The 112,605-nt window shown below is 68.2% G+C and carries 105 protein-coding genes and 4 pseudogenes (2 of these 109 cut by a window edge); 54 read left to right on the top strand and 55 right to left on the bottom strand.

Annotated elements, in window-relative coordinates; all coding sequences use genetic code 11:
* The 3 genes from OV287_RS06270 to OV287_RS06260 all read left to right on the top strand — a co-directional run.
* A protein-coding gene (locus OV287_RS06270) for a RidA family protein (RefSeq protein ID WP_267533066.1) crosses the window boundary here: on the top strand, nucleotides 1-395 show its 3' portion. It extends 49 nt beyond the left edge of the window; the window shows 395 of its 444 coding nt (coding positions 50-444); its start codon lies off the left edge, out of view; its stop codon occupies nucleotides 393-395.
* A 70-nt stretch (nucleotides 396-465) separates the two neighbouring features.
* On the top strand, nucleotides 466-666 hold the full coding sequence (locus OV287_RS06265) for a DoxX family protein (RefSeq protein WP_267533065.1): 201 nt from the start codon (nucleotides 466-468) through the stop codon (nucleotides 664-666).
* A 730-nt stretch (nucleotides 667-1,396) separates the two neighbouring features.
* The gene (locus OV287_RS06260; protein WP_267533064.1) at nucleotides 1,397-2,665 is read left to right on the top strand and encodes a DEAD/DEAH box helicase; all 1,269 of its coding nucleotides are present in this window, start codon (nucleotides 1,397-1,399) and stop codon (nucleotides 2,663-2,665) included.
* Between the two features lie 798 nt (nucleotides 2,666-3,463).
* On the opposite strand, the pseudogene OV287_RS06255 reads toward OV287_RS06260, so the two are convergent.
* A pseudogene (locus OV287_RS06255) lies at nucleotides 3,464-3,688 on the bottom strand (transposase); the annotation flags it as partial.
* Nucleotides 3,689-3,769: 81 nt separating this feature from the next.
* Between OV287_RS06255 and OV287_RS06250 the strand changes: the two are divergent.
* Entirely contained in the window at nucleotides 3,770-3,895 is a 126-nt protein-coding gene (locus tag OV287_RS06250) for a hypothetical protein (protein WP_267533063.1), read from the top strand.
* 75 nt (nucleotides 3,896-3,970) lie between these two features.
* Here OV287_RS06250 and OV287_RS06245 read toward each other — a convergent pair whose 3' ends face one another.
* The 5 genes from OV287_RS06245 to OV287_RS06225 all read right to left on the bottom strand — a co-directional run bounded on the left by OV287_RS06245 (nucleotide 3,971) and on the right by OV287_RS06225 (nucleotide 7,955).
* Complete coding sequence (locus tag OV287_RS06245) at nucleotides 3,971-4,429, bottom strand: hypothetical protein (protein ID WP_267533062.1); 459 nt, start codon at nucleotides 4,427-4,429, stop codon at nucleotides 3,971-3,973.
* 401 nt (nucleotides 4,430-4,830) lie between these two features.
* Nucleotides 4,831-6,108 carry a hypothetical protein gene (locus OV287_RS06240; RefSeq protein ID WP_267533061.1) on the bottom strand — a complete coding sequence of 426 codons (1,278 nt, stop codon included), beginning with the start codon at nucleotides 6,106-6,108 and terminating at the stop codon, nucleotides 4,831-4,833.
* A gap of 23 nt (nucleotides 6,109-6,131) precedes the next feature.
* Nucleotides 6,132-6,374, bottom strand: coding sequence for a hypothetical protein (locus OV287_RS06235; RefSeq protein WP_267533060.1), 243 nt, complete (start codon nucleotides 6,372-6,374; stop codon nucleotides 6,132-6,134).
* A gap of 396 nt (nucleotides 6,375-6,770) precedes the next feature.
* Entirely contained in the window at nucleotides 6,771-7,325 is a 555-nt protein-coding gene (locus OV287_RS06230) for an EF-hand domain-containing protein (RefSeq protein WP_267533059.1), read from the bottom strand.
* 474 nt (nucleotides 7,326-7,799) lie between these two features.
* On the bottom strand, nucleotides 7,800-7,955 hold the full coding sequence (locus OV287_RS06225) for a hypothetical protein (RefSeq protein WP_267533058.1): 156 nt from the start codon (nucleotides 7,953-7,955) through the stop codon (nucleotides 7,800-7,802).
* Between OV287_RS06225 and OV287_RS56375 the strand changes: the two genes are divergently transcribed.
* Entirely contained in the window at nucleotides 7,894-8,355 is a 462-nt protein-coding gene (locus OV287_RS56375; protein ID WP_373371905.1) for a Kelch repeat-containing protein, read from the top strand. The two genes, OV287_RS06225 and OV287_RS56375, sit on opposite strands and share 62 nt — an antisense overlap.
* A gap of 242 nt (nucleotides 8,356-8,597) precedes the next feature.
* Here OV287_RS56375 and OV287_RS06215 read toward each other — a convergent pair whose 3' ends face one another.
* The gene (locus tag OV287_RS06215; RefSeq protein WP_267533056.1) at nucleotides 8,598-9,566 is read right to left on the bottom strand and encodes an NAD(P)-dependent alcohol dehydrogenase; all 969 of its coding nucleotides are present in this window, start codon (nucleotides 9,564-9,566) and stop codon (nucleotides 8,598-8,600) included.
* Nucleotides 9,567-9,742: 176 nt separating this feature from the next.
* Here OV287_RS06215 and OV287_RS06210 point away from each other — a divergent pair, with 176 nt between their 5' ends.
* From OV287_RS06210 to OV287_RS06195, 4 genes are all read left to right on the top strand, one after another.
* Nucleotides 9,743-10,069, top strand: coding sequence for a hypothetical protein (locus OV287_RS06210; protein WP_267533055.1), 327 nt, complete (start codon nucleotides 9,743-9,745; stop codon nucleotides 10,067-10,069).
* A gap of 252 nt (nucleotides 10,070-10,321) precedes the next feature.
* Complete coding sequence (locus tag OV287_RS06205; RefSeq protein ID WP_267533054.1) at nucleotides 10,322-10,759, top strand: DoxX family protein; 438 nt, start codon at nucleotides 10,322-10,324, stop codon at nucleotides 10,757-10,759.
* Nucleotides 10,760-11,261: 502 nt separating this feature from the next.
* A complete protein-coding gene (locus tag OV287_RS06200) occupies nucleotides 11,262-11,927 on the top strand; it encodes a hydrolase (RefSeq protein WP_267533053.1) in 666 nt (221 codons plus the stop codon).
* 106 nt (nucleotides 11,928-12,033) lie between these two features.
* Nucleotides 12,034-12,942, top strand: coding sequence for an AraC family transcriptional regulator (locus OV287_RS06195; RefSeq protein WP_267533052.1), 909 nt, complete (start codon nucleotides 12,034-12,036; stop codon nucleotides 12,940-12,942).
* Between the two features lie 239 nt (nucleotides 12,943-13,181).
* Here the strand turns inward: OV287_RS06195 and OV287_RS06190 are convergent, their stop codons facing one another.
* The gene (locus OV287_RS06190) at nucleotides 13,182-17,699 is read right to left on the bottom strand and encodes a Kelch repeat-containing protein (protein WP_267533051.1); all 4,518 of its coding nucleotides are present in this window, start codon (nucleotides 17,697-17,699) and stop codon (nucleotides 13,182-13,184) included.
* Between the two features lie 356 nt (nucleotides 17,700-18,055).
* Here OV287_RS06190 and OV287_RS06185 point away from each other — a divergent pair, with 356 nt between their 5' ends.
* The 3 genes from OV287_RS06185 to OV287_RS06175 all read left to right on the top strand — a co-directional run bounded on the left by OV287_RS06185 (nucleotide 18,056) and on the right by OV287_RS06175 (nucleotide 19,826).
* Nucleotides 18,056-18,298, top strand: a complete 243-nt coding sequence (locus OV287_RS06185; RefSeq protein ID WP_267533050.1) for a hypothetical protein — start codon at nucleotides 18,056-18,058, stop codon at nucleotides 18,296-18,298.
* 420 nt (nucleotides 18,299-18,718) lie between these two features.
* Nucleotides 18,719-19,621 carry a hypothetical protein gene (locus tag OV287_RS06180; protein ID WP_267533049.1) on the top strand — a complete coding sequence of 301 codons (903 nt, stop codon included), beginning with the start codon at nucleotides 18,719-18,721 and terminating at the stop codon, nucleotides 19,619-19,621.
* Between the two features lie 13 nt (nucleotides 19,622-19,634).
* Nucleotides 19,635-19,826: a VOC family protein gene (locus tag OV287_RS06175; RefSeq protein WP_267533048.1), complete on the top strand. Its 192-nt coding sequence runs from the start codon at nucleotides 19,635-19,637 to the stop codon at nucleotides 19,824-19,826.
* Between the two features lie 10 nt (nucleotides 19,827-19,836).
* Here OV287_RS06175 and OV287_RS06170 read toward each other — a convergent pair whose 3' ends face one another.
* Nucleotides 19,837-20,037, bottom strand: a complete 201-nt coding sequence (locus tag OV287_RS06170) for a hypothetical protein (protein ID WP_267533047.1) — start codon at nucleotides 20,035-20,037, stop codon at nucleotides 19,837-19,839.
* Nucleotides 20,038-20,244: 207 nt separating this feature from the next.
* Here OV287_RS06170 and OV287_RS06165 point away from each other — a divergent pair, with 207 nt between their 5' ends.
* On the top strand, nucleotides 20,245-21,873 hold the full coding sequence (locus tag OV287_RS06165; protein ID WP_267533046.1) for a M28 family metallopeptidase: 1,629 nt from the start codon (nucleotides 20,245-20,247) through the stop codon (nucleotides 21,871-21,873).
* A gap of 181 nt (nucleotides 21,874-22,054) precedes the next feature.
* Here the strand turns inward: OV287_RS06165 and OV287_RS06160 are convergent, their stop codons facing one another.
* The 5 genes and pseudogenes from OV287_RS06160 to OV287_RS06140 form a co-directional block, all read right to left on the bottom strand.
* Nucleotides 22,055-22,222, bottom strand: coding sequence for a cyclic nucleotide-binding domain-containing protein (locus OV287_RS06160; RefSeq protein ID WP_267533045.1), 168 nt, complete (start codon nucleotides 22,220-22,222; stop codon nucleotides 22,055-22,057).
* Between the two features lie 154 nt (nucleotides 22,223-22,376).
* A pseudogene (locus OV287_RS06155) lies at nucleotides 22,377-22,424 on the bottom strand (hypothetical protein); the annotation flags it as partial.
* Between the two features lie 544 nt (nucleotides 22,425-22,968).
* Nucleotides 22,969-23,322 carry a response regulator gene (locus tag OV287_RS06150; protein ID WP_267533044.1) on the bottom strand — a complete coding sequence of 118 codons (354 nt, stop codon included), beginning with the start codon at nucleotides 23,320-23,322 and terminating at the stop codon, nucleotides 22,969-22,971.
* Between the two features lie 20 nt (nucleotides 23,323-23,342).
* A complete protein-coding gene (locus OV287_RS06145) occupies nucleotides 23,343-25,229 on the bottom strand; it encodes a sensor histidine kinase (RefSeq protein ID WP_267533043.1) in 1,887 nt (628 codons plus the stop codon).
* Between the two features lie 383 nt (nucleotides 25,230-25,612).
* Complete coding sequence (locus OV287_RS06140) at nucleotides 25,613-27,370, bottom strand: recombinase family protein (RefSeq protein ID WP_267533042.1); 1,758 nt, start codon at nucleotides 27,368-27,370, stop codon at nucleotides 25,613-25,615.
* Nucleotides 27,371-27,851: 481 nt separating this feature from the next.
* Between OV287_RS06140 and OV287_RS06135 the strand changes: the two genes are divergently transcribed.
* From OV287_RS06135 to OV287_RS06125, 3 genes are all read left to right on the top strand, one after another.
* On the top strand, nucleotides 27,852-28,523 hold the full coding sequence (locus tag OV287_RS06135; RefSeq protein ID WP_267533041.1) for an APC family permease: 672 nt from the start codon (nucleotides 27,852-27,854) through the stop codon (nucleotides 28,521-28,523).
* Between the two features lie 76 nt (nucleotides 28,524-28,599).
* A complete protein-coding gene (locus OV287_RS06130) occupies nucleotides 28,600-29,133 on the top strand; it encodes a zinc-binding metallopeptidase family protein (RefSeq protein WP_267533040.1) in 534 nt (177 codons plus the stop codon).
* On the top strand, nucleotides 29,045-30,235 hold the full coding sequence (locus OV287_RS06125; protein WP_267533039.1) for a M20/M25/M40 family metallo-hydrolase: 1,191 nt from the start codon (nucleotides 29,045-29,047) through the stop codon (nucleotides 30,233-30,235). Before OV287_RS06130 ends, OV287_RS06125 begins: the two co-directional genes overlap by 89 nt.
* Nucleotides 30,236-30,257: 22 nt before the next feature.
* Here the strand turns inward: OV287_RS06125 and OV287_RS06120 are convergent, their stop codons facing one another.
* Nucleotides 30,258-31,373 carry a cyclic nucleotide-binding domain-containing protein gene (locus OV287_RS06120; protein WP_506344830.1) on the bottom strand — a complete coding sequence of 372 codons (1,116 nt, stop codon included), beginning with the start codon at nucleotides 31,371-31,373 and terminating at the stop codon, nucleotides 30,258-30,260.
* 453 nt (nucleotides 31,374-31,826) lie between these two features.
* A pseudogene (locus OV287_RS06115) lies at nucleotides 31,827-32,033 on the bottom strand (transposase); the annotation flags it as partial.
* Here OV287_RS06115 and OV287_RS56795 point away from each other — a divergent pair.
* Nucleotides 32,026-32,442, top strand: a complete 417-nt coding sequence (locus OV287_RS56795) for a DUF5372 family protein (protein WP_506344822.1) — start codon at nucleotides 32,026-32,028, stop codon at nucleotides 32,440-32,442. The pseudogene OV287_RS06115 and the gene OV287_RS56795 overlap by 8 nt on opposite strands.
* Before the next feature lie 401 nt (nucleotides 32,443-32,843).
* Here OV287_RS56795 and OV287_RS56370 read toward each other — a convergent pair whose 3' ends face one another.
* Both OV287_RS56370 and OV287_RS06110 read right to left on the bottom strand, forming a co-directional pair.
* The gene (locus OV287_RS56370) at nucleotides 32,844-33,086 is read right to left on the bottom strand and encodes a zinc-binding dehydrogenase (protein WP_373371808.1); all 243 of its coding nucleotides are present in this window, start codon (nucleotides 33,084-33,086) and stop codon (nucleotides 32,844-32,846) included.
* A gap of 91 nt (nucleotides 33,087-33,177) precedes the next feature.
* Nucleotides 33,178-33,870: pseudogene (locus OV287_RS06110) on the bottom strand (substrate-binding domain-containing protein); the annotation flags it as partial.
* Here OV287_RS06110 and OV287_RS06105 point away from each other — a divergent pair.
* Entirely contained in the window at nucleotides 33,869-34,180 is a 312-nt protein-coding gene (locus OV287_RS06105) for a hypothetical protein (RefSeq protein WP_267533037.1), read from the top strand. The pseudogene OV287_RS06110 and the gene OV287_RS06105 overlap by 2 nt on opposite strands.
* Before the next feature lie 2 nt (nucleotides 34,181-34,182).
* Nucleotides 34,183-37,608 (top strand): tetratricopeptide repeat protein, encoded by a 3,426-nt coding sequence (locus OV287_RS06100; RefSeq protein ID WP_267533036.1) that lies wholly within the window; start codon nucleotides 34,183-34,185, stop codon nucleotides 37,606-37,608.
* On the opposite strand, the gene OV287_RS06095 is transcribed toward OV287_RS06100, so the two are convergent.
* From OV287_RS06095 to OV287_RS06075, 5 genes are all read right to left on the bottom strand, one after another.
* Complete coding sequence (locus OV287_RS06095) at nucleotides 37,581-38,156, bottom strand: transposase (RefSeq protein WP_267542271.1); 576 nt, start codon at nucleotides 38,154-38,156, stop codon at nucleotides 37,581-37,583. The genes OV287_RS06100 and OV287_RS06095 overlap by 28 nt on opposite strands.
* Nucleotides 38,059-38,496, bottom strand: coding sequence for a helix-turn-helix domain-containing protein (locus tag OV287_RS06090; RefSeq protein ID WP_267533035.1), 438 nt, complete (start codon nucleotides 38,494-38,496; stop codon nucleotides 38,059-38,061). Before OV287_RS06090 ends, OV287_RS06095 begins: the two co-directional genes overlap by 98 nt.
* A 629-nt stretch (nucleotides 38,497-39,125) precedes the next feature.
* The gene (hrpA, locus tag OV287_RS06085; RefSeq protein WP_267533034.1) at nucleotides 39,126-42,836 is read right to left on the bottom strand and encodes an ATP-dependent RNA helicase HrpA; all 3,711 of its coding nucleotides are present in this window, start codon (nucleotides 42,834-42,836) and stop codon (nucleotides 39,126-39,128) included.
* Nucleotides 42,837-42,959: 123 nt separating this feature from the next.
* The gene (locus tag OV287_RS06080; protein WP_267533033.1) at nucleotides 42,960-43,499 is read right to left on the bottom strand and encodes a DUF1801 domain-containing protein; all 540 of its coding nucleotides are present in this window, start codon (nucleotides 43,497-43,499) and stop codon (nucleotides 42,960-42,962) included.
* 42 nt (nucleotides 43,500-43,541) lie between these two features.
* Nucleotides 43,542-43,985 carry a transposase gene (locus OV287_RS06075; protein ID WP_267533032.1) on the bottom strand — a complete coding sequence of 148 codons (444 nt, stop codon included), beginning with the start codon at nucleotides 43,983-43,985 and terminating at the stop codon, nucleotides 43,542-43,544.
* 224 nt (nucleotides 43,986-44,209) lie between these two features.
* Between OV287_RS06075 and OV287_RS06070 the strand changes: the two genes are divergently transcribed.
* Together OV287_RS06070 and OV287_RS06065 are read left to right on the top strand one after the other, a co-directional pair.
* Entirely contained in the window at nucleotides 44,210-44,545 is a 336-nt protein-coding gene (locus tag OV287_RS06070; protein ID WP_267533031.1) for a hypothetical protein, read from the top strand.
* A 354-nt stretch (nucleotides 44,546-44,899) separates the two neighbouring features.
* A complete protein-coding gene (locus tag OV287_RS06065; RefSeq protein ID WP_267533030.1) occupies nucleotides 44,900-45,391 on the top strand; it encodes a DUF2381 family protein in 492 nt (163 codons plus the stop codon).
* Nucleotides 45,392-45,507: 116 nt separating this feature from the next.
* Here OV287_RS06065 and OV287_RS06060 read toward each other — a convergent pair whose 3' ends face one another.
* Nucleotides 45,508-45,909: a hypothetical protein gene (locus OV287_RS06060; protein ID WP_267533029.1), complete on the bottom strand. Its 402-nt coding sequence runs from the start codon at nucleotides 45,907-45,909 to the stop codon at nucleotides 45,508-45,510.
* Nucleotides 45,910-46,798: 889 nt separating this feature from the next.
* On the bottom strand, nucleotides 46,799-47,785 hold the full coding sequence (locus OV287_RS06055) for a hypothetical protein (RefSeq protein ID WP_267533028.1): 987 nt from the start codon (nucleotides 47,783-47,785) through the stop codon (nucleotides 46,799-46,801).
* A gap of 235 nt (nucleotides 47,786-48,020) precedes the next feature.
* On the opposite strand from OV287_RS06055, the gene OV287_RS06050 reads away from it, so the two are divergent.
* Nucleotides 48,021-49,133 (top strand): DNA topoisomerase IV subunit B family protein, encoded by a 1,113-nt coding sequence (locus OV287_RS06050; protein WP_267533027.1) that lies wholly within the window; start codon nucleotides 48,021-48,023, stop codon nucleotides 49,131-49,133.
* A gap of 353 nt (nucleotides 49,134-49,486) precedes the next feature.
* On the opposite strand, the gene OV287_RS06045 is transcribed toward OV287_RS06050, so the two are convergent.
* Complete coding sequence (locus OV287_RS06045) at nucleotides 49,487-50,149, bottom strand: glutathione S-transferase family protein (protein ID WP_267533026.1); 663 nt, start codon at nucleotides 50,147-50,149, stop codon at nucleotides 49,487-49,489.
* Between OV287_RS06045 and OV287_RS56365 the strand changes: the two genes are divergently transcribed.
* A complete protein-coding gene (locus OV287_RS56365; protein ID WP_373371807.1) occupies nucleotides 50,142-50,528 on the top strand; it encodes a pirin-like C-terminal cupin domain-containing protein in 387 nt (128 codons plus the stop codon). The two genes, OV287_RS06045 and OV287_RS56365, sit on opposite strands and share 8 nt — an antisense overlap.
* Here the strand turns inward: OV287_RS56365 and OV287_RS06040 are convergent.
* Nucleotides 50,525-50,983, bottom strand: coding sequence for an immunity 26/phosphotriesterase HocA family protein (locus OV287_RS06040; RefSeq protein WP_267533025.1), 459 nt, complete (start codon nucleotides 50,981-50,983; stop codon nucleotides 50,525-50,527). The genes OV287_RS56365 and OV287_RS06040 overlap by 4 nt on opposite strands.
* Nucleotides 50,984-50,986: 3 nt before the next feature.
* On the bottom strand, nucleotides 50,987-51,238 hold the full coding sequence (locus OV287_RS06035; RefSeq protein WP_267533024.1) for a hypothetical protein: 252 nt from the start codon (nucleotides 51,236-51,238) through the stop codon (nucleotides 50,987-50,989).
* 102 nt (nucleotides 51,239-51,340) lie between these two features.
* Here OV287_RS06035 and OV287_RS06030 point away from each other — a divergent pair, with 102 nt between their 5' ends.
* Nucleotides 51,341-52,231 (top strand): ATP-grasp domain-containing protein, encoded by an 891-nt coding sequence (locus tag OV287_RS06030; RefSeq protein WP_267533023.1) that lies wholly within the window; start codon nucleotides 51,341-51,343, stop codon nucleotides 52,229-52,231.
* A gap of 9 nt (nucleotides 52,232-52,240) precedes the next feature.
* The gene (locus OV287_RS06025; protein ID WP_267533022.1) at nucleotides 52,241-53,416 is read left to right on the top strand and encodes a hypothetical protein; all 1,176 of its coding nucleotides are present in this window, start codon (nucleotides 52,241-52,243) and stop codon (nucleotides 53,414-53,416) included.
* Nucleotides 53,417-53,418: 2 nt separating this feature from the next.
* Here the strand turns inward: OV287_RS06025 and OV287_RS06020 are convergent, their stop codons facing one another.
* Nucleotides 53,419-53,703: a hypothetical protein gene (locus OV287_RS06020; protein ID WP_267533021.1), complete on the bottom strand. Its 285-nt coding sequence runs from the start codon at nucleotides 53,701-53,703 to the stop codon at nucleotides 53,419-53,421.
* 76 nt (nucleotides 53,704-53,779) lie between these two features.
* Nucleotides 53,780-53,959, bottom strand: a complete 180-nt coding sequence (locus OV287_RS06015) for a hypothetical protein (protein ID WP_267533020.1) — start codon at nucleotides 53,957-53,959, stop codon at nucleotides 53,780-53,782.
* A gap of 254 nt (nucleotides 53,960-54,213) precedes the next feature.
* On the opposite strand from OV287_RS06015, the gene OV287_RS06010 reads away from it, so the two are divergent.
* On the top strand, nucleotides 54,214-54,429 hold the full coding sequence (locus OV287_RS06010) for a hypothetical protein (RefSeq protein WP_267533019.1): 216 nt from the start codon (nucleotides 54,214-54,216) through the stop codon (nucleotides 54,427-54,429).
* 10 nt (nucleotides 54,430-54,439) lie between these two features.
* Here the strand turns inward: OV287_RS06010 and OV287_RS06005 are convergent, their stop codons facing one another.
* Both OV287_RS06005 and OV287_RS06000 read right to left on the bottom strand, forming a co-directional pair.
* Nucleotides 54,440-55,342, bottom strand: coding sequence for an AEC family transporter (locus tag OV287_RS06005; RefSeq protein WP_267533018.1), 903 nt, complete (start codon nucleotides 55,340-55,342; stop codon nucleotides 54,440-54,442).
* Between the two features lie 145 nt (nucleotides 55,343-55,487).
* Complete coding sequence (locus OV287_RS06000) at nucleotides 55,488-55,961, bottom strand: hypothetical protein (RefSeq protein ID WP_267533017.1); 474 nt, start codon at nucleotides 55,959-55,961, stop codon at nucleotides 55,488-55,490.
* Between the two features lie 129 nt (nucleotides 55,962-56,090).
* On the opposite strand from OV287_RS06000, the gene OV287_RS05995 reads away from it, so the two are divergent.
* Nucleotides 56,091-56,801: a hypothetical protein gene (locus OV287_RS05995; protein WP_267533016.1), complete on the top strand. Its 711-nt coding sequence runs from the start codon at nucleotides 56,091-56,093 to the stop codon at nucleotides 56,799-56,801.
* Between the two features lie 9 nt (nucleotides 56,802-56,810).
* Here OV287_RS05995 and OV287_RS05990 read toward each other — a convergent pair whose 3' ends face one another.
* Both OV287_RS05990 and OV287_RS05985 read right to left on the bottom strand, forming a co-directional pair.
* Nucleotides 56,811-58,190: a hypothetical protein gene (locus tag OV287_RS05990; RefSeq protein ID WP_267533015.1), complete on the bottom strand. Its 1,380-nt coding sequence runs from the start codon at nucleotides 58,188-58,190 to the stop codon at nucleotides 56,811-56,813.
* Between the two features lie 166 nt (nucleotides 58,191-58,356).
* Nucleotides 58,357-59,241: an ATP-grasp domain-containing protein gene (locus OV287_RS05985; protein ID WP_267533014.1), complete on the bottom strand. Its 885-nt coding sequence runs from the start codon at nucleotides 59,239-59,241 to the stop codon at nucleotides 58,357-58,359.
* Between the two features lie 288 nt (nucleotides 59,242-59,529).
* Here OV287_RS05985 and OV287_RS05980 point away from each other — a divergent pair, with 288 nt between their 5' ends.
* A complete protein-coding gene (locus OV287_RS05980; protein WP_267533013.1) occupies nucleotides 59,530-60,561 on the top strand; it encodes a histone deacetylase family protein in 1,032 nt (343 codons plus the stop codon).
* 11 nt (nucleotides 60,562-60,572) lie between these two features.
* Nucleotides 60,573-61,805, top strand: coding sequence for a cytochrome P450 (locus OV287_RS05975; RefSeq protein WP_267533012.1), 1,233 nt, complete (start codon nucleotides 60,573-60,575; stop codon nucleotides 61,803-61,805).
* A 9-nt stretch (nucleotides 61,806-61,814) separates the two neighbouring features.
* On the opposite strand, the gene OV287_RS05970 is transcribed toward OV287_RS05975, so the two are convergent.
* From OV287_RS05970 to OV287_RS05955, 4 genes are read right to left on the bottom strand one after another with little or no spacing between them, the layout of a single operon-like run.
* Nucleotides 61,815-63,413 carry a serine hydrolase gene (locus OV287_RS05970; protein ID WP_267533011.1) on the bottom strand — a complete coding sequence of 533 codons (1,599 nt, stop codon included), beginning with the start codon at nucleotides 63,411-63,413 and terminating at the stop codon, nucleotides 61,815-61,817.
* A gap of 55 nt (nucleotides 63,414-63,468) precedes the next feature.
* The gene (locus OV287_RS05965) at nucleotides 63,469-64,182 is read right to left on the bottom strand and encodes an SRPBCC family protein (RefSeq protein WP_267533010.1); all 714 of its coding nucleotides are present in this window, start codon (nucleotides 64,180-64,182) and stop codon (nucleotides 63,469-63,471) included.
* Nucleotides 64,179-64,829, bottom strand: a complete 651-nt coding sequence (locus OV287_RS05960; protein WP_267533009.1) for a 2OG-Fe(II) oxygenase — start codon at nucleotides 64,827-64,829, stop codon at nucleotides 64,179-64,181. Before OV287_RS05960 ends, OV287_RS05965 begins: the two co-directional genes overlap by 4 nt.
* 16 nt (nucleotides 64,830-64,845) lie before the next feature.
* Nucleotides 64,846-65,232, bottom strand: a complete 387-nt coding sequence (locus tag OV287_RS05955) for a VOC family protein (protein ID WP_267533008.1) — start codon at nucleotides 65,230-65,232, stop codon at nucleotides 64,846-64,848.
* A gap of 126 nt (nucleotides 65,233-65,358) precedes the next feature.
* Here OV287_RS05955 and OV287_RS05950 point away from each other — a divergent pair, with 126 nt between their 5' ends.
* Entirely contained in the window at nucleotides 65,359-66,618 is a 1,260-nt protein-coding gene (locus OV287_RS05950) for an MDR family MFS transporter (protein ID WP_267533007.1), read from the top strand.
* A gap of 26 nt (nucleotides 66,619-66,644) precedes the next feature.
* Here the strand turns inward: OV287_RS05950 and OV287_RS05945 are convergent, their stop codons facing one another.
* On the bottom strand, nucleotides 66,645-67,160 hold the full coding sequence (locus tag OV287_RS05945; protein WP_267533006.1) for a styrene oxide isomerase: 516 nt from the start codon (nucleotides 67,158-67,160) through the stop codon (nucleotides 66,645-66,647).
* A gap of 177 nt (nucleotides 67,161-67,337) precedes the next feature.
* Between OV287_RS05945 and OV287_RS05940 the strand changes: the two genes are divergently transcribed.
* The 5 genes from OV287_RS05940 (at nucleotide 67,338) to OV287_RS05920 (ending at nucleotide 75,825) form a co-directional block, all read left to right on the top strand.
* Complete coding sequence (locus tag OV287_RS05940) at nucleotides 67,338-67,886, top strand: M15 family metallopeptidase (RefSeq protein WP_267533005.1); 549 nt, start codon at nucleotides 67,338-67,340, stop codon at nucleotides 67,884-67,886.
* Nucleotides 67,887-68,066: 180 nt separating this feature from the next.
* Nucleotides 68,067-69,473, top strand: a complete 1,407-nt coding sequence (locus OV287_RS05935) for a TolC family protein (protein ID WP_267533004.1) — start codon at nucleotides 68,067-68,069, stop codon at nucleotides 69,471-69,473.
* On the top strand, nucleotides 69,461-70,684 hold the full coding sequence (locus OV287_RS05930) for an efflux RND transporter periplasmic adaptor subunit (protein WP_267533003.1): 1,224 nt from the start codon (nucleotides 69,461-69,463) through the stop codon (nucleotides 70,682-70,684). Before OV287_RS05935 ends, OV287_RS05930 begins: the two co-directional genes overlap by 13 nt.
* Nucleotides 70,685-70,690: 6 nt before the next feature.
* Nucleotides 70,691-73,810 carry an efflux RND transporter permease subunit gene (locus OV287_RS05925; RefSeq protein ID WP_267533002.1) on the top strand — a complete coding sequence of 1,040 codons (3,120 nt, stop codon included), beginning with the start codon at nucleotides 70,691-70,693 and terminating at the stop codon, nucleotides 73,808-73,810.
* A gap of 800 nt (nucleotides 73,811-74,610) precedes the next feature.
* Nucleotides 74,611-75,825 carry an aminotransferase class I/II-fold pyridoxal phosphate-dependent enzyme gene (locus tag OV287_RS05920; protein WP_267533001.1) on the top strand — a complete coding sequence of 405 codons (1,215 nt, stop codon included), beginning with the start codon at nucleotides 74,611-74,613 and terminating at the stop codon, nucleotides 75,823-75,825.
* Here the strand turns inward: OV287_RS05920 and OV287_RS05915 are convergent.
* Both OV287_RS05915 and OV287_RS05910 read right to left on the bottom strand, forming a co-directional pair.
* Nucleotides 75,815-76,075 (bottom strand): hypothetical protein, encoded by a 261-nt coding sequence (locus tag OV287_RS05915; protein WP_267533000.1) that lies wholly within the window; start codon nucleotides 76,073-76,075, stop codon nucleotides 75,815-75,817. The genes OV287_RS05920 and OV287_RS05915 overlap by 11 nt on opposite strands.
* A 30-nt stretch (nucleotides 76,076-76,105) precedes the next feature.
* Nucleotides 76,106-76,942 carry a DUF1570 domain-containing protein gene (locus OV287_RS05910; RefSeq protein ID WP_267532999.1) on the bottom strand — a complete coding sequence of 279 codons (837 nt, stop codon included), beginning with the start codon at nucleotides 76,940-76,942 and terminating at the stop codon, nucleotides 76,106-76,108.
* Nucleotides 76,943-77,100: 158 nt separating this feature from the next.
* On the opposite strand from OV287_RS05910, the gene OV287_RS05905 reads away from it, so the two are divergent.
* Nucleotides 77,101-79,692, top strand: coding sequence for a U32 family peptidase (locus OV287_RS05905; RefSeq protein ID WP_267532998.1), 2,592 nt, complete (start codon nucleotides 77,101-77,103; stop codon nucleotides 79,690-79,692).
* Nucleotides 79,693-79,717: 25 nt separating this feature from the next.
* On the opposite strand, the gene OV287_RS05900 is transcribed toward OV287_RS05905, so the two are convergent.
* The gene (locus tag OV287_RS05900) at nucleotides 79,718-81,337 is read right to left on the bottom strand and encodes a methyl-accepting chemotaxis protein (protein ID WP_267532997.1); all 1,620 of its coding nucleotides are present in this window, start codon (nucleotides 81,335-81,337) and stop codon (nucleotides 79,718-79,720) included.
* 144 nt (nucleotides 81,338-81,481) lie between these two features.
* Between OV287_RS05900 and OV287_RS05895 the strand changes: the two genes are divergently transcribed.
* Nucleotides 81,482-82,258: a hypothetical protein gene (locus tag OV287_RS05895; protein WP_267532996.1), complete on the top strand. Its 777-nt coding sequence runs from the start codon at nucleotides 81,482-81,484 to the stop codon at nucleotides 82,256-82,258.
* A 3-nt stretch (nucleotides 82,259-82,261) separates the two neighbouring features.
* Here OV287_RS05895 and OV287_RS05890 read toward each other — a convergent pair whose 3' ends face one another.
* Complete coding sequence (locus tag OV287_RS05890) at nucleotides 82,262-82,705, bottom strand: nuclear transport factor 2 family protein (protein ID WP_267532995.1); 444 nt, start codon at nucleotides 82,703-82,705, stop codon at nucleotides 82,262-82,264.
* A gap of 85 nt (nucleotides 82,706-82,790) precedes the next feature.
* Here OV287_RS05890 and OV287_RS05885 point away from each other — a divergent pair, with 85 nt between their 5' ends.
* The 9 genes from OV287_RS05885 (at nucleotide 82,791) to OV287_RS05845 (ending at nucleotide 93,572) form a co-directional block, all read left to right on the top strand.
* Nucleotides 82,791-83,846 (top strand): prephenate dehydrogenase/arogenate dehydrogenase family protein, encoded by a 1,056-nt coding sequence (locus OV287_RS05885; RefSeq protein ID WP_267532994.1) that lies wholly within the window; start codon nucleotides 82,791-82,793, stop codon nucleotides 83,844-83,846.
* A 65-nt stretch (nucleotides 83,847-83,911) separates the two neighbouring features.
* Nucleotides 83,912-84,376, top strand: coding sequence for a DUF4150 domain-containing protein (locus OV287_RS05880; protein WP_267532993.1), 465 nt, complete (start codon nucleotides 83,912-83,914; stop codon nucleotides 84,374-84,376).
* Nucleotides 84,377-84,411: 35 nt separating this feature from the next.
* Nucleotides 84,412-85,479 (top strand): DUF2169 family type VI secretion system accessory protein, encoded by a 1,068-nt coding sequence (locus OV287_RS05875; RefSeq protein ID WP_267532992.1) that lies wholly within the window; start codon nucleotides 84,412-84,414, stop codon nucleotides 85,477-85,479.
* 23 nt (nucleotides 85,480-85,502) lie between these two features.
* On the top strand, nucleotides 85,503-86,696 hold the full coding sequence (locus OV287_RS05870; RefSeq protein ID WP_267532991.1) for a hypothetical protein: 1,194 nt from the start codon (nucleotides 85,503-85,505) through the stop codon (nucleotides 86,694-86,696).
* 22 nt (nucleotides 86,697-86,718) lie between these two features.
* The gene (locus OV287_RS05865) at nucleotides 86,719-87,747 is read left to right on the top strand and encodes an AHH domain-containing protein (protein ID WP_267532990.1); all 1,029 of its coding nucleotides are present in this window, start codon (nucleotides 86,719-86,721) and stop codon (nucleotides 87,745-87,747) included.
* Nucleotides 87,748-87,771: 24 nt separating this feature from the next.
* On the top strand, nucleotides 87,772-88,359 hold the full coding sequence (locus OV287_RS05860) for an imm11 family protein (RefSeq protein WP_267532989.1): 588 nt from the start codon (nucleotides 87,772-87,774) through the stop codon (nucleotides 88,357-88,359).
* Nucleotides 88,360-88,363: 4 nt separating this feature from the next.
* On the top strand, nucleotides 88,364-89,188 hold the full coding sequence (locus OV287_RS05855) for a hypothetical protein (protein ID WP_267532988.1): 825 nt from the start codon (nucleotides 88,364-88,366) through the stop codon (nucleotides 89,186-89,188).
* Between the two features lie 174 nt (nucleotides 89,189-89,362).
* A complete protein-coding gene (locus OV287_RS05850) occupies nucleotides 89,363-89,680 on the top strand; it encodes an imm11 family protein (RefSeq protein ID WP_373371806.1) in 318 nt (105 codons plus the stop codon).
* Nucleotides 89,681-89,894: 214 nt separating this feature from the next.
* Entirely contained in the window at nucleotides 89,895-93,572 is a 3,678-nt protein-coding gene (locus OV287_RS05845; RefSeq protein ID WP_267532986.1) for a DUF2135 domain-containing protein, read from the top strand.
* A gap of 19 nt (nucleotides 93,573-93,591) precedes the next feature.
* On the opposite strand, the gene OV287_RS05840 is transcribed toward OV287_RS05845, so the two are convergent.
* Together OV287_RS05840 and OV287_RS05835 are read right to left on the bottom strand one after the other, a co-directional pair.
* Complete coding sequence (locus OV287_RS05840; RefSeq protein WP_267532985.1) at nucleotides 93,592-94,188, bottom strand: DUF2378 family protein; 597 nt, start codon at nucleotides 94,186-94,188, stop codon at nucleotides 93,592-93,594.
* A 27-nt stretch (nucleotides 94,189-94,215) separates the two neighbouring features.
* A complete protein-coding gene (locus OV287_RS05835; protein WP_267532984.1) occupies nucleotides 94,216-94,551 on the bottom strand; it encodes a tellurite resistance TerB family protein in 336 nt (111 codons plus the stop codon).
* A 594-nt stretch (nucleotides 94,552-95,145) separates the two neighbouring features.
* Here OV287_RS05835 and OV287_RS05830 point away from each other — a divergent pair.
* Nucleotides 95,146-97,245 carry a PilZ domain-containing protein gene (locus tag OV287_RS05830; RefSeq protein ID WP_267532983.1) on the top strand — a complete coding sequence of 700 codons (2,100 nt, stop codon included), beginning with the start codon at nucleotides 95,146-95,148 and terminating at the stop codon, nucleotides 97,243-97,245.
* Between the two features lie 58 nt (nucleotides 97,246-97,303).
* Complete coding sequence (locus tag OV287_RS05825) at nucleotides 97,304-98,047, top strand: hypothetical protein (protein ID WP_267532982.1); 744 nt, start codon at nucleotides 97,304-97,306, stop codon at nucleotides 98,045-98,047.
* 27 nt (nucleotides 98,048-98,074) lie between these two features.
* On the opposite strand, the gene traC is transcribed toward OV287_RS05825, so the two are convergent.
* Nucleotides 98,075-99,892, bottom strand: a complete 1,818-nt coding sequence (gene traC, locus OV287_RS05820; protein ID WP_373371805.1) for an outer membrane exchange accessory lipoprotein TraC — start codon at nucleotides 99,890-99,892, stop codon at nucleotides 98,075-98,077.
* 233 nt (nucleotides 99,893-100,125) lie between these two features.
* Between traC and OV287_RS05815 the strand changes: the two genes are divergently transcribed.
* The 4 genes from OV287_RS05815 to OV287_RS05800 all read left to right on the top strand — a co-directional run bounded on the left by OV287_RS05815 (nucleotide 100,126) and on the right by OV287_RS05800 (nucleotide 103,214).
* The gene (locus tag OV287_RS05815) at nucleotides 100,126-100,368 is read left to right on the top strand and encodes a hypothetical protein (protein ID WP_267532980.1); all 243 of its coding nucleotides are present in this window, start codon (nucleotides 100,126-100,128) and stop codon (nucleotides 100,366-100,368) included.
* A 197-nt stretch (nucleotides 100,369-100,565) separates the two neighbouring features.
* Nucleotides 100,566-101,519, top strand: coding sequence for a DUF4202 family protein (locus OV287_RS05810; protein WP_267532979.1), 954 nt, complete (start codon nucleotides 100,566-100,568; stop codon nucleotides 101,517-101,519).
* Nucleotides 101,520-101,757: 238 nt separating this feature from the next.
* Nucleotides 101,758-102,642: a PIG-L deacetylase family protein gene (locus OV287_RS05805; protein ID WP_267532978.1), complete on the top strand. Its 885-nt coding sequence runs from the start codon at nucleotides 101,758-101,760 to the stop codon at nucleotides 102,640-102,642.
* Nucleotides 102,633-103,214 (top strand): GNAT family N-acetyltransferase, encoded by a 582-nt coding sequence (locus OV287_RS05800; RefSeq protein ID WP_267532977.1) that lies wholly within the window; start codon nucleotides 102,633-102,635, stop codon nucleotides 103,212-103,214. The genes OV287_RS05805 and OV287_RS05800 overlap by 10 nt, the downstream gene beginning before the upstream one ends.
* A gap of 31 nt (nucleotides 103,215-103,245) precedes the next feature.
* On the opposite strand, the gene OV287_RS05795 is transcribed toward OV287_RS05800, so the two are convergent.
* Together OV287_RS05795 and OV287_RS05790 are read right to left on the bottom strand one after the other, a co-directional pair.
* Complete coding sequence (locus OV287_RS05795; protein WP_267532976.1) at nucleotides 103,246-104,361, bottom strand: UTP--glucose-1-phosphate uridylyltransferase; 1,116 nt, start codon at nucleotides 104,359-104,361, stop codon at nucleotides 103,246-103,248.
* A 185-nt stretch (nucleotides 104,362-104,546) separates the two neighbouring features.
* Nucleotides 104,547-105,452 carry a JmjC domain-containing protein gene (locus tag OV287_RS05790; RefSeq protein WP_267532975.1) on the bottom strand — a complete coding sequence of 302 codons (906 nt, stop codon included), beginning with the start codon at nucleotides 105,450-105,452 and terminating at the stop codon, nucleotides 104,547-104,549.
* Between the two features lie 130 nt (nucleotides 105,453-105,582).
* On the opposite strand from OV287_RS05790, the gene OV287_RS05785 reads away from it, so the two are divergent.
* The gene (locus OV287_RS05785; protein WP_267542298.1) at nucleotides 105,583-106,392 is read left to right on the top strand and encodes an FRG domain-containing protein; all 810 of its coding nucleotides are present in this window, start codon (nucleotides 105,583-105,585) and stop codon (nucleotides 106,390-106,392) included.
* Here OV287_RS05785 and OV287_RS05780 read toward each other — a convergent pair.
* From OV287_RS05780 to OV287_RS05750, 7 genes are all read right to left on the bottom strand, one after another.
* On the bottom strand, nucleotides 106,386-106,544 hold the full coding sequence (locus OV287_RS05780) for a hypothetical protein (RefSeq protein ID WP_267532974.1): 159 nt from the start codon (nucleotides 106,542-106,544) through the stop codon (nucleotides 106,386-106,388). The two genes, OV287_RS05785 and OV287_RS05780, sit on opposite strands and share 7 nt — an antisense overlap.
* A 109-nt stretch (nucleotides 106,545-106,653) precedes the next feature.
* Complete coding sequence (locus OV287_RS05775; RefSeq protein ID WP_267532973.1) at nucleotides 106,654-107,289, bottom strand: alpha/beta hydrolase; 636 nt, start codon at nucleotides 107,287-107,289, stop codon at nucleotides 106,654-106,656.
* A 137-nt stretch (nucleotides 107,290-107,426) separates the two neighbouring features.
* Nucleotides 107,427-107,636, bottom strand: a complete 210-nt coding sequence (locus tag OV287_RS05770) for a microviridin/marinostatin family tricyclic proteinase inhibitor (RefSeq protein WP_267532972.1) — start codon at nucleotides 107,634-107,636, stop codon at nucleotides 107,427-107,429.
* A gap of 80 nt (nucleotides 107,637-107,716) precedes the next feature.
* The gene (locus tag OV287_RS05765) at nucleotides 107,717-108,364 is read right to left on the bottom strand and encodes a carbonic anhydrase (RefSeq protein ID WP_267532971.1); all 648 of its coding nucleotides are present in this window, start codon (nucleotides 108,362-108,364) and stop codon (nucleotides 107,717-107,719) included.
* Nucleotides 108,365-108,546: 182 nt separating this feature from the next.
* Nucleotides 108,547-109,683 carry a hybrid sensor histidine kinase/response regulator gene (locus OV287_RS05760; RefSeq protein WP_267532970.1) on the bottom strand — a complete coding sequence of 379 codons (1,137 nt, stop codon included), beginning with the start codon at nucleotides 109,681-109,683 and terminating at the stop codon, nucleotides 108,547-108,549.
* Nucleotides 109,684-109,690: 7 nt separating this feature from the next.
* On the bottom strand, nucleotides 109,691-110,140 hold the full coding sequence (locus tag OV287_RS05755; RefSeq protein ID WP_267532969.1) for a response regulator: 450 nt from the start codon (nucleotides 110,138-110,140) through the stop codon (nucleotides 109,691-109,693).
* Nucleotides 110,137-112,335: an ATP-binding protein gene (locus tag OV287_RS05750; RefSeq protein WP_267532968.1), complete on the bottom strand. Its 2,199-nt coding sequence runs from the start codon at nucleotides 112,333-112,335 to the stop codon at nucleotides 110,137-110,139. Before OV287_RS05750 ends, OV287_RS05755 begins: the two co-directional genes overlap by 4 nt.
* Before the next feature lie 267 nt (nucleotides 112,336-112,602).
* Here OV287_RS05750 and OV287_RS05745 point away from each other — a divergent pair, with 267 nt between their 5' ends.
* On the top strand, nucleotides 112,603-112,605 hold the 5' portion of the coding sequence (locus OV287_RS05745; protein ID WP_267532967.1) for a DUF427 domain-containing protein. It continues 282 nt past the right edge of the window; 3 of the gene's 285 nt are visible here — the first part of the coding sequence; the start codon lies at nucleotides 112,603-112,605; its stop codon lies off the right edge, out of view.

Raw genomic sequence — 112,605 nt, 5'->3', positions numbered from 1 at the left:
AGGCGTATGGCTACGTGCAGGCCGTACGCTTGAACAACACCATCTACGTCTCCGGCCAGCTTTCGCACACCCCGCAGGGCGAGCTCGTCGCTCCGGCAGCGCTGGGCGCGGACGGCAAGCCCGCGGACTTCTCGACCATGGAAGCGCAGATGAAGCGCACCTACGAGAATGCCGAGGTGCTGCTGGCCGAACTGGGCGCGACCCTGGCGGACGTGGTGGAAGAAACGCTGTTCGTGCTCGACGTTCCGTCTGCCTTCGCAGCCAGTTCGAAGGTGCGGCCGCTGGTCTACAAGCAGGCGGTGCCGCAGGTTGCCAGCAATCTGATCGGCGTGTCTGCCTTGGCCTTCCCCGAGCAGCTGATCGAGATTGCATTCAGGGCGGAAGTCCAGGGCTGAGCCCGGCCGCGCGCTCGCATCGGCGAGCCGTTGCCAGCTACGCCGAAGCGCCCAGCGACGCCTGTGCCAGATGGGCGAGCTGGCGCGCGGCGACTTCGTCGCCGTCTTCCCGGGCAACATCTCTCAGTACACCAACGGCATCAGCGCGTTCGGTCTCGACACCGACAGGGCGCGGCTCATCCGGCTCTTCTTCCAGCCCGTCCTCGTCGCCTGTGCCCTCTGGTCAACCGGCGCGTGGGCGGCCTATCGCGCGTCGAAGCGCCCGACGTGACGCTCGCACAAGGACCTCGGGGACTTCTGCCTGGGTGGCGATGAGACGCCGCTGGCCTGGCGGTGCTGGGAGGCGACGCGGAGGCTCGCGCCGGAGTTGTGCTCTCCGGTGCACAGCTCTCGGTGGGCTCGAACATCTCGCGCGCCAGTCCGCCATCCCATGCGGTGCTCGACAGAGAACTGGACCTGCAGCCTCTGTGGCAGCTCGAGCCTCAACACCACGCAGCCCAAGGGCTTTCAGGTAGTTGGCTCAAGAGTTTGAGAAGCACTCCGCAAGAGACCCCTCCGGGGTGTCAGCCCGAGGTGTCAGCCCGAGGTGTCGGACGATTCGTAGGAGGCAATATGCCTGAACGAGTCCTTTGACACCTTCCCCGCTCGAGGTTCAACACCACGCGTGCTGGGGTGACCCCTGCGCCGCAGCCAGCTGAGCAGGCCGCGTGGGCTGTGACAGGTGCTCCACAATGGCGCGCACTGCGTTGGGTGCCGTCAGGACGGCACCGACACACTGCCACGAGTCCTCCACCCTTGATTGAGCGCGTGACCGTCACGCTGCCAGTTCACCCTCTCAAGGGAGTGAAGCTGCCGGTCGCCCGGTTCATTCGCAGCCAGGACGTTCGGCGCTACGTGGACGTGGAGCATCCTCCCGGACACCCTCGCCGGCAGTGCGAAGCCTCCGGCGCTTGTCCGCCTGGATGCCATGGAAGGTCTGGGCGGGGTAGTCTCCGCGCCCTATGACCTTCTCTTCCCTCGGCCTCCGGGAGCCGCTCGCCCGTGCCGTGGCCGACCTCGGCTATGAGGCGCCCACTCCGGTCCAGCGCGAGACCATTCCCGCGGTGCTGCGGGGCCGCGACGTCCTGTCCTGTGCGGGGACGGGCTCGGGGAAGACCGCCGCGTTCCTCCTGCCCATCCTTCAGGCCCTGAGTGCGCACCCGGGCCGCGTTCCTCGACAAGTGCGCGCCCTCGTGCTCGTCCCCACGCGCGAGCTCGCCACGCAGATCTCCGAGGCGATTGGCCGCTACGGACGCTACCTCACGAAGCCGCTGAAGAGCTGTCTCGCGGTGGGCGGCGTCTCGGCCAATCCCCAGATGATGGCGCTGCGCGGTGGGGCGGACCTGGTGGTGGCAACGCCCGGGCGGGCACTGGATCTCGCGAAGCAGAACGCGCTGCGGCTCTCCTCGGTGGAGACGCTGGTGCTCGACGAGGCCGACCAGCTGCTCTCGCCAGGCTTCGCCGACGAGCTCACGCGCCTGCTGGCGCTGCTGCCCGCCCGTCGGCAGAACCTGCTCTTCTCCGCGACCTTCCCGCCAGCGGTGCGGACGCTCGCGGCGCAGCTCCTGCACGAACCCACCCGCGTCCGCGTGGAGCCGTCCTCGCCGCCCGCCGGCGAGCCCAAGGCGCCGCACGCCATCGAGCAGCGAGCCATCGAGGTGGACACGGACAAGCGCACACCGCTGCTGCGCCGACTCCTCGAGACACACGCGTGGTCCCATGTCCTCGTCTTCGTGGCGAGCCGCCATGGAGCGGACCACGTCGCGCTGAAGCTCAATCGCGCCGGCATCGTCGCGGCGGCCCTGCACGGTGAGCTGAGCCAGGGCGCGCGCACGCAGGCGTTCGCGGACTTCCAGGCCCAGCGCGTGAAGGTGCTCGTCGCCACGGATGTGGCCGCCCGCGGTCTGGACATCGCGCAGCTTCCGGCGGTGGTGAACTACGATCTGCCGCGCTCGACCGTGGACTATCTGCACCGCATCGGGCGCACGGGCCGCGCGGGACAGCCGGGCGTGGCGGTCAGCTTCGTGACCGCGAGCACCGAGGCCCACTTCCGGCTCATCGAGCGCCGTCACCACCTCGCGCTCCCGCGGGAGCGCATCGCGGGGTTTGAGCCGACCGAACTCGCCCCGCCGGCGCTGGACCCGCACGGCGGCATCAAGGGCAAGCGCAAGAGCAAGAAGGACAAGCTGCGAGAGGCGGCCGCTGCCTCGGCCCCCCCGCGCAAGTCGTAGCGCGTCCAGGCCCCACGAAGCGTATAGGCGGGATGGGGGCGGTGTTGAGGCAGAGAGCTGGAGCCGAGGGGTCGAGGAGGGCTGCTGACGGGTGCCACGAGGGCTGTGCGCCGGCACACCTTCGACAGCGGCCACGCGCTCCCGCGCGACTACCTCTCCGAGGTGCAGCATCGGGAAGTTTGACTCCCCATGCAGACTCGAGCCGCTCCAATAATGGCGTATAGGCGGGAGAGAAGCCATGTTGAGGGTGAGGGCTGGAGCGGAGGGGCCGAGAAGGGCCGCTGCCGGGGCCAGCAAGGCCGCGCGCCGCGCCGGTACACGGGACGCTACAACCCCTTGGGGCACACCCCTGCCCTGGCCGCCCTCGCTTGAGCAGAGCGGCTGGGAGTTGGGGCGTATTGACAGCGGCTGCGCCAGGTTCAGCACCACGCCTGCTGGGGTGGTCCCCGGGCCGGGGCCCGCTTCAGAGCCTGCGTGGGCAGTCCCACGTGCTCCACTCTCGAGCGCACCCCAGCGGGGGCCGTCACATACTCCAGCACCTTTCGCCTGCCGCCACACCGCGGACTGGCGAACACGTCCAGTGCTTTCCGTCCAGCGCAGCAGCCCGGCCCACTCCACCCGCGCCGTCCTCTGCTTCCTCGGCTCCTCCTCCGTCGCGGCCAAGCAGAGGCTCTCCTTCTGTGGTCCCTCCTCCCTCCCCGCTTGAGGGAGCGGAAATGGCCGGAGCCTGGCGCCCGGAGCGAAGGCGCCATGAAACCTCGTGAGGTTCGCCCGAGGCGGAGGCACCAGGGACGCCAGGCGACGGAGCAGTTCCAGCCCGGTGAAGAAGAGATGCGTGGTGCCGTCCGCCAGCGGGCGCTTCATCCGATACGCCAGGCGGCCGTCCTGCGCTCGTGACAAACGCTCCAGCGCCAGCGCACCGCGTGCTCCGTAGCGGCACAGCCGCTCCAGGCCCTGCCTGTCGTTTTCGTGAAGGTGCGTATTGGCATGCGGCCGAGGTGTCAGACGATTCGTAGGAGGCAATATGCCTGTACGAGTCCTTTGACACCTTCCCCGGCGGCTCGGCCTGAGCCGCCGGAGGCGGGCACGCTGAGCTCTCTTGCCGTGAACACTCTATACGGGCGACTTCCACACAACGCGAAGCAGCTCACCACCGCGCTCCTGCTGCTGGCGGCACTCGGCTTCGGCCTGCGGCGTCCGCGCTCGCGGCTGGAGCGCCTGAGCCGCTAACGCCGTGTGAGTAGCAAGGGAGGACCGGGTGGCCCACGGGCTGCCCGGTCCTCTTCTTTTTCATCCCAGGGCGACTCAGGGAGCCGCCAGACAGAGGGGCGTCGATATCACGGACAGCTCGCAGGACAGTCGTTGCGAGCATTTCTTACACTCCGGGTTCGTAGGGCTCACCGGGACACAGCTCTTGATCATCGGATCAATCCCCCGGGACGAGCAGGACGCGTCACCGACCTCGAAGAAACCCCACGTGGGAGTGACGGGTGTCACGCACTGCTGCGCGCCTCTGAAGAAGTGGCCGTTGATGGTCGCTGGCGTGTTCTTGCACACCTCGGTCGGATTCTGGCCAGCGGGGATGTCCACCAACAACCCGATGTACGTGCGGAACCCGTCACACTTGCAGTCACTGGGACCGATGAATGCCCAGGAGGCGGCACCCGCCTGGGTCGCGAAAAAGGTCACGGCCATCAACATGCTCACGAGGACTCCGCGCACAGTGCACTCCTTGCTCCCCACGAAGTGGGGTGTGTTTGACACGAGGCCCTTCCACGGGAACGGAAGAAAGGGCCATCTCGCGCAAGGAAAGAGGGGGGTCGTCGTGATTCGTGACGGTGCCTCCCGGGGCGTCCAGGGAAGGTGTCGGATACCTCGTGGCGTACACCGAGCCGGATGACCCTGCCCCTGCTCGCCAGCAAGCCCGGACGTCAGCCCGCGCGCGTGGCGCGCTCGGGCACCAGCGCCTGCGTCCCGGTGAGCATCCGGGGGCTTAGAGCAAGGGCGAGGACTCAGAGGAGACGCCGCGCCGTGGCGGCGGCATAGTCCGTGGCCCCAGTGCCCAGCAGGGCTGGGTCACGCTCTCGGCGTCTCCTGGCTCCAGGCCCGCCTTCCCCGGGTACGAGTCCTTTGACACCTTCCCCGGGGCCAGTTGACTCCGAGGGTTACGTGATCGCGAGCGCCTCGCGGTGGGGCGGCCAGTCCTCGGGATTCTCCGGAACCTGCAGCCATCGTCGCGGGCCGAACTTCTTCTCGAGCTGCTCGGCCAACACTGGCCGGGCGCCCGCATAGCGTCCTTCCATCACTTCCTGGCTGACCGGCGTCGGATCCACGGGGTTTCCGTCCAGGCCGAGGAAGGCGACGTCGGCTAGGTACGTCGAGGCCGCGAGCGACTCGACACCCACCAGCGTGAGCTCGTCCTTGTTGAGGGAGATCCACTTCAGCCCCTTGGCGTGGGCACATCCCGCGAGCGCGCTCGCCCCAGCGTCCCCGAACGCGGCGCCGAGGAGGGGCATGTTCAGCGACGTCAGCTTCGCGAGCTGCGGCACATCGAAGAACGCGGTCACCGACGGCAGCGGCAGCGTGATGGTCACGTGCTGGATCGGCGCGAGCGTGAACAGCTTCGCCGCGCGCGCGACGAAGTCCGCGCCGCTGATCTTGATCTCGGCGACCAGGCCGCGTTGGAACTTGAAGTCCTGGACCAACCCGGCGAGCTCGCCGGCGAGCGCCTTGCCGTCGCGAATGAGCTCGACGTTGACCGCGCGCCGCTGCGGCTCGACGTCGCCGCCCGCCTTCTCCGCCTCGAACAGCAGCAGCTGCTTCTCGAGCACCGACGCACGCCGATCGCCCTTGCGCTTCCACTCCGCGAGCAGCTCCTTGCGCGCGGCAAGCGAGCCCGGCTCCGCGAGCACTCGTTCAAACGCGTTCATCGTGGCAGGTCTCCCAGTTCCGCCGAGCGCTGCGACCAGGCGGCGATACGCTTCGATGCGCGCTTCCAGGCGCATCCTGCGGAATCGACCGGGTTGCGCGCGGTACAGCGCGAGTCCCGCGTCCGACGTGAACGCGGCCTCGGGGACCGCACCATCGACCATGAACTTCGCCACCTCCTCGAGGTCGCGAATCGCCCAGCTCAGCTCCTCGCGCGCCGCGCCGCGCTTGTCGGCGGGAAGCGTCGCGGGGTCGGCGGGCCACCGCGCTGCCAGCTCGTCGGAGTGCTGCGCGAACTGCCCCGGGCAGATGAGCTGCGACGGCCGCTCACCACCGTACGCGTCGAGCGGCGGTGTCTCGGGAGCGAGCGTGAACTCGAACGTGTTCTCGCGCCCGCACCGTTCGCACGTGCCCGCGTAGCGCGCGACGAGCCCGTTCTCCGTCGAGTGAACGCCCTGGCTCTTCGCGGGATTCGGCGCACCACAAGCACACGGATGGAGCTGGATGTACAGCAAGCACTCTCGAGCAGATCGGGCAATCACGGCGGACCAACTCCAAGCTGCGCACTGAACACGGGCGGCTCGCGCAGCAGCGCATCATGTAGGAGCGCGATGGCGTACTCAAGCACCCGGCTCGACAGCGCGCCCGTGTGCTCGAGCGTCGCGGTGTACGTCGCGGACAGCGTCGGCAGCACGCGCCACACCGGAAAGCCGATGTCCTCGTTCACGCGCTCCACGGCCAGCGCGGCCTCGGCGAGGTTCGCGGAGTCCATGTCGAGCATGCCTGTACGAGTCCTTTGACACCTTCCCCGGACACCTTCCCCGGCTCCACGTGCTCGTGCTCGGGTGAATGTCCTTGAGCAACCAGGTGCCCGCGGCCGTGCCGTCGCTCACGCAAGGCCGCGCGCCGCGCCGGTACACGGGACGGTACAACCTCTTGGGGCACACCCCTGCCCTGGCCGCCCTCGCTGAGGAGAGAGGGTCGAGCAGTTGCATCAGGTCCGCGCGGGTGGGCTTGCTCCATCCAGTGGGGGCGGCGGGAATCGAACCCGCGCCGGGCGGTGCGAAACTCCCAGCGGCATCGCGCCCTTACCTCGCAACCGCCCGGAATGGTTGGGAGTCGTCATCCCGCCGTGCCACCCCCGTCCCGCCCCGTTGCAAGTCATCGAGTTTCGCACTTACTCGAGTACATCCATGGGACCCAGCAGCCAGTTGCCGGGAGCGTTCGGGTCCGCACTCAGGTAGTACTCGAAGAGGGCCTGATGGAACTCCGCACGACTGATCTCGCCGTCGCCGTCCCGGTCGAGTCGCATGAAGGCCTCGGTGGAGGTGGTCGGAGGGATTCCAAGCGCGTTATACATCCCCACGTACTCTTCCCGCGAGAGGCTGCCACTGCCGTCGCGGTCAAGAGCACCCAGCAACCCGTCGACGATGTTGCCCACGGCAATCTCGAAATTCTTCGGGGCGATCACGACAGCATCCATGATGCGGATGAATTCCTGCTTCCCGATCTTCTCGCTCGCCTTGTTCTCGCGGGCTTCCAGCAGGAGGTTCCACCAGTTCATGAAACCCTTATTCATCGCACTCTTGTTCTTCTGATCAGTCTCGTCAGCCAGGGCCGTGAACAGCCTGGCCATTTTCTCGATGTCGTCCTGGGTGATCCATCCATCGCCATTCTGGTCGAACCACCTGAACACGTAGTTGAACTTCTTGGCCTGCAAATCCGTTGTCACGAAGACACCTCTTTGGATTGATCTGTCACTGTCCGACGTCAGCCTTGGCTCCGCCATTGCCACATATCGGGCAGGTACGGGCACGGCAGTTGGAGTATAAACAACTCCTGACACTGCGGCAAAGAAAACTGGAGCTACTTCCGAGGACTCGGCAGCCAGATCAAACCGTGCTGCAACCATGGGGAACACCCCGGCCAGGTCGAATGGAACGCAGCTCATCCCAAAGACAAAACATCGGGCATCCCAGAGTATTGACCGCGTGCTACATCGGCTCCAACGAGCTGCGCATCGCCCATGGCGCTCAATCCGCCACCAGCACTCGTGGCGGACAGCCGGTCACGCTGAGCATCCAAATCATCGATTCGTACGGACAGACCCCCACCGTCACGTGGTCAGCTCCCACGGGCAGCTTCAACACGCGGGGAGTCACCGCCACGGCGGAGCTGTTCGACCCGAGCCAGGGGACCTGGTCCCTCACCGGCACCATGACGTCCCCCGCATCCAGCACGCCACCGCCCTGCTGCCTTCCAGCAAGGTGCTCGTCTCTGGCGGCGACGCCAGCAGCGACATCGTCGCCACGGCGGAGCTGTACGACCCGGCCTCCGGCTCCTGGTCTTCTGCGGGCAACATGAGAGCCGTCCGCTCTTCGCACACGGCCACTCCGCTGCCCTCGGGCAAGGTGCTCGTCTCCGGCGGCCGCGCCGGCAGCTACTACTTCGCCTCGACGGAGCTGTACGACCCCACCACCGGCTCCTGGTCCCCGTCGCCGATCTGGGCTCCATCCGCGCGGTCCATACCGCCACCCTGCTGCCCTCGGGCCAGGTGCTGGTGGCTGGCGGACGTAACGATGTGGGCTCCTCCTCCTCCTCGGAGCTCTTCACGCCGTAGCACGGAGGCGTTCCACTCCCGGGCTGACGGAAAACCCCTCCCAGCAGGTGTTCGCGCACACCGTCATGCCCGATATCATCAAATGCCGATTTTCAAGGAAAAGCCATTTAACAAAATCAAAAAGAATGTCGTGAAAATGTAGCTTATGCCGAAAATCGGTATTCACCTTCTCGCTCCACGACGAGAGGACGCCCGTGACGTCCTGACCTCGCCGGAGACGAGCCGCCAGAAGGTCTCCTTGTCGCCATTCGAGGGCTGCCGACAGGGCCCACGCATGCGCCGTCGCACGCCCTGCGTTGCGCACTGAAGAGGAGTGCAGGGGGCGACGACGACCGTGAGAGGGAAGCCGAGCCCGAGCAGCCGTGCGAGCCCCGGGCCTGTCCGTCAACTCGTGATGACCACCTTCCCCCGCGTGCGTCTTGCCTCGAGATGCCGGATGGCGTCGGGGACCTCGCTCAGCGGGAAGCTCCGGTCGATGAACGGGACGACCTTGCCGGCCTCGAGGAGTTCCTTGACGAAGGTCAGGTGCTCCCGGTTCGGCATCGACAGGTAGTTGCGGAACTTCCTGCCCTTCGAACTCGAAACCAGCGGGCCGAGGAGCATGGCCTGGAAGAGCGACCCGGTGGAGCCTCCGGCCAGGACGTAGGTCCCCGTGGGACTCAGGGTTCGCTTGAAGTCGAAGATGGAGCGGTAGGCTGCGGCGTCGAGGATGAGGTCGTACGGGTGCCCGGTCCGGGTGACGTCCTCCCGGGTGTAGTCGATGACGTGGTCGGCGCCGAGCGAGCGCACCATGTCCTGCTTCCCGGTGCCGCAAACCGCGGTGACCTCCGCTCCCAGGGCTTTGGCGAGCTGCACGGCGAACGAACCCACGCCGCCCGACGCGCCAAGGATGAGGACGCGCTGGCCCGCCTGAAGCCCTCCGGCGCCGCGGAGGCCCTCGAGCGCGGTGACGGCGGCCATGGGCACGGCGGCGGCCTGCTCGAAGGTCAGGTTCGCCGGCTTCGGCAACAGCTTCGCCTCGCGCGCACAGACGTACTCCGCGAAGGCGCCGAAGCCGCAGTCGGAGATGTCTCCGAAGATCTCGTCGCCCGGCTGAAACCGCGTGACGTTCTTGCCGACGGAGACGACCCGCCCCGCGACATCCGCCCCGAGGATGGCGTACTTGGGGCCGCGCAGCCCCATCGCGAGACGCATGATGAGCGGCTCCCCTCGCATGAGGTGACAGTCGGCCGCGTTCACGGACGCCGCCCGGACGGCAATCAGGACCTCGTCGTCGCGAGGGGCCGGCGTGTCGACCTCCTCGAGCCGGAGGACATCGGGAGAACCGTATCGGGGACAGACGATGGCTTTCATGGCAACCCCCCTACGCGTGCCGGGCGGTCTCATTGCAGGAGACGCATGGGCTACCCTACTCCAGTCCGCGCTCGCCTCCTCCGCACCTGCGCCTCCCTCTCAGGACTTCAGGAAGCTTCGCCCGTCCGCCCATGGGAATGGCATTGTCCTCTTTCAAACACAGGAGGACTTCATCCTTGAAACCCCTTCCCCTGATCCTCGTCACCTCTCTCGCGGTCTCCAGCGTGGCCCGTGCCGGAGACTATCGGGGCGCGCTCGCCATGTGTCAGAAGGATGCGCGCACCGCCGTACTCCGGATCCAGAAGGGCGGCCCCGCCGAGGGAGCCTTCATGTTCCGGACCGTCGAGGCGTATAGGCGGGAGAGAAGCCATGTAGAGGGTGAGGGCTGGAGCGGAGGGGCCGAGAAGGGCCGCTGCCGGGGCCAGCAAGGCCGCGCGCCGCGCCGGCACACGGGACGGTACAACCCCTTGGGGCACACCCCTGCCCTGGCCGCCTTCGATTGAGGAGAGAGGCAGGGAGTTGGGGCGTATTGACAGAGCGGCTGCGCCAGGTTCAGCACCACCCCTGCTGGGGTGGTCCCCGGGCCGGGGCCCGCTTCAGAGCCCGGGCCGAGGTGTCAGACGATTCGTAGGAGGCAATATGCCTGTACGAGTCCTTTGACACCTTCCCCAGACACCTTCCCCAGCCCCTCGTTTCCCTTCAAAAAACATTGCGGACTATTATATTGCGCACAACATAATTCCCTTGGAGGATTCATGTCTCAAGACGTTGCAGTGGCACGGCCCAGTCTCCTGAAAACCATTGCACGCCTCTGGCTGGGAGCCTCCTTGCTCCTCGCGGGGGCGGGCCACCTCACGTGGGCCCGTACCGAGTTCCTGGCCCAGGTCCCGAAGTGGGTGCCACTCGACGCCGACTTCGTCGTCCTCGCTTCGGGCGTGGTTGAGCTCGTGCTCGGCGCGGCACTCCTCTTCGCGCGCCGCCTGCGCACTCAAGTGGGGTGGGTGGTGGCCGCGTTCTTCGTCGCCGTCTTCCCGGGCAACATCTCTCAGTACACCAACGGCATCAGCGCGTTCGGTCTCGACACCGACAGGGCGCGGTTCATCCGGCTCTTCTTCCAACCCGTCCTCGTCGCCTGTGCCCTCTGGTCAACCGGCGCGTGGGCGGCCTATCGCGCGTCGAAGCGCCCGAAGTGACGCTCGTACAAGGACCGCGGGGACCTCTGCCTGGGTGGCGATGAGACGCGGCTGGCCTGGCGGTGCCGACCCGAGGTGTCGGACGATTCGTAGGAGGCAATATACCTGAACGAGTCCTTTGACACCTTCCCAGGCGCTCGGGTTGTTCAAACGGAAGGCCGTGGGAGGCGTCCTGTACCTGTTCGATTCGCACGCGTGGGTTGAGGCTCCGCAGTTCCGTTGCTCAAGAGTTGTAGATCAGGGCCGCCTGGGCCGGCGTGTGCCCCAAGAGGGCCGCACGGCATGATGGCCGACCGTGGAGGGGCAGGCGGCGCTGGCCTTCCTGCCGGCTCGCCAGGGGACCGGGACCCGGCTCCATTCGAGAGCAGGAACAGACCAGACAGCGCAGGTCCGTACCGTGTTTTCTCCCACGGATTCGGGCCCAATGACGTCGCCGGTCCGTTCGCCCGGTCGCGTTGTCCTCGCCGTTCCCCGTCTCCCCCTCACCCGGAGTCTCCACATCATGAGCTCGACCCCTGTCTCCTCCCACCGCGGACTCGATGCCCTGCTGACGCCCGATAACACCGTGCTGGTTCTCATCGACCATCAGCCCTACCAGTTCGCCAACCTGCACAGCCACGAGCCGACGATGGTGCTGAACAACGTGATTGGGCTGGCCAAGGGCGCCAAGGCCTTCAACGTGCCGACCATCCTCACCACCGTCATCGAGGAGCGCGGCGGCTACCTCGTCAAGGGTCTGCAGGACGTCTTCCCCGAGCAGAAGCCCATCGACCGCACCTTCATCAACACCTGGGAGGACAGCCGCGTCGTGGACGCGGTGAAGAAGACCGGGCGGAAGAAGCTGCTGCTCGCCGCGCTATGGACGGAGATCTGCCTCGCCATGCCCGCCATTCAGGCCGCAGGTGAAGGCTTCGAGGTCTACGTGGTCACGGACGCCTCGGGCGGCGTCAGCGCCGAGGCGCACGACATGGCGGTGCGGCGAATGCAGATGGCGGGCGTGACGCCCATCACCTGGATGGCGGTCATCGCCGAGTGGCAGCGCGACTGGGCCCGCGAGGCCAGTGCCGCCGCGCTCGCCAGCATCGTCGGCGACCATGGAGGCGGCAGCGCCGTGGCCTACGCCTGGGAGATGCAACTGCTGGCGGGTCGGACCCGCCGGGGCATGTGAGCGAGCTGTCTTCCTCTCCCCTATTCGGGGGATGTCACTCCTCCATTCCGCTGACATCGTTCTCCTGAGGTCCGTCTCCTTCAGGGAGATTCAGGAGGACGATGTCGTGGAGACGCGCGCGGAGCGACTGAGCCCGCTGCCTGAGAATGTGGTTTGCGCTGCCGTGGTTCGGCGGGAATGGAACGGGGTCTGCGCGGATGTGAACGAGATTCGCTGTTCGGGCCCCACCGAGCACTCCTTGTTCCTGGCTGACCACACGCGACTGAGCGCGCTGCTGGAGGAGGTGGGGGAACCCTGCGAGCCCCGCCTCCGCGCGGGGCGGCCCTGTCCCATCGGCTACGTCCCCCGTCAGTTGAACATCATGCCCGCCGGCATGCCGCTGTGGGGCTACAGCGCCCACTCCCGGCTGGTGCGCGATGTCGTGCTCGCTTTCGACCTGCCAAGGTTGGGTGAACGCCTGGGGCAGGTGTTGAGCTCGGACGCCCTGACCGCGCCGCGCCTGCGCTTCGCCGACGACCGTCTCTGGACACTGATGCGCCTGCTCGCCGGAGCGGTGGAGACCAACGACCCCTCCACCCAGCTCTACGGCGACGGGCTGACGGCCGCCATCTTCGCCTTGTTGGGTTCTCGTCGTGAAGAAACCCCAGCGACTCGCAAGGGGCTGGCGCCGTGGCAGTTGCGGCGGGTCATCGACTTCCTGGAATCGCGCCTGCCCGAGCGGGTCGAGTTGTCGAGGTTGGCCGCGCTGGTGGACCTGTCTCAAGCGCACTTCAGCCGGGCCTTCAAGGCTTCCACCGGCGTAGCGCCGTATCAATGGCAACTGCAGGCCCGGCTCAAGCGCGCGCAGGAAATGATGGTGACGACGTCCGCCTCGCTGGAGCAGGTCGCCGAGGCGACAGGCTTTGCCGACGCGGTGCATTTCGGCAAGGCCTTCCGACGGGCACATGGCATGACGCCCGCGATGTGGCGGCGGGTCTACGGACGCGGAGCCGGGTTCGAACGAACCCGGGGGTGACCCATCGGCGCCGGGCCGGAGAGGTTGAGATAGCCCTGGGCCGCCATGTCGCCGGTGGTCGTCAGGAAATCCGGGCCCTTCCGCCAGCACCTTTCGCCTGCCTCCACACCGCGGACAGGCGAACACGTCCAGTGCTTTCCGTCCTGCGCAGCAGCCCGGCCCACTCCACCCGCGACACTCCGTCACCAGGCCGCGCACCACGCGCGGGCCAGGTGCGGAGCGGATGACCCGGGGTGGCATCACCCGTTGTCGACGGTGACGGTCACGGCGGCCGAGGTGCCCACGTTGCCCGCGGCGTCATAGGCCCGCGAGGTCAGCGTGTGCGTGCCATTCGCCGCGCTGGCCGTGTTCCAGGTGTACGTGTAGGGCGCCACCGTGCGGATGCCCAGGAGGTTGGCTCCGTCGTAGAACTCGACCTTCGTCACGCCCACGTTGTCGGAGGCCGTAGCGGTGAGGTTGACGGAGCCGCCCACCACCTCTCCCGAGGTGGGCGCGGTCAGGGCCGTGGTGGGCGCACTGGCATCCCCGGCCCCGACGTTGAACACCAGGTCGTCGTGGTCGGTGTACGCGTTGCTCATGCACGCCCCGGTCGGGCTGCCTCCATAGCGGAACAGTCCACGGATGACATGGTTTCCGGCCAGCGCCGTCGCCGGCAGGGTGTACGTCGCCGTCACCACCTGTGCACCGGCCGTGGGGACATTGAACGTGCCAATGCGGACCCAGCTCGGACTGGTGGTCCGGGGGCTGTAGTACAGGTCCAGGGTATCCAGGCCTCCGGTGAGCCAGGCCCACACCGTCGCCTCGATCTTCACCGTCTTTCCCGTCGCGAGAAGCGAGCCATCCACCGTGGACACCTTGAGCTGATCCAGCGACGGAGTGGAGTGATAGGTGCCGCTCGTACCGTCCGGACACGTGCCCCCGAGCGTGTTGGGCTGATTGGGCTCGGGACCCAGAGGCCCCCGGCCATCGAGCAGCGTGCCCGAGCCGCAGCTTGAGGCCGAGCTGGCGCACCGGGGCACCTTGAGGCCGCTGTCGTAGAGCGCGGTGGCCACGACGGGGACATTCACGGCGTTGACGGTGATCGCCACGGTGACCACGTCGGAGCTCAGGTTCCCGTCCGTCGCCTGATACGTGAAGGAGTCCGGCCCCGCGTAGCCGCTCTGGGGGGTGTAGGTCAGGCCCGGGCCGGTGCCGGAGAGCGTCCCATACGAGGGCGCCGTCACCACCGGGTAGGCGAGCACGTCGCCGTCCGGATCCGTGGCCGACAGGGTCAGCCCCACGGGCGAGCCCGCGGTGGCCACGACATACACGTCCCTGGCCACGGGCGCGTCATTCACCGACGTCACCATCAGCGAGATGGTGCCAATGGCCAGACCCGTTCCATCGGAGACCTGGTACTGGAACGAGTCGCTGCCGTAGTAGCCGGCCGCCGGGGTGTAGGTCAGGTTGGGCGCGGTGCCGGAGAGCGTGCCACGCACCGGGCTGGAGATGACCGAGTAGGTGAGGGGCTGGCCTAGGCTGCTGGTGCCCGCAAGCGTCACCGCAACCGCCGTGTCCTCGGCCGTGGTGAACGCCACGTCCGGAGCCGTGACCGTGCCAGCATCGAGCCGGACCACCTTCCCACCCGTGATGCCGTTGACGGAGAACGACAGCAGGTAGTGGCCCGGCCGGAGTCCGGGCGCCACGGCGTCCACCGTGGTGCTCGAGAAGCCGGTGGGGGCGAGCCGCGTGAGGGCGCCACCTCCCAGGGGCATGAGCGTCACCGCGGAGGGGTAGTTCGTGGGGGAGGAGGCGTAGTAGCCAATGCTGGCCTCGGAGACACCGCGGAAGCGGGTGCCCGTCACCGTGAAGGCAGCGCCCTGGGTGAGGAGCTCGGGCTGCGTGAGGAGCGGACGCCAGGCCTCGTTGGCCCCCACGTCGTCGTAGGCCGTGGCCACCGTCACCAGGGAACCGCCGCTGCCGCCGCCCAGGAGGAGGGCCCGGCCCGAGGGCAGGAGCACGGCCGCGTGCGAGCCCCGGCTCGTCACCAGGGTGAGGGAGCTGACCGTCCAGGCGTTCGTCTTCGGATCATAGAGCTCCAGCGAGGAGAGGCCCGTGCCCGCGGTGTCCTTGCGGCCGCCGGCCACCAGCACCTTGCCCGAGAGCAGGAGCGTCGCCGAGGTGTTGTCACGCGCCGTCGCGAGGTTGCCCGCGGCGCTCCAGGTGCCCGTGGCCGGGTCATACCGCTCCGCCGAAGCGAGAAAGGTGCCCGCGGCATCGCGGCCCGCGGCCACCAGCACCTGGCCGGTGGGCAGGGGCACCGCCGTGTGGCCCACGCGCGCCGTCGCGAGGCTGCCCGTGAGGCTCCAGGTGCCCGTGGCCGGGTCATACAGCTCCGCCGAGCCGAGGACGCCCGCGCCCCCGTTCCCCGCAGTCACCAGCACCTTGCCATTGGACAGCGGCAGCGCGACATGCCCCTCGCGCGGCTGGACCAGGGCGCCCGTGGGGCTCCAGGTATCCGTGGCCGGGTCATACAGCTCCGCCGAGCCCACGAGGGCTCCCGTCGCATCCACGCCGCCCGCCACCAGCACCCGGCCATCGGGCAGGAGCGTCGCCGTGTGCCACGAGCGCGCCGTGGACAGCGAGCCCGTCTCGATCCAGGCGTTCGTGCCGGGGTCGTACCGCTCCGCCGAGGCGAACGCGGTGGTGCCGGAGCTGTCGGCTCCACCCGTCACCAGCACCGAGCCATCGAGCAGCAGCGTCGCCGTGTGGGCGTTGCGTGACACCACGGGCGCGCCGGTGGTGCTCACGCTGTTGTTGACCGGATCCACGAGCTCGGGGGCGGCATTGTTCCCAGTGGCGTCACGCCCTCCCACGACGAGCACCTTGCCGCTGCGCAGCAACGTCGCCGTGGGGCTGGCGTGCGCCGTCGCCAGGAAGATCTGCTGGGACTGGCTGGCGCTGGTCGGGTCGAAGATATCCGCGTTCTTGAGGATGCCATTGCCCTGGCCGCCGACCACGAGCACCCGCCCGTCGGGCAGGAGCGTCGCGAGGGGAGAGGTGCGGGCGAGCGGCAGGGGGGTGGAAGCGGTCCAGGTTCCCGTGACGGAGTCGTACAGCTCGGTGGAGGCGAGCGCGACGTTGCTCGTCCCATTGCCCCCCGCGGCCAGGACCTTGCCGTTGGGCAGCAGCGCTGTCGCGCAATAGGCTCGGGGCGAGGTCATCGACCCGGTGGCGGACCAGGTGCCCGTGGCCGGGTTGTACAGCTCCGCGCTGGAGAGCGACGCGGTGCTGTTGTAGCCGCCCGCGACGAGCACCTTGCCGTTGGGCAGCAGCGTTCCCGAGGGAGAACGGCGGGCATTGAGCATGCTGCCCGTGGAGGACCAGGTGCCCGTGGCCGGGTCGTATAGCGCGGCCGTGGTGATGATGGTGGTGGAGGGGCCATAACCCCCCGCGACGAGCACCTTGCCGTTGGGCAGGAGCACCGCGATGTGCTGGGCGTGGAGCTCGGGCATGTTACCGGTGGAAGCCCAGGTGCCCGTGGCCGGGTTGTAGAGCTCCGCGCCGGACAGGTTGGAGCCATTGAAGCCACCGGCGATGAGCACGCGCCCATCGGGCAATACGGTCGCCGTGTGCTTGGAGCGGATGACCGCCATGGAGCCCGTGGCCGTCCAGGTGTTGGTGGCCGGGTCGTAGACATCCGCGGTGGCGAGCGAGCCGCCCCCGGTGGTCCCACCAGCGGCCAGGACCTTGCCATTGGGCAGCACGGACAGCGTGTGATCGGCGCGGACGGTGCTCATCGAGCCGGCGGAGGACCAGCTTCCCGAAGCGGGGTCATACAGCTCCGCGGTGGCCGTGTAGCCCGAGTTGTTGGACCCGCCGGCGACCAGGACCTTGCCGTTGGGCAGCAAGGCCGTCGCGAAATTCCAGCGAGCAACCGCCATCGCTCCCGTGGAGGACCAGCCCGGATCCACCACCACGGGGCCACTCAGGCCCTCCAGTCCGAGCACCAGCTCCACGGAGAGGGTCCGGTCCACGAGCGCGTACCGGGCGGGCTCCCGGTGGGTGGGCACCACGCCCCGCAGCCGGGTCTCGCCCTGGCGGGAGAGTCCCCGCGCGTCCCGCGCCACGCCGTAATGCATGCGAAGCACCGGCCGCTCGTTCGCATCGAGGAACTCGAGGTACTCCTGAGCGTCGCGCACCGCCACGATGCCCTCCGGGACGGAGACGTCATAGCGGGCGCGGTGCTCCTGCCCTCCCGAGGGCAGCACGAGGTACTCCTCCGCGCGCTGGGTCACCCAGCGTCCCGCGTGCGTCTCGGTCCTCTCTCCGACCGGAGTCCACAGGTGATGGGGACCATAGAAGGCGGCTCCCCGCACGGTGCGCCGCGTGGGCTGCTCGCCCGTCACCCCGAGCGCCTTGACCTGGAAGAGATGGCCCCGGGTGGCGAGGGTCATGGGCTGGCCCTCGGTGGCGGGCAATTCCACCTCCAGGGCCCCCTCGGGCTCGAGGGGGACGGCGGTCTCGCCGTCGGCGAGGTCGGGGTAATACGCCTGGACGAGCGCCAGCGCGTCATCCTCCCGAGAGCGGACGTCCTTCAGCGCCTCGAGCGTGGGACGGGAGCGAGGAGGAGTCCCCTGCTGGTCACCGGAGCGCCCCACCTGGACCCAGCCCTGGACGGTGCTCGGGGTGTCGGAGGAGGAAGGCTCGAGGGGTGACTGACAGGCCACCAGCGCGAAAAAGGAGAGGAGAAGGATTCTGGGTCTGAATGAGTGCATGTATCTGCTGGGCGGAAGAAGTCCGCCTCAGACGCATCTAAATCCAAACCTCTGACACGGGCTGATTGACGCGGGCTGATTCGCCTCCTCTCCTTCCCCGGTTCCTTCCGGTAGAACATGGCGCCCTGCCCTCTCACCCGGGAACCGCCATGAACCCCACCGCTCCCCGCGCATCACCCTCGAGCTCAGTGGACCGCTCGCCCTGCTCGGCATCAACCGCGCCGACAAACGCAACGCTTTCGACGTCACGATGCTCCGGGCCTTCGCCGCGGCCATGACCGAGGCGGACCGCCATCTCCAGCGGGGAGCGGCTCTTCCCCGAGGGCCTCATCGACCCGTGGGCCATCCAGGGAGAGGTGCGGACCAAGCCGCTCATCGTCGCCGTGCAGGGCCTGTGCTTCACGCTCGGCATCGAGCTCATCCTGGCGGCGGACATCGCCGTGGCGTATAGGCGGGAGAGAAGCCATGTAGAGGGTGAGGGCAGGAGCGGAGGGGCCGAGAAGGGCCGCTGCCGGAGCCAGCAAGGCCGCGCGCCGCGCCGGTACACCGGACGGTACAACCCCTTGGGGCACACCCCTGCCCTGGCCGCCCTCGCTTGAGCAGAGCGGCTGGGAGTTGGGGCGTATTGACAGGTTCGATTCCCGCCACTTCCAGCCGTGCAGCCCCCTTTGGGCACACGCCGGCCCATGCGGCGCAGCAGGGGCGTGGGTTTTCTGGGGCACTGCGACGGCTTACGGAGTGGGCCTCCGCCCAGACCTCGAGCTCCTGGCGGGTCGAGCATGAACGCTCGTCAGGGACGGCATGACGGGTCGCCGACTCCAACAGCGTCGAGCATCGGACGCATAGCGGCGCTCCGGCTCACCGGCGACCTTCCGCTTCTTATGATGAGAAGGAAGGGGCACCGCCCTGAGGTCCCTGGAGGTCGAGCCATCCACACCCGCTCAGAGGTCAAGGGAGCTCTCCCGCCGCTTCGGCAGCCCCGGAGCGAGAAAGCACGGTCCCCGAACACCCTCTTCCTGGTGTCCACGGACCTCCGTCGTCAGCTCGAAGGTGGAATCGAGACGCTGGAGCTTGCTCACGCGCGCTACGTCCTCCTGGAGAAGGCCCTGTGCGAGAAGCACTGGCAAGAGGCGGTGCAGGAGCGGTGGGACAGCCTGGGGGAGCTGATCCTCCAGGAGCCCGAGTGTGAGGAGGCCCTGGCCCGCCTCCTCCATCGGGCCAAGGTGGAGCGGTGGCCCGAGACGGAGCCCACACACGCGCGAGTCCGGGAACTGGAGTTGCTCCGGACCCGGCTGGAAGCACTCACGCGCAGGCGTCTTTGCATGCCAGCGAGGTCGACGGCCCGCCTCGGGGAGGTGCTCGCCCGGCTCCATCAGTTGCTGGCCCGGACGCTTGCTCCCCCTGTCTCCTCCGAGGAGCTGCTGCTGCATCAAGGCGATTTCAAGTTGGACACGACGGCGACACTGCTGCTCCTGCCGTTGCTCTGCTTCCTGCCCATGCTCCTCGTCTTCTGCACGGGCTTCGTCGCGTCAGGGGGTCTGTGGCTCACCCTGAGCCAACTGGTGTGTTCCCTGATGATTCCGTTCCTTCCTTTCGTCTGCCAGATGCTCCAGCGCCATCTTTCCGGGAGGTTCTGGCTCACCCAGAAGCGACTGGTCTGGCAGCCCACGGGGAGAGACGCCATCCACATTCCCCTCCACGCCATCTGCCCTGGCGGCGTCCAGCTCCGATTCACCGGAAGTGTGGAGGTGCGTCTGGTGGATGGGCGCCAGCTCCGCCTCGACTTCATCCGGGGCGCGAAACAGCTCGTTGCCCTGCTGGAGAGGTACGGCCCGGCCTCGCGGCCTGTCGCGTCTCGCGCGGGCACTCGACCGCGTGCTCGCGGCATGCGCCAGGCTCAACGACGCCGTGGAACCTCGTGAGGTTTGTCCGAGGATGAAGGCCCCCGCTCACTGGATGCACTACATCAACGTGAAGAGCGCCGACGAGACCGCCAGGCGCATCAAGGAAAAGGGCGGCAAGGTGCTCAACGGCCCGATGGACATCCCCGGCGGAGACCGCATCGCCCAGTGCATGGATCCGCAAGGCGGTGTGTTCGCCATCTATTCGGCGGGTAAGCGCGCATAGAGTTGCTCATTCACACCATGGGGGCCACGGGCTCGGCGTGCACGTTGCGCGAGCCCAGCGGGGGCATCGCGGCCATCAGGGCGCGCAGCCGCTGGGCGTCGATGGGCTTGTCGAGGCAGGGCAGGCCCGTCCCGGCCAGGAAGGCGCGAGACTGCTCCGTGAAGGCGCCTCCCGTCATGAAGATGACCCGCTCGGCCTGCTCCGGCGCCACCCGGGCCAGCTCCTCGTAGAACCGGGGGCCGTCACATACGCCAGCACTTTTCGCCTGCCTCCACACCGCGGACAGGCGAAGCCCGTCCAGTCAGCCCGAGCCCCAGCGTGGAGCCCCCCGGCAACATGTAGTGGTACACGCAATGTCGCTGGGTTTCGCGCGTAGGGCTGGTACGAGGCACCACCCCGTTCCAGCTCTCGCGAGACCATGTCCCTCCTACGAACCTGCTCCTCCCTGCTGCTGCTGGTCCCCTCGCTCGCCTTCGCCAAGGCACCCTCGCCCGCCGCGCAACGCTGGTGGTCCCACGTCGAGGCACTCGCCGGGGATGACATGGAAGGGCGAGACACGGGCAGCGCGGGCCACCGCCGCGCCGCCGAGTACGTCGCGGCGAAGCTGGCCGAGCTCGGAGTCCAGCCCGGCGCGGGCCAGGGCTACCTCCAGGACGTCCCCCTCGTTTCCCGTCAGGTGGTGAAGGAGCGCAGCCGGATGGCCCTGGTCCGCGAGGGCCAGGAGCAGCCGCTCACCCTCGACCAGGAGCTCCTCCTCAGTCCGCTCACGAGCCACTCCGGTACCGTGGACGCCGGGCTCGTCTTCGTGGGGTACGGCCTGAGCATCCCCGAGGCCGGGTATGACGACCTGGCCGGTCAGGACCTGAAGGGGAAGATCGCCGTCATCGTCCTCGGAGGCATGCCCTCGAGCGTCCCCGGCAACCTGGCCTCCCACTACAGCACGCCCGAGGAGCTCGCGAGGACGTTCGTCCGCGCGGGCGCGGTGGGTGTGATCGCGCTGCCGAACCTTCACGTCATGGAGATCCCCTGGGAGCGCGCGGTGGAGAGCCAGCGGCACCCGGTGATGGCGCTGGCCAACCCCACGGGCCAGGAGACGGGTGACATTCCGCTCTTCACCCTCTTCAACCCCGCGGCCGCCAACAGCCTGCTGGCGGGCAGCGGCCACACCCTCGAGGAGCTCCTCGCCCTGGCGGACGCGGGCAAGCCGATGCCGCGTTTCCCCCTCCCCGTCTCGCTGCGCGGCGAGGTGGCGCTGGAGAAGTCGGAGCTCTCCTCGCTCAACGTCGTGGGCCGCCTGCCGGGCAGTGATCCGACGCTGGCCGGTGAGAGCGTGGTGCTCTCGGCACACCTGGATCACCTGGGCCTGGGCGCGCCGGAGAACGGAGACCGCGTCTACAACGGCGTCATGGACAACGCCACCGGCGTGGCCGCGCTGCTGGAGGTGGCCCGTACCCTCCAGGACAAGAAGCAGCACCCGCGCCGCACGGTGCTCTTCGTGGCCGTGACGGGTGAGGAGAGGGGGCTGCTGGGCTCGCGCTGGTTCGCCTCGCACCCGCCCGAGGGCAGCGGCCGGATGGTGGCCGACCTCAACCTGGACATGTTCCTGCCGCTCACGCCGCTCCAGCGGCTCGTGGCCTACGGCGTGGAGGAGTCCTCGCTGGCCGCGCCGCTGAAAGCGACCGCCTCGCGCATGGGCGTCGAGGTGATGAGGGACCCGAACCCCGAGGCCAACGGCTTCACCCGCAGCGATCAGTACAGCTTCATCCTCGAGGGCGTGCCGGCGATGTCCTTCCGGTTCGGCTACCGCAAGGGCTCGAAGGAGGAGCGCCTGCACAAGGAGTGGCACGCGAAGCGCTACCACGCACCGGGGGATGATCTGTCGCAGCCGGTGGATCGCGAGGGCGCGGCCCGCTTCGTGAGCCTGCTGGCCGACCTCACCTCGCGCGTGGCCGATGCCCCCGAGCGCCCGAGCTGGAACAAGGACAGCTTCTTCCGTCGCTTCGAGCGGCCCGGGGCTCCGGCCCCCACCGCGCGGCCGGTCCCCTGAGCCGGCGCGCGGTGGCGGTACCTCAGGCGCGCGACGGAGCCTCGCCGTGCGCCGGGGGCGCCCAGAGCAGCCCGGCGGAGTGCAGGAGGCGCTCGTTGCCCAGCCGCGAGAGCGCCTCGCACAGCCCGGTCTGATCCAGCAGGTGCCGCTCGCAGCTTCCCCAGTCCAGCCGCAGCAGCAGTCAGGACGTCTCGGCGCGCACGGTGGCGGTGGCCGACAGGCCGAGCATCAGGGCGATCTCACCGAACATGTCGCCCTCCCCCAGCGTCCGCACGAGGCGCTCGCCACCGCCCGGCTGGGGATGCAGCACCTGGCACCGCCCCCGCAGCAGCAGGTACAGGGCGTCCACCGGCTTGCCCTGCTCGAGCAGGGTCGCGCCCCCGGGCCTGGCGCAGAGCTGGAAGTCCCGCGCGACGGCCTCCCGCCGCTCGGGCGAGAGGAGTGAGCTCCAACACCGCCGTGCGCTCGAAGGCCTTGACGCTCGCGAGCCGCGGCACGTCGGAGAGGATGGACATCTCCCCGAAGAAGTCGCCCTCGCCCAGGAAGGCCACCGTGCGCCGCCGCCCCGACTTCAGCGTCCGCACCAGCGTATAGGCGGGAGAGAAGCCATGTAGAAGGGTGAGGGCAGGAGCGGAGGGGCCGAGAAGGGCCGCTGCCGGGCCAGCAAGGCCGCGCGCCGCGCCGGTACACGGGACGGTACAACCTCTTGGGGCACACCCCTTGCCCTGGCCGCCCTCGCTGAGGAGAGAGGCAGGGAGTTGGCGCGTATTGACAGCGGCTGCGCCAGGTTCAGCACCACGCCTGCTGGGGTGGTCCCCGGGCCGGGGCCCGCTTCAGCGCCTGCGTGGGCAGTCCCAGGTGCTCCACTCTCGAGCGCACCCCAGCCGCCGCCGAGGTGTCCGCCGAGGTGTCAGACGATTCGTAGGAGGCAATATGCCTGTACGAGTCCTTTGACACCTTCCCCGGACACCTTCCCCGGTACGAGTCCTTTGACACCTTCCCCGCAACGGGATGAGGAGCGCGAATGTAGCCCTTCCTCCGTCTGCGCTAAGCGCCTGCCTGCACCTCCAGCGTGGGGCAGAGCGGTCCCCTCAGTCAGCCGCTGACCGCTCCTCCGCCGTGCCGAGCGATGGCGCAGAGGAGGCGATCCAAGTTAAGGGGCTTGAGAAGCACTTCGTTCGCGTCAATCGGGTTGTCTGACAGGTTGCGGCTGGCGGTCATGACGACGACCGGGATGGAGCTCAACCCAGGTTGGCTCCGCTGCGCTTCGCGAAAGTCCCACCCGCTCATCCCGGGCATCATGAGGTCAAGGAGGATCAGGTCGGGCGGATTGTCGCGGTCGAGCGAAGCGAGCGCTGCCTCGGCCCCGGAGAAGGGTAACGTTTGGTGCCCGACGTCACCTAGGACATCGCACACCGCTTGGAGCAGATCCTCGTCGTCGTCGATCACTGCAATCTTCCTCGTGACGCTCATACACTCCTCGGGAGGACGACGGTGAAGGTCGATCCCGCTCCAGGCCGACTGTCACAAACAATGGTGCCATGTACGGCATCGACGATCTGCCGGACGATCCAGAGGCCCAATCCCAGTCCCCCGAAGTGGCGCTCCGAAACGGCGCGCTCAAAGCGCTCGAAGATCCGAGCCCGGTCCGCCGGTGCGATTCCGAAGCCCTGGTCCCGCACCGCCAGGATGACCTCGGTGGCAGACGCCTGCACTGAGACGTCAATGGGTTTTCCCTGCCCGTACTTCAGCGCGTTCGACAGAAGATTGGTGAGGACCTGGTCAAGGCGCAGGGGATCCCAATATCCAACCACCGGGCCGTTCACCTGAAGGGAGATGGGTGAACCGCACTCGGGCGTCAGCCGTTCGACCACGTCTTTGGCAACCCGGGCAAGGTCCACATTCTCCGGCTGGAGTTGAAGCTGACCTGGATCCACGCGCGACACGTCCAGCAGCCCACTGACCAGGCTCTCAAGGCGGTCTGCTTGACGGCGGATCGTTCGCGCACGCGACAACAGCCGCTCGCTCATCCCCGATGTCGACGAGAGAAGGTGGATCAGTCCGTCAACCTGCAGGGTCAGCGTCGTCAATGGCGTGCGGAGCTCGTGGGAAGCGATGGAAAGGAACTCGTCCCGGACCTTCACCGCCTGGCGCAGCTCGTCGACAAGGTGGCTGCGCTCCTCCTCCATGCGCTTGCGCTCGGAGATGTCGGCCGAGATGCCAGCCATGCGCAACGGCTTGCCCTGTTCGTCGCGGAAGACCTGGCCCCGGCACTCAATCCAATGGAGCGACCCGTCGGGCCAGAGAACCCGGTGTTCCAACGAATAGGACGGGCGGGTTCCGTCCAGCGCTTCGGTGAGGGCCCGCTCGGTCTCGGCCCGGTCCTCGGGGGACAGCATGCGCAAGTAGTCCTCGCAGCTGTCGGAAAGCTCACCCCGCTGGACCCCGAAGAGTGTCTCCATCTCGTCCGACCACGTGATCTTGTCACTGCGGATGTCCCAGTTCCAGGTCCCCATGTGCGCGGCCTCCAGCGCAAGGCGGAGCCGCTGATCGCGTTCCAGGATCTCCTGCTCGGCCTGTTTGCGCGCGGTGACGTCCCGCGTGACCGCCAGGTGGACCACCGCGCCTTCTGCCTCATCGCCAAAGGGAACTGCGCAGGTCTCCAACCAGCGGCGCGTGCCGCGCAGACCAACGGTCTCGAACTCAAGGGACTCATGGTGCCCCTGGATCACGCGCGCGTGCATGTTCTGGAATGCCTCACGGTGTTCCGGTGCAATCAGGGGGAAGACCTTCTTCCCAACAACCGCCTGGGCGCTGTCCGCCTCCACCATGGCCAGGCCGGCCGCGTTCATTTCCAACAGCGTCCCGTCCGGCGAGACCAGCTTCACGCACTCAGGCTCATTGTGGATCAGGGTTCGCAGTCGGGTTTCACTGCGGGTCGCCGCCTCCTCGGCCTTTCTCTGCACGAGCTCATTTCTGCGGCGTAGTTTGGCTCCCGCGATCGCCTGCGCAAGCTCCGCGGTCAGTGCCTCTTCCTCGGTGATGCTGCGGCAACGAACTTCGCCGCTGCCAACGGGGGAGAGCCGCCATTGGCGCAAGAGACCCAGGTGACGCGCGGGTTCGCTCAGGATGAGCACCGCCGGGATGGGATCCAGGGCGTGAAGCTCCTCACTCAGGCGCAGCGGCTCCTCAACGCCAGTCCCAAGGACCACGGCGTTGACGGTTTCCTTACGCTCCCGCAGGCGGGCCAGGATCCGTGCGGGACTGGACTCATCCGTGAAGGCAACCTCCGGATGGCCCTCTCTCAAGAGCGCCGCCGTCGGCACATCAACGGCTATGCAGATCACGGACTCCATGGCGCTACTAGCTCCCCGACGGGCAAGAGGAATTGCCTGCCGCTTCCTGAAGTGGCTAACACCAGGTCCTCGGCCCAGCATTGCCGCCAGGGTTGAGTGGGCAGGGTGTCCCGGCGCGCCTGCTCGCCTGCTCTGCCGCACGCCCGGCTTCGCCTGGGACGCGTGCTGCCAGCCCTTCCACCCCCGTCCGGAGCATAAGAAGTATAGAGGCCCGGTTAAGAGCGCGCGGGGAGGTAGACAGTGGGCGCAGTGGGTCCTCGAGCGTGAGCGGAAGGTGCCGAGTCCCCCGAGGCGAATGGCTGCGGACACCCGCTGGACGCACGCCTGGTTGCCCGCGCCAGGCAGAGGAGCGCTAAAGGCTGGCCTGCAGGCCGAGGTGACACTCACTGCCAGAATGCGGCCTGCGGCGGCCCTCGCGCCGGGGCGAGCGGAGGCGGCACCTCGGGCAGATTCAAATGCCGCAGGATGCCCCTCACAACGGGCCCATGCGTCAGCCAGGCCAGCACCCGCCGCCTGCCCCGCCCTCCGCACAGGTGAAGACGTCCAGCGTCGTTTTTCCGCAAACGACAAAACCGGCCAGAGAGGGGGACCGCGTGCTCGATGGTGACGTGCTCTCCCGTCACCACGACGCGCTCGATGAGCAGGCGCACCAGCCGTTGCCTGCCCTCAAAGTCGAGCGAGTCGAGCCCCTCACGCACGGCCGCGGCAAAGGCCTCCAGTTGCGCTTTCCGCTCGCCCAGCCGCTCCTCATCGGCATGCTGCGCCTGGAGTTCCTTGGCCCGGGCGCGCGCTGCCTCAAGGGCAGCCTCCAGTTGCGCGCGCCGCACCTTCAACTCGTCCACCCGCAGGGCGCCCTGCTGGTAGGCGTCCACCAGGCGCTCCACCTGCCTCTCGAGGTTTCTACACGTTGACTCGAGGCGAGCTCGCTCGCGTGCCGAGGCCTCTTCTCCCTCTCGGCGCTCCTGCCAGGAGGCGACCTCCTCCACCAGAATGCGGGGCTCGCGCAGCCACTGGCACACTGCGCTCCATACCGTCGCGTCCAGCGCCTCGGCCCTGAGGTACTGGGCCTTGCAGCGTGCTGCACGCCCACTGTCCTCGGGGCCTCGGCTGCACCCGTAGTAGTGGTAGTCGCCCCGTCCGTTGGACTGCGCGCGACGGAAGCAGGACATGCGCAGTCCGCACTGGCCGCACACCACCAGCATGCGCAGCAGGTAGCTGTAGCGCACGTTGCGCGAGGAGAGCACCTTGTTGCGTGCCAGCTGCAGCTTCACCGCCGCTTGCGTGGCCTCGTCGACGAGGGGCGGAATGGGCCACGTCTGCCACTGCTCGCGCGGGCGGAGCAGGTAGCTGCTCTTGGCTACCTTGCGCAGAGCCGCGGCCTTGCGCGGATGTGTCGGCACGGCGGCCATCAGCCGGTTGTAGACGGCGGTGCCGGTGAATGCCGGGTTGACGAGGAGGTGGCGGACGCTGGCGCCCGTCCAGCGCGCCGCGCGCCGTGGCCGCACGCCCTGGGCGGTGAGTCGTCGTGCGACTGCGCGCGCACTCAGGCCCTCCTCCAGCACCCAGCGGTACATGTCGCGCACTCGCGCGGCCTCCTCCTCGTGGAGGACGACTGTCTTCTGCCGCCCGTCCGGACTCGTCACCAGGCGGTAGCCGTACGGTGGCCGCGAGAAAGGAGGCGTCTGGCCCGTGCGCACCTTGTGCAGGCGCCCGCGTCGGGTGCGCTCGATGATTTTTGCCCGCTCGTACTCGGCGATGACACCCTGCATCTGCACCAGCAGCTTGTCCTCGGCCTTCTCCCCAATGGGCCGCTCGACGAAGTGCACGCGCACGCCTCGCGCAGCCAACTCCTCGAGCACCACCTGCTGGTGCACGTAATTGCGCGCCAGCCTGTCGGGTGCGAAGACGAGCAGCACATCGAGGAGGCCGTCGGCCGCCGCGTCCCGCATGGCGTCGAAGGCAGGCCTGTCCAGCCGGGTACCACTGAAGCCCTCGTCCACGTAGCAGTGCTGCGGGGGCACCTGCAGGCCCAGCTCCGCGGCAGCCTTGTGGAGCGCCGCGATTTGCGAGGCAACCGTCTGCTCCTGCTCCTGCCGCGCCGTGGAAACGCGAGCGTAGAGCGCAGCTCTTTCAGCCATCATCGGCTCCTCTCTTGTTGCCCAACTCAACGACGTCGGGACTTGTTACTTCGCTTGCCTCGGCTGGAGGCCCTTGGGGCCTTCCGGCCGCGCCGTGGGCAGCGTCCAGGAGCAGCTGCACGGCGCGCCCCATCCGCTCGCGGCCGTCGGCTGTCGGGGCGGGCTTCCACTCGACGCTCCACTCTCTCTTGCGCACCCTTTTCGCGTGGTGCAGCCGAACGTGGACGGCCAGCGCTGCCGCCCTCCTGCTTCACCTCAGGAGGTGTAGCCGAGGGCCAGCTGCGCTTGGGCACCCGACGGTGCAGGGTGAACCGCACCAGCCTTTTGTCGTTTGTGGCTAAACCGCCAATGCGAACGTCCTGCGCAGCAGCCCGGCCCAATCCACCCGCGCCGTCCTCTGATTCCTCGGCTCCTCCACCGTCGCGGCCAAGGAGAGGCTCTCCTTCTGTGGGCCCGCCTCCGTCCCCGCTTGAGGGAACTGGCCGTGTGCACGGTCATCTACGTGATCGTCGGAGCGGTGGCCACGGGCCTCATTCCGTACCAGCAGCTCAAGTCCTCGGACCCGCTCGCGCACGCCTTCGAGGTGGCCGGGCTGACGAAGTTCAGCTGGATCATCTCCCTGGGCGCGGTCGTCTCCATGGCGGCGGTGCTGCTGGTGTTCCAGTACGGCCAGCCGCGCATCTTCTACGCCATGGCGCGCGACGGCCTGCTGCCCCCCTGGGCGGCGAAGATCCACCCCAGGTACCGCACGCCCCACGTCACCACGCTCATCACCGGCGTGCTGGTGGCGATCGGCTCGCTGGTGGCCGATGACGCCGCCACGTACGACCTGACCAACATCGGTACCCTGTCCGCCTTCATGCTGGTGTGCCTGGGCGTGCCCGTGCAGCGCCTCAAGGACCCGGACCGGCCCCGGCCCTTCAAGGTGCCCTTCGTGTGGCCGGTGTCGCTCGCTGGCGCCGCCGCGTGCCTCTTCGTCATGAAGGGCCTGCCCGTGCACGCCTGGGAGCGCTTCGGCATCTGGCTGGCCATCGGCCTCGTCGTCTACTTCGCCTACGGCTACCGCAACTCCGTGCTGCGGCGGGGCGTGGCCCCGGTGAACCTGGAGGCCCCGGTCAGCCCGAACCCCGGCGTGGAGCCCCCCGGCAACATGTAGTGGCACACGCAATGTCGCTGGGTTTCGCGCGTAGGACTGGTACGGGGCACTTCCCCGTTCCAACGCTCGCGAGACCATGTCCCTCCTTCGAACCTGCTCCTCCCTGCTGTTGCTGGTCCCCTCGCTCGCCTTCGCCAAGGCGCCCTCGCCCGCCGCGCAACGCTGGTGGTCCCACGTCGAGGCAATCGCCAGTGACGGCCTGGAGGGGCGCGACACGGGCAGCGAGGGCCACCGCCGCGCCGCCGAGTACGTCGCGGCGAAGCTGGCCGAGCTCGGCGTCCAGCCCGGCGCCGGCCAGGGGTACCTCCAGGACGTCCCCCTCGTCTCCCGCCGGGTGGTGAAGGAGCACAGCCGGATGACCCTGGTCCGCGACGGCCAGGAGCAGCCGCTCACCCTCGACCAGGAGCTCCTCCTCAGCTCGCTCACGAGCCGCTCCGGTCCCGTGGACGCCGGGCTCGTCTTCGTGGGCTATGGCCTGAGCATCCCCGAGGCCGGGGTACGACGACCTGGCCGGCCAGGACTTGAAGGGGAAGGTCGCCGTCATCGTCCTCGGAGGAATGCCCTCGGGCGTCCCCGGCAACCTGGCCGCCCACTACAGCTCGCCCGATGAGCTCGCGAGGACGTTCGCACGCGCGGGCGCGGTGGGCGTGCTGGCGCTGCCGAACCTTCGCGTCCTGGAGGTCTCCTGGGAGCGCGCGGTGCAGGGCCAGCAGCACCCGGTGATGGTGCTGGCCCACCCCACGAGCCAGCAGAGCGTAGACATTCCGCTCGTCACCGCCTTCAACCCCGCGGCCGCGAACACGCTGCTGAAGGGCAGCGGACACACCTTCGAGGAGCTCCTCGCCCTGGCGGACGCGGGCAAGCCGATGCCTCACTTCACCCTCCCCGTCTCGCTGCGCGGCGAGGTGGCGCTGGAGAAGTCGGAGCTCTCCTCGGTCAACGTGGTGGGGCGCCTGCCGGGCAGTGAGCCGAAGCTCGCCGGTGAGAGCGTGGTGCTCTCGGCGCACCTGGATCACCTGGGCCTCGGCGAGCCGGTGAACGGGGACGGGGATCGCGTCTACAACGGCGTCATGGACAACGCCACCGGCGTGGCCGCGCTGCTGGAGGTGGCCCGCGTCCTCCAGGAGAAAAAGGCGCACCCGCGCCGCACGGTGCTCTTCGTGGCCGTGACGGGCGAGGAGAAAGGCCTGCTGGGCTCGCGCTGGTTCGCCTCGCACCCGCCCGAGGGCAGCGGCCGGATGGTGGCCGACCTCAACCTGGACATGTTCCTGCCGCTCACGCCGCTCCAGCGGCTCGTGGCCTACGGCGTGGAGGAGTCCTCGCTGGCCGCGCCGCTGAAAGCGACCGCCTCGCGCATGGGCGTCGAGGTGATGAGGGACCCGAACCCCGAGGCCAACGGCTTCACCCGCAGCGATCAGTACAGCTTCATCCTCGAGGGCGTGCCGGCGATGTCCTTCCGGTTCGGCTACCGCAAGGGCTCGAAGGAGGAGCGCCTGCACAAGGAGTGGCACGCGAAGCGCTACCACGCACCGGGGGATGATCTGTCGCAGCCGGTGGATCGCGAGGGCGCGGCCCGCTTCGTGAGCCTGCTGGCCGACCTCACCTCGCGCGTGGCCGATGCCCCCGAGCGCCCGAGCTGGAACAAGGACAGCTTCTTCCGTCGCTTCGAGCAACCAGGGACTCCGGCCCCCACCGCGCAGCCGGCCCCCTGAGCCGGCGCGCGGTGGCGGTACCTCAAGCGCGCGATGGAGCCTCGCCGGGCGCCTGGGGCGCCCAGAGCAGCCCGGCGGAGTGCAGCAGGCGCTCGTTGCCCAGTCGCGAGAGCGCCTCGCACAGCCCGGTCTGATCCAGCAGGTGCCGCTCGCAGCTTCCCCAGTCCAGCCGCAGCAGCAGGCAGGACGTCTCCGCGCGCACGGTGGCGGTGGCCGACAGGCCGAGCATCAGGGCGATCTCCCCGAACATGTCGCTCTCCCCCAGCGTCCGCACGAGCTGCTCGCCGCCGCCCTGCTGGGGGTGCAGCACCTGGCACCGCCCCCGCAGCAGCAGGTACAGGGCGTCCACCGGCTTGCCCTGCTCGAGCAGGGTCGCGCCCCCGGGCCTGGCGCAGAGCTGGAAGTCCCGCGCGACGGCCTCCCGCCGCTCGGGCGAGAGGAGCCGGAAGAGCGAGTTGCCCCGCAGCACGTCCGTCAGCAGGCGCTCGCGGTGGTAGGCCCGCAGGGCCTCGGCCACGGAGGGGAGCCGCTGGATGATGCCCTCCAGCCGCTCCCGCGAGAGCTCCAACACCGCCGTGCGCTCGAAGGCCTTGACGCTCGCGAGCCGCGGCACGTCGGAGAGGATGGACATCTCCCCGAAGAAGTCGCCCTCGCCCAGGAAGGCCACCGTGCGCCGCCGCCCCGACTGCAGCGTCCACACCACCTCCACGCTCCCCTCCACGATGGCGAACATGGAGCTGCCCGGCTCTCCCTCCTCGACGATGACCTCCCCCGGCTGGAATTCCCGCAGCTCCAGGGCCTCCATCACCGACAGGAACTCCTTCTCGCCGAGCCGCGCGAACAGCGAGACGCGCTCGGGCTCCGCCTCCCCGCTCGCACGCGACAGGCTGGCCGAAACCCGCGTCAGGAGCCTCGGCACGGGGGGCCCCGACGGAGCCTGGGGATCCATCCGCCGGGCATCGAGCCCCGCGAGCAGCCGCTGCGTCGGCTCATGATCCGGCTCGAGCCGGCGTATAGGCGGGAGAGAAGCCATGTAGAGGGTGAGGGCTGGAGCGGAGGGGCCGAGAAGGGCCGCTGCCGGGGCCAGCAAGGCCGCGCGCCGCGCCGGTACACGGGACGCTACAACCCCTTGGGGCACACCCCTGCCCTGGCCGCCCTCGCTTGAGCAGAGAGGCAGGGCGTTGGGGCGTATTGACAGCGGCTGCGCCAGGTTCAGCACCACGCCTGCTGGGGTGCTCCCCGGGCCGGGGCCCGCTTCAGAGCCTGCGTGGGCAGTCCCAGGTGCTCCACTCTCAAGCGCACCCCAGCGGGGGCCGTCACACACGCCAGCACCTTTCGCCTGCCTCCACACCGCGGACAGGCGAAGCCCGTCCAGTGAGAACGTCCAGCGCAGCAGCCCGGCCCACTCCACCCGCGCCGTCCTCTGCTTCCTCGGCTCCTCCTCCGTCGCGGCCAAGCAGAGGCTCTCCTTCTGTGGTCCCTCCTCCCTCCCCGCTTGAGGGAGCGGAAATGGCCGGAGCCTGGCGCCCGGAGCGAAGACGCCATGAAACCTCGTGAGGTTCGCCCGAGGCGGAGGCACCAGGGACGCCAGGCGACGGAGCAGTTCCAGCCCGGTGAAGAAGAGATGCGTGGTGCCGTCCGCCAGCGGGCGCTTCATCCGGTACGCTAGGCGGCCGTCCTGCGCTCGTGACAAACGCTCCAGCGCCAGCGCACCGCGTGCTCCGTAGCGGCACAGCCGCTCCACATCCCATTCGCAGACTACGATACATGCAGAGCCGGTTTCGGGCTGCGTGACCATCACCCTGCCGACTCATCCGCTCCAAGGCGTGCAGCTGCCGGTCATCCGCACCGTCCGCAGCCAGGACGGCAGGCGGTACATCGACGTGGAGCACCCACCTGGCTGGTGCATGAGGCTTCCGATTGAGTGGACAGACCGCTCCTCACCTCTGGTCCCACCCAGCATCGGCGGTCGTGAGGTTCGCCTCCGCATTTCCGACCTTCTCAAGCTCGCTGATGCTGTAGAGGTGGCACTTCGCCGGGAGCCTGCCCCACCGCCTGCTCCTGGCTCAGCGGTTGAGCATAGCTTCATCCAAGTCACCTCGGTCGACACGACCCGCGGCAATCCGATAGGCCCTTCTCGGAGCGTGGACACCCCTCTTGCACCAGGTGCTCCACGCCGAGGCCGCAAACGCGAAGGAAAGCGATGAATGAGAAGGGCGCGGCCATTCCAAAACCCGTTTCCGAGAAGAGGGGCATTATGCATAGCGCACCCAGGCCCTGCCTGTCGTTTTCGTGAAGGTGCGTATTGGCATGCAGGGAGAAGCCTTCCAGCAAGGCGCACCGGGGCTGCTTTCGGGGAGGGGGCCGCACGTCCACCTCCGTCCAGCGCAGCCGCTGCTGCAGGGAGTGCGCCTGGTACACCTGCAGCGCGTCCTGGGGCCCGTGCGCGGGCAGGGCCCCTCTTTTCTCCAGCAGGCGCAGCACTCGGTGGCGTACCCCCTTCAGCAGCCGCTCCACCTCGGCTTGCGTGGGCGGCGGCAACGGCTCGAAGCGCACGCTGCCTTGAAGGGTGTCAGACGATTCGTAGGCGGCGTCTTCGCCAGCTCACCTACGCCCCCATCTGGAGGAGCACGGTGCCCTGCTTGTGTCCCGAGTCGACGCGGCGGTGGGCCTGGGCGCTGTCTTCACAGGGATAACGGCGGTCGATGACCGCGCGGAGCCGTCCCGTCTCGGCGAGCTCCCTGAGAAAGCACAGGTCTTTCCTCTTCGCGCTCGGCGGCCGCAGGCCGGTCAACGCCAGGACGGCTCTCCTGCTCCCGAAGAAGCGCGTCCAGAGCACGTCCGCGAACATCCCCAGGGTGGGAACGGTGGAGGAGGTAGATGCCCCTGTCCGTCAGCGCGTCCTCGCAGCGCGAGAAGGAGCGCTCCACCGTCACGAGTTCCACGGGTGCATCCGGCCCGCCCACGTCCTTCCAGTTCTTCACCTCGCCGGTGAAGAACGCCTTGAGCTGGTTCCGGCTGAGGTTGGGGACGGGATTGTCCGGGTGGACGTACACCGCGAGCGCGGCGTAACCGATGATGACGTAATAGGGCTGCTGGGCCTTCTCCGTGCTCGTGAGCGAGCGCGCCAGGCCGCCCAGGTCCGCACGCCCCTCCATCACGAGCTTGAAGCCCTCCGCAGAGCCGACGTAGTGCTTCGCCTCGATGGGCCGCCCTCCTCGCCGCTCGAAGCCCTCGCTGAACGGGCGCAGGACGGCGTTGCCGATGCTGCCGGAGCCCGCGTAGACGAGGGACGGGGACGTGTCGGCCGGCTTCTGGCAGCCCGAGCCCCAGCCCCCGAGGAAGCAGTACGAGCCCGAGGACCCACGCGCGGGACCGCACCCTGGTGAAAGCCCTACGAGACTGGACGGAGGAGACGAACAAAACGGCGCGGGAGTGTACCGAATGGGGACCGGGCCGGGTGCGCACTCGGCGTAGGAGCGAGAGAGGGGAGGAATAGGCTGCCCGGTAACCAAGCGGGTTGCGAGTACCCGCTCTCGGCCTAGGCAGCGCTGCGCTTGCCCCCGTGTCGAGCACACATCATACTCAACCGTCTCACCCAGCACACTACCTACCTCTACGGGGAGATATCGCATGGAACCGGTAACGCTCGCGGCCGTGACCTCTGCCATCACCGTTCTTGGCACCAAGGTGGCCGAGGGAGTAGCCACTCAGGCAGGCAAGACCATGTGGGATCGCGTGCTCAAAGTTTTTGGTTGGAGCGCGGCCCCGCCTGTTGACGGACTTGCACAAACGACCGCCGAGCATCTCCAGTCGCATCCTGAGCATGCGGCGCAGGTCATCCATGTGCTCAAGCAGGACGCGGGTTCGGTCGGCATGCTCGTCGGCCGCATCGACGCTGAGAAGGTCATCGTGGCCCAGAACATTCACAACATCAACATGTGACGATGCCCAACGACGAGAATGCTTTGCCCAAACCCGTTGAGCCCATCCCGTTGGTGCAGGAGGTGGTCGCGCAAAATGCGGTTATCGCTGGCAGCGTCGACCAGCTCACCCTAAACATCAATGGTACGGGCATCAATGTGCAGGAGTTTCTCCGCGTTGTCCTATCGCGCGAGCAGCGCAGTGGAGCACCTGCGGATGATGACCCGTTCGCCTCTGAGATTGACGCAAACGTGGGACTCATTGATCGCCACCTTTTCAGCGAGGCGTTGGATGGGTTCCGCAAGCTCCAACAGAAGTGTGGTACCAAGCAGGGGCTGTCAAGGTCACGTTTCCGAATCGCCAACAACACCGGCGTGTGCCTCATGGGCCTCGAGCGTTACTCCGAGGCAAGGGCCGAGTTTAACAAGGCGCTCTCGATTGAGCCTGACAGCGACTTGGTAAGGGTGAACCTTGCAGCGGCGAACTTACACGCGGACGAGCCGTCGCTCACCTTGGACTTGCTTGATAAGCCTATCACAAACGTATCCATGCGGGGGCAAGGCGGCGCACTCCGCGTCGCCGCGTTGTCCAAACTTGGGCGCTACGACGACATAGAGAGATTTCTCCGCGAGGAAGCCTGGGCAGCCTACGATGCCCGTGTTCAGCTTGCTGTCGCGTATGCTATGGCATCCAAAGGTGACGCAGACAGGGTGGACAAGGCTCTGCGTGTCGCTGTGGGCAACGAGGAGACAGCCCTGAATGCCCATATACTCCATGGGATGTGTGCCCTGGGAGTCGCCGCGAGGCTTGGGAATGGCATTGATTTCGTACCGGTGAGCAAGGATTTGCCTCGGGACCGGTTGGAGACGGCGCTCGCGGAATTCCGGCATGCACTGGACCTGTGCCCGTCTGGCCTGCGCGACACTCGCGCAGGACTTCTGGCTCAATGCGGCTTGGTATTGTCCCTGCTCGGTGAGCTGGAAAAGGCATTGGAGGCTTTCGAAGCTAGTCGAAGTACCAGTTCACGACCCAATGTTTTGGCAGTGGTCAACCATGCTGCTGTACTAATGGAGCGCAACGAATTTTCTGCCGCTGCGCGCCTCATTCGAGACTCCGGATTGGTCGACCAGCACCCACACGTCCGACTTCAACTTGGGGCAGCTCTTCTTGCCGCACATGCCGATGCCGACGTCATCGAACTCCTCGCCAATGCTTGGCAAAATCTTCCCGCTAAGGAGAAGCGCATTCGCGGAGCAACGCTGGTGCTCGACTCATGCCGACGCATCCAGCGTGCGGAACTTGGCAGAGAGATCTGTGACGTACTTGCCCGCGAGTACGCTGACTCCTGGGATGCTTGGTTCCACCTGGGACGCTATTTTGCTGGTTTAGGAGACCAAACCCAAGCATTATCCTCGTTTCAAAAGGCGCTCTCGCTCGCTAACGAGGAAGACAGTTGTGATGTGAGGGAGCAACTGGGCTACAGGCAGGCCATGTGGGGGGACTATGCAGGATGCATCACCACATTAGAGCCTCTGAATATCACCACTCTTGGTGATGGTGCGGCGCAAGCCTTTGTGGTGTCGTTATATAACACGGGCGCCCTAAATCGGGCACGCACTGTCGTCGACACTCTCTTAACGCGCGAGCACGTTCCAGAGCAGGTTCTTGAGGTGGCGGTTGCTATTGCCTCGCAAGCGGGTGACCTCGAGAGAGCGACGGAGCTTCAGCGTAGGCTGCTTCAGGAGCGCAAGCCTCGGCTTCGCGACATCAACTGCTTGGCCACCCTTCTGCTACGGAAGGGAGACAGACAACAGGCGGTGGACTCGTTGTCCGTTGATGCGAGCGAGATGGAAGGTGGGCAAGACGCCCACGAGTTGATGGTGTTCGCATTCCTTCTGAGTGCTGTGAGAGACAAGCGGGCTTTGACATATGGTTACCGCTCGTGGGAACGCGGCAGGGACCAAGCACAGATTCAGCTAGGTTACGTTGGGCTCTTCCTGAACAGGGAGCGGGGCGATAGTGATCGTTTGGAGTCAGATGTCATAGTGCCTGGGACTACAGCGACGCTTTCCGTTGTGGGTAGGAGCGGCTCGCGCGTAGTGTCCATTGTTCAGGATGGGGACCTGATTCCAGATGCTGCAACCTGGGTTAAGGCCTCTGACCCGCTGGCTACTCGCCTGATCGGAAAACGGGTGGGAGACGAGATTGCTGGGCCCTCGAACCCGCTGGTCCAGACGGTCTACCGAATCGACAAAATTAAATCAAATTTTGTCCGAGCGTTTCAGGAGACGATGTCTGGATTCAATGAGCGCTTCCCAGACGCGGAAGGGTTGTGGAAGTTCGAGGTTCCGCGCGACGATCCATCAGAGCTTACCAAGTTGTTGCTTTCTATTCCGGGAAACTCGGGCCGTATCAAGGAACTTGTGGCCATGCATACTCAGGGGCGCTTGCCACTCGCTGCGCTCGCAGGCGCGCTCCATCGCTCTGTGCCGACAACATGGTCTGGGCTCATTCACGATGATAGCGGCAGGGTCTTCTTTTCTCGCGGTGCAGGCCAAGAATTTGAAGTAGCCGAGCGCATCATTGGGGAACGCAACCAACCAGTGTACCTTGACTACTCCGCGCTGATGACTCTTATGCTGCTCGATGCTGAATCGCGCACGAAGATTGCTCAACTGATCAGCCCAGTTCGTGTTGTGCAGAGTCTTCTTGATGACTTGCACTCCCACGCCGTTCAGGCAATGCCGAAAGGCACAGGCGAAGGAATGAACGTGTCGGTAGGTGAGGACGGGCGGCTTAGGGTTGCACCGTTAGGTGACGAGCACGGGTTTCTTATGCGAGTGCAAGAGGTTGCGCGTGCGGTGGCTTTGCCGTGCGCTGCCTACTCTCAATTCAACGCGCCTCCTGCTGAGCGGGAAGTGGCTTCTAAAGTACTTGGGGAGCCCACATCAGACCTGCTTTGGGAGGCGGCGGCGACAGGCGGCATGGTGCTTTGTGATGACCAAGCACTTGGAATGCTTGCTCAAATTCAAAACCAGACGCCGACCGCTTCGATTCAAGCGGTGGCGTTGGCGGCTCACAGAAAAGGCCGCATGACTCTTCCAGAATATTCGGCCATAGTGGAACGTTTGGCGGTGGCCAGATACCGGTTCATCACGGTGGATGAAGACGTCATTGAAGCCATCCTTGAGCGCCATCAGTGGCGGCCCACTTCCGAGGTGATGGCTGTATTTTCCTGCCTGGAGGGGCCCGACTGCAACACATCGAGTGCTGCGCTTGTGGGGGCGAAGGTGCTCAAAGCCATCGTTTTGGAGTCGGCATCAGCACCGAATCGGAATGCATTGGTCGATGTGTTGCTCGCGCGGCTCACGACGGGGCACGACGTCCGCCAAGTTACTAAGCGGTCCGCCATAGATGTTGTTCACTTTTTCCGCAGGCGGTTTCGGTAGCTCATGAAGCCGCTGCGGACAGCGGCGAGCAGTTCAGCGAGCGTGGGGTAGCTCCGACGGGGCATTTCGTAGGACTTCACCACGCCGAAGACGGGCTCCACCTCGTTGAGTTCCGGCGAGTACACCGGGAGAAAGAAGAGGCGCACGCCGCGCTTGCGCAGTTGCCTACGGCGTTGGCGGATGAAGCGGCTGGTGTGGATGTTGACGTTGTCCAGGACAACGGTGCATGGCCGCTTCCCCGTGGGTAGCAACAGCAGGAAGTCGAAGACATCCGCACTGGTGAGGGAGCGGCCCTTCACGGTGAAACGTAGGGCTCGCTGGCCGTCGCGAATGCCGTAGGCGGCCAGGGCGTTGGCGCGCCTGCCCTTGGTGGCCTCATAGGCAATGAGCTTGCGACTGCCTCGGAGCGTCCAGCTGTAGCCCGTCGGCTGCGTGGGTGCGAAGCCGCACTCATCGAGGAAGAAGAGGTCTAGCCTCCGGGCGCGGGCTTTTTTTGAGCGTGGTGAGCTTGCGGCGCGCCCGCTCCACCGCCTCGGGCTGCTGTAGATGCTCCAGGCTCGACTTGGTGCGGCGCCAGCCAGCGCCCAGTTCCGCCAGGTAGCGCTCCGTCTGCCGGGCACTCATTTGAATGCCCACCCCAGCCAATGCCTCAGCCAACTGGGATGATGTCCAGGTACGTGGCTCCGAGAGGAACTTCTCGAGCATGCCCACTACCATGGCGTGTCGCTCAACATCCGGCACTGGCCCCGGTAGCTTGTGCTCCAACGCATCCAGGCCCTCGTGGCTCCAGGCCTTGAGCACACGGCGCACAGTAGCCGCATGCACTCCCAGGTACTCCGCAATCCGTGGGGGCGACCAGCCCGAGGCGGACAGAAGAATCATCTCCACGCGGTCGCGCTCCCACGGAGTGGCCCAGGACGAGCGGCCCCGCTCTCGGAGCCGCTCCCTATCCTCTGGGCTCACATCTGCACGCAGCATCGCAGATGTGTACAACATCTATGGCGGACCGCTTAGTCGCATGTTGTACTGTTTACGCCAACTGCTCATGCTTGCCCCCATGCAGCTACAGTGGCTTCAGCAGACCCTTCGTGCATGGGTGGCCATCCGGTCTTGAAGCTGGTGCAAAAGGAATGGAACTGTTCGTAGTCGCACACCTCTTCTCTGTACGAGGTGCCTGACACCTTCTCGGGGGTGCCGGGCCTTCTCCGTGCTGGTGAGGGCGCGCGCCAGGCCGCCCAGGTCCGCGCGCCCCTCCATCACGAGCTTGAAGCCCTCCGCAGAGCCGACGTAGTGCCTCGCCTCGACGGGCGGCCCCCACGCCGGAGAAGGTGTCAAACGACTCGAGCGGCGGGAGCGCAGGGGACGGGAGAGCGCCAGGCCCAACTCGCTCAGTCCCACCTCGTTCTCGACGGGGACTCGCCGTACGAGGTGCCTGACACCTTCCCGGCCTTCCCGGGGCCGGCGGCAGCACCTCGAGGATGCCGATGCGCTCGTCTCGGCCGCGCAGCCGCTCGCTTCTAGCGCAGCGCCGCGAGGGCCGCGCCGACCTTCGCCACCGTCACCGACACGGGCGTCGTCACCTCCGGGGCGAAGATGGCCACGCGGAGCTCCTCGAAGGCCCACCGCAGCTCCCGCGCCGCCTCCCGGTCACGCACGGTGGCGCGCCTGGCGAGGAAGGTCTCCCACAGGGGGGTGAAGGGCTCGGCCTTCCCTGCGTCCTTGCCGGGGTTCGCCACCGCACGCGCCAGCCGTGCCTGGGCGGCGCGGAGGTAGCGCGGGTAGTCCAGCAGGCGCAGGAAGGGAATCCACTCGATGAGGTTCACAGGGAACAGGTGCCCGAGCTGCGAGCGGATGTCCCGCACGGCCGCCGCGCCGCTCGGCCCCTTTGATGCTGCCTTGAGTGCAGCGAGCGTCGCAGCGAGCTCCGAGGAGGTGACAACGACGGCGTTCGCCCAGTCCCGGGCCGCACGCTCGATGCGCGGTGAGCCCTCATGGACCAGCGCCTCGAAGGCCGCCTTCGTGCGGGGCAGCGGCGCACCCGGTGCGAGCTTGAACGCATCGTCGACGCTGCGTGCGAGGACGAGCGCCCGGAAGGCGTCGGCCTGGCCCCGCGCGGGCGGCGCGCCGTCCAGGGACGGGAAGGGCAGCGGCATGCGTGCGGCGCTGACGGCCACGTGTCCGCGCGCGGCGAGCATCAGGAGCCGGCGGACCCCCGTGCGCGTGGCCGCGTCGGCGGCGGAGGAGGTCTCGAGCAGCACCAAGTCCACGGCAGCGCCCCGGTCGACGAGCGCGGGGTAGCTGCGGACCTCGAGCCCACCGACCCGCCGGGTGACCACGGGGGGCAGTTCTCCGAAGGTCCAGGCCGTCAGCCCCTTGCGCTCCCAGTCCGAGGCCGGTGCCGCGCTGCGCAGCGCCGCCCGGGCACGTCCCCCGTGTTGCTCGAGCAGCGCGTCGGCGTCGCGGCTCCGCGCGAGCTCCTTTCCCCGCTCGTCGAGCACCCGGAGCGTGATGCGCAGGTACGGCGCCACGGCATCCGCCCGGAGGGACTCCTCAGGCAGGTCCACGCCGCACAGCCGGAACACCGCACTCGCGAGCGCTGGAATCATCGGCCCGCGGAAGGGCACCAGCTCCTTCTCGAGACGGTCGACCAGGTCCGGCACCGGCCCCAGCTGCTTGCGCTGGGCGCGGGGGACCTGCTCGAGCAGGGCGGTGAGCTTCTCCCGCTGCCACCCGGGGATGGTCCAGTCGAGCTCACCCGGGACCAGCTGGGCGAGCAGCAGCAGCGGCACGCTCAGGGTGAGGCCGTCGTCCTCGGCCGCGGGGTCGAAGGTGTACGTCACCGGCACGGACGCGCCGTGCAGGGTGATGGCGTCCGGGTAGTGCGCCGGGGACAGGCCCGGGTCGTGCGCGAGGGCATCCTCCATCGAGAGGACGAGCACGTCGGGGTCGGCCGCCTCGGCCTTGCGGCGCCAGGCCTCGAAGCTCGCCCCGTCCGTCACGTCCGCCGGGACGCGCTGGTCGAAGAACGTCAGCAGCGCCTCGCTGTCGAGCAGCTCGCTGCGCCGGGCCTTGTCCCGCAGGCGTGCCACGCGCTCGAGCACCTGGCGGTTCTTCTCCTGGAACGCCCCCCGCGTGCGGTACTCGCCGCGCACCAGGGCATGCTCGAGGAACATCAGCCGTGCCCGCTCCTTGTCCATGCTGGCCAGGGCCACGGGGCGCTCCTTGAAGACCTGCAGCCCGAAGAGGGTCGCGTTCTCCTTCACCACGGCGCGCGCGGACTTCTCCGACCAGTGCGGTTCGGAGTGGCTGCGCTTGAGCAGATGGGGGGCCGCCGCCGCGAGCCACTCCGGGTCGAGCTTCGCCATGGTGCGCGCGAACAGCTGGGACGTCTCCACGAGCTCGAACGCCATCACCCAGGCAGGGGGCTTCTTCGCGAGCGCCGACGAGGGGTGAGCCATGAAGCGCGTCTGCTTCGCGCCCGTGTAGTGGCGCTGCTCCGGATTCCACTGGCCGATGCGGGACAGGAGCCCGGTGAGCAGCGCCTGGTGCAGGGCGTCCCCGCGCGCCGGGGCGCCCTGGCCCTTGCGCGGCAGGCGCAGCTCGCGGACGGTCTCCTCGAGCTGGCGCTGGACGTCCCGCCACTCGCGCACCCGCAGGAAGGACAGGAAGTTGTCCCGGCACACGCGCCGCAGGTGGGACGTCCCCCGGCCCTCGGCCTCGCGCACGAACGCCCACAGCTTGAGCAGGCCCGTGAAGTCCGAGTGCTCGTCTCGGAAGCGCCGGTGCAGCTCGTCCGCCTTCTGCGCGAGCTCCCGTGGCCGCTCGCGCGGGTCCTGCAGGTTGAGCGCCGCGGCGACGATGAGCACCTCGTCCAGGCACCCGTACTCGGCGCCGGCGAGAATCATCCGCGCGATGCGCGGGTCCACCGGGAAGCGCGCGAGCTGGTGCCCGAGCGGCGTCAGGGTGCGCTCCTTGCCCTCGATGGCCCCGAGCTCCTCGAGCACCCGCCAGCCCTCGGCGATGGACTTCGGCTGGGGCGGGTCGAGGAAGGGGAAGTCCTCGACGTCACCGAGGCCGAGGGACTTCATCCGCAGGATGACCCCCGCGAGCCCGGTGCGCTTGATTTCCGGGTCGGTGAAGGCTGGCCGCGTGGTGAAGCCCGCCTCGTCGTAGAGGCGCACGCAGACCCCCTCGCGCACGCGGCCGCAGCGCCCTTTGCGCTGGTCGGCGCTGGCCTGGGAGACCGGCTCGATGTGCAGGCGCGTGGTGCCCGAGCGTGGCTCGTAGCGCGACAGGCGCGCCACCCCCGTGTCCACGACGTACACGATGCCCGGGATGGTGACCGACGTCTCGGCCACGTTGGTGGCGAGGATGACCCGGCGCTCGGGGATGGTGGCGAAGACGCGCGCCTGCTCGGCGGCCGACAGGCGCGCGTACAGGGGCTGCACCACCGTGCCGCGGAGCTCGCGCGCGTTCAGGGCATTCTCGGTCTCGCGGATTTCCCGCTCGCCGGGGAGGAACACGAGGACGTCCCCGTCCGGGTCGAGCGAGAGCACGTCGGCCACCGCATCGGCGACGGAGTCGGCGAGCTCGGCGTCCTCGGGGGGAGGCTCGTAGAGCACGTCCACCGGGAAGGTACGGCCCTCCACCTGGATGACCGGAGCTCCCCCGAAGAACTGCGAGAAGCGCTCGGTCTCGATGGTGGCCGAGCTCACCACCACCTTGAGGTCGGGGCGCCTGGGGAGGAGGCGCTTGAGCCACCCGAGCAGGAAGTCGATGGTGAGGCTGCGCTCGTGGGCCTCGTCGAGCACGATCGTGTCGTAGCGTCTCAGGAGCGGGTCGCCGTGAATCTGCGCGAGCAGGACGCCGTCGGTCATGAACTTCACGGCCGTCCGCCGGGACGAGCGGTCCTCGAAACGAATCTGGTAGCCGACGTCCGTGCCCAGCTCCGTGCCGAGCTCGCGTGCCACGCGCGCCGCCACGCTCGTCGCGGCGATACGCCGGGGCTGGGTGACGCCAATCTGGCGCGGGCGGCCGCGCCCCATGGCGAGCAGGACTTTCGGCAGCTGCGTCGTCTTCCCCGAGCCGGTGGCCCCCGCGACGATGACGACCTGATGGGCGGCGATGGCCGCGGTGATGTCCTCCACCCGGCTCGAGATGGGGAGCTCGGGGGGGAAGTGCAGGATGGGCAAGTCGCCGGGGATGGGGACGGGTGAGTCGCCGGACATGGTGGCAAGGCCTAGCACCGAAGCGCACGCTCCGCCCCAGACAAAGCGTATGGGCGCCTGCACGCTCGGGGGGCGAGCTTCAGCGCTGCGCTATTTCTCCGCGGGCGGCCTCCCCCCTCTCCTTCAGGAGTGGTGCGCCACCGCGGCCTTCACCCAGCGCAGGATGCTCGCCTCGTCGAGGTCCGCGGCGCTGCGCACCTTGAGGTGGCGCATGGTCTTCCCGGTGCCCTCGAGCTTTCCTTCCGGGTCGTCGAGCTTCTCCGGGGGCGCCATGATGCTGAGGGCGGCGTAGGTCGTCGAGGTGTAGAGCGCACAGAACCCGCCCTTCAGCTCGTAGTAGGGCATGCCCCACTTCATGGACTCGCGGGCGCCGGGGGCGGCCTTCTTCACCAGGGCACGCAGGGCCTCGAGGTGCTCGCGCCGCTCCGGGGGCTGCTGCGCGAAGAAGGCGTCCGCCGGGGCGCCGAGGTCCTCGCGGCGCAGGTATTGGCGGCCAGGGGTCTTCTTGGCGGCCGCGCCCTTCGCAGGCGCCTTCTTCGCAGCCGCGCCCTTCGCCGGGGTCTTCGCGGGCGTCTTTCTCGCGGCGCTCTTCCTCGCAGGGGGATTCTTCGTGGGTGTCTTCTTCCTGGGTGTCTTCTTCGCCATCGCCTTGCGTGCTGCCATCCGAGCCTCCGAGGCCCCGGACCGCCGGGGCGGGCGGGGAGGCTACCCCAGCAACGGCGGGCGCATGGGTCGGAAGGTGCGCTTCCAGCGGGTGGACGCATAGGCGGAACTGACCGAAGTCGAAGCTACGTTTGAGACCAGCGCCGTGTCGTCCAGCACTGGCTCCGCTGAGTAGCGCCTCTCCCAGAAGCCTCCACTCCAATCCACCAACCTCCCCACCTTCCTAGACACGTTGGCGCGCAGGTATTGCATGAAGCCGGCGAGCGCGGCCCCCCTCTCCCACACCAGCAGGTGGAAGTGATTGGAAGCGAAGGTGAAGGCGTGCAGCCGCACGTTGCCGGCGCTCTGCTGGACGGCTCGCGCCAGCACCCCACCCACCACCTCGTTCACCTCCGCGCTGGGGCGCAGCAGCAGCCGTCCCTGGAAGCACCTGGACGTAACGAAGTAATAGCCCTCCTCTTGGAACATCCTCAGCGGCCAGCCCATCCCCATCCCCTACCAGCGAGTCGCCAGGCCAAATGCACCCGGCGAGCCAGCTTCAAGTCCTTGGAAAGACTTGGCGACTCGTAGGGATACCCGGTCTCGTTCCGTGGCTTGAGTCCCGCGTGTCGAATCCTTTGACACCCTCTCCGCTTTAGTCGAAGGCGTGGGACACTCCGGCGGAGATGTCCGGGTGGTCATTCGGCATGTAGAAGGTGATTGGAGGGCCCATGGAAACAACTGAGCTTGGAGCGAAGGCACTCGTCCTTCGCAGCCTCGAACTCGAAGATGAACGGCTCGCCTCGCTCACCCTCCATTGCGAGGTGAGCGATCCTGAGGACGACAACATCGACCTGTCGGTCCTGCTCAAAGATGGTCGCTCCTTCGGATTCACCGTCTTCAGCATCCGCAATCTCCAGCGACTCATCGAGGGCGAACTGTCCTTCGTATCCCCCGGCATGCTCGTCGTGAGCCGGCTGACGGATGAGGCCATCATCCATGCGGTGCGCTCCGCAGTCGCTCTCGGCATTGAGCGTTTCGGCATCTTGCAGTCCAAGTTGGATTGACGCTTCTTTCCCTTCCGACTCACGGCCAGGACGACCACTCCTCCTGGTCCTCGCCCCGAGGACTTGTCAACGGGGGCGCGCTCGTCGCTCCACGGGCTGGACTCGGCGGCAGCGGCGGTCGATCGACTGCGAGCCTGACACGCTCGAGACCGTTGCCGGCCGCCGGCCGAGGTGTCGGCCGAGGTGTCAGACGATTCGTAGGAGGCGGCGCCGAGGTGTCCGCCGAGGTGTCAGACGATTCGTAGGAGGCAATATGCCTGTACGAGTCCTTTGACACCTTCCCCGGCGCATTTCTCTCGAGGTGCCCACCGGGCAACCCTGATTATTTCCGTGCTCTTTGGAGGTTGAGATTCCGTGCTGCCCTCGTCCCCCGGTGCCGTCCTGGTGGTCGCCCTGCTCGCTGGTGCCGCGCAAGCCGCAGAGCCGCCCCCCGTCTCTCTCTGCGCCGCGACGACGCGTTTTGACTTGGCGGCGGAGTCCTCGGAGGGGGCGCCGGACGTGTGCGTCAGTGCGGACGAGCCGACGACGTTCGTCTTTGATTCCCGCGTCGCCGTGGGGACGGTCGAGTTTCAGCCAGAAGGCCGCCTTGCGGATTGGTCCCCCGGGAAAGAGGGCCTGAGCCTCAATGTCATTCCCAAGGGGGATTATCTGCCAGGGGAGCGGGTAAAGGTGACGGTGCGCTTCGCGGATGGGACTGTCCCGGCGAGCGCGCGCTTTTGGCTCGTGGGCCACGCGGCAAAGGGGACGCGCCGGGTGGAGTGGGCTTGCACGCCCATGGACGGCCTCGGGAGCGGTGTGTCTGAGAACTTGAGCGACGCGACCCGGCACGATACGCGGTGGGAATGAGAAGAGCGGAAAGGCGGCCGAGAAGTCCCCCCGCCTCCACGAGCCGCCGCCTCTCGGAACGCCGCGACGAAGGCACCGTACTGCTCGCGTAGCTCCGTCAATGCCCGCACGTCGTGTTAGAGCCCTGGGCAGACCGGCGTTTGTTTGGTCAACTCCTCAATAATCTTGTTGATGCGGTACGTGACGACCTTTCCATCTTTATTCCCTTCTCCATCGACGTAGCCGCACGTGTGCATATGCTCATGGAGGAAGTGCCCTGCCAGTTTTCCTGTATCCTGGGCGGTGATCTCACAGTCGTACGTCTTCATTTTCCACACGCCTTCGGCAGAATAATAGGTGGAGCCGACCTCGCGCTTGAACGGCCAGATTGGCACCCAGGGACAGTGACGAGCGGTCCACTCAAGATTCAACGGGCGGCGCGCGCACTCAAGGACACTCTGCGGCGTCGAAAGCTCTGAGGGCTGGCCTGTGAATTCATAGCCGCCGTTTAGGATTTTTTCGTCGAACGTCGGAAGCATGCGCACTGCATCAAGTCGGGAGAGTGCACAGCGTACGTGCGAATCAAAGTGGGGCGGCATCTCAGACGCCAAGCGGACGGCAATAGCTGGGCGCGAGAATTCCTGTGGCTGCTTGCTGGGCGAGTAGAGTGTATAGCAACTCGAAGTGAGCGCCAGCAGCGTAGCAAGAAGAGCCCTGCGCGTAATCGTAACCAAAGACATTTCTTGTCCCCTATGCCGTTTGAGATGGACCTAGCTTGCCCCAGGAGGCAAGCTAGGTCCACTCGGTAGGGCACGGGGCACGGCGAACTCTTCCGGACAGGCAGTGCGCGCGTTTAGATTGGGCCGAACTGTTACTCATGTGGTTCTGGGCCGGGAAAGCATTGTTCGCGCCCCCGTCCACGAAGGCGACTTCCTAGTCTACATCTTCACCGCAGACGAGGCCCGAGCCATGAAGAGCCCAGGAGGGAGTTATTCCTGCGGCGCATCGCATTTCGAAAAAGCGCCACAACGCGTGATCTCGCTTGAGGACTTTGCGGATTGAGGTAGCCCTACGCTCAGGTGCGCCAAGCGGCCAGCGAAGGTTTTTGCAGGCGCCCGGTTGTCCGCCCACGAGCCCGAGGCTGGGCGAGCCCCAGCGCTCACCGCGAGGCGCGCGTCCTACGCGTCTGGCCTGGACGCTCGCCACGAGCCCCAGCGCTCACCGCGTCCGCCATGTTGCACGTATGTCGCACGAGCCTGCGGAACCGGATGGGACAGGACGGGACGACACGGGACGCGGCGGGATATCGACTCCTAATCATTCCGGGCAGTTGCGAGGTAAGGGCGCGATTCTGCTGGGATTTTCGCACCGCCCGGCGCGGGTTCGATTCCCGCCGCCGCCAATCGAGGTTGACTCCTGATTGGGCCCTCAGCGGATGCGGCGGGCGAGCTGTTCGAGGTGCGGCGGCAGCACCCGCGCGGGGTCGAGCACCTCGGTGGCGAGCTCGTGCCACAGGTCCCGGTAACGCTCATTCCCGGTCGCACACAAGAGTGCTCCGAAATCCGGGTGAGGGTCCGAGGCCACGGGCTCCACCGCCTCGAAAGCCGCGACGAGCGGACCGAGCCGCGGATCCCCGGGCGCGCGGCGCGCGAGCGTCAGCACGAGCGCGAACAGCGGCCACGCATATCCCGCCGCCGGCTCGATGACTTCCGCCAGCCACACCAGGAGTTGCTCCAGCTCGGCATCGAGCCCGAGCACCCACGCGCTCTCGAGCAGGGGCGCCAGCGCATCTTCGAGCTCGCCCGTCTGCTGACTGATGGGCAGCGCCACATCGAGCGCGAGCACGGTGCACGCGAACGCGCGCCGGACGTGGGGCGTGTCCGCTCCCCGGGTCCATCGTGTGAGCTCGAGCACCTCGCGTGGTTCCCACGGGAGCGGCAGCGGGAAGGTGCCCGTGGCCTGGATCTCGAGGAGCGCCTGGTGGTGTTTGCCCGCGTCGCTGCCGTAGTCGGCGTTGGCGATCGCCGTGAGATCCTCGGGGCGGAGTTGGGTGCGCAGGCGATGCAGAAGTGCGCGCGGGTCGCGGGCTTCCCACCCCTCGAAGTGGCGCCAAGGCACCCCCTCGCTCTCCAGCGAGCGCATCGTGGGGGCGAGCTGTGCCGCCCGCGCCTCATCCCCCAACCAGCGCCGGAACGCCACCGCGAGCTGCTCGCGCTGCGGGTCCGACGGCGCGGGCCCAGCCACCAGCGCCGCCTCGAGACAGCGCTGGACCCCCACCGGATCCCACGTGCCCTCGCGTGAGCTGTCACCGCCGTCGCGGTAGCCCTCGGCCAGCACGAGCCAATCCTCGAGCGTCCTCGCGAGCGTCTCCCCTCGGACCAGCGCGCCACGCAGCGCCTCCTCGTCCTGGAACATCGAGTGCCAGGCGATCGTCAGGGCGGTGAGCGTTCGGATGTCGGAGGTCCCGGTGGTCGCGAGCTCCAGGAGCGACCGCGCGCGCTCCTTGTCGTGCAGTCCTCGGTGGTCAACATTCCGCTCAGCTTATCGCCGAGCTTGGCGAAGCTCCCGGAAGAACGCGCGCACGTCCTCGAGGCGCATAAGAGGAATGGGGGCTCGGTTGGAATAGATCCTAGAATGAGGAAGCAACTCCATGTCTTGGCGTGGTGGTAGATTCTGGCCCGTGAGCGAGTACTCCCAGGATGATGTGGTTGTACTGGATGCTGTGACGGCCGTACGCAAGCGCCCCGGCATGTATCTCGGCGACACAGGGGTGCGCGGGCTCTCCCGTCTCGTCGACTTCCTGTTGCATGCCGCCATGGCGGAGGATCGCGGTGGCCATCTCCAGCAGCTGCACCTCTCCCTGGGCGAGGATGGAAGCCTGGAGCTTCTCGAGGATGGACAGCCTCTTCCCCCCGAGTCTCTACCGGACATCCTGACCGAGATGAGGCCAGGCGGCAGGCCCGGCACGGTCGCGCCTCCCTACGCGTCCCTGAGGGCCGAGGCCGTCTGTGTCTTTGCCCTCTCCGAGCAGTACGAGCTGGAGGCCTGGGAGGATGCCCGGCGATGGCATCTCAAAGGCCAGGCGGGCGTCATCCATGAGCACCCCACGCCTGAGCCACTCCAGGGCACTCGACTTCCTGGGCCACGAGGCACTCGAATCAAGCTCACCCCGGACCTCACCCTCTTCGAGCCCGGCATCACTTTCGACGCCCGACGTCTGCACCTGCGCTGTCGCGAGCTGGCGGGACTGAGGCCAGGGCTGCGCATCCACTTTCGCAGCGCCCGTCTCGAGGAGTGGATCCAGTATCCGCGCGGGCTCGCGGACCTCGTCGACGAGCTGACGCTGTACACGCTGCCTCGAATGGCGACTCCGCTCGTGGTTGAAGCGCGGTGGGAGGATTTTCGTGTGCGCTGCGCCTTGCAGTGGACCGCGGGGGAGGACTGTCAGGTGTGGTCCTTCGTGAATACCGTGCGCACGCGCAGGGGTGGGAGTCATGTGCAAGGTGTCCTGGATGCCCTGGGTGCGGCGATGGCCCGATTGAGGCGGCACAAGAAGCCCTGGCCTCGCGAGCGGTTTCTGCCCGGCCTCACCCTGATCGTGGCCATGGACTCGCCGGCCTACCACTGCGAATGGTGGTACTCTCAACAGTTCCTATTCAGGACAGAATGGGGGCTGCGCGATGGGGTGGCTTCCGTCCTCACCCCCGTGTTGGTGGAGGCGCTGCGGAACATCAATGGGCACCCAGGGCAGTCAACCCGGTGAGCTGGTTGAGCACGAGGAAAGGAGACTGGCCATGGTGTTGTCTCTGCTGATGGGAAGCGGCCCCTGCCCGTGTTGCGCCTACTCGCAGGCGGCGTCGTTGCTGCCCTGTTTCTATTATTCGCGCCGAGAGCTGGATGCATTGCGGTCGCGCGTCGCCTCGAACCGCGGCTCCCTGTCGCGGTGAGCCACTGATGGTTGGTGGCGCGGCTCACGTCAGCGGGGGATGGTGTCAAAGAACTCGTTCCAACATCTCGCGCTCCACGAGTCGTCTGACACCTTCTCCGGAGGGGGCTCCAAAATTCTGGGTAAGGTCGAAACTCGCGCCCATCCACTTCTCCGAAATCCAGACGCGGCTAGCGCGCGCTGCCCGCCGGGGCCCCAAGGCGCTGCTCATAGGCCTCCAGCGTCCGCCGCCAGGCGGGCCGTGCCTCACAGCGCTCGCGGTAGGCGGAGACCCGGGGGAAGCCGTCGAGCACGCCCGCGTTGCGCACCTCGCGCAGCACCGTGGTCATCAGGATGTCCGCCACGGTGAACGCCTCGCCGGTGAGATACGGACGCTCCCGAAGCCAGTCATCGAGCGCTGTCAGCGCGAGCCCGGCCCACTGCACCAGCTCGGGACGCCGCTGCGCGCCGGTGGGATCGGCGGCGCCGAGCAGATCGATCATCGCGATCTGGAACAGCGGGGGCTCCAGGGTGTTGAGCGCGGCGAAGCACCAGCGCGTCACCTGGGCGCGGCCTTGGAGATCCGCGGGCATCAATCTGCCCGTCTTCTCCGCCAGGTACAGCAGGATCGCGCCCGTCTCGGTGAGCACGAAGCCGTCGTCCTCGAGCACCGGCACCTGAGAGAAGGGGTTCAGCCGCCGGTACTCCTCGCTCCTGGTTTCCCCCGCGGGATGATCCAGGCCGTGCACCCGGTAGGGCACGCCCAGCTCCTCGAGCGTCCACAGGGCGCGCAAATCGCGCGTGAGACCCACTACCTTCGAGTTGACGCGACCGAAGCCGTAGAGCGTGAGCATTCCAGCATTGTTGGTGCCATGCCCGCCCGCTGTCGAGGAGTTTGGCCGCCTACCGCAAGCGCCGGGCCGAGGTGTCAGACAATTCGTAAGGCAATATGCCTGTACGAGTCCTTTGACACCTTCCCCGGGCTCCTCCTCCACGCCGCGGGGAACCGCGTACGCCCCCCTGAGGAGCCGTCAGTTTACATGGAAGGCACGGGATGTTGCCCCCGTGGGGGTGTCGCCATTCGTCCTGCTCGCTGGATGTCCACTTCGCGAACGGGTCGTTTCGTACGGGCCCTTCGTCATGAACAGCGAGGAACAGATCGCGTCAGCGCTCGAACGCTACCGAGCGGGCCGCATGGGCCGGCTCGCCCCAGCAAGCCATTCGGTGCACTAACGCAGGCGTACCTTCAGGTGTTCCTCGGCGGCGTTGGGTCGCCCCAGAAAGGCATCGAGCAGGCGTTCCTCGACAGAATCTTGTTCCCAGACCGCGGCCCGCTCGAGTCCCACGCATTCCTCGGGGCTAGCGGCCCTCGTATTACCAGCGGTGTCGAAGATGGTGCAGCGACGGAAGTCGCCCACATCTTGCCTGAACTGAACGAGCGGCTGAGTGAGGTGCTCCTCGAGCGCTCTCCATCCGATGAGCTCCCACGCCTTCACGGCCAGCAAGTTGACGGCAATCTTGAAGAGGACGGGCTTTGACGCAATCCTGTCCAAATCAGGGTCTGGGCCAGTGGTCCTGTAATCGTAGAAGGCAACATGGGGTGGCTCGAGCAGTCTACCGTACCCGAAGGAGCCATCGGCGAGCATGAGTCTGACAAACGTGCCTGTCTTGTGTTTCGGCTTGGCCAACTCTCAGTCTCCGGTGTAGGGGTGGAGCTGCCCCCAGAGCCTTGTGGCGGCGTCGTGGAACAGCCTGCCCAGCGGATTGTCCTTTGCCACGCCACGCTGGACGTTCTCGGTGCGATACGGTGCTTGATTATCGGACTGAGCACCCCCCTGGAAGTCTATCAACTGCTGCTCCCTCCCGCGGATCCGCCAATAGGCAACGTCACTGTACCTGTTCGCGTAGCTGACTGCGGTTCCGACATCGAGCTCGTCACGCACGGCAGGAACCCAGGGCTTTTCATCTCCTGCCGCGCCCCTCTGGAGAGGGCGACCAGGGCTCCAGTTCGTCCTATGCTCTACCTGAAGCCCCTTAGAGCGACCATGTCCACCCACTGGAAAGCCTTCGACATCGCCCTCGTCACCGCGTCCACCTTCCCCGAGTGCATGCCCGACGAGAAACTCCTCGCCGACGCGCTCGCAGCACGCGGACTGAAGGCAGGGCCGGTCATCTGGGATGACCCGTCCGTGGACTGGAGCCACTTCCGGCTCGCGCTCATCCGCACCGCTTGGGACTCGGACGCACGCCGCGACGAGTTCGTCGCCTGGGCCGACCGCGCCGGGGCCAAATGCCCGCTGTGGAATCCGCCCGAGGTGCTCCGCTGGAACACGCACAAGGGCTACCTGCGCGAGCTCGAAGCCCGCGGCGTGGCCATCGTCCCCACCGCATGGATGGATCGCGGCTCGCGGGCGGACGTGAAGGCCCTGCTCTCGGAGCGCGGCTGGAGCGACGCGGTGGTGAAGCCAGCGGTGTCCGCGGGCGCACGTGACACGCTGCGGGTGCGCAGGCCCGAGGACCTTCCCGCCGCACAAGCGCTGGTGGAGCGAATCCTCCCGCACAAGGACATGATGGTGCAGCCCTACCTGGCCTCGGTGGAGAGCCATGGCGAGCGCTCCATCCTCTTCTTCGGTGGCGAGCACACTCACGCCATCAAGCGGCAACCCGCCCTGTCGGGCAACCCGGGCTACGACGCCACCGCCGCCGAGGCCGCCCCTTCGTCCGAGGAGGAGCGCGCCTTCGCCCGCCAGGTGCTTGCCGCCACGGGCTTCGAGCTGCTCTACGCCCGCGTGGACGTGGCTCGGGACGAGCAAGGCGCGCTGAGGCTGATGGAGCTGGAGATCACCGAGCCCAACCTCTTCCTGCGTCAGGGCGGACCGCGCGCGGTGGAACAACTGGCGGACGCGATCGTCCACAAGGCTCGCGGGATGGCTTAGCCTGCGGCCATGCCGCCCACGGAAAAGAAGCCCCGAGCGCCCCAGGACACGCTGCCTCCTCAGCTCGAGGTGTTGCTCGAGGGAATCACCCACCGCGCACTGGCCGGGCGGCTGGCGCGCGTGTACCGGGCCGCCGCGCTGGCGATCGACCGGCTGGGGCACCTCAACATCGTCAAGTACGAGCCCACCTCGCTGGAGGAGGCGGGGGCGGACCTGTCGCTGTGGGAGACGATGGCCCCTGCCATCCGGGACACGGTGGTGGACGTGAACGCCCTGGTGTCGGCCATCCACGAGGCCTTCCCGCCGCCGGAGGGTGCTCGCGAGGACGCGTGGGCGCCCGCGGGGGTGGACGAGCGGCTGGCGCGAGAGGTGAAGGTGGTGCTGGGCGCGTGCGCGGGGCGGCTGTCGCGGCGCGTGGCGGACCTGGGCCAGCGAGTGCGGCGGCCCGAGGTGGTGAGCGATCGCTGGGCGCTGATGGCGGAGCTGCAGGCGTTCCGCGCGGACTTCCGCGCGCAGATGGGGGACCTCGTGTACCTCACGGCGGCGGCGCTCGGGGACGTGCGGCGCGAGGACGTGGTGCCGGGGTACCAGACGCAGGTGGCATCGGCGGCGGCGCTGCGCAGCGCGGTGGCGGACCTGCGGCGCTCGCTGCAGTCACGGCTGGAGAAGCTGGCGAACGCCGAGCCCCGGGCCCTGCCGGCCCAGGCGCGGCGGCTGGAGGAGATGCTGGCGGCCTTCGCGGGGATGCCCGCCTCACTGACGATGAAGACGCGGGACAAGCGCCTGGTGGTGGAGCTGCGCGAGCGGCTGCACGCGCTGGCCTCGATCCCGGAGGTGCCCGCGGGGGAGCTCCAGACGCTGATGGAGCCGTTCCTCGGGGAGCTGGGGCGGGTGGGCGCGGAGCTGACGCAGCGCACGCTGACGACGCATGACCGGGCGGTATGGGCGGCGTGCGGGGCGCGGCTGGAGCAGGCGGCGATGCACCTGTTCCTGGGCTCGCCGGGCACCGAGCGAGTGGTGCGGGAGGCGGTGGCGGCGGCGGAGGCGCTCTACGGCCGGGCGCCGGTGTTCGACGCCTTCCTGCGCAAGGTGCGAGTGATCCTCGAGCAGTCCTTCGGTGATGCGGAGCTGCGCGAGACGCTGGAGGTCTTCCGGGAGCGTCTCGCGGCCCTGCCCTTCACCTGAGCCTACTTGGACTCGGCCTTGGCGCCCTCGGGCAGCGCGGCGGGAGCGTCCAGAGCCTTCCGAGGAATCACCAGGTTGCGGTACTCGGTGGCGAGGGACTCGGGCGTCATCTCCTCCTGCCACTGCTTCGGGTTGGTGTTCCACCCGTAGTCCGCGGGCACCTTGCCGCCACCCTGGTTCTTGTAGCCAATCATGTCCGGAAACGTCGCGGACCAGCGGCCAGCCGGATCCGTCTCACGGGTGATGGGCTCGCGGTTGGCACGGGGGGTGTAGTAGCTCTTGCTCATGAGGCATGACTCCTAGCAGGTGCGCGGCCTCTCCGGAACCCCCACGGGGGCCCGGGGAATGCCCGGACCCCCAGGCCTACCCGGGCCCGCTCGCCGCCCTCTCGGCGGAGGAGGCCCCGGCCCGGGAGCGCCCGCCCCGGGACACCGGAGGCAGCCAGGTCGGTCCGAGCTCGAACACGGCGGCGAAGTAGCGCGCCTGTGCCTCGCTCCCATAGCGATACCGCCGCACACCACCCTCCTTGAGGGTCACCTCCACCCCCCATCTCTTTCCACGTCGGCGAAGCGCTACTCGCGCAATCTCCATGCCCGCCCTCCCCCTCTGGAACGCCCTTCTCTTGAAATTGGCGTGCCAGCGCGCGCCCCTCTGTCCGCCGGGTTGCGGTGTGCGGCCGTGAACAGGATGCGATGAGACGGTAGTCGCTACAGGCCCGCCTGCCTGCCCTCCGAGGGTGCACGGAAAACGCGGCCCGGCGACTTGTGGCCGCCGATTGATGCGTTACGTGAAGGGGTATGACCGGATCAACTGAGAAGAACACGGGCGAGGCCGTCTCCGAGTTCACCCTGCCCGAGGGCTGCATGCTGTGCGGCGGTGCGGTGACCATCCGCAGCACTCCGGGCGGCGGCGCCCACAGCTACTGTCCGCATTGCCACTGGCTGTCTCGCACGCGGCTGCGCATGCGCAAGGAGGGTCTGGAGATCGCCTACGCCACGCAGGCCTTCGCGTAGGCGCACGCTCTCAGCGCAGCAGCCACAGGACGATGGGCACCGTGGCGAACGAGAGCGGAATGCCCAGCCCCACCATGAGGGCAGAGAGTTCCGGGTCCAGCTCGTGATCGGCAGCAAGGATTGCGGCGGTGACCATGGGAGCCATGGCGGCCTGGAGAACGGACACCTCGAAGGTGAGCCGGCTCATGCCAGGTAGCAACCACAGCAGGAGCGCGATGGCGAGCGGGGCCAGCGCCAGCTTGTAGCCGAGCCCCAGCGCGAGCGCGCGCATCCGGCCCTTCACTCCCGAGGGCCGCAACTGGAAACCCACCGAGAAAAGAGCCAGCGGGGTGAGCATGTCCCCGAGCCGGCCGAGCACCACGTCCACCCACGCGGGCCAGTCCCACGGCTGGGAGAGGAACGCGGCCACCAGGGCGACGAAGGGCGGGAAAACGGCCACCCTCTTGAGCAAGGCCCCCGTGCGGGTGTCCTTCGCGGCGGCGCGCGCGGCGAAGAGGGTGGCCACCGTGCCCAGCGCGAGGAATGAGCCAAGCTGGTCGATGACAACGGCCACTTGCAGCGCCTCGCGGCCCATCAGGCCCTCGATGAGGGGCAGGCCCACGAAGGCGGTGTTGCTCAACCCGCCCGTGAGGACGAGCGCTGCCACAGTGCCGGGCGGAAAGCCCAGGCGCGGGCCCAGCGTACGGAAGAAGAGCCACGAGACACCGAAGACAAGCCAGGGCGTGGCGGCGGCGGCGAGCAGTTCAGGGGCGAGCGTGAGGTGGTGCACCGCGCGCAGCACCAGCGCGGGCAGCGCCACGTTGAGCACGAAGGCGTTGAGGACCAGCGCCGTCTGCTCCGGGAAGCGGCCGCTGCGCCGCGCGATGGCACCGAGGAGCAGGCTGGCGGCCAGCACGCTGACGAGCGCACTCACGAGGATCGCCTCCCGGAGGAACGCGAGGCGGGGCGACCCTCTCCGGACAGGAGCGGGCGCTCACGCTGGATGAGCTCAGTGAGGAAGTGGAGGGTGACGCGCACCCGCGCGTTGTGCTGCAAATCCGGGTGGATCTCCAGCCATATCAGGCTGGGAACAAGCGCCCGCGGAGCTCTTCGAGCCCGCGGGGCGAGCACAGCTCGGACGAGAAGAGCACGTTGAGCGCACGCTGGGCCAGGTCGACGGAGGACGCGGCGACGAGCACCCGGCCACACTCCTCGAGCTGCTCGCGAATCAACCCGATCTCCCCGTACATCTCGGCGAGCTTCATCCGGTCCTCGACCGTCAGCTCACGCTTCATCTCCGCGATGACCTGGCGCAACTCCACCGTCTTCCCATCCGCGCGCTGCACCGTGGGCTCGGGCTCCTCCAGCTCCGAGTCGTCGGAGAGCAGCGGCCAGATGTCCGTCAGCAGCGTGGGGTCCTGCACCAGCAGGTGTCCCACGCGCTGAGCACAGCCCTGACACGAGGCGCCAGCGAAGCGAGGCAGGTGCAGCGCGGGAGAGGCTCCAGCGCCACAGAGCAGACAGGTGGCCAGGTCGGTGGTCGTGGAATCCATGGTCCTCACCCTTAACGTCCTTGCCTGACCAACGCCATTTCCACGCACCGTCACTCGCTCGTCCACCCGACGTTCTCCGTGCTGGCACGGGGAGCAGCCGGGGGAGCACACCTGTTACGCTGAGCCCGCATGCCGCCTCCCCCCACACGTGAGACCGTCACGCTGTCTGGCGACCTCCGACTGGTGCCCCTCGTCGAGTTCGAGCCGGGGCCCTATGCCCGCTTGGATCTTCCCGAGGGTTCACACGAGGAAGTTCCCATGGACATGGAGCACTACTGGGAGCGGAGCCTCGCGAAAGCGGGCATCCGGCTGGAGCCATTGCTCCCGGGGAGCTGGCTCGTCCCGGTCTCACGGCTCACGGACCCTCACGTCCTTCGCCAGCTGCTCCGGGTCCAACTGCAGTCGCTCGACTCCACGAAGGCGGAGGAGCCGCTCGAACACGTCTCCCCGATGGCGGGAGGACAGGTTCTGCTCGAAGGCGAGCACGTCGTGCTGACCCCCAGGTGCTGCGGCGACCTGGGGAACCTGAGCAGTTGGGAAGACGCCACCCGCCTCCACGCCGACGGATTCTGGATCGGCCACCCCCAGGTATTCGCCGCCTGGGAGGAGCCGTGGCTGCTCCTCCGGGAAGAAGAGCCGGACAGGAACGGGGTGTTCCATGCATGGCACCTCTCACCCCTGGCGCTCGCGAGAGCAGCCCTCGCGGCCCGGAAGGAGCAGGAGGACCTCGCTCGCAGGCTGATGCCTCTCCTGTCGGAGCGATTCCCAGCCGAAGTGGCTCAGTTGCTCGCATCCGAACTCGCGGGACTGGGGAGGCCCGAGCGCTCAGCCTCCCCCTGAGCCCACCACCTACGGCTTGTCCGAGACGACGATCGAGAAGGGATACCGGTCCTCGGTCCTCAGGTCGGGATCATACGGACCCGTCGGGAGGGCGGTGACGATGAGGGTCCGCTTCTGGTCCGCCACGAACTTCAACTCCTTGGGGCCCGAGGCGAGGTCCAGGAACTCACCATCGGAGTCCGGCGTCAGCCCGGGCACGGCCTGGACAACGAAGCGGCGCCCCGCGTCGCTCGACGCGTTCAGGGACACGTACACCTTCTGAGGCGTGCTCGCACCGGCCGACAGCTCGATGTAGCTCGTGCCGAGCATCATCGGCGCGTTCTCATTGATGCTGATGGTGCCCGGCCTGGCCTCCTGCTGGGCCGCCAGCGCGAGCTTCGCCGCCTTGAGGTTGTCCAGCCCGTCCTTGAAGTGATGGAAGTGGCGGTCATCCACGTGATCGCCGGTGTACCAGCGCCAGCGCGAGAATTCGGGGACGGTCTCCACGTAGCTCGAGTTCTGGTCCTTCAGCATCGCATCGAGCGCGTCTGCGAAGTCCGGCTCGTTGAGCGTCTGGTCATTCTCCGCGCTCGGCGGGTTGCGCGAGCCGAACCACATGCGCGAGAGGAACTGCGGATTGCCCTCGAAGAAGCGATCCTTCAGGTAGAGCAGGTACATGGACGAGCCGTACATGTACCAGGTCTCGTACTTGTCATCACGGTCCAGCGCCCAGTCCGGGTGGGCCTGGAAGTCGTCGAAGTAGGTCTTGATGTAGCAGTCCGCGTACACCTGGTCCGCGAAGACGGCGGACATCTCGAAGGTGTGGGGGGCCTCGTACCAGTCGTCCGCGGCCTGCGAGGCATGCGCCATCTCATGGACCACGGTCTCCTCGAGCTCGGGTCCGCCGTAGGGACCCCACGGATCGACGACCATGAAACCGCGCCGGTCATCCCACCAGGTGGAGGGCTCACCCGAGAGCACGTTGACGAGGCAGCTTCGGTGCCCCTTCCACACGAACACGTCGAAGGCATCATCAGGGCCGCACTCGCCCTTGTCCGTGAGCCCCGGCCGCATGCCGAGCCGGTTGACGTGATAGTCCCAGCCCTTCTCGACGAACGCGAGCACCTGCTGGGCCGTCTCCCGCTCGGACTCCTTGTAGTAGTGGACGAGCACCGGAAGCGTCTCGGAGCGGATGGAGTACGGGAACATCTGGTTGAAGTCGGGCCGCCCGCAGATGGGAGTCCCCTCCTCCAACGGGTGCGTGTAATCGAGAGGGTCCTTGTTGCCGTCATCGGTCGGCTCGCAGCCAGGGGCGGCGAGACCCAGCCCGAGGCAGGCCAACCAGGGCAGGAGCCTGGACGAGCGCGAGCGAGGCCCCTTCGAAGCGGTGGAGCTGAGCAGAGAGAGCATGTCCTTCATTCCTTTGAATGCGGCGGCGCACGTCCTGTGCGCGCACGCTGGTTCCAAAGCAATGCGCGTGCCCGAACCTCGTCAGAGGGAGCCTCACCGACAGAGACGCCCGGGCCCGGGCGAATGACACGTCAGTGACGCGTCAGCCCTGCCCAGGGCGTGTCATTCAACGCTCCACGCCCAGCAACGCCGCGAACAGCTCGCGGGGGTCGATGCTCGCTGGAAGCCCGGAGACCCCTCCATCGTTCACCTCCACCACCACCCAGCGGCCGTCCTCGAGCATCGCGACATCCATGGTGAAGAAGCGCGCGTCGATCTTCCGTGCGAGCCGCTCAAAGGCTGAGAAATCTGGAACGTCGACGTCGAAGTCATCATAGGACTCCGCCGCCAGGAGCCGCCCCCGGCCGAAGAACAGCCGGAACTCGAGATGCGCGGGCCCGCTCGGCGTCCGCCCTCGGACCTTGAACGGCAGGAAGCGCCTGACGACGAAGCCACGCTCGAAGCGGTCTCCGCGCTCCTCGAGCAGCGCGCTGCAAATCCGCTCGAAGTCCTCTCGCGTGGCTCCGGCCGGAACGAAGCACGCCTCCGCCCAGCGCTCCTTCGCCGACTTCACATGGTCCTTCACCAACCACGGCGGCGAGCCCAGTTCCTGCGCGGCATGCCACGCCTCCAACGGGTCCGGGCCCTCGGTCCACACGGAGCGGGCGGTGTACCCCTTCAGCCGCGGGTACCAGTTCGGAAGGTAGTGCGCCGCCGCGTACTCATCGGGGGTCGTCATCAGCTCGTGGCCCAGCTCGCCGAGCGCCTCGTCCAGCGACTCGTACTCCTCGCCCGTGAGCATCCACCCTCGATACAGCAGCCGCAGATGACCCCGGTCTGGAATGGCGGCGAGCGCTCGCTCCGTGTTGCCCTCGAGCAGCGCGTGCAGATCGAGCTGGAAGGTCTCGATGCCCAGTGCTTCGGCCGCCTCGGCCTCCGTGTCGAAGGAATCGGACTGATGCGGATTCCGGCCAAACACGATGGCCCGTTTGATGCGGGAGCTCGTCGCCATTCGCGAACCTCTCGTCAGTGGGTGGGTGCACCCCAGACGGCGGCTCGGCGCGAGGGCTGACAAATGCGCAGCGGCCAGTCCGCGGTGGCAGCGGCCGGCGTCACATCGCAAGCGAGTATTCGAGCTCAACGACGCACTCCGCTCTGGAAACCTGACGTGCCAAGCCGCCGGGTGTCTCCACCTTTCACCCCCATGCTGGACGGAGGCCCCCCCCACCTTGGATGGTAGGCCAGCGCTGCGTTAGAACTCGCCGGGCGCCTCTCCCCCTTCAGCCGTGGAGCTCACCCGGTGAAAGTCGTTCATTCCCCCCTGCATGCCCGCCACGACGGTGGCAAGGAACTGCATCGCGGCGAGTTGGTGCCCTGCTTCGAGATGCCGGTTCGCGCCGACTACATCCTGAAGGCCGTGACGCGCGCCGGGTTCGAAGTGCTCGAACCGCGCTCCTTCCCCCAGGAGTCGCTGCTGCGCGTCCATGACGCCGGGTTCGTCGAGTTCCTGCGCACCGCCCATGCGGAGTGGCAGGCGCTCGGCAAGCAGGGCTTCATGCTGCCAAGCGGCTTTCCCGCCCGCGGCCTGCGCCGTGACCACATCCCCTCCGGCATCAACGGCAGGATGGGCTACTACGCTTTCGACGCCAGCACGCCCATCGTCGAGGGAACCTGGGAGGCCGCCCTCGCCGCCGCGCACTGCGCGCTCACCGCCGCTGCGCTGGTCTCCGAAGGCGAGAAGAGCGCCTACGCCTTGTGCCGTCCACCCGGACACCACGCCGGACACTCCCTCTACGGCGGCTACTGCTTCCTCAACAACGCCGCCCTGGCGGCCCAGCACCTGCGCGACCGTGGCTTCGCACGGGTGGCACTGCTGGACGTGGACTACCACCACGGCAACGGCACCCAGGACATCTTCTGGGAGCGCTCGGACGTGCTGTTCGTCTCCATCCACGCGACTCCCGAGACGGAGTACCCCTACTTCCTCGGCTACGCCGACGAGCGCGGCGCGGGCGCAGGAGAGGGCTATACCCTCAACCTCCCGCTGCCTCGCGGCACCGTCTGGAAGGAGTACAGCGCCGCCCTGAATACGGCCATGGACGCCATCGGCTCGTTCTCACCCGATGCCCTGGTGGTGTCGCTCGGCGTCGACACCTATGAGGGCGATCCCATCAGCGCCTTCAAGCTCGCCCAGGAGCACTATCCGCAGATGGGACAGCGGCTGGCCGGACTGAAGGTGCCGACGGTGTTCGTGCAGGAAGGCGGCTACGCGGTGGATGAGATCGGCACCAACGTCGCTGGCGTGCTGGAAGGCTTCCTGCACAAGCGCTGAGGAAACAAACCATGAGCACCTCCGGCTGCCCCTTCTCGGGCAAAACCTTCAATCCCTTCGTGCCGCCCCTGCACGAGAACATCCAGGCCCTCTTCGCCGAGGCCCGGCGTGAACAGCCCGTCTTCTTCAGCGAGGCGCTGGGCGCCTGGGTGGTGACACGCTACGAGGACATCTACTCCGTCCTGCAGGACCCGCAGCGCTTCTCCTCGAATCTCGAATCGCAGATTCGCGGGGCGCTGCACCCGGAGGCGCAGGCGTACCTGGCGGAGTCGGGCTACCGCAACATCCCCCTGCTCTTCGATGATCCGCCCCAGCACACGCGCTCCCGGCAGATCCTCACCCGGCTCTTCTCCAAGGAGACGCTCACCTCGCTGGAACCCCTCGTCCGGAGCATCGCCGAGGAGTTGGTAGACGGGTTCATCCAGGAAGGGCAGGTGGACCTCATCAGCCGCTTCGCCTACCCACTGCCCATCCGGGTCATCTTCGCGTGGCTGGGCCTGCCGCTGGAGATGATGGACACCTTCAAGCGCTGGGCCTACCACCTCGCCATGCTGCTGTCGCTCCGCGCCCAGACACTGGAGCTGCAGTTCCAGTGCATCCGCGCGGTGGTGGACATGCAGCGCTACGTGGCGGGGCTCATCTCCGATCGCGTGGCCCATCCTCGCGAGGACGGCATGACCGTGCTGGCTCAGCGGCTGAGCGAGGGAACGGACCGGGACCCGGAGGAGCTGGCCGCGATGGTGATGGTGCTGATCTCCGCCGGCCACGAGACCACCTCCAGCCTGCTGGGCATGGCGGTACGCGTGCTGCTGGAGCAGCCCGAGCGCTGGCAGCGGCTGGTCGCGGAGCCGCACACGATTCCCCGGGTGGTCGAGGAGGTGCTCCGCTACGAGTCGCCAGTGAGCATCGTGGCCCGGAAGACGGTCACGGAAGTGGAAGTGGGTGGGGTGAAGGTGCCCGCTGGCGAGCGGGTAACCCTCATCCTGCTGTCGGGCAATCGGGACGAGCAGCGCTTCCCCAAGCCCGAGGGCTTCGACCCCAGCCGGTCCGAGGTGGGACACCACCTGGGCTTTGGCAAGGGCATCCACGTCTGCGTGGGAGCGGGCCTGGCCCGGCTGGACGCCCGGGTGATGCTGGAGGTGCTCACCCGCAAGCTGCCAGGGCTCCGGCTGGTGGAGCCCCCTCGGCTGGTGCCTGGTCCGGTGCGTCACCACGAGCAGCTCATGCTGGCCTGGGACACATAGCGGACGCCCTCATGGCTGGGTCTGGGTGACCGCCGCGCCCTCCGCCTGCTTCACCTGGGTGAAGAGCAGATCCTGGAAGTCGTAGCTGAAGTCAGTGAGGGGCGACACCGGCTGCATCTTCAGCTGGTCGATCGCCCCGTCCGGCTTCAGGGAGAAGTTGACGAACGCATCCGCGTTCAGGGTCCGGTCCCGCCAGCGAGCGACGAAGGTGTCGTATTGCCAGTGCTCCAGCTCGCCGGTGAGTGCCGGCGTGCGGAGGAAGCGCAGAACGAGGCGGTCCCCTTCCAGGGCAATCGTGGCATCGCCGTACCACGCATCCCGGTACGTCCCCGCGTACTTGCCGAGCGGTAGCGAGGGCTTCGACTCCGTGCTCCGAGCGGTGCGCTTCTCGTTGACCGCCAGCTCGGCCTTCTTCGTCTTCTCCTCGTCCGCCGCCTTGAATGCGGCGACCCAGTCCGTGCGCGGGGCACCCAGGTAGGAATCCAGGATGGCGAAGGCTGGCACCTCGAAGCCGCCGCGCTCCTCCTGGTTGGTCAGCACGGCCACCCCGAGGCCCAGCGAAGGCACGAGCACCACTCGCGAGACGTAGCCCGGCAACCCTCCCGTGTGAGTCACCAGCTTGTGGCCACGATAGTCGCGCAGCCCCCACCCCAGCCCGTAGGCCGAGAACTCCGGTTTCAGCGCGGCCAGCGGCTTGGGGGGCTCGCTGATGGGCTGGACGGTCTGCGCGGACCACATCTCCCGTGACTGCTTCTCGCTGAAGAGCCGCTTCGCTCCGCTGCTCCCGGGAATCGCGCCCTTCGCGAGTTGCACGAGCATCCAGCGGCTCAGGTCATTCACGCTCGAGTTGATGGCCGCCGCGGGTGCATTGTTGTCGAAGCTCATCGGCGCGATGGCCTGCAGCCGCCCATCCGCCTTCGCGTGCGGCATCGCCACGTTGGCACCCGGCCGGAAGTCCGCCACGCTCGTGTTGCTCGACTTCATCTCGAGCGGCGTGAAGATGCGGTCGCGGATGAAGTCTCCCCAGGGCTGGCCGCTCGCCTTCTCAATCACCTTCCCGGCGACGAGGTAGAGGATGTTGTCGTAGGCATAGCGGCTGCGGAAGCTGCTCGCGGGCCGGATGTGGCGCAGCTTCGCGACAATCTCGTCCTCGGTGAACGAAGAGGCGGGGAAGTAGAGCAGGTCACCCGCACCGAGCCCCAGGCCGCTGCGATGGACGAGCAGGTCCCTCACCGTCAGCTCGCGCGTGACGTAGGGGTCGTACATCTGGAACGACGGGAGGTGGTCGATGACGCGGTCGTCCCACTGGAGCTTCCCCTCGTCGACGAGCATCGCCAGCGCGGTCGCCGTGAAGGCCTTGCTGTTGGAGGCGATGCCGAAGAGCGTCTCGGGCGTCACGGGCGCGGTCTCGCCGAGCTTCCGCACGCCATAGCCCTTGGACAGGACAACCTTGCCGTCCTTGACGACGGCAATCGCGATTCCTGGCACCTCGAACGTCGTCATCGTCCGCTGGACGAGGGTGTCGAGCTCCTTTTCCTTGGGGATCGACTGCGCGAGGGCGGTGGTGAGGGGAGCGAGGAGGAAGAGAAGCGCGAGGAGACGCCGCACGGAAACTCCGATTCGGGGAGGTGCGCGCGAGGGTAGTGCAACCCGCGCCACCCCCTCAACGGGCGTTCCCGGCTCCGCCGCCTTCTCCTCCACCGCTCGGGAGGCCCCCCTGGAGGCGTGCGCGAAGCACGGCCCCGAGCACCTTCGCGGTCTCCTCCGGCAGGCGCGAGAGATGCGAGTAGAGCGTCTCCTCGACCTGCGCGAGGAGCTCGGGCGCCGCCCCAGCCTCCCTCATGCCCGCGAGGACGGTATAGGCCGCCATGCCGAGCGGCTCGACGAAGCCACTCGACTCCTCCCAGAACTCCTCGAAGCAGGGCACGGCTTCTCCGGAGGCGACGCGGGTCAGCCGTCCCACGTTGGCCTTCCAGAACGCCCGATGCGCATCCTCCACCGCGTGGCTCGAGATCGGCCCCTGGCGGACCTCGATGCGCGTGCCCCCCTCCGCGGGTTGGAGGGTGAAGGAGAGGCGGGTCGTCTCGTAGCCGAAGTCCCCGCCGTTCCAGGCCAGCTCCATCTCGAAGCCCCTGCCCGGGTGCACCTTCAGGATGCGGCCCGTCTGCGTCAGGGGAGCCCCCTTCGCATCGAGCACGTTCACCCGGAAGGGCTCACCTCCTTCCACGTCACCCTCCTCTCCGAGGCGATGGCCTCCCGCTGGAGCCCCGTACCATCGTCGCATCTGGAAGGGGTCCTCGATGGCCGCGAAGACCTGCTCCGGGCTCTGCGCCACCCACCACTCCAGCTCCAGCCACTCCGTCTCCAGCTCGCTCATGCCAGCGCTCCCGTCCGCGTCCGCAGCTCGAGCTGAGGCACCTTCTCGAGCAGCGCCTCCGACAGGCGGTACTGCTCGACCACCAGGCTGATACGCGCCTCCGACAGCTCCGGGGCGCCGGTCTCGACCGCCACCACCTCGTGCACCAGGTCTCCCCGGAACGTCACCAGCGAGCGCGCCATGGGCGCCAACGCCGCCACCCGCGCGCCTCGGTGGTACAGCCGCAGCTCTCCTCCCGCGAGCTGCTCGGGCACATGGACGTAGAGCACACTCACGGCCACCGGACAGCCGATGCCCGCTCCGTAGTGCCCCATGCTCCTGTCCAGGTGGGCCTCCACTCCGCGCCCGTTCTGGATCAGCAGCGGGTTGAGCAGGAACGCGTTGCAGTCCGACAGGAGCGCGGTCTCGAGGAACGGAGCGAAGGCAGGAAAACGGCCCGTCACCTCGGACAGGGCCTCGCGCCGGAAGGTCACCGAGAAGCCATAGGTGCCCGAGAACTGTGACGACAGGTTGGTCTCCCCGAGCAGGGAGGAACCCAGGATGGCCGACCGGATGGACTCGATGGATCCGGCGGGCAGAGCCTCGGGCGTGCGGTGAACGAAGGTCTGGAGGCGAAAGGCCCCGCCCCAGGGCGGTTGGAAGCGCATGCGAGAAGCTCCGGTCTCACTCCATCTGGGTGGAAATCCACCACGTATTTCCCGAGGGATCCTTCACACCACCCCGGCGATCCGGGTCGCCCTTCTGCTGCGGCTCCTGAACGGAGACTCCGCCCGCCGCCAGCGCGCGCCGGTAGGTCGCATCGACATCCGGGACATAGACGTGGAGCCAGACGGGAAACGCCGGAAACGAGCCTCCACCATCCGCGAGCATGACCACCGTGTCGTCGATCCGCACCTCGGCGTGCATGATGGACCCATCCGGGTTGTCGTAGCGGCGCAGCTCCGTGGCGTCGAAGGTCTTCTTCAAGAAGTCGATCACCCGCTGGGCGCCATTCGCCATCACGTAGACCGAGACGCTCGCATAGCCTTCCGGCTTGTAGGGTCGGTTCACTCGTCCTCCTCCTGGCGTGAATCCTACGCGGGTCACGCGCTCCCGGAGTATGGGAAAGGCGGGAAGGGACTGCCCCGAGGCCCCCTCTGGCGCCCTCGAGCCACTTCCCGCAAGCTGCGCCCCGTCATGAAGCACCTGTTGGGGCAACTGCGGGCGGAGTTCCGGGCGACGGCGGGAGGATTGCCGGGCACGTACTGGTACCTGTGGACGGGAACGCTGGTGAACCGGCTGGGTGCCTTCGTGGTGCCCTTCCTGACGCTGTACCTCACGCGCGAGCGCGGCTTCCGAGTGGAGGAGGCCGGGCTCGTGGTGTCGCTGCACGGCACCGGAGGCGTGCTGGCGGGACTGGTGGGCGGAACGCTGGCGGACCGCATCGGCCGGCGCAAGACGCTGGTTGCGGGACTGTGGCTGGGCTCGGCGGCCATGCTGTCGCTGGGCTTCGCTCAGGCGACCTGGCACATCTGTGTGTCGGCCTTCATGCTGGGCCTGCTGGGTGACCTGTACCGCCCGGCGGTGTCTGCGGCGATCGCCGACGTGGTGAAGCCCGCTGACCGCACGCGCGCCTACGGCCTGCTCTACTGGGTCGTGAACGTAGGCTTCTCCATCGCCCTGCCCCTGGCGGGACTGGCCTCGCGCTTCGGCTTCCTCGCCCTCTTCGTGGCGGACGCCTGCACCACCTTCCTCTACGGCCTCATCGTCTGGTGGAAGGTGCCGGAGACGCGCCCCGAACGAGCGGCACCAGCAGCGGACTCCACCCAGCGGCTCCCCTCGCTGGCCCCCTTCCGGGATGCGGTGTTCCTCGCCTTCGCCCTGCCCATCCTCCTCACCAGCATCATCTTCTCCCAGAACAACGTGACGCTGCCGCTGGACCTGACCTCGAGAGGCATGTCGCTGGCGACCTTCGGCACGGTGCTCTCGGTGAACGGCGTGCTCATCGTGCTGCTGCAGCCCTTCGCCGGGCGGGCCATCGGACGGATACGGCGCGCGACTTCGCTGGCCTGGGCCTCGGGACTGACAGGACTGGGCTTCGGGATGCACGCGCTCGGCGCGAGCCCGGGACTGGCGGTGCTCGCGGTGGTGATATGGACGCTGGGGGAGATCGCCCAGGCGCCCGTGGCCTCGGCGGTGGTGGCGGACCTGGCTCCCCCCGAGCAGCGCGGCACCTACCAGGGTGCCTATTACATGCTGTGGGCCTTGTCGGCGGGCATTGCCCCCACGCTCGGCTCCTGGGTGATGGGGCACTACGGCGCCTATACGCTGTGGGGCGGCTGTCTCGCGGTGGGAGTGTTCGCGGCCGGCTGGCATCTGGCCGTCGCCGATGCCCGACGCCACCGCATGGAGGCCCTGCGCCGCACCCGCTCCGACCTGAGCGCCTCGCTCGACTGAGGCGCCTCAGGCCAGGTGCAGGCCTGTTACGTACGGGGCTCTGGAGAAGCAGCGGGACGCCGGAAGCCGTACACCCAGGCCGCCGCCGCTCCTAGCGCCGGCAACACCACGGACAGCGTGAGCACGCCGAACACTGCGTCATTCACGGGCTCGCCGGTGGCATCCACACCGGCGACGCGCAGCCACGCCTTCACGCCGGTGACGAACCAGTTGGCGAAGTTGGCCACGATGAAGGCCCACGCGAGCCGGTTCTGTCCCGTGGCCCCATAGCGCAGCATCGGCAGCGTCCACGCCACGCCGAGCAGCAGGAAGGCCCCCATCAACGCGTTGAGGTGTGAGGCGAGCGCCACCTGAGGATCCGCGGGCACCTTGCCCGTCATGGCCGCGGAGACGTAGCCACCGGTGAGCAGACCCAGCAGCGTCAGCCATGCAGCGGCATGCGCCATCAGGCGTGCGGCGGGCAGCGGGGCCGCGGAGGAGAGGGAAACAGGAGCAGGAGAAGACTCCTCGCTCGGAGGCACGGGACGGAGGGCAGTCGTCATGGGAGGCCCTCACTCTACCGGGAGAGCAGACGGCCAGACGAGCCACCCCCCTGTTGAGCCTGGTTTCAGAGCGGTTTGAAGCCAGCGGACCACGTGGCGCCTGCCCGGCCGCCTGCTCGCATTCCGGGAATGAATGTGAGAGCACCCTCTCCTGCCCCCCTGGACAGGAACCGCCCCATGCCGTTCCCGCCGCTCCGCTGGAGCCTCCTGCTAGCCCTCGTGTGCCTGCTCGTTCCCGATCTCGCGCCCGCCGCGGACGCGAAACGCAAACGGGCGAAGACGGCTACCGCCAGGCACCTCGTCAAACTTCCCGGCGGTGAGTCGCTGCGCCGTGACGCCGCGGCCTCCTTTCAACGGATGGCCACCGCGGCCCGCTCGGAGGGCATCTGGCTCTGGGTGACCAGCGGCTACCGCACCCGGAAGGAGCAGCGCCTCCTCTACGAACGCTACCGCAAGGGCCTGGGCCCCAAGGCCGCACGCCCCGGCCGCTCCAACCACCAGCGGGGCCTCGCGGTGGACGTAGTCGTAGGGGACGAGGAGTCGCCTACCTACCGCTGGCTCGCGGCCAACGCGTGCCGCCATGGCTTCCGACGCACCGTGCCCTCCGAGCCGTGGCATTGGGAGTACCGGCCCCGCACCACCCGCGCGCCTCCTCCAGACACCGACTGCCTCGGCCAACCCCGGCCCGTGGAGGAGCCGAGGACGGCCTCGAAAGACCTGAGCTGACGCCGAAACACCGGGACTCGAGTGCCCACTGGCGAGCATCCGCCTCGTCCCGCTGTCGCATTCCTGCGCCAGGGTGACGCAAGTGCTCGCTACCGGGCACACACAATGTCCTGATGTGTCAGGACTGCCCCTCGGTAGGAGGCATTGCGCAGCAGCAGGCATCAACGTGGGCGGCCTGTCATGACTGCCCTCCTGCTCACAGCCCTGCTCTGGCACGCCAGCCTCCCCGCCGGAGCGCAGCAGCCCACGGCCGTGCCTCCTCCCTTCCAACCCCAGGTCTCCGACCCGCTGCTGGAGCCCGTGCCTCCGGCTCCAATATTGGTGGGCTCGTGGGACGAGGCCCTTGAGTTGCTGCGCCAGCGCTCCACGGACCTGCGCGTCGCACTGGCCCGCGTGGAGTCCGCCGCGGGACTGCGGCGCGTGGCGCTCGCCGGACTGCTGCCCACTGTCGCCGGTTCGGCCGGTGTCCAATACAACGTGATCAACCCGAGCTCGACGCCCTTCCTCGGCGGCGGCATTGGTGGAGGGGGTATCGGCGGAGGAGTCAGCGGTGGCGGTGGGGACGGCCCCCTGCCCACCTCGCCCCTGGGCACCGCCACGGTGACGGCCTCCGTGCCCCTGTTCGACTGGAGCGCCATCCAATCCCTGCGCTCGACCAGCGCCTCACGCCGCGCCGCCGAGCTGTCGCTGGAGGAGACGCGGCGCCAGCTCACCGGTGAGCTCGCCCGAGCGCTGGCGCGGGAGGCCTCCGCCGAGCGGCTCGCCGAGGTGAACCGCGTCAACCTGCGCTCCGCCCTGGAGCGGCTGGCGCTCGCCGAGCGGCGGTTGGAGCTGGGCGCAGGAACCCAGCTCGACGTCATCCGCCTGCGGCAGGACGCGGAGTCGGCACGCTCGTTGGTGGTGTCTGGAGACAACTCGCTGCAGGAGTCGCGCGATGCCCTGGCGCTGATATTGGGCCAGGATCAGCCAGTGGGGCTGGCGCGGAACGTGTCCCTGGAGGAGCTGTTCAACCGCGGCCGGCAGCAGTGCCGGAGCCTCCCGTCGCTGGAGGAGCGGCCGGACCTGGCGGCGTCGCGCGCGCAGCTCGAGGCAGCCGGGCACGACGTGTCGACGGCACAGGCGCAGTACATCCCCACATTGGAGGCGCAGAGCACGGTGGTGGGCCTCACGGTGGACCCGGGCTTCGCGCGAGTGCCCGTGTGGAACATCGGCGCGGTGCTCACCCTGCCCTTCTACGAGGGAGGAGCGCGCGGAGGCCGCGTGCGCCAGGCCCGGGCCCAGGAGGAGACAGTGCGCCAGGACGTGGTGGGGAGGCAGCGCGCGGCCACAGTCGAGGTGCGGCAGGTGCGGCGCGAGTTGGACGTGGCGCGGGCGGAGCAGGAGATCGCCACCCGGGGGCGCGAGCTCGCAGCGGAGAACGACCGGCTCACCCGCCGAGCCTTCGAGGTGGGCACCGGGACGAGTCAGGACCTGGTGGTGTCCGCGGCGGCGCTGCGGCAGGCGGAGCTGAATCTGGTGGTGAGGGAGTTCCAGCTGTTCCAGGCGCGGATCGAGGCATTCCTGGTGGAGGCGGCATGCGACTGGTGAGGCAGGGAGTGTGGGGAGTCTGGCTGGTGGCCCTGGTCCTGGCCGGGTGTCAGCGCTCGCCAGGACAGGGAGGGCCGCAGGGCGGAGCCGGAGGTCATGGAGGGCCCGGAGGCGCCCAGGCGATGCAGGTGGACGTGATGGAGCTGCGACCGGGCCAGGTGCGAGACACGGGCGAGTACCTGGGAACGCTCATCTCCCGACGCAGCATCACCGTCTATCCGCAAGTGGCCGGCTACGTGCAGCGCATCTCCGTGAAGCCGGGCCAGCAGGTGAAGCAGGGCCAGCCCTTGCTGGAGGTGGACCCGAGGCGCGAGCGCGCGGGCTTGCAGGGCGCCCGGGCCCAGCGCGCCTCGGCCCTGGCCCAGCGGCAGTTCGCGCGCAGCACCCGCCAGCGCGCCGAGCAGCTGCTGAGCGAGGGGCTCATGAGCCGGCAGGATTATGAGCAGGCGGAGGCCCAGGCAGCGGCGGCCGAGGCCAGCGCGCGCGCGGCAGAGGCCCAGCTCCAGGCACAGCAGGTGGAGCTCGGCTACTACCGGGTGGAAGCGCCCTTCGCCGGCGTGGTGGGCGACATCCCCGTGAAGGTGGGCGACTACGTCACCCCGCAGACGGTGCTGACGAACGTGGACCAGAGCCGGGCGCTGGAGGTGTCCGTCGCGGTGCCACCCGAGCGTGCCGCGGAGGTGAAGGTCGGTCGCACGCAAGTGGCGGTGTTGGACGACGAGGGCCAGCCATTGGTGAGCGCTCCCGTCTTCTTCGTGGCCCCCACGCCGGACCCGCGCACGCAGTTGGTGGAGCTGAAGGCAGCCTTCGACAACACGCATGGGCTGCTCGCAGGCCAGGTGGTGCACGCCCAGGTGGTGTACGCCACGCGCGAGGCCCTGCGGCTGCCCAGCTTCGCGGTGACGCAGCAGAGCAGCCAGTACTTCGCCATGGTGGCGGTGCAGGGCGACGGCGGCTCCATGGTGGCGCAGCGCCGGCCGGTGAAACTGGGCGGGCTCCAGGGCAACTATTACGAGCTGCTGGAGGGTTTGGAGGAGGGAACGCAGGTCATCGTCGGCTCGTTGCAGCTGCTACAGGATGGGCAGCCCATCCAGCCCAGGCCCGTGAAGCACCTGCCAGGTGAAGGGCCGGGTGTGGGCGGCGCGGCGGATGCGGGCACGGGTGGCGCTGGGGACGCGGGCACGGCTCCGAGCCCGGACGGGGGGAAGTGAGCGCCCATGTTCTCCGACTTCTTCATCCGCCGGCCCATCTTCGCCAGCGTCGTCTCCATCCTCATCACCCTGGTGGGGGCCATCTCCATCCCCAGCCTGCCCATCGAGCAGTACCCCAACCTCGCGGCGCCGCAGGTGACGGTGACGTCCACGTACATCGGCGCCTCCGCGGAGGTGGTGGAGAGCGCGGTGACGACGGTGCTGGAGCGCCAGCTCAACGGCCTGGAGGGCATGCGCTACATCTCCTCCACCAGCAGCAACAACGGCACCAGCACCATCACCGTCACCTTCGAGCCGGAGCGAGACCTGGACGTCGCCGCGGTGGACGTACAGAACCGAGTGGCCACCGCCTCGGCACGACTGCCCGCCGAGGTGAACGCGCTGGGCATCACCATCAACAAGACGCAGTCGCAGCTGCTCATGTCCTTCGGGCTGTATGACAAGGAGGGGCGCTACGACACCGGCTTCCTCAGCAACTACGCGGACGTCTACATCCGCGATGCCCTGCTGCGCGTGAACGGCGTGGGCGATGTGCGCATCTTCGGCGAGCGCCGCTTCGCCATGCGGCTGTGGTTGGACCCCACGAAGCTGGCGAGCCGGAGCCTCACCGCACAGGACGTGGTGAGCGCGCTGCGCGAGCAGAACGTGCAGGTGGCCGCCGGGCAGGTGGGCCAGCCGCCCTCGCCCCAGGGGCAGACGTATCAAATCAACGTGCAGGTGCTTGGCCAGCTCTCCACGCCGGAGCAATTCGGGGACATCGTCCTGCAGCGCGGCGGGGACGGCTCGCTGGTGCAGGTGAAGGACGTGGGCCGGGTGGAGCTGGGGGCGGAGAACTACAACCAGCTTCTGCGCTTCAACGGCCGGGACGCGGTGGGCCTGGGCATCTTCCAGCTCCCCGGCTCCAACGCGCTGGAGGTGCGCGAAGGCGTGGTGGCCGAGCTGGAGCGGCTCAAGGGCAACTTCCCGCCGGGCATGGTCTACGAGAGCGCCTTCGACACCACGAGGGCGGTGCAGGCCTCCATCGAGGAGGTGCTGCAAACGCTGGCGGAGGCCATCGTGCTGGTCATCTTCGTCATCTTCATCTTCCTGCACGGCTGGCGCAGCATCCTCGTGGTGGCCACGACGCTGCCGGTGTCGCTGGTGGGCACCTTCGCCTTCGTGAGCGCGTTCGGCTTCTCGCTCAACACGCTGACGCTCTTTGGCCTGACGCTGGCCACGGGCCTGGTGGTGGACGACGCCATCGTGGTCATCGAGAACGTCGAGCGCGTCATGGTGGAGGAGAACGTACCCGCGCGCGAGGCAACCCACCGGAGCATGAAGCAGGTGGGCGGCGCGGTGGTGGCGATCGCACTGGTGCTCTCCGCGGTGTTCGTCCCGGTGGCCTTCTTCCCAGGCACCACGGGCTCCATCTACCGGCAGTTCGCGCTCACCCTCGCCTTCTCCATCAGCCTGTCGGCCCTGGTGGCCCTCACGCTGTCCCCCGCGCTATGCGCCCGGCTGCTGCGCGCGCACGAGGGCCAGAAGTGGCGCATCTTCCACTGGGTGGACCAGGGCATGGACGCCTTCCGGCGCGGGTATGCCCGCTTCCTGGGTCGGTTGCTGCGGCCTGGCCTGCGATGGGCAGTGCTGGGCGCCTTCGTGGTGCTCCTGGGCCTCACGGCGCTGCTCTACCGCGTCATGCCCACCGGCTTCATCCCCGAGGAAGACCAGGGCTACCTCATCGTCGCCGTCCAGGGTCCCGAGGGCACGTCGCTGGACTACACGCGGCAGGTGCTCCTTCAGGCGGAGGAGGTGCTGCGCAAGCAGAAGGAGGTAGCGGACATCTTCACCGTGGGCGGCTTCTCCCTGCTGGGCACCGGCCCGAACTACGGCGTCCTCTTCATCAACCTCCGGCCCTGGGAGGAGCGCAAAGAGAAGGAGCAGAGCGTGGCCGGGCTGGTGAACCGGCTACGAGGGCCTTTCGCCTCCATCCCCGGAGCGCGCGTGCTGCCCTTCCAGCCCCCCACCATCCGCGGCGTGGGCAGCGTGGGCGGCTTCGAGTTCGTCCTGGAGGACCAGCAGGGCAACCACTCGCTGGCCGAGCTGGCCGCGGCCACACAGCAGCTCTCGGCGCGGGCCAACCAGTCACAGGACCTGCGCGGCGTCTTCTCCTCCTATACGGCGAGCACCCCGCTGCTCAACGTGTCGGTGGACCGGGAGAAGGCCAAGTCGCTCGGCGTGTCGCTCGACTCGCTCTACTCCACGCTGCAGGTCTACATGGGCAGCCAGTACGTCAACGACTTCACCTTCGCCAACCGCGTCTACCGCGTCTACGTGCAAGCGGCCATGCCCTTCCGCAACGAGCCCCGGGACATCTCCGCCTTCTACGTGCGCTCGGCGCAGGGGGACATGGTGCCGCTGGAGAGCCTCGTGAAGGTAGAGCCCGTCACCACCGCGCAGAACATCCAGCACTACAACCTGTTCCGCTCCGCCACCATCAACGGACAGGGCGCGCCCGGGGTCAGCACGGGCCAGGCACTGGAGGCCATGGAGGCCGTCGCCCGCCAGGGCCTGCCCGCCGGCTTCACCTTCGAGTGGACGGGTCTGTCGCTCGAGCAGAAGCAGTCCGCGGGCAAGGTGGCGCTCATCTTCGCCTTGGGCGTCGTCTTCGTCTTCCTGGTGCTGTCGGCGCAGTACGAGAGCTTCGCCCTGCCCTTCGTCATCATGCTGGCGGTGCCGGTGGCCATCCTCGGCGCGCTGGGCTTCCAGTACCTGCGAGGGCTCGCCAACGACGTCTTCTGTCAGGTCGGTCTGCTGATGCTGGTGGGCCTGTCCAGCAAGAACGCGGTGCTCATCGTGGAGTTCGCCGAGCAGCTGCGTCATCAAGGCAAGAGCGTGGTGGACTCAGCCATTCAAGCGGCCGACACGCGGCTGAGGCCCATCATCATGACGTCCTTCGCCTTCTTGCTGGGCGTGGTGCCATTGGTGATTGCCACGGGCGCGGGTGCCGCCTCGCGCAAGTCGCTGGGCACGGCGGTGTTCGGTGGCATGCTGCTGTCCACCTTCGTCAACCTCATCTTCATCCCCGTGCTGTACACACTGGTGGAGACGGCCCGCACGAAGCTGCTCAAGCACCATGAGAGGTGAAGGGCGTCACGGCATTGAAGATTGATGAGCAGGACCGCGGGCCGTGCAGGAACTCTTCGAGTCCGCGCCCACCTGGCCCGCCAAAAAAAACAGCGGCGGGCGAGCCCTCTGGGGGAGGCTCACCCGCCGCGCACCATAGCGGGCCGTCAGAGGAGGAGGAGTTGACGGCCTGCCTCGGGGTGTAGGCCTCTCTTAAGCACTTGGCGTGCCAGCAGCCAACCCCTCGATATTGCTGGGGCGCCAACACTGACCCGGTGCGTCAGGGCTCCACTCCTTCATCGCATAAATGTAACGCTCCGTGACAAATCCACCCAAATCCATCGTAATTCCATGGGTTTGTTCACGCAGTTCATGCCTGTCCTAAAATCGGACATTTCTGTCCTTATCTGGGACAACCTCCAGGAGCATCACGGAGGGAGCGGGTAGTCGTAGGTGCACAGGCTCATGCAGGTGTCGTAGTCATCGGCGCACAGGGCCTGGCAGCTCGTGTTGCCATTGCAGCGGGTCACGCACCGCTGCCAGTTGGTGCGGCACCCCACACAAGGGGCGCCGTCGAGGGACTGCTGGCCCCCATCGCCATGCCACCGGAGAGAGCGCCCGCGACGAGTCCCAGGGTGAGTCCAGGCTTCCAGCTCTTCATGTTGTCGCCAGACAGAGACCCGAAGTGCTTCCGGATTCGGCCTCGCCCGCGTCACGAGGCGAGGCCGGACCCCACCTCCGCCAGGTGGCACGGCAGGAGAGCAGCCAGGACGAAGCGCGAACCGGGTGGTAGATGTTCCCATCCATCATCGAGGGTTCCTTTGGTCCGCCCTGCCAAGCACATCGAGAACGTCCGATACGCCATCCGCAACGTCGTGGCCGAGGCGAACCGCCTGGAAGCCCAAGGCCGGCGCATCCTCTTCCTGAACATCGGGGATCCGCTGAAGTTCGACTTCCAGACGCCGCCACACCTCATCGAGGCGGTGCACCGGGCGATGCGGGACGGGCACAACGGCTATGCGCCCTCGGCGGGAATCCCGGCCGCACGCGAGGCCATCGCCCGCGAGTGCACGCGCATTGGAATCCCCGGCGTCGCGCCCTCGGACGTGGTGGTCACCAGCGGCGCCAGCGAGGCACTGGAGCTGGCCCTCACGGCGCTGCTGGAGCCCGGGGACAGCGTGCTGCTGCCCTGCCCCGGCTACCCGCTCTACAGCGCGCTCATGGCCAAGCTCAGCGCCCGAGGCGTGCCCTACACCCTGGACGAGGAGCACGGCTGGACGTTGGACCTGGAGGAGATCGACGCGCTGTGCACGCCCAGCACCCGCGCGCTCCTGCTGTGCAACCCCAACAACCCCACGGGCGCGGTGCTCGACCGCAAGGTGCTGGAGGGGCTGCTGGAGCTCGCCCGGCGGCGCGGGCTGGTCATCCTCTCCGACGAAATCTACGACAAGCTGCTCTACGACAAGGCACACACCCCCACCGCGTCGCTGGCGACGGACGTGCCCATCATCACCTTCAACGGCCTGTCCAAGGCGTACGTGGCCTGTGGCTGGCGGATGGGGTGGCTCGTCTTCTGCAACTCGCACCTGATGCCGGAGCTCAAGAGCGCGGTGATGCGGCTGGCGGATGCCCGGTTGTGCGCGCCCGCCCCGCAGCAGTACGCCATCCAGCCAGCGCTGGAGGGGCCGCAGGAGCACATCCCGGAGATGATGAAGCGGATGCGCTCGCGGCGTGACCTGATGGTGCGCCGCATCAACGCCACCCCCGGCCTGTCCGTGGTGGAGCCGGCCGCCGCGTTCTACGCGATGGTCCGCCTCCAGTTGCCCGGCGTGACGGATGACGAGCAGTTCGTGCTGTCGCTGCTGCGAGAGACGGGAGTGCTCTTCGTCCACGGCAGCGGCTTCGGGCAGAAAGCCGGCACGCAGCACTTCCGGGTGGTGTTCCTCCCGCCGGAGGACATCCTCACCATGGCCTTCGACCGGCTGGAGGCGTTCGTCCGCGAGCGCTACCTGACGGGCACCCACCTCAAGGCGTGAGCGAGGGAACACACGGCGTCGAGGCGAAGACCGCGAGCCGCTCGCGGAGCTCCTTCTCCAGCGCCGCGTTCGGGTGCTCCTGCAACATGCCGAGAGCGCGCTGCTCGGTCACGAGGGCTTCCTCGCAACGGCCGAGCCCCGCGGCGGCCATGGCGTAGGTATCCAAGATGGCGATGCTCCAGGGGGCCAGCTCGAGGGCCTGCGCCGCTAGCGGCATCGCTTCCTCGTAACGCTGCTGGGAGAGATACAACCACGTCAGCTCGTTGACCGCGCTTACATCTCACAACTCCGGCAGCACCTCGGGCTGGACCAGTGCGGGCGCCCTCCCCTGCGCCAACCGGGCCTGGTACTGCGCGAAAGACTCGGGCTGGGTGTTGTAGAGCCAGTGCACGAGCAACCAGTTCCCCGAATAGAGGGTGAGCAACTCCCAATCCGCGTACGCATCGAGCGGCCGGTCATCCCAGGTGAGCACCCGTTGCATGGACCACTCCCTGTCGCGCAGCAGCCCACGCTGGGACAGGTCCAGCACCCTCTTCATGTACAGGGAGGCACGCAGGTGCGGGGTGCCCAGAATAGCGGTCCTGCCATCCTCGGACAGCCGCAGCGTCTCCAGGAACTGGGCCAGTCCCTCGGACCGCCAGCGGGGCTGACGAAGCAGGACATAGGTGCTCAGGTGGTGGGTGAGCTCGTGCTTCAACGTGGACGAAGACGCCTCCGAGCGCCTCGAGAAGCGCTGCTCCCACGTCTTGGGAGGGCCATGGAGGACGATGAGCGGCTCATGGCCCTGCAGGGAGAAGAACCCAGAGACCCGCCGGGGAAAGAGGCTCTCGAAGTCCGAACTCTCAGCCAAGACGTAGACGGTGACCCTGGCCATCTGCCGTTGAGCGGCCGAGGGCCACGCGGCCGATAGCAGGGCGATGCGAGTCTGCTCCAGGTAGCTTGCGGCCTTCCGAGCCTCCTCGATGGAGAGGTCCGTCCGCAGCGTGAAGTGCTCGCTCTCCACCTCCAGCCAGGGACGGCCCCCCTCGCCGGGACACCGGGCGAAGCGTGGCCCCAGACACCCCGTGGATGCGATGAAAACGGCAAGCAGGGTGACTGCCCGGAGGCCTCGGTGCATGAAGACAGCCTAACGCCAGAGCACCGGGGTCCTCATCCGGCGACACCTCAGGGCATGAGCTTGGAAACACACCCGTGCGCCCCTCTCTCGCCCGGGGGAGGACCGGGGGACTGCTCCGAGCGGGCACCGGAAGGCGGGCCGCGTGTTATGGAGGCAGCATGCCTTCCCGACGTCCTGAAATCCTCGCACCCGCGGGCGACTTCGATTCACTGCGCGCAGCGCTCGCCAGCGGAGCGGATGCCGTCTATTTCGGGTTGGACGAGGGCTTCAACGCCCGCGCCCGCGCCGACAACTTCTCGCTCGAGCGCCTGCCCGAGACGATGGTGGCCGTCCATCGGGCCGGGGCCCGCGCCTACGTGACGCTCAACACGCTCGTCTTCGAGCCCGAGCTGCCCCTGGTGGAGCGCATCCTGCGGCGCGTGGCCGAATCGGGCGTGGATGCGCTCATCATCCAGGACCCGGCCATCGCACTGCTGGCCCGCGCCATCTGCCCCCAGTTGGAGCTGCACGCCTCCACGCAGATGACGGTCTCCAGCGCCGAGGGCATCCGCTTCGCGCGAAGCCTGGGCGTCACCCGCGTCGTCGTCCCTCGCGAGCTCTCCACCGTCGAAATCCGCCGCCTGGCCAGCCAGACGGACATGGAGTTGGAGGTCTTCATCCACGGCGCGCTGTGCATGTCGTGGAGTGGTCAGTGCCTTACCAGCGAGGCCTGGGGCGGGCGCTCGGCCAACCGCGGCCAGTGTGCCCAGTCCTGCCGCCTCCCCTATGACCTGGTGGTGGACAACCAGACGCGCGACCTCGGCGACGTGCGCTACCTGCTCAGCCCCAAGGACCTGGCGGGCGTGCGGGCCGTACCCGAGCTTGTCGACATCGGCGTTCACAGCCTGAAGATCGAAGGCCGCCTCAAGGGCCCGCAGTACGTGGTGACCACCGTGCAGGGCTACCGGCGGTGGGTAGACGGAGTCATGGCCGGCAGACCGGATGAGCGCCAGCTCGAGAAGGACCTGGCCGACATGTCCCTCACGTACAGCCGAGGCTTCTCGAATGGCTTCCTCGGGGGCTCGGACCACCAGACGCTCGTCGAGGGCCGCTTTCCCAAGCACCGGGGTGTGTACCTCGGCCGCGTGCGCTCCGTGTCTGGCAAGGAGGTGTTCGTCACCTCCGAGGAGCGCCCGTGGACAGGAGGTCTCGGCCTGGGCGAGGAGCGCCCCGAGGCGCCCAACGGACCGATCTCTTCTCCCCTTCCGGGCGGAGAGCCCACCCCGGCCGCGGTGGACCCGCGCCCGGGCATGGGCGTCGTCTTCGATGCGAGCACCCCCGAGGACAAGCACGAGCCGGGAGGCCCCATCTTTCGCGTGGACCGGAAGGGCCAGGGCTGGGTGCTGGGCTTCGGCCACCCGGGTCCGGACCTGGGGCGGGTGGCGCCGGGGCAGCGCGTATGGCTCAACAGCGACCCGTCCCTGGTGCGCCGCACCGAGGGCCTGATCTCCCATGGCGAGCCCGAGGGCCGCATCCCGCTCACGCTGAAGGTCTCCGGCGCCGAGGGCACCCCGCTGCGCCTGTATGCAAGCGCCTGGGGGCACGAGTGCTCGGCCTCCAGCCCGACGCCGCTCACCGTATCCCGGGGCAAGGGCCTGGATGAGGCACTGCTGAAGGACAAGCTGGGCGCCTTCGGCGGCACGCCTTTCACGCTGGCGGGGATGGACTGCACGGAACTGACGCCGGGCCTGCACCTGCCCGTCTCGGAGCTCAAGGCGCTGCGCCGTGACCTGGTGGCGGAGCTCACCGCGGCGGTAGAGCGCGGCCACAAGCGGACGGTGGTGGAGACGCCGGTGCTGGAGCAGGTGCGCGCCTCGCTGCTGGCGCGCGTGCCCGAGGTGGCGGCCGAGGAGACTCCGCGCCTGCTGCCGCTGTGCCGCAACGACGCACAGCTGGAGGCAGTCCTCGCCGCTGGCCTGCGTGAGGTGGAGCTGGACTGGATGGAGATGGTGGGCCTGCAGCGCGCGGTGGAGCGGGCGAAGGCCGCCGGGCTGCGCGTGACGATCGCCACCGTGCGCGTGCAGAAACCAGGCGAGGAGGGCTACGACGCGCGCATCGACAAGCTGCGCCCCGACGCGGTGCTGGTGCGCCACTGGGGAGCGCTGATGCACTTCCTGGAGCGGCCGGCGGGCCAGCCACGCCCGGTGCTGCACGGGGACTTCTCGCTCAACGTCACCAACTCGCTGACGGCGGCGCACCTGCTGGGGCTGGGGCTGGACACGCTCACCTTCTCGCACGACCTGGACGAGACGCAGCTCTTCTCGCTGCTCGACCACACGCCGGCACACCGCTTCGCCGTGGCGCTGCACCACCACATCGCGACGTTCCACACGGAGCACTGCGTGTACTCGCACACGCTCTCCAACGGGCGCGACTTCAAGAGCTGCGGCCGGCCGTGCGAGAAGCATCAGATCTCCCTGAGGGATCGCATCGGGCTGGAGCACCCGGTCATCGTGGACGTGGGCTGCCGCAACACGGTGTTCAACGCGCAGGCGCAGAGCGCGGCCTCGCTGGTGCCCAAGCTGCTGGAGCGCGGGGTGCGCCGGTTCCGCGTGGAGTTCGTGCGCGAGTCACAGGAGGAAGCCACGCGCGTGCTGGGGGCCTACCAGGAGCTGCTGGCCGGAAGGATCTCCCCGGCCGAGGCGGTGCGACGCACGGCCGTGCACGAGCAGTTCGGCGTCACGCGAGGCACGATGAAGGTGCTGAGCTGAGGGTGGGGCTCACAGCCAGGCAACCTCAGGCCGCCATCGAGGTATGAGGCCCCGCGGAGCCCCTGCCTGGCGCCAGAGTGGAGCGTGCCAGGAGCCCCGCCGTGGAGGCCTCGTCCTGAGCGTCGAGCCGGAAGAACGCCACGAGCTGCCGCAGCGCCTCGGCCTGCGAGGCCACCTCTTCCGCCGTCGCCGCGAGCTCCTCGGCGGCCGACGCGGATTTCTGGGCGACCTCCCCCACCTGCCGCATGGACTGGTTGAGCTGCATCACGGCCTGGGACTGGCTGGCACAGGCCGCGGACACATCCTGGACCAGTGTGGCGGTCTGGCGGATGGAGGGCACCAGTTCCTCGAGCAGAGAGCCGGAGCGCTCGGCGATCTTCATGCTGGAGCCCGCCAGCCCGAGGATCTCCCGCGCGGCCACCCGGCTGCGCTCGGCCAGCATGCGCACCTCGGAGGCGACCACCGCGAGCCCTCGGCCGTGCTCGCCCGCGCGTGCCGATTCGATGGCGGCATTCAGGGAGAGCAGGTGCGTCTGGTAGGCGATCTCCTCGACGATGGAGATCTTCTCGATGATTGCCTTCATCGCCTCCACGGTCGCGCCCACCGCCCTGCCACTCTCCTCGGCATCCTTCACGCCCCGCAGCGCCATCTCCGTCATTCGCTGACCGTTGCTCGCGGTCCGCTCGATGGAGGCGCGCATCCGCTCCAGGCTCTTGTTGGACTCCTCGACGGAGGCGGCCTGCTCCTGGGTACCCTGCGAGAGGGCCTGTGAGGTCGCCGAGAGCTGGCTGGCCGCCGTGGCGAGCCCGTGAGAACTGCCGCGGATCTCCCCGATGATGTGCGAGAGGTAGACGAGCATCTGGCGCGTGGCCCCCATCAACACCCCTACCTCGTCCTTCGAGCCTTCCTCGATTCGATGGCGCAGGTCTCCCTGGGAGACGTCCGTCAGCACCCCGGCCGCGGTGCGGAGCGGAACGATCAGCGCGCGCACCAAGGCCATCCCCAGCGTGGTGAGGATGGCGAGCGAGACGAGCAGGACCCCCAGTGTCCACGACACCAACCGCTCGCTGGAGCGCGCAGTCTCCAACACCAGGGCGTGGGCCTGCTCGCGCTGAGAGTCTTCCACCTCCTGGAGGAGCCGGGAGGCGCGGACGAATGCCCGGTTCATCATCACCATCCGCTGCAAAGCCCTGGAGGTGGCGGACCCAGAGGCCTCGTAATCCCTGGCGCGCTCCGCCTCGCTCCGCTCACGCACCGCCGCCAGGACAGCCCGGGCGTGCAAGAGCATCTCCCCGGCCTCCTGCTTCACCGGCGCCAGGACCCGCCGCCACTCCGGGTCGGCCTCGAGCTCCTCCTCGAGCTCGCGCAAGCGCTGCTCGTACTCCCTCGTGTACCGGTCGAGCTTCTCCCCCTCACTCTCGGCATCCCAGCTCTCGAGCACGTCATTGACAGGCTCCCTGAGCTGCAGAAGCAGCTGGTTGACCTCATCGCTCAACTCCGCCCCCTCATGTGCCTTGGAGGTGGCGATGGTGCCGCCGTGGATGAGTCCACCCAGCCAGTACATCGTCCCCCACAACCCCATGAGCAGGGCCGTCGCGACGGCCAGCAGAAGGAACAGTTTGTTCTGGATGGATGGTCTGTTCATGGGCTCCCCCCGGAGATGAGACACCGATCATAGGGGGCTCAACGAATGAGCATGGAGGGCCCCAGGCTCGTTCGGGGATTGCATTGTTCAGGGCCAACGGTGGCCGTGTGACCCGAAGTGACGCGATGAATAAGGATGAGACCCATGCGCTCTCCCGTCCTGCTCGCGCCGGTGCTGGCCGTGTTCCTGAGTGTCCCGGTCCACGCCGGACAGCCGCGGATGCAGGACGTCGAGGAGCTCTTCCTCGCGGACAACGCGTACCCCCAGGAGGCGTTCGAACTACAGACGACGCTCGGCATGAGTGGCGAGTGGAGGAACACCTGGGAGGTAATGACACTCTCATTGCTCACGGAATGGGGCCTGACGGACCGGCTCCAGATCGAGGTGCGCGCGCCGCTCCGGTGGGAACTGGGTGGGGTGGTTGCAGGCCCGGAGGAGCCGTCGGAGTCGGGCATCGAGGCCGGGTTGCTCTACGCGCTCGTCCACCGGCCCGACCTGGGCCTGGTCCTCTCCCCGGGGCTCGAGGTCGAGCTACCCCTGTCCCTCTCGCGCTCGGAGGCTCCGGGTCTGGCGGCCACTCCCTTCGTGGCCGTGGCGCAGTCCCTCGGGCCCGTACGCCTCCACCTGAACCTCGCGCTCGAGCTGCGGGCCGGAGGGGCACGGCAGGATCTCGAACTGGAGCCCAGCGCCACCTTCGCGGCCACTCTGCCGCTCGGCACGCTGGTGCCCTTGCTGGAGCTGGGCCTCGCCTGGGAAGACGAGACACGTGCGTGGCTCAGCCCGGGGCTCGTCTGGCGCTCCACTCCCTGGCTCGAGCTGGGGTTGGGCCTCCCCACGCGCCTGGGTCCCAAGGGTGTCGCGGAGGTGCGGCCCACGCTGCTCCTCACCTGCGAGCTCGAGCTGGCCGTGGAGGAGGAGTAGCCCTCAGGCACCCGAGGCCCGCGAGGCGGCCCGTGTCCCCGCGGAAGCAAAGGCCTCGACGACCCCGGACAGGTCCTCGATAACAAGCGCGCGGACGATCTTCCCGCCGCTGAAGTCGAGGACGAAGGCGAACTCGCTGTAGCAAGTCCTCCCGGTCTTCTTCACGACGAACTGCTCGTCACCGAGGACGATGACCTGGTCACCATTGCCGACGAAGTCCCAGGTCTTCACATCCAGGACCTCGAGCACCTGCTCGAGTCGCTCGAAGTACTCGAGAATGGCGGTCCTGCCCCGGAACTCGCCGCTGAGGGGCGTGCCCTTGGGGAGGGACAGCTTGAAGACGGCGTCATCGGACAGCAGATCGAGGAGGGGCTGGTTGCTGCCGGTCCGGGCCATCTCCTCGAAGATGGACCGAGTCCGCTCCACGTTCTTCTTCGCTTCGGACACGTCGACTCCCTCTGGCACTGCGAGAGCCCACTGTGCGCCGAAGGGCGAAACACGGCCATGGGCCCCCTCGTGTACAGTTGGCGGCATGACGGTCGCTATCGTTGGATTTGGCCGCTTTGGCCGCGCACTGGGCTCACTTCTGGACGCGGCGGGCATCGGTTACCGCGCGGTGGACCCCACCGCCGACATCCCCGAGCCCCATCGGGCCGGCTCCCTCCAGGGACTGCTCACCGGGGCCGAGCAGGTGGTGGTGGCCGTTCCGGTTCCGCGGATGAAGTCGGTGCTCGAGGAGCTGAGCCCGCACCTGAAGCCGGAGCAGCTCGTGCTCGACGTGGGCAGCGTCAAGGTGAAGCCCGTGCAGGCGATGAGTGAAGTCCTCGGCACGCGGGTGCCTTGGGTGGGCACTCATCCGCTCTTTGGTCCGCTCAGCCTCGCCATGGCCGAGCGCCCGCTGCGGGTGGTGATTTGCCCCAACCCGCTCCACCCGGAAGCGGCTCGGCAGGCCCGAGCCTTCTTCGAGCGGCTGGGCTGCGAGATCATCGAACAGACGCCCGAGGGCCATGACCGGGTGATGGCGCACACGCACGCGCTCACCTTCTTCGTGGCCAAGGGAATGGTGGATGCGGGCTCGGGGGTGGATGTGCCCTTTGCGCCTGCCAGCTTCAAGGCGCTCTCGCGAACCATCGACATCGTCCGCTCGGACGCCGGGCACCTCTTCACCGCCATCCAGCACGAGAACCCCTTCGCGCACGAGGCACGCAGGCATCTGCTCCAGGCGCTCGGGACCATTCACCAGGAGCTGGAGACGATTCCTCCCGAGGCCGCCACGTCAGACACGCCCCGCATGGAGCTGCCAGCGCTCGAGACGGGCCTGCCCGAGCTGAAGGAGACCCGCGAGCACATCGACCAGCTCGACCGGGAGCTGGTGGAGCTGCTGGCCCGGCGGGCCGAGCTGGCGCGGCGGGCGATTCGAGCCAAGGCCGAGGCGGGCCAGCCGGTGCCGGATCCAGCCCGGGAGGACGAGGTGATCGCTACACGCCGAACCTGGGCCACCGAGCTGGGGCTGGACCCGGATGGCGTGGAGTCCATCTTCCGAGCCGTCCTGCGCTTCTCCCGGCGCGCTCAGCACTCCCAGGGGTGAACGCACACCTGGCACTGACGGCGAGCGTGCCAAACGGGACCTGTTAAACTAGAAGCGAGGACGACATGGCCAATACCGTCGGCGTCAACAAGATGTCCGTGGTAACCAAGGACAGCAACGGCACCACCGTGGTCTTCCCGGATGTCTGCAAAACGCCGAGCCCGGGCGGGCCCGTGCCCATCCCCTATCCCAACATCGCGAAGTCCTCCGATACAGCGAAGGGGACCAAGAGGGTGTCCGTGGAGGGCAATCCAGCGTGCGTTAAGGATTCCAACTTCAGCACCAGCACCGGTGACGAGGCGGGCACCGCAGGTGGCGGCGTGGCCTCAAGCAAGACAAAGGGCAAGGCCGAGTTCGTCAACTTCTCCTTCGACGTAAAGTTCGAGGGTAAGAACGTGGCGCGTGCCATGGATCTGATGCTGCACAACGACAAGAACACGCCACCATCCCCTGTCATCCAGCCCATCGTCATGGCCGGCGACAAAGGGAAGGACGAGTCCAAGTGCCTCGTCTGCAAGAAGAAGCTGTGAACCCTGTTCACTGACACCCGGGAAAGAGAGAAGGCTTGGCACAGCCTGACGTCGACAACCGCACCCCCTTCCTGGTCGAGATGCTCTTCCTGATGGATGAGCAGGGGCGGTCGTTGCTCGTTCCCGTCGTCAAGGCCTCGTTCGTGATGGCAGACGGCAAGCTCCCGCTCTGCGAGGAGCCGGAGCCCGTCAACACCGCCGGCGAATCCTGGGGAAACCCCGGGAGTTCCAGCCTCAAGTACGAACCGGAGTGCGCTTTCATCAAGGTCACGACGGACGTGGTCCTCATCGGCCACGCGCATGCACCCTCGCGCCAGACCACGGAGGTGCGGGTCTCGCTCCGGGTAGGCCCGATCCAGAAGACCGTACGGGTCGTCGGGGACCGGACCTGGTTCAAGAGCCTGGGTCAGGTCTCGATGACGCGCCCGCTCGCCTTCGAGCGCATTCCCCTGCGCTACGAGCGGGCCTTCGGGGGTTGGGATCGCAGCCATCCGGATCCGCAGCAGCACCGGTTCGAGCCCCGCAACCCCGTCGGGGTGGGTTTTCGCGCGAGCACCCGGAACTTCGAGGAGGGGCTGTTGCTGCCCAACCTGGAGGATCCCGATGAGCCCCTCGTGCGCTTCGGACAGGTGGTACGTCCCGCGGGCTTCGGCTTCATCAGCCCAGACTGGCAGCCCCGCGCCTCGCTCGCCGGGACCTACGACGAGACGTGGCGCAAGACACGCATGCCGTGGCTGCCCACCGACTTCGATCGCCGGTTCTTCAATGCCGCGCCTCCCGGGCTGGTAGCACCCGGCTACCTGCGTGGCGACGAGGAGGTCGCGCTCCACCACGTCACGCCGAAGGGGACGCTCACCTTCAAGCTCCCAGGGATACGCCCTCCCGACGTACTCCTCGAGCGCACGCGCCGCACGGACGAGAAGGTGCGCATGGCCCTGGACACCGTCATCCTCAACGCGGACGAGGGCTGCGTCTTCCTGCTCTGGAGAGGGCAGGCCCTGTTGGCAGAGGGGCCTCGCGAGGTGAGGACCCTCGTCGTCGACAGTGAGCAGGACCTGGGACCCCTCATGGACGCGGCCGTGCCCCTGCCCGAGCAGCCCTGAGAGCCCTGGCCTACGACAACCTCATGAGCTCCACCTCTCCCCAGACATCCCTGACCGTCAGCGGCCATCCCCTCGCCATCACCGGGGTGGGCATGGTGTCTTCGCTGGGCGGGGTCGTCCAGGCGTGCGCCGCGGCCCGGGCCGGACTGACTCGCTGGACGGAGTTGGATGCCGAGGTCTCGGACGAGGACACCCTGGAGATGGAGCCCCTGCGAGGCCATGCGGTCCGGGGCCTGACCGAGGGTTTCGAGGGTGTAGGCCGGCTGGTCCGGCTGGGAGACGCGGCCCTAGGAGACCTGGTGCGCGAGGCGGCTCTCGCCCGGGCGGCACCCACCCGGACGGCGGTACTGCTGTGTCTTCCGGGAAATCTCTACGAGGACACCTATCTGGAGCGGCGAGAGCTGAGCGCACTGCCCGAAGGGGCGCTCAAGCAGCGGCTGCGCACCGAGGGCCTCGCCGAACTGGAGAACCATCGTCAGTCCCTGGAGCGCCGACTCCTCCCGCAGCTCCTCGCCTTGCATCAGCCAGTCCTCCGGTCCCAGGTAAGCGAGTGCTTCTTCGGCGGCGGGGCGATCCTGGCCAGGGCCCTGCAGCGGGCCATGGAGCTCATGGGGAGCCGTACGGTCGAGCGCTGCATCGTCGGTGGCATCGACACCTACGTGCATGGCCGCCCGCTGGGAGTCGTCCAGGGGCTGGGGCTGCTGCGGGGTCCCAACGTGGCGACGGGCTTCTTCCCAGGGGAAGCAGCGGCGTTCATTTTGCTGGAGCGCCCGAACGCGGCGCGTACTCGGGAAGCCCGCGTGCAGGCGGTGCTCCGGGCCGCCGCCACGGCGCAGGAGCCCTTCCACCGCTTTTCCGGGGTGACGCCGGGCGGCGCCGCGCTGTCCGAGGCCATTGCCGCGTGCGCGCGACAGGCGGCACCAGGGCTGCGGGACGTCGGGCGGGCCATCGTCAGCCTGAATGGAGACGATTTCCGGGCCATGGACTTCGGTAACACGCTGCTGCGGCTGGGCAACGCTGGGCTGTCCACGGCCTTTGGCCACTGGTTTCCGGCCGAGCACTTCGGAGAGTTGGGCGCGGCGACCGGAGCGGTCGCGGTGTGCATGGGAGTCCGGGCAATGGAGCGCGGGTACGCAGGGGGCCGGTGTATCCTAGGGGCCCTGCTGTCGGACGACACGTCGCGCGGGGCATTCCTGTTGGAAGCGCCCGAGGGCTGACATCACCAGAGGAGGTATCTCGGTGGGAAAGAAGACACTGGAGCAGGCCGAGAAGGCCACGCAACGGGCCAAGGACTCCGCCGCGAGAGCGGATCGGGCCGTGCAGCGGGCGCGTGAGTACCTGAAGACACGCAAGACGCCCGCGGCCCGGGCGCGGGCGAAGAACAGACTCAAGGAGAAACAGGAACTGGCCTCGACGCGGCAGAAGGCGGTCCAGAAGGCCGAGGCGGATCAGCAGAAAGCGAAGCAGGACAATGATCACCTGCAACAACTCCTGGCTCCAGAGACCCACCGGCCGACACAAGACGGGGGGTGTGTGACCAGGGGCTCGGGCGGCTACATCTGTGACGTCCCGGGGCACAACTACCGGGAGAACGGGTTCAACTACCAGAGCACCTGCGCCGAAAAGGACTGGTACAACCTGGACTTCTCCAAGGAAGGCGAGGCACGGGACCGGTTCAACACGCGCCTGGGGCTCACCTTCAGCATGAAACCGGCCAGCGAGGATCCTCGCGAGCCGGGCAATGCGAACCTCTGGTGGATGGGCAACGGCGCCAACTTCCAGACGCCAGGGATTCCCTGGGTCTGGAACGCGCACCACGTCGTGGCAGTGGGCGAGCTCAAGAAGTTGGACCTCTGGATGCTCCTGGTGCTCCAGAAGGCGAACTACAACGTCCACAAGGGCTGGAACATCATCTTCCTGCCCGTGCATTACCCCTACGGCAAGGTCTTCCAGCTCCCGGCCCATCCCCAGTCCAAGAAGAATCCGGCCGCCAAGTTCCACGTCCACTACAGCACGATGGTCAAAGACAAGGTGATGGAAGTCCGTCAGTTCTTCGAGGAGATGGCCGAGCAGAAGGGCGGACATTCCCTGGTGAGCGACAAGGACTGCAGCGGCCCCAAGAACTCCCTGGAAAAGTTCTCGCAGCGAATGCGCGAGCCGATCCGCTCCCTGGGTGTCGACAGCCTCCAGGACAAGGTGAACCTGAACCTTCTCCCCAAGTTCATTGAGAACCGCCCCCAGTTTGCCTCTCTCCTCTCCAAGAGATAGACCGCCCCGCCAGAGAACGTCTCCATGCACTCCTATTTCATCCTCGACAGCGCTTCTCAGGAAGACGATTGCCTCATCGACACGGCTTCTCCAGAGCTGAGCAAGCTGCTGTGGAAACTCGCCAAGGGCGTCCAGGTAGGAGAGCCATATCCCCCAGACCAAAGCGTGCGGATGGACAAGGACCATCCAGGTCTCAACGTCCCCGACCTGGTCAGCAACACGCTCCGGGTGCGCATCGTTTCCAACAGGTTGAAGGACCTCCTGGAGACGGAGTCACGCGCCAGAGCCGAGTACGTTCCCCTCCGCATCCTCAACCACAAGCGGCGCGTGGCCGCCAAGGACTGCTTCATCGCCAACGTGCTGGAGGCACAGGACTGTGTCGACATGGAGCACACGAAATCCGAGCCTTCGGAGTTGTGGCCCGACCAGATCGGTGCGCTCTACAAGCTGTACCTGGACCCGGCGCGCATCGACCCCCATCTGAAGCTGTTTCGCCTGGCCAAGCGCCCCAACACCCTCATCATCCGCGACGACCTGCGCGCCCTGCTGGATGGGGCGGGCATCACGGGCACGCGCTACGTGGCCATGGGCGAGGACTGCCTCTACCTCTGAGCCCATGCGCAAGAATCCAACCCGACTGGAGGCGCTCCGCGCCAACACGATTTCCCTCCTGGAAGAGGCCCTCCAGAGCATCCAGGCGCGAGACGTGCGCGAGTACCACGGTCTCTCATATTTCGAAGCCGCCTACATGTACCGGCGCCTCGCGTTGTGCGACATGCTCAAGGACGCGCGCGCGGACCGGTTCCATGTCTTCCTGCGAAAGTCGGCTCTCGTACGCCTCCACTTCCTGCGCCTAGTGGCACAAGGCCATGCCACGCAACCGCTCTACGTGTGTGGCAGCGAGAATCGCTCCCTCGTCGACGCGCTTGCCACGGGTGAGTTCGGGCTGGCGGCGGACATCGCGAGCGTCTCGACGGACCGGCACACGCCGTCGCTGGAATACGAGGACGACTTCCTGCTCTACGAGTTCCTGCGCCGCTCCGCCCTGGCACTGAAATCCGGCGACTGGTCCAGCCTTCCCGGGCTCCTCCCTCGCTGGGAGCAGGTGCTCGAAGGAGGAGAGGACCCATACCTCGACGTCTGCCGGGCGCTGCTCGCACGGGACCCCAAAGCGTTCCATGGCGCCCTCCTGACAGTCATCACAGACCGGGAGCTCCGATTCCGGGAGGTCACGGAGGAGTCGGGCCCCAATGCAGACCTCCGGTGGACGGAGGGTCCTGTCTTCCTCAATGGGCTCGCCTTCTTGCGGATCGCGGAACGCCTGGAACTGCCCACCGAGCCCGAGTACCCAACCATTCCCCGGTTGGCGAGGCTCGAGATGACACTGCCTACTCTGCGCCCCGACGCATGGATGGACTGGAGCGCGAACGTTCCGGCCTAACGAGCCGGGGCCCACAGGTACTGAACCGTCCCTTCATGCACGCCTACTTCGTCCTCGACAACTCGGCTGAAGACACCGATTGCCTCATCGACACGGCTTCTCCAGAGCTGAGGGAATTCCTATGGAAGCTCGCAGGGCACCCAGGCGGGTGGAGCGTTTGCACCTGACCTGAGCGTGCGAATGGACAAGGGCCATCCGGGTCTCAACGTCCCCGACCTGGTCAGCAACACGCTCGGGGTTGAAATCGTCTCCAGCAAGCTCAAGGACCTCTTGGAGAAGGAGTCAGGCGCCAGAGCCGAGTACGTTCCCCTCCGCATCCTCAACCACAAGCGGCGCGTGGCCGCCAAGGGCTGCTTCATCGCCAACGTGCTGGAGGCACAGGACTGCGTCGACTGGATCGCACGGTCTCCAAACCTTCAAAGCTTTGGCCCGGTAATATTGGTGCGCTCTACAAGCTGTACCTGGACCCGGCGCGCATCGACCCCCATCTGAAGCTGTTTCGCCTGGCCAAGCGCTCCAACACCCTCATCATCCGCGACGACCTGCGCGCCCTGCTGGATGGGGCGGGCATCACGGGCACGCGCTACATGGCCATGGGCGAGGACTGCCTCTACCTCTGAGCCCATAAGGCAACCAGCACCGCCGTGGCTCGGGTAGAGGCCAGGGCGTAACGGAGCAGGGCCCAGGTGGACTAACCTTTGGTCCCATGCCCTTCCCGCGCGCCCTGCTCACCGGACTCCTCCTCGCGGTCCTGGCCCTACCAGGCTGCAAGCGCAGCTCACCGGACGAAGAGAAGCCCCAGGTCCCCGAGGCCCCCAAGGTGGACGTAGCGCCCGCCTTCGCCCGCGCCGGCCTCACCGCTCCCGCCACCGTGCCGGGCGTGCAGGAGCCGGGGACAGTGGACCTCCCAGCGCTGCGCGATGCCGTCGCCGACCCGCAGGCCGTCACCGAGGAGGAGCTCATGCGCCTCGTGGGAGAGGCGAACTGGCGCGGAGGTGAGCCCGTCACCGGGCCGCGCACCGGTGCGCCGCAGCCGAGCCGTCGCAATCCCACGACCCCTGGGGAGGCGGAGGTAGACGAGTCCCTGGGCTCCGAGGAGATGGAGGAGCAGATGGCACGGGCTCCGGGGGGAGCGCCTCCGCCACCGGCCCCCATCATCGAGACCGAGGCCCCCCCGCGTGCGGAGCCTGACCATCGTCCGCCGGCGCCAGAACCCGCGGCCGCGGCTCCCATGGACCGCGAGGAGCTCGCGGAGGAGCGCCCCCGAGTGCTGGAGCAGAAGCGGCGCGAGATCATCCAGATCATCAAGGGTGGCTCGGAACGCGCTTCCAGCACGGGCCGAGGAGGCGGGGCCGCCGCTCCGAGTCCGAGCATGGCCAGCGCGGACAGGCCCGCGCCCCCGGAGAAAGCCAAGGACAAGTCCAAGCCAGCCGAGGCACCCCGTCCCGTGCTGCCCAAGGTGGAGACCGCGCAGCGCGTGGCCAAGGTGCTGGTGCAGAACGAGGAGGGCCGCTACCAGCCGCTGGTGACCCGCGAGGTGCGCGTGGTGACGTACATCCAGGGAGCCCGCGCGCGCACGGTGGTGGACTACCTCTTCGAGAACAACACCCCACGGGCGCTGGAGGGCACCTTCTATTACCCGCTGCCGGGCGGGGCGACGGTGGCGGGCTTCGCGCTGTACTCGGGGGCAGTCGCGGTGAACTCGCCCTCACTCTTCCAGTCCGAGGAGCTGCTGCCACCGCTGGGTGACTCGGGCAGAGCTGACGCGCTGGTGGCGGCGGCCCCGCCGAGCCCTCCGGGAGCGAAGCGCTCGTGGGGCGAGCCTCAGGAGGCCCGCGTCGTCGAGCAGAAGCGCGCCCGCGAGGTGTACGAGGACGTGGTGCGCCGCAATGTGGATCCGGCACTGCTGGAGTGGGCGGGGTCCTCCAACTTCAGCGCGCGCGTCTTCCCCCTGCCGCCGAAGTCCCTCAAGCGGGTGGTCATCGCCTACGAGCAGACGCTCCTCTTCGACGGGCAGCGCCTGCGCTACACGTGGCCTGTGCCACCAGGGGCGGGCAAGGGGCTGAAGGTCTCGGCACGCGTGCACGTGGACCCGAAGCATGCTGGCGAGATGGTGGTGAGCCCCGAGACGAGCAAGCCGCTCACACTCGGCACCTGGCAGGCGTGGGACTGGCCGAAGCTGCAAGGGGACGGAGCGCTGGACGTGGCGCTCAAGCCTCGGAGCGAGGACGCGGACGTGCTGGTGGGCGCGGACCCAGCGGGACTGCCCGGACAGGCCTTCTACACACGGGTGCGGCTGCCCGAGCGGCTCACCGTGAGCAGCGAGGAGGCGGCCACGGGGCGGGCGGTGCTGGTGGTGGACACCTCGCTGTCGGCGGAGGACGGCAACGCCTGGGCGCTGCAGGGAGCCATGCTGCGCGCGCTGCTGGAGAAGGACACGAGCCTCACCGAGTACGCGGTGCTCCTCTTCGACGTGCGCCCTCGCTGGCTGCACGGCACGGGCTTCCGGCGCAACACGCCCGAGGCGCGCCAGCAGACGTTCGCCGAGCTGGAGCACGTCTTCCTGGAGGGAGCCTCCAACGTGGGCGGCATGCTGGCCGAGCTGGACCGGGCCGGGCGCGACTGGCTGAAGCCCTCGGCGGGCGGTGGGCGGGTGACGACCTTCCTGCTCTCGGACGGCAACGTCACCTGGGGACAGAGCAACGTGGAGGAGCTCATCTCCCGCCACCCGGCCGCGGAGACGCTGCGGTGGGTGAGCTACCGCTTCGGAGAGTCGGCGGTGAACACGGACCTCTTCGACGCGCTGGCGCGCTCGGGCGGAGGCCGGGTGGTGAACGTGCTCTCCGGCGCCGAGGTGGAGGCGGCGGCGCGCGCGCACCGGGAGACCTCGGTGGTGCTCGCCCGGGTGAGCGTGAAGGGCGCACAGGTGAAGGACCTGGTGGTCGCGGGTCGGCCGCACCTCGTCTACGCCGGACAGGAGCTGCGGGTGGCCGGGCGGCTGGTGGGAGACGGCCAGGCGCAGCTGGAGGTGGTGACGCAGGCCGCGGGTGAGGAGCGCACACTGTCGGTGCCGCTGCCGCGTGAGGAGGACAGCGCCTTCGCCCCGCGCGCGTGGGCCGAGCTCTTCGTGTCGCGGCTGGTGGCGTTGGAGGACGTGAAGCTGGACCGGATGGTGGTGGCGCTCAGCCAGCACTACCGGCTCGCCAACGCACGGGCCTCCATGCTGGTGCTGGAGTCGGAGGGGGACTACGTGCGCTACGCGGTGCGCAACGAGCAGATGGACCTGACCGACCTGGACACGCTGCGGCGGCAGCAGGAGGACCAGCGGCGGGACGAGCTGCTGGGGCTGTCGCTGGACGGAGTGCCGGCCTCGGGCCGTGAGGTGCTGGGGGTGCTGAAGTCGAAGCAGGCGGAGCTGGGCTCGCGGGTGAAGGCACAGCCGCTGCGAGACGAGCCCTACGCGGGAGGCGAGGAGCGGCTGCAGGCGGAGCTGACGTACCGGCGGGCGCGGCGGGAGAACAAGGACGACGTGCTGGTGTACGAGGCGGTGGCGCGCAAGCGGGCCTTCTCGGGGGACACGTGGGGCGCGGTGCGGGCGCTCTCCTCCCCGGTGGAGCTGCGCCCCAAGGACGCGGAGGCGCTGCGGCTGGTGGGCTACGGGCTGCTGGCGCTCGGCCAGTTCCCGGCCGCCGCGGAGCTCTTCGAGCACGTGCGGCTCAACCGTCCCTTCGAGCCCCAGTCCTACCTGGAGGAGGCCCTGGCCCTGGACGCGGCGGGGCGGCCCGCGGAGGCGGCTCGCAACTGGGAGATCGTCCTGGCCCGCGGCTGGAATCGTCACGACGGGCAGACGAAGACGGTGGCGGCGTACCACTACGGCCGGATGCTGGCGGCGCTGGCGAAGCATCCCCGGCTGGCCGAGCAGTCCGCGGCCCTGGAGGCCCGGCGGCGCGAGCTGCAGAGGCTCGAGGAGATGGCCCCCATCGACTACCAGCTCACCACGCACTGGAACTCGGACGGGACGGACATCGACCTGTGGGTGATGGAGCCCAACGGCGAGAAGTGCTTCTACAGCCACAAGGAGACGACCCTGGGCGGCAAGCTGCACTGGGACATCACGGACGGGCTGGGGCCGGAGCTGTACCACGCGCGCAAGGCGGCACCGGGCACGTACTTCGTGCTGGTGCACTACTACGGCAACAACTCGCAGCGCTACGCGGTGCCCACGGCCCTGCTGCTGGTGACGGACCGGAACGTCTTCTCCAAGGAGGACACGTACCAGCGGCGCTTCCAGGTACGCATCCTGCCCAGGGCGAACGCCCAGCTCCTGCTGCGCCGCGAGGAGTTGGTGCCAGCACCCGCCCCGGTGGCGAAGTCAGCGGAGTGAGGGCGCCTCCCGGCTCCCGTCACCAGGAGCAGTGGAGCTGGAAGTTCATCCCGGGCTCCCTGCACGGGCCCAGGGTGACGGAGATCTGTACGTCGGGGATGGCCTGGGCAACCACGATGTAGGACCCCAGCATCCACGAGGGCCCCATCAGCTCGCGCTTGAACAACAACCGAGCATCGGTGGGTCCCTCGCGCTCGTACTTTCGCTCGCCATACGTGACGAGGATCCGCGCTGACCCCAGGGCCAGCGCCATCCGCTCATGCGGATCATTGCCGGCGGCCAGGCGATAGGCCCTGCTGACGGGCGTGCTCTGGATGATGCGCGTCACCCACCCGCCGAGCTCCTCCAGTCCCTGCGCGTAGGACATCAGCCCCCGCTTCTCGAGCAACTCCGCCGAGGCGCTGACCATCCGCAGCAGGTCCACCACCGGGTAGTGCACGAAGCTCACCCACGGCCGGGTCGGCCAGGTGGCGGCACGCACCTCATCCGCCTGTTCCCGGCCCAGCAGCTCCCGCATTGCCAGGAAGGCGCTCTCACAGAACATCCCGGAGATTTTCTCTTCCGGCGTGGCCTGCAGGATGCGCTCGGCCACCGCCTCTCGTGTATCCGCTTCCATCGACTCTCTCATGGAGCTGTTGGCGGCTCAGCGCCCGGGACTCAGGATGACGCGCAGCTCCTCGAGCATCTCCGCCTCGGCGGCCTGCAACCTGCCGTCGCTCGCGATGAGCGCGCGAGCCGCCTCGAAGACCTCGTCCGGCCGGTCGCGCAGCAGCGCCAGGTCGGGCGCCGGCGGTGGAGCACTGCCCTCCAGCGCCTTCTTGAGGGTGGCGATCTCCAGCTCGGGCACGCCCCAACTGTGCGCCGCACCGAGAATGGTCCCCACCTCCTGCACGTCGATCTGACCATCGCTCCAAGCCAGTTGGAGCATCAACTTGAGCACCTCGATATTGAAGTGATCCTCGGGGGTGGGTCTCGCCATGGGTTCTCCCGAGCGCAGCCTCGCCGTTCCCGCCGCGAACGTCCATGGGGAGGAGACCCCAAAGCCCCAGAAAGCCCGAGAGCCCCCACTTCTCGGCGGGAGGTTGGACCTCGACTCCGTCCTCCTGCGCACATCCTGCGCCAGCTCGGGACCGTCCGCTGCCCACCCGCCGACACCGCCTCCCAGGGCCGCGTCCGCGCATTCCCGCCATTCCCAGCAATCCCTTTCACCTTTTGGCCATGGCCTCACACCACCGGGGCACGGCTACGGCGAGGCTGCAGAACCGCCAGCCCAGCAAAAGCCTGACAACGCTCCACGCGCGCCCTGCAAGTCATTGTTTGCCCGACTCTACGCGGGAGCCGTTTTCCCTGAGATAAAGCGGGGTTCCAGGGTCTCGACCCGGAGGAACGGACTTTTCCAGTACCGCGGACCCACGAGAACCGCATGAGCAAAGAATGGCACTGTCCGCCTTGACGAAATGGGGGGTCGGGCGTTCTCTTTTCATGCAAGGGATTACCCTCGTCGTGGAAAAGCACGACCACGGCGAGGCGGCGCCAGCAGCCGCCATCCCGACAAGGGAGGAGGAGCCACATCATGCGTGGAGACATCGAGACATCGGGCGGGCCGGCCCTTATCGCCGGGAGTTACTCAGGCTACTCGCTGCACTCCGAGGGTCCGGAGAAAGGCATCAACCTCATCCTGTCGCAGCCCGGCATCAGCAGCAGCCGGGTGACGCGGCTGAGCCCCACCGTGGTGTGGGCCCTCCCCGAGCCCGGAGCCGAGCTGCCTCCACGAGACCGCACGCTGCAGCTGCTGCTGGACGACAACGGCCGCACCATTGGTCCGCTGCGCGGGGAGCTGTTCTGGAGCGATCCGCGCCGGTACGACGCGCCCATTGGCATCCAGCTGGTGGGGGTGACGCAGGAGCAGGGCCGGCAGATCCTCTCCCTGCTGGACGCGGCGGCCCGCGAGGGACGCGCGCTGCCCGCCGTGTCGCCCCAGCCCATCGAGGAAGCCTTCGTCGAGCCCGAGCGCATCCGCTCCATCCTCAAGTCCGTGTGCGTCATGAAGCACGAGGGCCTGCTGCGGCAGCTCGGCCGGACGCTGCGCGTGTCGCTGGAGTACTTCGACGTGGCGTCCTCGCAGCTGCACTGGCGCCTGGAGGAGCCGGACGCGAACTGGGGCACGGCGCCCTATGACATCGAGGTGGTGGGCCACAACACGGCCTACCGCCTGCGCGTGCCGGCGCTGGAGACGCGGGGCGGCCGGATGGTGACGCCCCTGCCGCGGCGGCTGTGGAAGGTGCGCCACCGCTCGCATCGGCGCGTGCCCGCCCCCGCTGGCATGACGGCCCACTTCCACCACCCGCTGTGGGGCGAGCTGGGCATGCTCGAGCGCGAGGTGGTGGACCTGTCCTTCACCGGCCTCTGCCTGCGCGGCACGCCCGAGGATCTCATGTTCCCAGGGCTGCTGCTCCAGCCCATCGAGGTACGGGGCACGGACGGCGAGTCCATCCTCCTGCGGGGGGAGGTCCGCTACGTGGGCGGCAAGCCCCAGGAGGGGCAGCAGGTGTTCGGCCTCCAGGTCGTCCCGCGCACGCCGGTGGACGAGGCGCGCTGGGTGCAGCTCGTCTCCCAAGCGCTCTGCCCTTCCACGCGCGGCGCGGAGCAGGTGCTGGAGCCGCTGTGGGAGCTCCTGGTGGACTCGGGCTATTTCAACCTGGCCGGCAAGACGACGGAGCACTTCGAGGAGCTGCGCGCCAGCTTCCTGGAGACAGGCCGCCATGCGGCGCGCCTGCCCCGGCTCTTCTGCCAGACGGTGTGGCCCTCGGAGCGAGGCCTGGAGGCCACGCTATCCTCGGTGAGGCCCTACCGCCATTCCTGGCTGGTGCACCAGCTGGCCAAGCGCCCCGGCAAGCCCGCGGTGGACATGCCGCCCGGACAGATTCTGCGCGACGTCCACGTGCGCACGCTGGAGCACGCCCAGAGCGATCCCCACTTCCGCTGGCTCATCGCCTACACCGAGTCCACCGTCCCCCTCATGGAGCGCGTCCACCACGCCTACGCGAGGGAGCACGAGGCCAGCGGCGAGGCCCTCGCCATGCCCGTGCGCCTGATGCACGTGAGCTGCGACGAGCCCAGCGGGCTGCCCGACAACGGGTTCGAGCTCGGCCCAGCCCGCCCCGAGGAGAAGACGCAGCTGGCGGAGGAGATCGCCCGCACCCGCCCCGCCTGCTACGTGGACGCGCTGGACTTGTCGCGTGAGCGGATGGATCTGCGGCACACGATGGAGACGTGGCACGAGGCCGGGCTGGAGCGCGAGCGCCAGGTGTTGGTGGCGCGTCGCGACGGCGTGGCGGTGGCCGCCATCATCCTCGAGCTGGGACAGCCCGGCACCAACCTCTTCCGCCTGCTGGACACCGCGCGCCTGTTCCCACTCGCCCTCGAGGGCCCGGACGCCTACGTGGCGCTGCTGGATGCGGCCCGCGAGTGGTACGCGCGACGGGGCCGCAGCGCCTTCGTCTTCCTGCGTGAGGACGAGGACGACAGCTACACCGCCGCCGCCCGGCTGCATGACGAGCCCGGCGCGAAGCCCTGCCTCTGGGTGCTCTCCGCCCGGATGCTGCCCGATTTCCTGGAGTACGTGAGCGAGGCGACCGTGGGCCGCCTCACCCCTACGACTCCCACCACCTGATGAGCCGTCGTGCAGAAGCGTCGTACCGCAGAAGAGCCGTACCGAAGGAGTCGTCGCCATGAGTCTGGTCAAAGAGCTGTATGAGCCCTACGTCCTGCCCGCCCGCGCCCGCATCTCGACGGACCCGGTGATGCGCAGGCTGGTGGACCCCGCAATCGAGCCGATGGTCCTCGAGCGTTTCTTCATCCAGTACCACTCGTTCGGTGTGTACATGACCGAGCCCGTGGAAGGGTGGATCCGCCGGGCAGGCCAGCGCTGCCTTTCCCTGGGCCTGGACAACATTGGCAAAGGCCTGCTCCTGCACTCCAAGCACGAGGCCGGCCACCACCAGATGATGATGGACGATGTGCGGATGCTGGTGCGCCGGTGGAACATCCGGCGCCGGGCCATGCTCCACACGGAGCGGCTGCTGGCGCAGTACCCCACCGACGCGATGCGGGCCTACCGGCAGCTCCACGAGCGCACCATCGCCGGTGAGATGCCAGCGGCGCAGATCGCCATCGAGTTCGAGATCGCCAACCTGTCCCTGGTGCTGGGGCCGCACCTGCTGTCCAACGTGGCGCGGGTGCTCGGCCGGGAGACGCTGGAGGGGCTCAGCTTCCTCAAGCAGCACGTACAGCTGGACGTGGGGAGCCCCAACTCTCGGATGATGGAGGAGTTGCTGCAGCTGATGCCGGAGAACGCCCGGACGCTCGCGGAGACCGGCGCCGAGGCGCTCGACATCTACCTGCGCTTCCTCGGGGACTGCCTGCAGTCGGCCGAGGCCGCGCTGTGGACTCCGCACGAGGCGGTGGCCTGCTGAAGCCCCGCCCGGCCCGTCGCGCGCGCCTCAGCGGCCGAAGATGGCCTCGGGATTCGTGAGGCCGCGCGCCTTGGCCAGCGGCTGGAGGATGTCCTGGGGGGGCTGGTCCGCGGTGAGCAGCAGCGCGCGCACCGCCGTCTCCACCACGTCCTCGGCGCTGGGGCGCACCATGCCCCGGCGCGCATCCTCCACGCGGCGCTGGCGGTACACGTCGAAGTGCTCCATCACCCGCGTGGCAATGGCCGCCATGGCCTTGTCACCCGCCTCCACCCGCAGCTCCGCCTCGGTGCGCAGTTGCACCGGGTCCGCCAGCACGCCCACCTTGTCGTAGGCCTTGTTGGCCGCGTCCTCGTGCATCGCCGCGTAATCCTCGCTGTGCGGTGAGGACGCCGCCGCGTCCTTGGACAGCGCCATCAGCCGCTCCGTGACGCTCGCGGTAATCGACAGCCGGTGCAGCTCTACGTCATACGGGTAGTCGGCGTAGACGGGCTCGTCCACCGTGAGGGGCTCGCGGTAGTAGGCATCCCGGCCGCGCTGCACCTCGCGCCGCTGCGCCTCGGCGTTCTCCTGCGCCGACTCCAGCCGGCGCTCCAGCTCCTGCCCCGCCGAGGCCCGCTGCGACAGTGCACCCTCCTCCTGCTCGCACTGGGGGTTGCAGCGTGAGGGGCTGCACTCCTTGGGCACCTCGCCGGGCTTGGACTGGCCAAAGGCCCGCACGCACTCGGCCAGCGCGGTGCTGCACGCCTGGCGCTCACGCGAGCGACAGCGGCTGGCCACCTCGCGCGCCTGGGCCAGCTCGTCCTGCTTGCGCAGGTAGTCGCGCAGCACGCCCGACAGCTTGCGCTCCACGTCCTCCAGCTTGCGCTCCTGCTCCAACAGCGCCGACTCCGTCTGCAGCCGGCGCGGGTTGGGCACGGCCTTGTTCGTCACCATGTAGCGCTGCGACTTCTGCGCCTGCTCCACCGACTTCACCGGCATCACCCGCTCCACCGACAGCCCCAGGCGCACCCCCTCGTGGTCCTTCGGCGCCTCGGTGGTGATGACGCGGATGGGCACCTCCTGCGGCAGCAGCGCCGACAGCCGCCCGGGCGACAGCCGCTGCGCCACGTCCGGCGCCTCCGCCTTGTCCTCCGCGGGCCCCGTCACCACCAGGAAGGCCACCTCGTCCTGCAGCTTGCGACGCACCACCTCGGCGCGCTCCAGGGCCGGCGTGGCGCCCACCTTCTCCTGGTTGGCGCGCACGTACGCCAGCAGCGCGTTGCCCAGCTTCCCCTCCTCCTCCAGCCGCTGCGCGGTGTTGAACCACCGGCGCGCGAACGCCACCTGCACCGCCGTCACGCCCTTGCGCGCCGCCGCGTGCCCCTCGTCCACCGCGAGCACCGCGTCGAACTCGGCCCGGGCGTCCTGCAGCCGCTCCTCCTGCAGCGCCTTCTGCGCCGCCGCGACCCGAGCGTCCAGCGTCTGGGCCAGCAGCGCCCGCGCATCGCCATTCTCAGGGTCCAGTTGCAGCGCGCGCACCAGCAGTGGCGTGGCACCGGCCAGGTCACCCCCGGTGTGCTTCGCCTTGGCCTCCTCGAGAACCACCCCGCTCCACTGCTGGCGCAGCTTGAGCAGCTTCGCCGTCGCCTCCGCATCCCTGGGCTCCGCGTCGAGGGCTCGCAGGTAGGCGGCCTCCGCCTCGGCCCACTTCTGCTGGGCGGAGAAGTCGTCCCCCTCCTTGAGGGCGCGGGCGAAGGGCGAACAGCCGGCGGCCGCAACCAGGGTGAAGACGGTGAGGACGATCATCCCCAGCCGGCGGGCCAGGGCAGACGAGGGGGGGGCGAGCAGGGAACGCACGGGGGGCATTCTCGGGGAAAGCGCCACCCGGATGAAGCGCTGATTGAGGGTCCAACCACCAGCCGGGCAGGCTCCCGGCAACGGCTGCGTGACAAACCCGCTACGGAGCGCCCGCTCCCTCGCCTGTTGTGCGAACGAGGGGCTTCGCCTCACCCCCCTCGGCTCGGGAATGACGCGACGCACCAGCGGGTATGAAGAATCCCGAGGGGGGCCCACAGACTTTAGAAAGGAGTTTCAGCGACATGGCCTGTTCGCAACCCAAGCCCAATCCTACCGAGCTCCGCCTGCCCATGTGGGCAGAGCATCACCGCGTCGAGGACTACCGCAACGTCCACTGCCGCTACTACGCGATGTGCATCGACTCGGCCGTGCGTGAGGACTGGGAAGGCTTCACCTGCCAGAAGTGCCCATTGTTCCACAACGACGCCGCGCCGCGCGCGGAGCAGTACGCTTTCGACCAGCCGGCCGATAACGGCCGCCCGTAGGCCAACCGTCTCCCGGGTGGACTCCACCTGGTTGTGCGCCAGCGCACGGGCGCCCCCACTGGCACCGTGCACTGGCACACGTGGGGCATGTCCGCCGGGGCATTGGCCTACGCGCCCATACATCGGGCCCTGGTCTTTCCAGCACGGCGACAGCAATTTGCCGCGTCCTCACGTGCGGGCCACCCGCGGGAGACGCGATGATCCGACAGCTGCTGCTGTCCGAAACCGACCTTCGGGCTGAAGACGCGACACCGGCGCCCTCGGGGGCCTTTGTCCTGCTGGCCGAAGAGTTCCCCACCATCACCGTGTGGCCGCTCACCCTGGATGGGCACGCGAACGTGCTCCAGCTCAACGCCCAGGAGTGGCGCGCCCCCGGGTTCGATCCCATCGACTGGGACGAGCGCGTCTTCGCCGCCGCCGGAGGGGGCCTCTCGGACAAGGACCTGGCCCTGCACATCACCGGCTCCCCGCACGAGGCGCTCGCCGCCACCGCCCTGGAGATTCTCACCCGCTACCAGGGCCTCGTCGGCCGCCGCAACGCCGCCTCCACCGGGCCCCTCTTCGACGCCATCCTCACGCGCCACCTGGCCCTGCATGACCTGAGCAAGCCGCTCGTCGTGGCGGACTACCGACACGCGCTGGACACCTGGCAATGGGTGCTGCGGCTCGCCCCCTATGCGGACGTGGCCCTCCAGACGGCGGCCCTCTTCCATGATGTGGAGCGCCTGCTCTCCGAGTCCGATGCGCGCGTGGAGCATCACGCCCACGACTACCAGGCCTTCAAGGACGCCCATGCCGCCCGCGGCGCGGAGGTGGCGTGCACGCTGCTCGCGGACGTGGGCATGGACAAGGCCACCATCGAGCGCGTGCGCTGGATCATCGGCCACCACGAGCGCCCCGCGGCGGACGTCAGCCTCACGCTCCTCAACGACGCGGACGCCCTCTCCTTCTTCTCGCTCAACGCCTCGGGCTTCGCCCGCTACTTCCCGCTCGAGCACACCCGCCGCAAGGTGGTCTACACGCTCGGACGGCTGCGCCCCAACCAGCGCTGGCGGCTGGCGCGCGTGCGACTCGCGCCCCAGGTGCGCCGCCTCCTCGAGGAGGCCGTTGGAGCCATCACCCTGCCCAGTACGCTGCAGGAGTCGGCATGAGCGGGAGCCCAATATCCCCTCTCCCCCCGGGAGAGGGACGGGGTGAGGGTACCGGGTCTACCCGGGTTGCATCCCCCACCCGTGCACACGGAGGGGAAGAACGGAGACGGATGCCCTCACCCTGACCCTCTCCCGGTGGGAGAGGGAGAGATGGGATGAGGTGGGGTGGGGTGGATGGGGACGGGACGGGACGGACGGGAGGCGGCGATGGGGAGAGCACCAGGAAGGAGGCCCTTGCATGCGGCCTCCTGATGAATCGGCATCCGAGGACAAACATCTGGGAGGTGATGGGCGCACCATCGGAGACATTCTCGCGCCCCTGCTACCGCCCCAGGCCTTGCGTGGCTCGCTCCTCTTCTTGGCCGCGCACCCAGACGATGAGGTGCTGGGCGCCTCGTGGCTGCTGCGCCGCAGCCCCGGCTGCCACGTCGTCCATGTCACCGATGGAGCCCCGATAGACGCGGCCCTCCGCACCCTGGACGCGCCTCCCACACGCGAGGCCTACGCTCGCATCCGCGAGGAGGAGTCCCTGGCGGCGTTGGCCCTCGCTGGCGTCCCCCGGGACAACCTCCTCTCGCTCGGTGCGGTGGACCAGGAGTCCGCGCAACAGCTCGTCACGCTCACCGAGTGCCTGGTGGCGCTGATCAAGGCGCTCCGCCCAGCGCTCCTCGTCGTCCCCGCCTACGAAGGCGGTCATCCAGACCACGACTCCGCCGCCTTCATCTCGCATGCGGCCGTGGCGCTCTTGGCCCGGACGGGACGCACGCCCCCGGTGCTGCTGGAGATGGCGTCCTACTGTCGCCACCGAGAGGGACTCGTCATCGTCGACTTCCTCGCCGCCCCGGATGGCCGCCCTGTGGCCACGGTGACCTTCACCGAGGCGGAGTGCGCTGCCAAACGGCGGATGCTCGCGTGCTACGCCTCGCAGACTCGGACGTTGGACACCTTCCCCGTAAGAGAGGAGCGCTACCGGGCCGCGCCCCGCTACGACTTCACCCGCCCGCCTCACGAGGGAACGCTCCCGTACGAGTCCCGAGGCTGGCGCATGACAGGTGCTCGCTGGAGGGAGCTGGCGCGCGAGGCACTCGAGGCTCTGAAGCTCCCGGAGGCACCATGGCATTGATCACCGATTTCGGAGCGCCGCGGCTCCGGACAGTCCGGGCTCCCGCTCCGCTCGAGGTGGAGGAAGTGGTCACCCTGCGAGGCCTGGAGCAGCTCCAGGGCGAGTGGCGCTGGTTATGGACCCGCTGCCCCACGGCCACCAACTTCCAACGGCCCGAGTGGCTGCTGCCCTGGTACCGAAGCGTCGGCACCACCTTCTCGCCGCGGCCTCCCTGGGTGGTGACCCTGCGCAGCGAGGGCCGGCTGGTGGGGCTCGCGCCGCTCGCCATCCGCGAGGAGGACGGAGCACGCGTGGTGCGGCTGCTCGGAGAGGGCAGCGCCGACCACCTCGATGTGCTGATGGACCCAGTGCTCGCCCCGCATGGGGTGCAAATCCTGTTCAACTGGCTCGCCCTCACCAGCGAGCTCTGGGACACGTGCGTCTTCGAGCAGCTCCGGGAGGACTCAGCCCTGCTGTACACCCCCGTGCCCGACGGCTGGGGCGAGCACACCGAGGCGAGGGAACTCAATCCCCGGACGGGCCAGCACAACCACCGGCGAACCCTCTGGCACGGGGCCGCGCGCGAGGCGTGAAACCCCGGCGCGGCCCATCACCTCTACCTGCTCAGGCGCCCAGCAGGCGCGCCTTGAGCCGCTCCGCCACGCGCGGAAGGTCCTCGGGCGCCTTCACCGGCTCGAAACGGCTGGTCGCCTGGTCCACGCGCTCCACCTCGATGAAGGCCACGGGCAGCAGCGGCTGACCATCGGCGCGGGTGAGGCTGCTCGCCTCCGCCGTCACCTGCTCGAGCTGAATCACGGGCTGGTCGTCCACCTTCTTGGAGACCACGCGGTAGGGAATCGGGACGTCCTGCCCAATCATCGCCTCCAGGCTAAAGGTGATGTTGTTGGTGGAGATGAACCCGTGCTGGGTCGGGTCCACCTTCTCCACGAGCTGGAGCTGTCCCTTGAGGCGCACCGGCGCCGCGCCCGAGTCGAGCGCTCCGCTGGGGTTCTTCCGCGGCGTCACCTCCACCGTCATGGACTTGCCCTGCTTGAGGTGCAGCCCGATGACGACCGGGTCGAGCGTCGCCCCCAGGTTGTCCACGTTGGAGAAGTACACGCTGCGCACACCACGCCGGCGCAGCTCGTCCCCGACGCCGCTCTCGCTCAGCGCCCGGAAGACGTCGCCGTGCCCGGAGGGGGCGAACGAGAGCTGCCCCTTCGGGTCTCGGTACAGCTCGCCGGAAGCCGTGAGCCGCGGGAGCATCCGCTGGCGGAAGAGGAACACGTTCTCCTGCAGCCGGTGGTCCGCCAGGTACTCGGCGATCTCATCGTGCGTGAGGTAGGACGTCATCAGCGCCATGGGCACCGGACGCCCGTAGCGCTTCCCGAGCTGGCGGGCCTCCTGCAGCTTGAAGTCGAGGAAGCTCTTCCCACCCACCACCTGGACGAGCCCCTTCACGCCACCACCGAAACGCGTGCCGGCGCCACCGGCCACCACGAGGCCGGCCACCTGGCCCTTGCGGAAAGCCTCCTCACCGCGCGCCCGGCAGTCCTCATACTCGGGCGTGCCCTCTCGCGGCAGCGGCTGGATGTCCCCGGGCTGGAGCGGCTGGAGAGAACCCGCCAGCGGCGGGGCCTCGATGAGCTCACCCCGTTTGTACCGGGCGAGCAGTTCACGGAAGCTCGCGGCGTCGAAGCCGTCACGCGCGAACTGGGGATTGTCGAGATCCATATCCATCGATTGGCCTGTCACGGTGCGAGGGTGCTGCGAACCTTCACGGTACGCCATGTGACCGTGGAGCGGCGCAGTCTGTCACGAACGTTGGTCAATGGCCGGTAGACGTCTACCAGCGATGTAAGAAAATATGCGTCTTCAATGGTAGGCGTCTACCACCGAGGAGAGGTGGGAGCAGCGCAGGCGGCTCACTGCTTCGGCTCGCGAGAGGGCGCTTCGCGGAGCACCGAGGAGCGAAGGCCCGCGGTGGCGGCGGCGGCCATGAAGCGGAGCACGAAGCGCGGGTCCTCCAGCATGCGCTGCAGCTCGCCGCCGAGCTCCCGGAAGAGGGAGCGATACGCCTCCATCTTCTCCGGGTCCGACAACGGGGAGGCATGTCCCAGCATCGGCATCCGTTGCTGCCACGTGGGCGAGCGCAGCAGGTGCGTGCGCACGAAGTCCAGGACGTCGATGGGCGTAGGAGGCATGAGCCCCACCGAGATGGAGATGGACTCCTGGTCCGGCGCGGTCACCTCATGCCAGTAGCCGCCGGGAATGTAGAGCCAGTCACCGGCCTCCAGCCGACACTCCTGAATGGGGGTCCGCTCGCGCGAGACGTCCGTCTCGTCCTTGAGCGTCTCGTGCAGGGGCGTCGGGTTGAGCGTGTTCCGCCGCAGCAGGTAGCGCTTGGCCCCAGCGGTCTGGAAGATGAAGACCTCCTCCGGATCGCAATGCCAGCCGAAGCTGCCGTATCCCGCGGGCGTGCAATACACCTGCAGGTTGACGGTGCCTTGCAGCTCGGCGGAGAGGGTGCGCCCCAGCTCCGCCAGACCGGCGTCGTACCGATCCGGGTTGCGCAGGGCCAACGAGTACCCCTGCGCGAAGAGCGCGCGGGCCTCCTGGGCGCTCGAGGGCCGCGAGCCGGTCCACAGCTTGCCATCGCGCACCAGCAGCAGATCACACGAGGTCGTCTCGACGAGGCGATCGACGGTGGCCCAGGTGGCCAGCTCCCGCAAGTGCGCGGCCGTGGAGGGCTTCGCGAGGGGCTGTTTCTGGTAGTGCTCCTGCAGGAAGGCGGAGCGCGGGAGATCACCCAGGAGAGTATCGATGAGCATGGCGTAAGCACCTTACGACGCCCGGGACCTGACGGGCGGCTTCATGTTTGTCCACCACGAGACCCCTGCCTCCAGCCAGGACCGGCGAACCCACGTGCCAGGGAGCCCCGGGCTGCCCATCTTCCCGCCTGTGTTGGAACACCGCGTGCGGAGCTGGGTGGAGTTGCAGGACGCGCTCTTCGCGGGCTCGTGGAACGAGAGCCTCCGGCGCTTCCGTCCCACGCTCGCCTTCCGTGGCATGCCCGACTCGCGCCATGATCTGGCCACCAGCCTCAACCGGCGCGGCGGCGACTACTCCCGGCAGGAGCACGTCATGCTGCGCGCCTTCCGCAAGTACGCGCGCGGCACCTCCAACCCTTGCGAGTCCCTCTGGGACTGGCTGTCGCTCGCCCAGCACCATGGCCTGCCCACCCGCCTGCTCGACTGGACCTTCAGCCCCTACGTGGCGCTGCATTTCCTGTCGGAGAACCCGGACCTGTACGACGTGGACGGCGTGGTGTGGAGCGTGGACTACCGGGAGACGAACCGGCTGCTTCCTCGCCCGCTCAAGGCCCAGCTCCAGGCCGAGGGCGCGGACGTCTTCAGCGCCGAGATGCTCGCCACGGTGGCCCAGGACCTCGCCACCTTTGACCGGCTCACCCGCCACACCTTCGTGCTCTTCTTCGAGCCTCCATCCCTGGACGAGCGCATCGTCAACCAGTTCGCCCTCTTCTCGGTGATGAACGACGCTTCGGCGCGCCTGGACACCTTCCTCGAGAAGCAGAAGCGGGGCGTGCGCCGCCTCATCGTCCCCGCCCACCTCAAGCAGGAGGTGCGAGACAAGCTCGACCAGGCCAACATCACCGAGCGGGTGCTCTTTCCTGGCCTGGACGGGCTGTCCCGCTGGTTGCGGCGCTACTACAACCCGCGCCCTCCCGGCGCTCCAGACGGGTCTCAGTAGGCCTGGGCCTCTCGGTCCGTGGGGAGACGCTGCCCCTCGGTGGCGCGGCCCTCCATCTCCACCCGCCTGTCCCCGAACCTGCTGATGCCCCCGAGAATGATGGTGAGCGCAATGACCAGGAAAAACACGACGAATCCAATGAGGAATGCCATTCGAGCGACCTCCTTCCCACTCAAGCTAGGGCCGCCCCTGGCGTGCGTGGGGCAGCGGCCGGGATGAGCGTCCGCCTGCCCGTCCGTCCTCCAGGCCGCCCCGCTGGGGTCAGGCGCGAAGCTCCTGGAGCAGCCAGTCACGGACCCTCGTAAAGACGCGCTCGGCGGCTTCGTCCAGCACGTGCCCAGCACCCTGCACGAGCTCCAGCTCCTTCCGCACCCTCGCCCGCTCGTGGATGCTCAGCGAGCAGCTCGGGGGCAATACGGCATCCGACAAGCCATGGATGAGCAGCAGCGAGCGCGGCGCGAGCTGAGACACCGCCTCCGTCCCGTAGCTCTGCGACGCCAGCCCCACCACCGTCGACACCCAGGGGGACTGCGCCCCAGCGTCGATCATCACCGCCCCGCCAAAGGAGTGCCCCACCAGGGCCACCCGCTCCAGCCCCCGCCCCACCAAGAAGTCCACCCCGGCGAGCACGTCATGCACCGCCTCGGCCAGGTCCGTGGAGTGGCGGTACTTCAACCGCATCGTGGATATCTGGTGCCGCAACAGCTCCTCGCCCAGCCGCGGGTAGAGCCCGAGCGCCGGCGTGTCGAAGCCGCCGCCCACTCCTCCGGCTAGCAGCGCTCCTTCTTTCGCACCCAGGGACTCGTACAGCAGCGTGTCCACCGGGCCTCGCCTCGTCCGCAGCGTGTACGCTCTCGGCTCCAGCGCCCCATCCTGCGGTGTCTGGATCTCGGACATCCCGCTCCGCTCCTGCTTCTGTACCACCCAGCCACTTGCAACTAGGGTGAGCACGCACAGTCGGCAAGGAAGGCTCTGGATATCGAGCGGGGTGGCGATCGGTGGACCTCCACCCCGGCCCTCTCCCGTCCGGTTGCCTAGCTGCTGGAGAGCTCGTCCCGGTCCGAGGGGTACTTCAGCGTGACGGGGTTGGGGTCCCTGTCGCACTCGTCCGAGTCCGAGGGGAACTTCTCCGTCTGGGCAGCAACACCACCCCCCACCTGGTCGAGCTCCTGCTCCTCCAACAAGCGCGCGAAGAAGGGTCTCTTGCCCTCGCGCGGTGCCTGGTCCTTCGCGTTCTTCTTCATGTCCGGCCTCCTTGTCAGAGGACGACGCCACGGAGGCCGGATGTCACGGTGCAGAGGTCCGAGCTCGCTCCCTCGCCTCTTCAGCGCCAGACCGTGCCCGTCAGGTCGTACACCTCCTGGATGCTGCGCAGCGTCTCCTGGAAGTCGATCTGCAAATCCTTGAGCTGGCCGGTGCGCATGTCGAACACCCAGCCGTGCACCGAGGGGAAGCCGCGAGCCAGGAAGGACTGCTGCACCGCGGCCGTCTTGATGATGTTGATGCACTGCTCGGTGACGTTGAGCTCCACGAGGCGGTCGTAGCGCTGCGCCTCGTCCTTGAGGGAGTCCAGCTCGGCCTTGTGCAGGCGGTACACGTCGCGGATGTTGCGCAACCAGGGATTGAGGATGCCCAGGTCCTTGGGCTGCATGGCGGCTCTCACGCCGCCGCACCCGTAGTGGCCGCACACGATGACGTGCTTCACGTCGAGGTGCCGGACCCCATAGTTGATGACCGACATCACGTTGAGGTCGACGTTGTTGACCAGGTTGGCGACATTGCGGTGTACGAACACGTCGCCAGGCGGCAGGCCCATGATCTGATTGGCGGGCACCCGGCTGTCGGAGCAGCCGATGTAGAGGAAGTCCGGGCGCTGCTCACGCGCGAGCCGGGTGAAGAACTCGGGATCGGCGCGGAGCTGCTCCTCAGCCCAGCGGCGGTTGTTCTGGAAGATCTGCTCGTACGGAGTCACCGTCAGGCCCCGCGAAAGACTCGGTGCGGCTCATCCCGCAACCGGCCGGACGCTCGGTGGAGCCTCCGGCGGTACTACCCTCGCATGGCCGAGCCCGGGATGGCAGGGGAGTCATCGACTGGAGACCCGAATGCGAAGCTGGATCTTATGGATGTGCATGTGCCGCGTCCCGGGAGGGAGGCTCAGGCCTTCGCGGCGGTGGGCGGATGGCGCGGCAGCTTCAGCCAGAAGCAGGTGCCCTCCGTCTCCGTGGAGCGCACCTGCAGCACTCCCCCATGCGCCTTCACGATCTCATTCGTGATGTAGAGCCCCAGTCCCAGCCCCGAGCGCGAGCCCGAGCGGGTGCCATCTCGCCCGCGCACGAACGGGTCGAAGATGTGCTGCAACCGCTCGTCCGGGATGGGCGTGCCCAGGTTGTGCACCTCCACCCGGACTCCGTCCCCCTCGTCCCGCGCCACGACCCGCACCGCGCTGTCCTCTGGCGAGTACTGCACCGCGTTGCCCACCAGGTTGGAAGCCGCCTGGGCGACACGGTCCGCGTCCCACTCGCCCCAGCCGGTGCCGGACACGCTCAGCTCGAAGCGCTTCTGCGGATGCGCCACCTCCAGCTCCTCCACCACCTGATTGAGCACCTCGTGCACGTTCATCCACGTGCGCTGCAGCGTGTAGCCTCCGCCCAGCCGCGTACGCGTGAAGTCCAGGATGTCGCTGATCATCCGCGCCATCCGGTCCGAGGAGATGGAGATGCGGTTGAGCGCCTTGCGCTGAGGCTCGGACAGGCCGCCGTAGCGCAGCAGCAGCGCCGCGTTGCCCGAGATGGCCTGCAAGGGGTTGCGCAGGTCATGCCCCAGAATCCCCAGGAATTGCTCGCGGAAGAGCGCCGTCTCCCGAGCGGCCTCCTCGCGCTTGAGGCCCTCCTCGGCCCGCTTGCGCTCGATGGCGTAGCGCAGCGCGCGCACCAGCAGCGGACCCGTCACCTGGCCCTTCACCAGGTAGTCCTGCGCGCCCGCGTGCACCGCCCGCATCGCCAGCTGCTCGTCGTCCGTGCCGGTGAGCACCACCAGCGGCAGGGCCGGCGCGGCCTGCACCACCCGCTCGATGTTGGACAGCCCGTGCCCATCCGGCAGCGACAGGTCCAACAGCACCACGTCCAGCCCTGGCTCGCCCACCGCCGCGAGGGCCTCGGCCATGCGCGTCACGTGACGCACCTCGAAGCGGGCCGACGACACCTCCTTCAACTCCTCCTGCAACAGCCGGGCGTCTCCGGGGTTGTCCTCCACCAGCAGCAGCCGCAGGGGCTTCACCTCGTCCATGCTCATGGTGACCTCACTCCGCGGAGGGCAGCCGCACCACCGACAGCCAGAAGTCGTCGATGGAGCGCACCACCGCGATGAACTGCTCCAGGTCCACCGGCTTGGTGATGTAGCAGTTGGCGTGCAGATCGTAGGTGCGCAGGATGTCCTCCTCCGCCTTCGACGTGGTCAGCACCACCACGGGGATGCGGCGCAGACGCGAGTCCTCTTTGATCTCCGCCAGCACCTCGCGCCCGTCCTTCTTGGGCAGGTTGAGATCCAACAGGATGAGGTCCGGCCGCGACGCGTTGGCGTGAGGACCCTCGCGACGCAGGAAGGCCAGCGCCTCCACCCCGTCACGTGCGACGGAGAGGCGGTTGCTGACCTTGCCCTCCTTGAGGGCCTCGATGGTCAGGCGGACGTCGCCGGGGTTGTCCTCCACCAGGAGGATTTCAATGGGGCGTCCGAGGGTGTTGTCACTCATGGGGTGGTGCCCGAGGTTGAAGGGGTGGGGATCGCGGGCAGGGTGAACCAGAACGTCGTCCCCTGTCCGGGTTGGGAGTCCAGTCCGATGCGGCCGCCGTGCCGCTCGACGATCTTCTTGCAGATGGCCAGCCCGATGCCGGTGCCGGGGTACTCCTCCTTGCCGTGGAGCCGCTGGAAGATGACGAAGATGCGCTCGTAGTACTGGGGCTCGATGCCGATGCCGTTGTCCTCGACGGTGAAGCGCCACTCGTTGTCCTGGCGCTCGGCCTCCACCAGCACCCGGGGCGGCCTCTGCCCGCGGAACTTCAGCGCATTGCCCACCAGGTTCTGGAAGAGCTGAGTGAGCTGGGTCTCATCCACCATCACCTGCGGCAGCTTCCCCTGGATGATGGTGGCGCCCGTCTCGTCCACCAGCGCCTTGAGGTTGGCCAGCGCCTTGCCCAACGCCTGGCCGGAGTCGATGGGTTTGAACTCGTGGCCGCGGGTGCCCACGCGCGAGTAGGCCAGCAGATCCTGGATGAGCTGCTGCATGCGGTTCACGCCATCCACGGCGTAGGTGATGAACTCGTCCGCGTCCGCGTCCAGCTTTCCTTTGTAGCGCCGCGCCAGCAGCTGCGTGTAGCTGGCCACCATGCGCAGGGGCTCCTGCAAGTCATGGGAGGCCACGTAGGCGAACTGCTGCAGCTCCTCGTTGGAGCGCGCCAGCTCCCGAGCATGCTCCTGGAGGGAGACCTCGGCGCGACGGCGCTCGAGGCCCTGGGCCACCGCGTCAGCCACCGTGGACAGCGTGGCCAGCGTCTCCTCCTCCAAGGGCAGCTGGCCGAAGACAGCGAGCACCCCCACGAGCTGTCCGCGCACCAGCAGCGGAGCACCCAGGAAGGACACCAGCCCGTTACTCTCCGCCCAGACGCGCGAGCGCAACCGGGGATCCGCCGGCAAGTCATTGACCCGCTGCGGCTGGCGCGACTGGCCCACTGAACCGACGAGCGTCTGCCCCAGCTCCAGCCGGGACGGCACCGCCGAGAGGGGCGCGGCAGGGCCGGCGTTGCCCTCCAGCAGCAGCAGCTGGGCCTCGCGGTTGAAGGTCCAGAGCTGCACGAGGGGCAGCGGCAGGTTGCGGACCATCACCTCCGCGCAGGCCTGCATCAATCGGGACGGGGTGTCCTCCCGGGACAGCACCTCGCTGACCTCGGCGCGCAGGGCCTCGAGCTGGCGGGCGCGCTGCTCGCTCTCCAGCCGACGAGAAGTCTCCTCGGCGCGACGCTGGGCAGTGATGTCCGTGGTCGTGCCAATCCACTCGCGCACCTGCCCCTGCGCATCGAGCATGGGCACCGCGCGTGACAGGGTGACGGCCCAGCTTCCATCCGGCCGGCACACGCGCATCTCCACCTCATAGGGCTGCCGGATGGCCCGTGCCGCCTGCCACCCGCGCCGCACGCGCTCCTGGTCCTCGGGATGGACGACGGCGAGCCATCCATAGCCGTGATACTCCTCGCGCGGCTGCCCGGTGAAAGCGCGCCAGGTAGGCGAGTCCTCGAACACCTCCCCATCCGGCAGCGTCACCCAGACGGCCTGCGCGGTGGCGTGGATGAGCGAGCGGAAGCGCTCCTCGGCGCGCACGGCGTTGGTGTAGAGGCGTGCATTGTCCACCGCCAGGGCAGCGCGGCCGGCCAGCTGCTCGGCGAGGGCCATGTCCGCGGGGGTGAAGCGCCGGCCGGACTCCGCGGTGACGAGCGAGAGGGCCCCGAAGGTGCGGCCTCGGGCGGTGAGGGGCACGGTCAAGGCCGAGCGCAGACCCAGCTCGCGCGCAATGCGCAGTTGCTCGGCATCGCGCGAGCCCGCCACCAGCAGCTCGTCGGGGATGTCCGCGAGCAGCGAGGAGTGGCCGGTGCGGATGACCTCGTGGATGCCGTGAGGGTCCTTCGGGTCAGGCGGGTAGCGCCGACGCAGCTCGTGGGCCCACTTCACCTTGGCCGGGTCCACGTGCGCCACGGCGAGCAACCGGACGACGCCGTCCTCGCCCAGGATGTCCAGGGAGCACCAGTCCGCGAGCCGGGGCACGGCCAGCCGGGTGAGGGCCGCCAGAGTCGCCTCGTAGTCCAGGGAGGAGCCCAGCAGCACGCCAGCCTCAGCGAGGAGCTGTAGCGAGTCGGCGGTGCGCGTCTGGCCGTCGAGTTTCAGGGTCTGGTTCAACAACGGGGGCACGTCCGGGACGCGTCGCTCGGAGGGGTTCATGAAAGGGGACGGGGGACGTTAACAGGGCCAGAACAGCCAGCAGCGCCCCACCCCATTCCCACTCCCCCGCCTTTCAACCAGCGGACACTCCCGCGATACGGCAGCCCTCCCGAGGGCCGGAGTGTGGAGCACTCACCTGGCCGCTCCCCCTGGGGCCCGCCGCCCATGGCGTGGCCCGTGAGGGCGGTGCAGAGATGAGGGGAGAGCCGACGTGAGGAGGAAGCCATG

Source organism: Archangium lansingense, assembly GCF_026626635.1.
In the GTDB taxonomy this organism is placed as follows: domain Bacteria; phylum Myxococcota; class Myxococcia; order Myxococcales; family Myxococcaceae; genus Archangium; species Archangium lansingense.
Note: the sequence above shows the minus strand (reverse complement) of the source record. Positions and strands in the feature narration are given on the sequence as shown.

Bases quoted from the DNA above. Each gene is read 5' to 3' on its own strand.
- OV287_RS06265 (WP_267533065.1), top strand. From the start codon at position 466: ATGGGCGAGCTGGCGCGCGGCGACTTCGTCGCCGTCTTCCCGGGCAAC.
- OV287_RS06260 (WP_267533064.1), top strand. From the start codon at position 1,397: ATGACCTTCTCTTCCCTCGGCCTCCGGGAGCCGCTCGCCCGTGCCGTG.
- OV287_RS06235 (WP_267533060.1), bottom strand. From the start codon at position 6,374: ATGCTCGACATGGACTCCGCGAACCTCGCCGAGGCCGCGCTGGCCGTG.
- OV287_RS06225 (WP_267533058.1), bottom strand. From the start codon at position 7,955: ATGTTGCCCGCAGAAGACCAGGAGCCGGAGGCCGGGTCGTACAGCTCC.
- OV287_RS06215 (WP_267533056.1), bottom strand. From the start codon at position 9,566: ATGAAAGCCATCGTCTGTCCCCGATACGGTTCTCCCGATGTCCTCCGG.
- OV287_RS06205 (WP_267533054.1), top strand. From the start codon at position 10,322: ATGTCTCAAGACGTTGCAGTGGCACGGCCCAGTCTCCTGAAAACCATT.
- OV287_RS06200 (WP_267533053.1), top strand. From the start codon at position 11,262: ATGAGCTCGACCCCTGTCTCCTCCCACCGCGGACTCGATGCCCTGCTG.
- OV287_RS06190 (WP_267533051.1), bottom strand. From the start codon at position 17,699: ATGCACTCATTCAGACCCAGAATCCTTCTCCTCTCCTTTTTCGCGCTG.
- OV287_RS06175 (WP_267533048.1), top strand. From the start codon at position 19,635: ATGAAGGCCCCCGCTCACTGGATGCACTACATCAACGTGAAGAGCGCC.
- OV287_RS06165 (WP_267533046.1), top strand. From the start codon at position 20,245: ATGTCCCTCCTACGAACCTGCTCCTCCCTGCTGCTGCTGGTCCCCTCG.
- OV287_RS06145 (WP_267533043.1), bottom strand. From the start codon at position 25,229: ATGGAGTCCGTGATCTGCATAGCCGTTGATGTGCCGACGGCGGCGCTC.
- OV287_RS06140 (WP_267533042.1), bottom strand. From the start codon at position 27,370: ATGATGGCTGAAAGAGCTGCGCTCTACGCTCGCGTTTCCACGGCGCGG.
- OV287_RS06130 (WP_267533040.1), top strand. From the start codon at position 28,600: ATGTCCCTCCTTCGAACCTGCTCCTCCCTGCTGTTGCTGGTCCCCTCG.
- OV287_RS56370 (WP_373371808.1), bottom strand. From the start codon at position 33,086: ATGTTCGCGGACGTGCTCTGGACGCGCTTCTTCGGGAGCAGGAGAGCC.
- OV287_RS06105 (WP_267533037.1), top strand. From the start codon at position 33,869: ATGGAACCGGTAACGCTCGCGGCCGTGACCTCTGCCATCACCGTTCTT.
- OV287_RS06100 (WP_267533036.1), top strand. From the start codon at position 34,183: ATGCCCAACGACGAGAATGCTTTGCCCAAACCCGTTGAGCCCATCCCG.
- hrpA (WP_267533034.1), bottom strand. From the start codon at position 42,836: ATGTCCGGCGACTCACCCGTCCCCATCCCCGGCGACTTGCCCATCCTG.
- OV287_RS06080 (WP_267533033.1), bottom strand. From the start codon at position 43,499: ATGGCAGCACGCAAGGCGATGGCGAAGAAGACACCCAGGAAGAAGACA.
- OV287_RS06075 (WP_267533032.1), bottom strand. From the start codon at position 43,985: ATGGGCTGGCCGCTGAGGATGTTCCAAGAGGAGGGCTATTACTTCGTT.
- OV287_RS06070 (WP_267533031.1), top strand. From the start codon at position 44,210: ATGGAAACAACTGAGCTTGGAGCGAAGGCACTCGTCCTTCGCAGCCTC.
- OV287_RS06060 (WP_267533029.1), bottom strand. From the start codon at position 45,909: ATGCTTCCGACGTTCGACGAAAAAATCCTAAACGGCGGCTATGAATTC.
- OV287_RS06055 (WP_267533028.1), bottom strand. From the start codon at position 47,785: ATGTTCCAGGACGAGGAGGCGCTGCGTGGCGCGCTGGTCCGAGGGGAG.
- OV287_RS06050 (WP_267533027.1), top strand. From the start codon at position 48,021: ATGTCTTGGCGTGGTGGTAGATTCTGGCCCGTGAGCGAGTACTCCCAG.
- OV287_RS06045 (WP_267533026.1), bottom strand. From the start codon at position 50,149: ATGCTCACGCTCTACGGCTTCGGTCGCGTCAACTCGAAGGTAGTGGGT.
- OV287_RS06030 (WP_267533023.1), top strand. From the start codon at position 51,341: ATGTCCACCCACTGGAAAGCCTTCGACATCGCCCTCGTCACCGCGTCC.
- OV287_RS06025 (WP_267533022.1), top strand. From the start codon at position 52,241: ATGCCGCCCACGGAAAAGAAGCCCCGAGCGCCCCAGGACACGCTGCCT.
- OV287_RS06020 (WP_267533021.1), bottom strand. From the start codon at position 53,703: ATGAGCAAGAGCTACTACACCCCCCGTGCCAACCGCGAGCCCATCACC.
- OV287_RS06010 (WP_267533019.1), top strand. From the start codon at position 54,214: ATGACCGGATCAACTGAGAAGAACACGGGCGAGGCCGTCTCCGAGTTC.
- OV287_RS06000 (WP_267533017.1), bottom strand. From the start codon at position 55,961: ATGGATTCCACGACCACCGACCTGGCCACCTGTCTGCTCTGTGGCGCT.
- OV287_RS05995 (WP_267533016.1), top strand. From the start codon at position 56,091: ATGCCGCCTCCCCCCACACGTGAGACCGTCACGCTGTCTGGCGACCTC.
- OV287_RS05990 (WP_267533015.1), bottom strand. From the start codon at position 58,190: ATGCTCTCTCTGCTCAGCTCCACCGCTTCGAAGGGGCCTCGCTCGCGC.
- OV287_RS05985 (WP_267533014.1), bottom strand. From the start codon at position 59,241: ATGGCGACGAGCTCCCGCATCAAACGGGCCATCGTGTTTGGCCGGAAT.
- OV287_RS05975 (WP_267533012.1), top strand. From the start codon at position 60,573: ATGAGCACCTCCGGCTGCCCCTTCTCGGGCAAAACCTTCAATCCCTTC.
- OV287_RS05965 (WP_267533010.1), bottom strand. From the start codon at position 64,182: ATGAGCGAGCTGGAGACGGAGTGGCTGGAGCTGGAGTGGTGGGTGGCG.
- OV287_RS05960 (WP_267533009.1), bottom strand. From the start codon at position 64,829: ATGCGCTTCCAACCGCCCTGGGGCGGGGCCTTTCGCCTCCAGACCTTC.
- OV287_RS05950 (WP_267533007.1), top strand. From the start codon at position 65,359: ATGAAGCACCTGTTGGGGCAACTGCGGGCGGAGTTCCGGGCGACGGCG.
- OV287_RS05945 (WP_267533006.1), bottom strand. From the start codon at position 67,160: ATGACGACTGCCCTCCGTCCCGTGCCTCCGAGCGAGGAGTCTTCTCCT.
- OV287_RS05940 (WP_267533005.1), top strand. From the start codon at position 67,338: ATGCCGTTCCCGCCGCTCCGCTGGAGCCTCCTGCTAGCCCTCGTGTGC.
- OV287_RS05935 (WP_267533004.1), top strand. From the start codon at position 68,067: ATGACTGCCCTCCTGCTCACAGCCCTGCTCTGGCACGCCAGCCTCCCC.
- OV287_RS05930 (WP_267533003.1), top strand. From the start codon at position 69,461: ATGCGACTGGTGAGGCAGGGAGTGTGGGGAGTCTGGCTGGTGGCCCTG.
- OV287_RS05925 (WP_267533002.1), top strand. From the start codon at position 70,691: ATGTTCTCCGACTTCTTCATCCGCCGGCCCATCTTCGCCAGCGTCGTC.
- OV287_RS05910 (WP_267532999.1), bottom strand. From the start codon at position 76,942: ATGCACCGAGGCCTCCGGGCAGTCACCCTGCTTGCCGTTTTCATCGCA.
- OV287_RS05905 (WP_267532998.1), top strand. From the start codon at position 77,101: ATGCCTTCCCGACGTCCTGAAATCCTCGCACCCGCGGGCGACTTCGAT.
- OV287_RS05900 (WP_267532997.1), bottom strand. From the start codon at position 81,337: ATGAACAGACCATCCATCCAGAACAAACTGTTCCTTCTGCTGGCCGTC.
- OV287_RS05895 (WP_267532996.1), top strand. From the start codon at position 81,482: ATGCGCTCTCCCGTCCTGCTCGCGCCGGTGCTGGCCGTGTTCCTGAGT.
- OV287_RS05885 (WP_267532994.1), top strand. From the start codon at position 82,791: ATGACGGTCGCTATCGTTGGATTTGGCCGCTTTGGCCGCGCACTGGGC.
- OV287_RS05880 (WP_267532993.1), top strand. From the start codon at position 83,912: ATGGCCAATACCGTCGGCGTCAACAAGATGTCCGTGGTAACCAAGGAC.
- OV287_RS05870 (WP_267532991.1), top strand. From the start codon at position 85,503: ATGAGCTCCACCTCTCCCCAGACATCCCTGACCGTCAGCGGCCATCCC.
- OV287_RS05860 (WP_267532989.1), top strand. From the start codon at position 87,772: ATGCACTCCTATTTCATCCTCGACAGCGCTTCTCAGGAAGACGATTGC.
- OV287_RS05855 (WP_267532988.1), top strand. From the start codon at position 88,364: ATGCGCAAGAATCCAACCCGACTGGAGGCGCTCCGCGCCAACACGATT.
- OV287_RS05845 (WP_267532986.1), top strand. From the start codon at position 89,895: ATGCCCTTCCCGCGCGCCCTGCTCACCGGACTCCTCCTCGCGGTCCTG.
- OV287_RS05840 (WP_267532985.1), bottom strand. From the start codon at position 94,188: ATGGAAGCGGATACACGAGAGGCGGTGGCCGAGCGCATCCTGCAGGCC.
- OV287_RS05835 (WP_267532984.1), bottom strand. From the start codon at position 94,551: ATGGCGAGACCCACCCCCGAGGATCACTTCAATATCGAGGTGCTCAAG.
- OV287_RS05830 (WP_267532983.1), top strand. From the start codon at position 95,146: ATGCGTGGAGACATCGAGACATCGGGCGGGCCGGCCCTTATCGCCGGG.
- OV287_RS05825 (WP_267532982.1), top strand. From the start codon at position 97,304: ATGAGTCTGGTCAAAGAGCTGTATGAGCCCTACGTCCTGCCCGCCCGC.
- traC (WP_373371805.1), bottom strand. From the start codon at position 99,892: ATGCCCCCCGTGCGTTCCCTGCTCGCCCCCCCCTCGTCTGCCCTGGCC.
- OV287_RS05815 (WP_267532980.1), top strand. From the start codon at position 100,126: ATGGCCTGTTCGCAACCCAAGCCCAATCCTACCGAGCTCCGCCTGCCC.
- OV287_RS05810 (WP_267532979.1), top strand. From the start codon at position 100,566: ATGATCCGACAGCTGCTGCTGTCCGAAACCGACCTTCGGGCTGAAGAC.
- OV287_RS05805 (WP_267532978.1), top strand. From the start codon at position 101,758: ATGCGGCCTCCTGATGAATCGGCATCCGAGGACAAACATCTGGGAGGT.
- OV287_RS05800 (WP_267532977.1), top strand. From the start codon at position 102,633: ATGGCATTGATCACCGATTTCGGAGCGCCGCGGCTCCGGACAGTCCGG.
- OV287_RS05795 (WP_267532976.1), bottom strand. From the start codon at position 104,361: ATGGATATGGATCTCGACAATCCCCAGTTCGCGCGTGACGGCTTCGAC.
- OV287_RS05790 (WP_267532975.1), bottom strand. From the start codon at position 105,452: ATGCTCATCGATACTCTCCTGGGTGATCTCCCGCGCTCCGCCTTCCTG.
- OV287_RS05780 (WP_267532974.1), bottom strand. From the start codon at position 106,544: ATGGCATTCCTCATTGGATTCGTCGTGTTTTTCCTGGTCATTGCGCTC.
- OV287_RS05775 (WP_267532973.1), bottom strand. From the start codon at position 107,289: ATGTCCGAGATCCAGACACCGCAGGATGGGGCGCTGGAGCCGAGAGCG.
- OV287_RS05770 (WP_267532972.1), bottom strand. From the start codon at position 107,636: ATGAAGAAGAACGCGAAGGACCAGGCACCGCGCGAGGGCAAGAGACCC.
- OV287_RS05760 (WP_267532970.1), bottom strand. From the start codon at position 109,683: ATGAGCATGGACGAGGTGAAGCCCCTGCGGCTGCTGCTGGTGGAGGAC.
- OV287_RS05755 (WP_267532969.1), bottom strand. From the start codon at position 110,140: ATGAGTGACAACACCCTCGGACGCCCCATTGAAATCCTCCTGGTGGAG.